Below are 99419 nucleotides of genomic sequence, written 5' to 3' on the forward strand. Positions count from 1 at the left end.
GTGCCGGCCGGTTACTCACGACAAAGACATCTTTATCATGAACCAACGCCCGTCACCGGCGCGCACGGCCCTGCTCAGGGCCTTACCGTAAATCTCCGCACGGATACTGCCAGCGGGCCTTGCTGCGCTGCCGCGTCGGCCGGCACTCGCCGCGGCCTTCGGCCTCGGCCTGCTCTCGGCCCTTGCGCTCCCGCCGGTCCACGCGATCCCGGTGCTGCTGCTCGCCGTGCCGGGGCTGCTCGCGCTGCTCGGCGCCGCGACGTCGTGGCGACGGGCGGCCGGGCTCGGCCTGGCCTGGGGCTTCGGCCACAACCTCGGGGGCCTGTACTGGGTCACGGAGGCGCTGCTCACGGACCCGGCGCGCTGGTGGTGGCTGGTGCCGCTCGCCGCGCCGGCGCTCGCCGCCGCGATGGCCCTCTACGCGGTGCCGCCCGCGCTCGCCGCCTGGTCCCTGCCTCCCGGCTGGCGCCGCCTGGCGGGCTTCGCCGGGGCCTGGACCCTCGCCGAGATGCTGCGCGGCGTGCTGTTGACCGGCTTCCCGTGGAATCCCCTGGGCGGCGTCTGGGCCTTCGCGGCGCTGCCGGTGCAGGGCGCGGCCGTGGTCGGCGTGCACGGCCTCTCCCTGCTGACGCTCCTGCTCGCGGGGCTCCCGGCCCTCCCCGACCGCCGCCGGGCCTGGCTCGCGGGTGGGACCGCGGCCCTGGCCCTCGCCGCCTTTGGCGCGTGGCGCCTCTCCGGCCCGGAGCCGCCGGGACCGCCGGTGCGGCTCGTGCTGGTGCAGGCCGGCGTGGCGCAGGCGGAGAAGTGGCGCGAGGACCGGCGCGCGGCCATCCTCCGCCGCTACCTCGACCTGACCGCGGACGCGGCCGCCCGCGCGGCGGCCGGGGCGCCGCCGGGCGCGGCGCTGGTGGTCGTCTGGCCGGAGACGGCCACGCAGTTCCTCCTCGCCCAGGATCCGGACGCGCGCCGCCTCGCGGCCGGCGCGCTGCCCTCCGGAGCCGCGCGGGCCCTGCTGCTCGCGGGCACCGTGCGCGTGGACTGGGGGGCCGACGGGCGGCCGGCGCGGCTCTGGAACAGCCTCGTCGCCCTCGACGCGGCGGGCGAGGTGCGCGCCGTCTACGACAAGTCGCGCCTCGTGCCCTTCGGCGAGTACATGCCGCTCGGCGGGCTGCTGCCGATCCGCATCGCCGCGGGCGGGATGGACTTCGGCGCGGGGCCCGGACCGGTCGCGCTCGCCGCGCCGGGCCTGCCGCCCTTCGGCGCGCTGATCTGCTACGAGGTGATCTTCCCCGGCGCGGTGGCGCCGGCGCCCCGGCCCGCTTGGCTCGTGAACGTCACCAACGACGCCTGGTTCGGCCGCTCCGCCGGACCGTGGCAGCACCTCGCCGCCGCGCGGCTGCGGGCCGTCGAGGAGGGGCTGCCGCTCGCGCGCGCGGCGCAGACCGGGATCTCCGCGGTCTTCGACGCCAGGGGCCGGCGGCTCGCGGCCCTCGGGATCGGCGAGACGGGGACGCTCGCGGCGGACCTGCCCGCGGCCGGCGCGCCGACGCCGTTCGCGCGCCTCGGCCAAGCTGTCCCAGCCGCCCTCGCGCTCGCGACGCTCGGCCTCGCGTGCTTGCGTCGACGCGGGCGAGACGGCCCGGCGGCGGGCTCGGATAGGGCGGCGCCGGGCTCCAGACGGAGATGGCGGGAGGGCAGCCCCCCGCCTCAAGGGGAGACGATGCCATGATTCCCGAACTCGGCCACTTCGCGCTGGCGCTCGCCCTGGCGCTGGCGCTCGCCCAATCGACGCTGCCGATCCTCGGTGCGCAGCGGCACGACGCGCGGCTGATGACGGCGGGCGCGCTGCTCGCCTACGGGCAGCTGCTCGCCGTGCTGGCGGGATTCGGCGCGCTCATGTGGAGCTTCGTCGTCAGCGACACGACGGTATCCAACGTCGTCGCCAACAGCCATTCCGCCAAGCCGCTGCTCTACAAGCTCACGGGCACCTGGGGGAACCACGAGGGCTCCATGGTCCTCTGGGTCCTCATCCTCGCCCTCTGCGGCGGCGCCGTCGCGGGCTTCGGCCGCAACCTGCCGACCGCCTTGCAGGCGCGCGTCATCGGCGTGCTGGGGCTGGTCGCGGTGGGCTTCCACGCCTTCATCCTGCTGACCTCCAACCCCTTCCGGCGCATCTGGCCGCCGCCCATGGACGGGCAGGGGCTCAATCCGTTGCTGCAGGACCCGGGCCTCGCCTTCCACCCGCCGCTGCTCTACCTCGGCTATGTCGGCTATGCGGTGACCTTCGCCTTCGCCTGCGCGGCGCTGATCGAGGGGCGGGTGGACGCGGCCTGGGGGCGTTGGGTGCGGCCCTGGGCGCTGGCCGCCTGGTCGTTCCTCACCCTCGGTATCGCGCTGGGGTCCTGGTGGGCCTACTACGAGCTCGGCTGGGGCGGCTACTGGTTCTGGGACCCGGTGGAGAACGCCTCCTTCCTGCCCTGGCTGGCGGGTACGGCGCTGCTGCATTCCGCGATCGTGGTCGAGAAGCGCGAGGCGCTGAAGGTCTGGACCGTGCTGCTGGCGCTGCTGGCCTTCGCGCTGTCGCTGCTCGGCACCTTCCTCGTGCGCTCGGGCGTGCTGAACTCGGTGCACGCCTCCGACCCGGCGCGGGGCGTGTTCATCCTCGGCCTGCTGATGGCCTATGTCGGCGGCGCCTTCGCGCTCTTCGCCTGGCGGGCGGGGCGGCTGGCGCCGACCGGCCTCTTCGCGCCGATCTCGCGCGAGGGCGCCCTGGTGCTGAACAACCTGCTGCTCTGCTCGATCTGCGCGGTGGTGCTGGTCGGCACGCTCTACCCGATGTTCGCGGACGCGCTGTTCGGCACGAAGATCTCGGTGGGCCCGCCCTTCTTCAACACGGCGGCCGCGCCGCTCGCCATCCCGCTGGTGGCCGCCATGGCGGTGGGGCCGATGCTGCCCTGGAAGCGCGCGGACCTCCGGGGCGCGCTGCAGCGGCTGTGGTGGGCGGCGCTGCTGGCGGCCGGCGCGCTGCTCCTCTGCCTCGCCCTCGCGGGCGAGAGGGTCTGGCCCGCCATCGGCTTCGCCGCGGCGGTGTGGCTGGTGGCCGGCGCGGCGGCCGACCTCGCCGACCGCACCGGGCTCCTCCGCCGCCCCGGCCAGGCCTGGAACCGCGCCCGCGGGCTGCCGCGCGCCGCCTGGGGCGCGGCCGTCGCCCATGCCGGCATGGGCGTGACCATCGCAGGCATCGCGGGCATGGGCCTCGCCACCGACGCGCTGGTCTCCCTCCGCCCCGGCGAAGCGCACCGCCTCGCCGGCTACGAATGGCGGCTCGAGGGCGTGCGCGACGTCGCCGGCCCGAACTGGTCCGCGCGGGAGGCGCGGGTGACGATCCGCCGCGACGGTGCCGCCGTGGCGGTGCTGGAGCCGCAGCGCCGCTTCTACCCCGCCGGCCGCCAGAACACGACCGAGGCGGCGATCCACGCCACCCTGTCGGCCGACCTCTACGCAGTGCTCGGCGAGGAGCGCGATGGCGTCGCCGTGCTCCGTCTGCACCACAACCCGCTCGCGCCCTGGATCTGGCTCGGCGCCGCGGTCATGGCTCTCGGCGGCGCCCTGTCGCTCTCCGATCGGCGGATGCGTGTCTCCGCTCCGGCGCCAAGGCCGGTGGTACGCGGCGGGGCTCCGGCGTGAGCAAGGTCGCGCAGCCCAAGGGGCTGGACCGCGGCACCGCCGCCCCGGCCGGGACCGGCGCGGCGCCCGCCGGCACCCGCAGACCGTGGCGCCGCCGCGCCCTGCTGCTCGTGCCGCTCGGCCTTGCCGCCGGCGCCGGTGCGGGCTTCTACGCCATGCTGCGAGGATTGCAGACCGGCGACTACAAGCCACGGGGCGTGCCCTCCGCCCTGATCGGCAAGCCGGTGCCGGACTTCACCTTGCCGCCGCTCGACGGCGCCGACCGCCCGGCCCTGGCCGCCGCCGACCTCCGCGCCCCTGGCCGGCCAGTGCTGGTGAACTTCTTCGCCTCCTGGTGCCTGCCCTGCGTCGCCGAGCACCCGATGCTGGTGCGCCTCGAGCGCGCCGGCGTGCCGGTCCTGGGCGTTGCCTACAAGGACCGGCCGGAGGACGCGCTCGGCTTCCTGCGCCGCTACGGTAACCCCTATGCCCGCATCGGCGTGGACCTGCCCGGGCGGGTGGCGATCGAATGGGGCCTTTACGGCGTGCCGGAGACCTACCTAGTCGACGGCGGCGGCCTGATCCGCTGGCGCTGGGCCGGGCCGCTGACCGAGGAGGTGCTGGCGCGCGACCTTGAGCCGCTGCTGAAGCGCCACGCCGCCGCCCCCGCATGATCGACCGTCCCCCGCCCCCTACTCCGTGCGCTGACGCCCGCCGCCGCCCTGCTCGCCGCGCCCCCCTGGGCCGCGCAGGCGGCCGTGGGCAACCCGGCGGCGCGGCTGCGCGACCCGGCGCAGGAGGAGCGGGTCGCGGGGGCGGACGGGGCGGGACACCGGCATGACCTGGCTGCTGATGGGCCTGCTAGCCGCGGCGGCGCTGCTGCCGCTCGCGCTCGCCGCGCTGCGCCCGCCCGGCGCCGTGGCCGTGCGCGGCCGGCGGGAGGCCGACCTCGCCCTCTACCGCGCGCAGCTCGCCGAGCTGGACCGGGAGCGGAACGCCGGACGGCTAGACGAGGCGGCGCACCGGGCCGCGGTGCTGGAGGTGCAGCGCCGCCTGCTCGCCGCACCGGAGGAGGGCGCGACAGCGGCGGAGGCGCGGGCCCGCGGCGGCGCGGCGCGGCTGACTCTGATGGCCGCAGCCGTCGCCGTGCCGGTCTTCGCCCTCGGGATCTACCGGCTCGCCGGGGTACCGGACATGCCTTCGGTCTCCTTCGCGGAGCGGCGCGAGGCGACGGAGCGCGATGACGCGCTGCTGGCCACCTTGCGGGCGCAGCTGGCGCAGCTCGACCCGGCGAGCGATGCGGCGCGGCAGGGGTGGGTGCTGCTCGCGGACGCGGAGCGCAACCACGGCCGCCTGGACGCCGCAGCGGAGGCCTATCGCCGGGCGCTGGCTGGCGGCTTCGACGCCGACCTCGCCGGTCAGCTCACCCAGGTGCTGCTGGAGGCCGACCGGGTGGAGGAGGCGGAGCAGCTGCTGGCCGAGGCCCTGCCTCGGGCGCCCCGGCACATCGGCCTGCGCTTCCTCGCGGGCCTCGCCGAGGCGCGCGCCGGGCGGCCGGAGGCGGCGCGCGCCGCTTGGCGGGCGCTGCTGGCCGACGCGCCGCCGGACGCGCCCTGGCGGGTGATGGTGGAGCGGCGGATGGCGAACCTGCCCTGAGGCAGACGGACAGGGCGTCGCCTCCGCGGGAGCTGCAGCCCGACCGGTCATCAATCCTCGAACGGGTCGAGCTCCCCGGCCGTGCCATCGCACGCGGGCGGCCACCGGCGGCCTGGCGAGATTGCTGGCGGACGCGGCGACGGACCGGGTGCTCGGCGTGCACACCATCGGCCCGGGCGCCGGCACCCTGATCCACGACGCGGCGCTGGCGATGGCCTTCGGCGCCTCGGCCGAGGACATCGGGCGCACCACCCACGCCCGCCCGGCGCTGCCGGAGGCGCCGCGCGAGGCGGCGCGGGCGGCGGACGGGCGGTCGATGCACCTCTGACGCGCGCGGCGAGCGGGACCGGCCGGATGCCGCCGCGACAGCTGCAGGTCGGCGCCATCACGAAGGAGGTCCTGCGCCGCGACCTGCTGCCCCGGCTGCGGCGCCACGCGTGACCCTCCGTTGCCATCGCCCCGGTTTGCTGAAGCGGCTCAGCGGCGGAGGATTGAGGCTAGGCCGGCGCGGTTGTCCCAGCCGCGGGATGGTGCGGATGTAGATGAGCTCGCCGATCAGCTCGACCAGAGTCTGCGCCACGATGATCGCCGGCAGCACGGGCAGCGCGCCGGGGACCGAGAGCGCCAGGGGGAGCACGACCAGCGAGTTGCGCGTCGCGGCGCTGAAGGCGACGGCGCGCGCCTCGCCCGCCCGCAGTCCTGACAGTCGCGCCACGCCCCACCCGACCAGCGGAGCGAGCAGTGCGAACAGCACGTAGACCGGGACGACCGTAAGTACGGCGTCGAGCGCCTGCCCGAGGCGCGGCACGACGGCGGCCACGACGGCGAAGAGCACGACCGCCGTGGCCGGCACCGGAAGCACGCCCAGAACGGACGCCGCCCTCGCCCCGCCCGCGGTGCGGCGCGCCCACAGCTGCACGAGGCCGGCGAGCGCGAGCGGTACGGCGATGAGCCACAGGAAGGCGTGGACGAAGGGGCCGACCTGCACCAGCCGGGCCGCGTCCTCGTCCAGCAGGAGGCCGAGATAGACCGGCAGCAGCGCCATCTGGAGCAGGAGCAGCGCAGGCGTCGCCGCCAGGAGCGGCTTGGCGTCGGCGCGCCCGAGGTGGGCGAAGGTCACGACGTAGTCGACGCAGGGCGTGAGCAGAACCAGCAGTGCGCCCAGCCGGATCAGCGGATCGGGCGGCAGGAGCTGCGCCAGGACTGCGGCGAGGAGCGGGATCGCCAGGAAGTTGGCGGCCAGCAGCGTCGCCATGAAGCGCCAACGGGCGAAGGCGAGCCCGAGGTCGCCGAGCGGCACCTGGAGGAAGGTGACGAAGAGCATGACGGCGAGCGCCGGGATGATCGCTGCCTCGAGCGCCGCGGTCCCCGGAAAGGCCTGGGCCAGAGCCGCAGCGACCGCAACCGCGCCGAAGTAGATCGGCACTTGGCGGGCTTCGAGCCGATCTCGGGTCCGCTGAACCAACACGTCCCTCCGTTCGGGTACGACCCGTGGCTTAGGGGCAAACCGCCGAGTGCCGCAAGGCGGACGGCCGTGCGGTTGGGGGAGATGGCGCTGGAACACGCTGGCGCCCCGTGCGTTCGGTGTGTCCGGACACTCAAACATCCATTGCGGCGTTTCTGCGAGGGAGGTTCGGCGGGCGCCCGCCAAGGCGACCCCATCGCCCGAGGCGCCGGGAGAAGGCGCCAGCGCGGGATTGGTGGAGGCCGTCCCGAGCGGCATGAGAGACGGCGACGAACTCTCTCGGAGAGCGATCATGGGCACCGAGCGCGAAGACGATGAACCCGAGGTCCCGCTCGACGCGCGCGACGCCGGCGAACGGCGCACCCTCGCCTGGGTGCTCTGCATCAATCTCGCACAGGCCCTTGGAGTAGGCACCGTGGGTCTGGTCGCGAGCTCGACGGGCCTGATGGGCGCGGCGCTCGACAATCTGGCCGACGCCGGCGTGTACGCGGTCAGTCTGTATGCAGTGGGCCGGACGGTGACGGCCAAGGCCCGCGTCGCGCGCCTGTCCGGCGTGCTTCTGATTGCGCTGGGTATCGGACTGCTCGTCGAGGTCATACGGCGCTTCTCCGCCGGGGCAGACCCGGTTGGCATCGCCATGATCGTCACGGCGCTCGTGAACGCGGCGGTCAACGTGCTCTGCCTGCGGCTCCTGCGGCCCCGCCGCGAGGAGGGCGTGCACCTCAAGGCCTCGTGGATCTTCACCACCAACGACATGCTGGCCAACGCCGGGATCGTCCTGTCCGGCGTCGCGGTGATGCTCACCGGCTCCGCTGTCCCCGACCTGCTGATCGGGCTGGTGGTGGTCGGGATCGTCCTCCACGGCGGATGGGAGATCCTCGAGCAGGCGCGCGAGGCCCGCCGCGCGGCGGACGCGGCGTAGGAGTAGGCCCGGTGCCTCGCCCCATCCCGCGCGACGCGAGCCTCGACGCCACGCTCGCCCTGCTCCGCGACCCCTACGGCTTCGTCCGGGAGCGGTGCCGGCGCCACGGGTCCGACCTCTTCGAGACCCGGCTCCTGCTCCACCGCACCGTCTGCATGACCGGGCCGGAGGCGGTCCGGCTCTTCTACGACCAGGACCGCTTCGCCCGGCGCGGCGTGATGCCCGAGCGGATCCGCAGCACATTGCTCGGCCGGGGCGGGGTGCAAGGGCTGGACGACGCGGCGCACCGGCACCGCAAGCGCATGTTCATGGCGCTGATGACCCCCGAGCGGATCGCCGCGCTGGGGGCGCTGACCGCCGAGATCCTGCGCGCCCGCGCCTCGGAATGGGCGTCGCAGGGACATGTGGTGCTCTACGACGCGCTGCCGGAGGTCCTGACCCGGGCCGTGTGCGCCTGGTCCGGCGTCCCCCTCGCGGAGGGGGAGGCGGGCCGGCGCTCGCGGGAACTGACGGCGATGTTCGACGGCGCGGGGGCGATCGGGCCGCGGCATTGGCGGTCGCGGCTGGCCCGCCGGAGCGGCGAGCGTTGGATCGCCGGGCTCGTCGAGCGGGTCCGCGCCGGCCGGCTCGAGCCGCCCGAGGGGAGCGCGCTGCGCGTCGTCGCCCTGCACCAGAACCTGGAGGGGCAGCCGCTGCACCCACGCGTCGCCGCGGTGGAGGTGCTCAACGTGCTGCGGCCGACCGTGGCGGTCGCGGTGTTCATCACCCTCGCCGCCCACGCGCTTCACCTGCATTCGGAGTGCCGGCGGAGGCTCCAGGCCGGCGAGGCGGGCTACGCCGACCTCTTCGTGCAGGAGGTGCGCCGGTTCTACCCGTTCTTCCCGGCCGTCATGGCGCGCACGCGGCGCGGGTTCGAGTGGCAGGGTTACCGGTTCCCCAAAGGCGTTCGGGTGATGCTCGACCTTTACGGCACCGACCACGACCCCCGGAGCTGGGACGCGCCGGACGAGTTCCGCCCTGAGCGGTTCCGGACGTGGGACGGGAGCCCCTTCGACTTCATCCCGCAGGGCGGCGGAGACCACCACCAGGGCCACCGCTGCCCGGGCGAGTGGATCACAATCGAGCTCATGAAGGTGGCGGTGGACTTTCTGGCGCGGCGCATCGCCTACGACGTGCCGGACCAGGACCTGCGGATCGAGCTGTCGAGGCTCCCGGCCCTGCCGCGGAGCCGGTTCGTGATCAGCAACGTGCGATCGAGTTCTTGACCGCCGTGAAGATGGTTGGTGCGGGCTGCGCTCCGGTCACGACCCCTCCCGACGCCCTCGGTAGAGCGAGATCGAGCCGGTGGGCGTCGGGACGATGGCCGTCTCGGCCACGTCGCGAAAGCTGGCGCCGCGCATCAGGTCGGGCAGGATCCCGCGCGCGTTGGGCTCGGTGTCAGCGCGCCCGTCGAGGAGCTGGACGTGCCAGAACAGCCAGCGCATGAGGCGCGTCCGCTGCAGCCCGTAGTCGGCGATGTGGATCTCGCCGCCCGGCGCCAGCGCGGCGTGCATCGCCGCGAGGCCGGCCGCCTTCCCGGCGAGAGGCACCTGGTGGAAAACCAGGCTGGAGACCACCTTGGCCGCGCGGCGGCCCGCGAGCAGCGCGGCGGCGTCCTCGGCGAAGCCCTGCAGGAGCTCGACCGCGAGGCCAGCCGCCGCGGCCTTCACCGCCGCGCGCCGGAGCACCTCCGGGTCGGGGTCGATCCCGACGAGGACGGCCCCGGGCGCCGCGCGGCCGAGCAGCACGAGCAGCGAGCCCGTGCCGCAGCCGACGTCCACAATGAGCTGGCCCGCAGCCGGTCGGATCTGCTCGACGAGGAGGCCCCGCCAGCGACGCTCCCGGGTGCCGAAGGCGATCCCGGCGTCGTAGAGCGGCGTGAGCCACCGGACGCCCGCGGCGGGGGTGAAGCTGCCCGGCCGCTGATCTACAGAGGGGGACGTGGCCGCTCTCCTCGGCTGTCGTCCACCGAGCTAGCATCCGGCGGGGACCGCCGGCCAGGCTGGCCGCGCTGCACGTGCACGGGCCGGGGATCGCCGCCTGCGCCGGTCATCCCACGCGCCTATGCGCCCGCGGGCGGGTCAGCCGCCCGGGACGCTGCCGGTCGAGAACATCGAACGTGGCCGCGGCCGGGTTCCGCCTCGGGAAGTCCGATGACCCTTCGACCGGTTCCGGTCGATCACTCTGGCACCACTGGACACCCTCATGGGGGGTCGTCACGGGAAGATAGCGGAATGCCGCATCGTCGAGGTGTTGGCCGTCGCCGAGTTGTAGTGGCGTGGTAGAACGCTGACGGAAGTCAAGACGTCTGAGCCGTAGCTCGCCACTTCCATCAACGCCTCCTGGCTCAACTTTGCCCGCTGCCAATCTCCCGCTCGCTGAATGCCCAAGGACACTCACGAGCCGAGCATCATGCTCTCCGGATGCTCATGCCCCCAGCCGTTCATAACGTCCGCCATCTGATGAGGCTCGATGGAGACCAGGCGCGGTTCGGCATCGTCATTGAACTGGCCCATACCTGAGCTGAACTCGTTCCTGTTACCGCCGGGATCGAGGATGTACGCATAGTTGTTCGTCCCGAAGCCGGTCGACCGTCCGAGACCCACGTTGTGGCGCCCCGGTCCGAACTCCCACCTCAGGCGGTGATCCATGAGCCGGTCGGACAGGCGGAAGTAGTGGTTGCCATCCTCGACCGAGAAGGCGACGTGATGCAGTCGATCCGTCGGTCTGAAAGCGCGCGTGTAGGCAATGTCATGGTCATAGGCGGATGACCGCAGCCAAACCGCCGCGACCCTGCCCCCCACGGCGACGCTGAACGAGAACTTGAAGCCGATCAAGGCCAGGAAGCTCTGCATCACCCGCGGATCGACCTCACCGGTTATGTTGATGTGGTCCATCCCGCAAGGCGCGTGCGAGCCCTTTGAGGCGAAGCTGGTGACTCCGGCCCTGCGACCGGCGTCGCCGACCGCAAGGCGCATCGAGTGCCCGGACGGGGTCGTGAAGGCCAAGGCCGGGCCTTCACCCGGTCGGCTTCCTCCGCCCGTTCTCCCGTGGGCGACGTTCTCGCTCGACAAGATGGCCGCCACGCGATCGAGATCGTCTTTGTCGTCGACCCCGAAGGTGAAGTCCCGAATCCCAGAGCCACCCCGGACCAGGGTAAGCTCACCGACCTCTCCCTGACATGAGAGGTGTACGTGATCGTCGGTTCTCTCGAGAACCTTCATGCTCAGGACATCGACATACCAAGCCAATGCCTTGCCGAGGTCTGGCGTGAATATCGCTGCGTGGTCCAGCCTGTTGATGGCCATGACTTCTCTCCTGGGCAGGTCGTTGGTTCTGCGGCTGCGTGCCGTTGATTGCGGCTGGGCGAGGGCTTGGCCTTGCGCAGCCGCAAGCAGAGCGCCTGCTGCGATGCCGCCGAGGACCGAGCGCCGAGAGGGGTTCTCTGGATCTGACATGGCGGCGGCCTCCTTCCGCGTGAGCCGCCGGATCATGAGACCGATCGGGCGGCGTCGATTGCGTGCAGCCTATCTAGTCGGTGCATGCCCCTTGCGGGATCGATGAAAATGCGATTGTCTTCATCGGCACGGGTGATGGATTTTGATCGGCAGCCTCACGCTCGACCAACTCCGCGTCCTGGTGGCGATCGCCGATGCAGGCAGCTTCTCTGCGGCCGGCCGGATGCTCCGCCGCGCCCAGTCGGCAATCAGCCAGGCCGTGGCGACTCTCGAGGCGACACAGGGCGTGCTGCTGTTCGACCGGAGCGGTCACCGGCCGGCCCTGACCGAGACCGGGCGCGTGCTCGTGCAGCAGGCGCGGCTGGTGCTGGGCAGCGCCGCCCGGTTCGAGGCGGTGGCGGCGGGCACGCGCGCCGGCCTGGAGCCGGAGCTCGCGGTCGCGATCGATCCCCTGGTGCCAACCGCGCCGCTGATCGAGAGCCTGCGCGCTTTGAGCGAGACCTTCCCCCACCTTCCGGTCAGCTTCTCGACCGAGGGGCTCGGGGGATCGCTCCGGCGCCTGCGGAGCGGCTCGGCCGCGTTGGCGATCTGCCTCCTGCTTCCCGCCGTGCCCGAGGACGTCGCCGCCTATCCGTTGCTCCGCATCGGCATGCAGGCGGTCGCCGCGCCCGGGCATCCGCTCGCCTCGCTCGGGCGCCCGGCGACCCGGAGCGACCTGGAGCTCCACGTCCAGCTCGTGCTGTCGGATCCGGTGGATCCGCACAGCGGCAACTACGGCCTTTCGAGCGGGCGGCTGTGGCGTTTCGTCGACCTTGGACGGCGGATGGACTTCCTCCTGGCCGGCTTCGGCTGGTGCCGCATGCCCGAGCACCTCGTCACCGGTCCGATCGCGGCGGGACAGCTGACGGCGATCCGCATCGAGGAGGACCCGACGCCGCGCGAGGGGCTAACGATCCATGCGGCCCACGAGCGTGATCGCGCGCTCGGGCCCGCCGGGCGCTGGCTGCTCGACGAGCTGAGGCGCCGTCTGTGCCCATGAGGGCGAGACGGCTCGGGGAGCGTCACAGCACTCCTCGCGTCCGGCCTACCGCGTGCCGCGCCATGCTCGGCCGTGGCGTCCGCGCCGGCGCCAGTCCTGCGCTGCAGCCGCCTCCGACGCGCGCGGCCCGGTGCCCGCCAGCACGCTCCCGCGTTGGTGCGCATCGCCAGCGTCAGATTGTCAGTGCCTGTGCGGCGCGGCGGCGCCCTCTTACTGCCCGCCGCCGTGGCGCTTGCCGCGGTGCCCGGCCAGGGGCGTGCCCAGACCGCGCCGGCAGCCTCCCCGCTCCGCGTGATGCGCAGTCCCGGCTGCGGCTGCTTCAAGGGCTGGGCGGACCACCTGCGGGCGGCCAGCTTTGCGGTGGCGGTTGAGGACACGCTGGACCCCGACGCGGCGCGGCGCGCCGCCGGCGTCCTCGAGAACCTGGCGGGGTCAGGCCGGTATGGCTCCGGTAAATCGCATGAACGGTCGATGCGGCCCCTCGCCGAAGGCGATCACGTCGTAGGTGTCGGCGGCTTGGCCCGGCACCTCCATGCCCGGCGAGCCGACCGGCATCTCCGGCACCGCCAAGCCCCGCACGCCGGCGGGGCGTTCGGCCAGCAGGCGCCGGATCGCGGCGGCTGGCACATGGCCTTCAAGCGCGAAGCCCTCGACCTCCCCGGCATGGCAGGAGAGCAGGTCGGCCGGCGTGCCGAGCCGCCGGCGCACCGGGGCGACCGACCGCACGACCTGGTCATCCACGGCGAAACCCTCCGCGCGCAGGTGCGCCACCCAGCCGGAGCAGCACCCGCAGTTCGGGTCGCGCCAGACGGCGACGCGCGTCGCGCGCTGTGCGATCGCCGGGACGGGCAAGGCCGCGAGCGCGGCGAGCAGGATGCGACGTGGCGTCATGACGTCCTCCATTCAGCCAGCGCGCTGGTAACCGCGCAACTGGTCGTAGCGCGCCACCTGCTCCTCCGCGAGGAGTGATCGGGTCGCGACGTGGGGGACGAGGTCGACCGCCCGCACCGAAGCCGCGGCCGCCCCGACCCGCGCCGTCGCCTGCGTGATCGTCTCTGGCGTCGCGCGGCGTTCCGCGAAGAGCCGGTCGAGGGCGCGCTCGGCTTCGATCAGCCGCTTCCCGGCGGCGACCACATCGTGGCGCGTAATGCTCCGGCGCATGCATCGGGCCGGGATAGCTGTTCAGCTCGGCCGCGAGCGTAAGGCCCCTGCCGCGTCCAGCACGGAGGTAGGCGACCTCCTGCGTGGAGAGCGCCTTGATCTCGCGAGCTTCGAAGCCCTCATAGCTATCGGCGGGGTCAGTGGGCCGATGGCTGTCGCAATGCTGGGCGAGGGCAGGCGTCGCGGCGCACACCATGACGATCGCGAACGGCGGCAGGCGCATACTGAGGCCTTTCTGGGTGGCATGTGCTGCGAGCCTTCACCTTCCCATGGGAAGAAGTGAAGCAGCCCTTTCGTCAGCCTCCGAACGCCGCGTCGCTCAGCAACTTGATGTTGAGCCCGACGATCACCGCGGCGATCAGCCAACCCAGCGCGAGCTGCCATGTCGGCGCCGCCAGCGCGCCGAAGCGCTTCTTGTCGGAGGCGAACATCATCAACGGGATGACTGCGAAGGGCAGCTGCACCGACAGGATCACCTGGCTGAGGATCAGCAGCTGCGCCGTGCCCGAAGCGCCATAAATCCAGGTGACGATGACGGCCGGGATGATCGCGATCAGCCGCGTCACCAGCCGCCGCAACACGGGCGGCAGGCGGAAGCGCAGGAACCCCTCCATCACCACCTGTCCGGCCAGCGTCGCCGTCACCGTCGCGTTCAGCCCGCAGAGCAGGAGCGCGATCGCGAAGAGCTTGGCGGCTAGGACGCTGCCAAGCAGCGGTGCCATCAGCTTGTAGGCATCGCCGATCTCAGCGATCTCCGTCTCGCCGACGGTGTGGAAGGTCGCCGCAGCGGTGATCAGGATGGCCGAGTTGATGAAGAGCGCGAGCGTCAGCGCGATGGTGCTGTCGAGGGTGGCGAAGCGTATCGCCTCCCGCTTGCCCGGCTCGTCCTGTTTCCAGGCGCGCGACTGCACGACGGCGGTGTGCAGGTACAGGTTGTGCGGCATCACCGTCGCGCCGATGATGCCCATGGCGATGTAGAGCTGCGTCTCGTTCGTCACGATGGAGACGGCCGGGATATAGCCGCGCAGCACCGCTCCCCATTCCGGGTCGGCAAGCGCGATCTGGACCACGAAGGCGCCGAAGATCAGCACGATGAAGCCGAAGATCAGCGCCTCCAGCCAGCGCACGCCCTTGTTCTGCAGCCAGAGGATGAGGAAGGCGTCGAAGGCCGTCAGGATCACACCGTAGAGCAGCGGGATGCCGAACAGCAGCTCCAGCGCGATGGCGGTGCCGATCAGCTCCGCCAGGTCCGTCGCGCAGATCGCGACCTCGGCGAAGAACCAGAGCGGGTAGGCCACCGGCCTCGGGAAGCGGTCGCGGCAGAGCTGGGCGAGGTCGCGGCCCGTCACGATGCCGATCCGGGCGCAGAGCGCCTGGAGCAGGATCGCCATCAGCGAGGAGGTCAGCGCGACCGCGAGCAGCGTGTAGCCGAAGGCCGAGCCGCCGGCGAGCGAGGTTGCCCAGTTGCCGGGGTCCATGTAGCCGACGGCGACGAGGTAGCCCGGCCCCATGAAGGCGAAGAGCTTGCGGAGGAAGCCGCCAGCATTCGGCACGCGGACGCTTCGATAGACCTCCGGCAAGCTGGGTGGACCGGCAGCAGCCGGTGCGGCGACTGCCGTCTCCGAAGGCGGGGTCATGCGACACCTCCAAAATTTAGCCTAGGCTAAGTATTGTCTATGCCACTATCAAGCCTTCGCTGCCGGAACCCCATATCCCCCTCATGCGACGCGCCCTCGCTGAACGCCCCTTGCCCTCCGCCGACGACCACGCCGCCCGCTTCGCGCGCCAGCGCGAAGCCGACCGTACGGCCACCGCGGAGGATTACGTGGAACTGATCGCTGACCTCCTGCGGGAGGAAGGCGAGGCCCGTGCCGTGGACCTCGCGCGCCGCATGGGCGTGTCCCAGGCCACCGTCACCGCGACGATCGGCCGCCTTCAGCGCGACGGGCTGGTGGAGACGAAGCCCTACCGCGGCCTGTTCCTGACGGAAGAGGGCGGGCGCCTAGCCGCGGCGGCGAAGGCCCGGCACGACCTGGTAGTGCGCTTCCTGCTCGCGCTCGGCCTCGACCACGAGACGGCCGAGGCGGACGCCGAGGGGGTTGAGCATCACGTCAGCGAGAAGGCGCTGAAGGCCTTCGCGCGCTTCCTCGCCGATCGGGAGACGCCGGGTAGATGAGCGACGCCTTCAGCATCGGCGACCTCTCCCGCGCCACAGGCGTGAAGGCGACGACGATCCGCTTCTACGAGGCCGCGGGCCTGCTGCCGCTGCCGGGCCGCACCGAGGGCGGCCATCGGGTCTATGCGCGCGCGCATCTCGACCGCCTCGGCTTCATCCGCCACGCCCGCGAGCTCGGCTTCGCGATGGAGGACATCCGCGAGCTGCTGCGCCTGGCCGACGCCGCGCCGGGCGCGCCCTGCGAAGGCGCCGATGCCATCGCCCGCCGCCACCTCGCCGGCGTGCGCGAGCGGCTGGCGCGGCTGCGCTCGCTGGAGGCGGAGCTGGAGCGCATGGCGGCCTGCCACAACGGCCGCGTCGCGGGGTGCCGCGTCATTGAGGTGCTGGCCGATGCGGAGCACGGGCACTGCGCCGATCCGACCCATGGGGGAGCCAGCGAAAGGAGCTGAAGGTCAGGTTTTCAACCCGTCGAACCCCGGGGCCGCCGGCGATGCCGCTGTGGCCCGCGCCCTCGTCGAGCCGGTCGTCGCCCTCGCGGCCGAGCATGTTGTCGGCCGCCGCGCCGCCGTAGAGGGTATCGTCCCCCGCCCCGCCATCCACCAGGTCCCGGCCCTCGTTGCCGGAGAGCAGGTTCCCGTCCTCGTCGCCGCGGAGGACGTCGTCCTCCGGCCCGCCGCCGATCTCGTCGGTGCCACCTTGGCCGAAGGAGTGGTCGAAAGCCTCGCTGCCGCCGATGACGTCCGCCTCGGACCCGCCGACGGCGATGCGGTAGGTGCGTTCGCCGGCTTCGAAGTCGAAGCTCAGACCGCCATCGGCGAGCCTCTGATCGGCCCGGTCGTCCGACGAGGCATCGGGGACACCTCCGCTGTTATCTTGCTTGCGCAACATGCTACTCTCCTGGTTGACGAGAGGCGGATCCGCCGCCTCGGCGGTGGTTCGGCGGCCAGGACGACATGTGCTGGACGCCGGGGACGAAGAACGGAGCCGAAAGCACTGTGCGGGCCGGCCTCTGGGGTGCGTGGGTTTCGGCAGGATCCCGATCGGATCCCATCGTCGGGCCTGGGCCGATCAGGTTACTGGCGGCGGACCGCGACGGGGGTGGCGCGCAGGCGCGAGGAGCCCTCGGCGGGTCCGCCGGCGCGGCGGTGCCCGAAGCACCTGTCAGGCGGCGTCAGGTGAGATACGGTGACCGGACGCGCCCGAGCCGTCCGCGGTTCAGGCGGCGATGCTGCGCAGCGCCTCGGCGCAGGCCTTCTCGCAGCGGCGGCAGGACTCGGCGCAGATCCGACAATGCTCGTGGTGGCCGGCGTGGCGCTCGCACTCGGTGCCGCAGAGGCGGCAGGCCGTCTCGCAGGCCATCAGCATCTGGCGGATCACCTCCTCGTTGGAGCCGGTCCGCCGCGTCGCGACCGACCCGGTGGTGGCGCAGACATCGGCGCAGTCCAGATTGAGGCGGATGCACTGCGTGAGCTGCGCGACCATCTGCTCGCCGAGGCAAGCATCGGCGCAGGAGGTGCAAGTCTGCGCGCAGGAGTAGCACTCCTCGATGCAGCGGATCAGGGCGTCGTTGGTGTTGCCTTTCACGTGCGGGTGCGTGCTGATCATCTGTTGGGCGTGCATGCTCGTCTCCGGAATGGTGGAATGGCCAAGATCTTCGCGATGCGCGATGGCTGAGCCGCGGGCGCAGGGCGCAGGCTGGCCGGGAGCCGAACACCTTGCCTGCTGCCGAGGTTCGTTCCGGCAAGGCAGCCACAGGGGGCGAAGGCTGTTCGAACTGCATCATTTTATGACGGAACCCGCCGGCCCCCGCGACAATCAGTTCGGGCCGATGTTCAGCCGGTGTGCCGGCGGTGAGCGAATGCCGTTGTCGGAGCAGGCCTGCTTATCGCTGCGGCGCCGCGCAATCACGCGCGCGACTGCGAACGATGCATGCTGACGGGCGGCACTCCGTTCTGCCGTGCCGCCACCAGAGGCGCCGAGCGAGGCCATCCAATGGCACTCGATGCAGCACGCGAAGGTGCGATCGCCAGTATGACCGCGTCCTGTAGATGTGCCGCATCGCCGGGGCGCTGATCGGAGCGGGAGCCGAGCTTGACTTTCGCAGGGCGGGAAGGTGGAGCCTGCCCCTAGGATCTGACCGCCCGGTCGCGCGATGAAGCGCCAGCCGGGCCGAGCGGAGGCGAGCCGGCATGCACAGACACCCGACGAGTGAAGCGCAGGGCGAGCATGGCCATCACCCTGGCCAGGGCCACCATCACCGGGACGCCACAGCGGCTGCGGCGGGGAAGATTAAGGACCCCGTCTGCGGTATGGATGTGGACCCGCATGCAACGCCCCATCGCGCGGAGCATGTGGGCCAGCCCTTCTACTTCTGCTCGGCGGGATGCCGGTCGAAGTTCGTCGCCGACCCGGCACGCTACCTTGGCGGGCCGGATGCGCCGAAGCTTCGCGCCGAACCTGTCGCCCCGAGCACAATCTACACCTGCCCGATGCACTCCCAGGTGCGGCAGATCGGCCCTGGCAGCTGCCCGATCTGCGGCATGGCGCTCGAGCCGGAGATGGTGACCACCGAAGCCGGGCCGAACCCGGAGCTGGTGGACTTCACCCGGCGCTTCTGGATCGGCCTCGCGCTCACCCTGCCGGTGCTCGTGCTCGCGATGGGCCTGCACCTGCTCGGGCTCGACTCCCTGATCGACCGCTCCACCTCGAACTGGCTGCAACTCCTGTTCGGCACGCCCGTCGTGCTCTGGTCGGGCTGGCCCTTCTTCCAGCGCGGCTGGTGGTCGGTCGTGAACCGCAGCCTCAACATGTTCACGCTGATCGCGCTCGGCGTCGGCGTCGCCTGGCTCTACAGCATGGTCGCGACGCTCGCGCCCGGGGTCTTCCCGCCGACCTTCCGTGGCCCGGACGGCTCGGTCGCCGTCTACTTCGAGGTCGCGACGGTGATCGTGGTTCTCGTGCTCCTCGGCCAGGTGCTGGAGTTGCGCGCGAGGGAGCGGACTGGCGGCGCCATCCGCGCCCTGCTGAACCTCGCCCCCGACGTGGCGCGGCGCATCCGCGTGGATGGCACAGAGGAGGAGGTGCCGCTCGCCGCCGTCGCGGTCGGCGACCGGCTGCGCGTCCGTCCGGGCGACAAGGTGCCGCTCGATGGCGAGGTGCTGGAGGGCGGCAGCAACATCGACGAGAGCATGGTCACCGGCGAGCCGGTGCCGGTGCGCAAGGGCCCCGGCGCCCGCGTCATCGGCGGCACGCTCAACGGCCAGGGCGCCTTCGTCATGCGTGCCGACCGCGTGGGCCAGGACACGATGCTGGCGCGGATCGTGCAGATGGTCGCGCAGGCCCAGCGCTCGCAGGCGCCGATCCAGCGCATGGCGGACAAGGTTTCGGGCTGGTTCGTGCCGGTGGTGGTCGTGATTGCCGTCGTCTCCTTCATCGCCTGGCTGGTCTGGGGACCCGACCCGCGTGCGGCCTACGCGGTCGTGGCCGCGGTGACGGTACTGATCATCGCCTGTCCCTGCGCGCTCGGCCTGGCGACGCCGATGTCGATCATGGTCGGCGTCGGGCGCGGCGCGCAGGCAGGCGTGCTGATCAAGAACGCCGAGGCGCTGGAACGGCTCGAGGGCATAGATACGCTGGTGGTGGACAAGACCGGTACGCTGACGCAGGGCCGCCCCGAGGTGGTGGCGGTGGCGCCCGCCGACGGCTTTGCAGAGGCCGAGTTGCTGCGCCTGGCCGCGGGCCTGGAGCGGCCGAGCCAGCACCCGCTGGCCGAGGCGGTGGTGAGGGCAGCGGAAGCGCGCGGCCTCGTCATCCCGCCGGTCGAGGAGTTCGACGCGCCGGCCGGGCGCGGCGTGACCGGCGCGGTCGAGGGGCGGCGTGTCGCGGTGGGCAATCGGCGGCTGATGGAGGAGCTGGGCGTGGACGCCGCGGCGCTCGCGCCCGAGGCCGAGCGCCTGCGCAGCGAAGGCGCGACGGCCTTCTTCGTCGCGGTGGACGGCCGCCCGGCCGGCATCGTCGCCGTCGCCGATCCGGTGAAGGAGTCGACAGCGGCCGCGCTCGCCGGCCTCGCCGGGGAGGGCGTCCGGGTTCTCATGCTGACCGGCGACAATCGCACCACGGCCGAGGCGGTGGCAAAGCGGCTCGGTATCGCCGAGGTCGAGGCGGAGGTGCTGCCCGAGGACAAGCAGAGGATCGTCCAGCGGCTACGGGAGGAGGGCAGGCGCGTCGCGATGGCGGGGGACGGCGTGAACGATGCGCCCGCGCTCGCCGCGGCGGAGGTGGGCATTGCGATGGGCACCGGCACGGACGTCGCGATCGAGAGCGCCGGTGTGACGCTGCTCGGCGGCGACCTGACGGGCATCCTCCGCGCACGGCGGCTATCGCACCTCGTGATGCGCAACATCCGCCAGAACCTGTTCTTCGCCTTCGCCTACAACGCTGCCGGCGTTCCGGTCGCCGCGGGGGTGCTCTACCCCTTCTTCGGGATCCTGCTCTCGCCGGTGATCGCGGCGGCGGCGATGGCGCTCTCCTCGGTCAGCGTGGTCGCCAATGCGCTCAGGCTGCGGGCGACCCAACTCGGCTGAGGCGATTGCGTCGGCGCGTCCGCCCTCTGGCTCCACAGGGCTCGAGAGGGCGCCAGCCGCTCGGCGGATCGCGGGGAGCGGGCCGAAGATCGCGACGGCCTGCTGCACCGCGAGGCGGGCCTGGTCTTCGAGGTCGGGGAGAGCCTCAGGGGGGGTATTGCGGGCCACCTGGGCTGCCGGTCCGATCCGCGGACAGATCATCGCGGCGGCGAGGTCGGGCTGCCGACATGAGCGGACATGCGTCGGAGGGAGTTCCTACAGCGACAGCCCGACTGGCGTCATCTTGCCACGGACGCGGACAGCGGGACCGCCGCCCCCGCCTCCGGCCCGCATCACGTCAGCTGCCGCCGGACGAACCACGCCACGAGCGGCGGCAGCAGGATCCACTGCAGCACCGGCGAGAGCCCGACCCCGAGCAGCGGGATGACCGGCATGGCCTCCGCGTACTCCCATCGCCCGAGCGGGCCCGTGGCCAGCCACTCCAGCACCAGCGTGATCGCCACACCGATGGTGATGAACCCGGCGAGCTGACCGGTGCTCGGGGCGAGGATCCAGCGCCGCGTCCCCGCCATCGCGGCGACGCCCCAGAAGGCCACCACCGCGATGACGGCGTCGCCCAGGGTGGCGCTCGTGCAGACCTTGATGGCCTCCCAGTGCGGCGCCGGGGCCATGCTGCGGAACAGCGGCACCTGCAGGAACTCCCAAGGGTAGTTCAGCAGGAAGGCGAACACCGCCACGTTCGCCGCGGGCGCCTCGAGGAGGAGGCGGAAGGGACCGGGCGGCCGGGCGGGAGCATGGCTCCGATCGGGGGGGCGGCCCACGGGCGTCACGGGGCGGCGCCTGGATCGGAGGACCCGGCGTCCGGCGTCCCGCTCGGCCATGGGTCGGCGCCCGCAGCCCGCCGCGCCCGCCCCTCGTACATGAAGGTCATCGGCTTCGGTCCCTTGCCGAGGTGCCCGGAGCGGAGCTCTATCACATCGAAGCCGGCCTCGCGCAGCATGCGGTCCACGGGATTGTCGAGGTGGCAGCTGATCCGGGCCCAGAGGGGATCGAGGTGGTGCTGCCAGGCGGCGACCCCCGGCTCCGGCGCGAGCCCGTGCTCGACGAAGAGGAGCTCCCCCCCGGGCCTGAGCACGCGGCGCACCTCGCCGAGGCCGGCGCGGGCGTCGGTGAGACTGCAGAGCGTCCAGGCCATCACGACGGTGTCCACGCTGCCCTCCGCGAGCGGGATCGCCTCGGCCGCCGCCCGGACGAGGTGGACGGGGAAGGCGAGGTGGGCGGCCAGGGGCGCGGCGCGGCGCAGCAGTTCCGCCGAGGGGTCGAGCCCGACCACCGCCTCGACGCCGGGGCCGTAGAGCGGCAGGTTCAGCCCCGAGCCGATGCCGACCTCGAGCACGCGCCGTCGCGCGGGCCGGACCAGCCGCCCGCGGTAGGGCGCGAGATCCTCGGCGCGCATGGTCCAGTCGATCAGGCGCGGCAGGATCCAGCGGCCGTAGATGCCCATGGCTCCGCTCCGCGCCGCCTACCGGGTCCGACGTTCGGCTGGGTGCCGGCGGCCCGGGTCAGCCGCCCGCGATGCCCTTGACGACCTTGCCGGTGCCGCCGCAGTTCGGACAATCCTGGCCCTGGATGCGGCCGGTGCCCCCGCACTCGGGGCAGATGTCCTCGCCGGTACCCGGCGTCCCCGGGGGCGCGTCGTCGCCCGGGTAGGAGCCGGCGACGTCCGGCAGCCGCGGGTCGGTGGTGCCCTGGCGCTTCCGCTCCGCCATTCCCGCCTCCTCTAACCTTTGGATGCCCCGCCAACGCCCCGGCCGCGCCCCCCGTTGCGGCGGCCGGCAGGCCTCCGCCTGGTCGGAGGCCCGGGTGCGTCGGCACCAAACCCCTGGCGCCGGGCGACGTTGCCCGCCAGGGAGCCGGGAGCGAGGCATGGACCAGGTCTGGCAGGCGCTGCTGACAGGCGCGGGCATGCTGTGGAAGGCGCTCTGGGCGCTGGTCTTCGGCTACGTGATCTCGGCCGGCATCCAGGTGGTGGTCACGCGCGAGCAGATGGCCAAGGCGCTCGGCGAGCGAGGCGGCGCTGGCGGGCTTCTTCGGCTTCGTCTCCTCCTCCTACTCCTTCGCCGCGCTCGCCGCCTCGCGCTCGGTGCTGGTCAAGGGCGCGCGCCCGGTCAACGCCATCGCCTTCCTGATTGCCTCGACGAACCTGGTGATCGAACTCGGCATCGTGTGGCGGCGGGGATCAGGCAACTCTCTCCTTCCTCGCGGTGCTCGAGAACGCAGCCGTTGCGCCGGTGGTGGCCTTCTTCACCTTCATCGGCTCGATGGGCAACGTGCCGCTCGTCGCAATGCTGTGGTCGCGCGAGGTCTCCTTTGCCGGCGTGATGAGCTTCCTGGGCGCCGACCTCGTGGCGGCCACGGTGGTCTGGGTACACGCCAAGTACTACGGCTGGCGCTACGCCGCCTACCTCTCGCTGCTCCTCTACGTGTGCATGGTCGCGGCCGGGATCACGGTGCACTACCTGTTCGCGCTCGTCGGCGGGATCCCGGAGCAGCGGCCGGAGCTGCGCGAGATGGTGCGCTTCGCGGTGGACCACACGCTCTTCCTGAACCTCGCCTTCCTCGCCCTGGCCGCCTGGCTGGTCTGGCTGCAGTCCGGCCCGGGCGGCGGCCAGGGGCAAGCGGCAGCGGGAGCGTCGCACGCGCGCGGGTAGCGCGGCGGCAGGTGGAACAGCACCGGCCAGGAGGCGTTCCCGGCCGTGGGCCTACGGGACAGGGTGAGGCGCTCGGGCGCGTGTCGAACCGGAGCCGAGACGATGAGGAGGACGAAGACCATGCCGAAGACGACGATCGCAGCCGCGGCGCTGCTCGGTGTCCTGGCCGCGTCGGGCGGCGCCCACGCCCAGGGCACGGGGCAGCAGCCCACGCCCGGCCAGGCGCAGCAGGTCCCTGGCGCGCAGATGCCCATGCCCGGCATGCAGGGCGGCGGCATGATGCAGCAGGGAATGCCGATGATGCAGGGGCAGGGCGGGATGATGATGGCCGGCTGCCCGATGATGCAGCGCATGGCGTCGCTGGATGGGCGCGTGCGGCGCCTCGAGGAGCGCGCGGGCATCCCGGTGCCGGCGCAGCCCGGCGGGGCCGCGGGTGCCGCGCCGGGCTCGGCGCCGACGCGGTAGGGCCGGCTTGGCCGCCGTCGAGCCGCCGCGCGCCGCGGGCGAGACTGCGGCCTCCCGAGGGGGCGTCGCGGTGGCCATGGACGGCGGCGCCTGGCTGCGGGCGCTGCGCGTCTATCTTCCCGCGATCCTGGTCGGCAACCTGGCCTGGGAGGCGGCGCACCTGCCCCTCTACACGCTCTGGCGGACCGGGACCGCCGGCGAGCGGATCTTCGCGGTGCTGCACTGCACCGGCGGCGACCTGCTGATCGCGCTCTCTGCGCTCGCCGTCGCCCTCCTCGTCGCGGGCGACGGCGCCTGGCCCGCGGTGGGCCACCGCCGGGTCGCCGGGCTCGCCGTGGCCGGCGGCGTAGCCTACACCGCCTTCAGCGAATGGCTGAACGTCGAGGTGCGCCGCTCCTGGGCCTACGCCGAGGCGATGCCGCTCCTGGTACTGCCGGGCGGCTTCGAGCTCGGCCTCTCGCCGGTCCTGCAGTGGCTCGTGGTTCCGACGGCCGCGCTCTGGTTGGCGCGGCGCCGGGCCCTCCGGCCGCGGGGTGGCGGCGAGACTCCTGCCCCACGTCCGATTCGTTGACGAGGGCAGTCCGCTCGGCCCCTGGACCTGGCACTTGGCTGCGGCGAGGGCCTTGACGCGCCCGTCGCGCGACTTGCGCCCCTGCGGCCTGCCGCCGTCGCCGTTGAAGCTGCCACCGACGCCGAGACCTCATCGCCGCCGATGAAGGCGGTGCCGTCGACCGAAGGCGACGACTGGCGGTGGTCACTGCCAAGCGCGCCATCTCTTCGGGGCTTGCCCGGCGAGGCGGCCTCCGGCCCGGTCGCCGTACGCCAGTCGCGCGGCGGCGGGCCGACATCCCCCGCCAGCTCTGCCGCCGGGCCTCTACAGCATGTAGCCGAGGTCGGAGGCGCCCGACGGATAGGCGAACATCGTGTCCTTCAGCGCCTTCGCCGTCAGCCCGTGGCGGATCGCCAAGGCGAACAGGTTGACGACCTCATCGGCGTGCGGGCCGACGAGATGGGCGCCGAGGATGCGCTCCGTCCCGTCCTCGACCAGCACCTTGAAGCCGTAGACCGGCTCGGCCGCCTGCCGGGCCGTGAACCAGTCGGAGACCCTCTGCGTCTGCATGCGGAACTTGAGCCCTCTCCGCCGCGCCTCCGACTCGCCCAGGCCGACGGCCGCGATGGGCGGGATCGTGAAGGCCACGCTCGGCACGCCGCGATAGTCGGGCTTGTGCCGGTTGCCCTCCAGCAGGTTCCCGGCCACGACCCTGGCGTCGTGGCTCGAAACGGGCGTGAGCGGCGGCCCCGAGCCGGCGGCGTCGCCCGCCGCGTACACGGCCGGATTGGACACGCTTTGCAGATACTCGTTGAGCTGCAACTGGTCGTCCTTCACCGCCACCCCGGCGGCATCCAGGCTGAGGCCGTCGAGGGCGGGTACGCGGCCCGCCGCATGCACGACCAGATCCGCCTCGACCGCCAGGGCCTTTCCCTCCGACGAGGCTTTCACCCGGTATCCGGTCCCGGCCCTCTCGACGCCTTCGACGGCGGTTCCGGTCCGCACGTCGACGCCGATCCCCCGGAACTTCTCCATGAGCCAGCCGACCAGTTCCGGTTCGAACCGCGGCAGCATGCGCCCGCCCCGTTGCAGCACCGTGACCTGCGCCCCGGCCCGCGCCGCGATGTGCGAGAACTCGGCTGCGATGTAGCCACCGCCGACCATGACGATCCGCTTCGGCAGGACGCGGAGGGCGAGGAACTCCTCGTTCGTGATCAGGTGCTCCTCGCCGGGAAAGCCGAGCGTCGCCGGCCTTGCCCCCGTGGCGATCAGGATGTGCCGGGCCTCGAGCGCTGTCCCCTCGACCTCGACTCCATTGCGGCCCGTGAATCGGGCCTGTCCATGGAAGGCGGCGATGCCCTTCCCGGCATAGCTCTCCTCGTGCTTCCGCGGGACAGCCTCGGTAAAGCTGCGCTTGAAGGCGATCAGTTCCGGCCAGTCGATGCGCGGCGCACCGGCGACGCCCTTGCCGCGCATTCGCCGGGCGTGGTCGATGGCCGAGGCCCCGCCGACCAGCATCTTCTTCGGGTCGCAGCCGCGCAGCGCGCAGGTGCCGCCGAAGGGCCGGCAATCGGCCACGGCCACCCTCCAGCCCGCCGCGCGGCACCGCATGGCCGCGACCCGCGCCGCCGTGCCGGTGCCGAGGACGATCAGATCGAATTTCCTGGCCATGGCGCGCCACCTATGAGGTTGCGCAACAGGGCCCGGCTGCCGCACCCGGCAGGCGGACCTCCTGCACCGGCGGGCACGGCACATCGCCGAACGAGCAGAACACGCAGCAATCGCCAGGATGCGGCCGCAGCACCGTGCCGCAGCCCTTGCAGTCGTAGAAGAACTGGCAGGCGTCGGTCGGCATGGTCTCGGTCTCCTGCCGGCCGCATGCCGGACAGGTGATCTTCGAGCGCAACTCCATCAAACCCGTTCCTTCCCTTCTGTGGCACAGGAGCAGCGTCCACGCCGCGATTCCGGAAAAATCGTCCAAGGCTGGTGGCCTTGATCGAGCCAGGCCAGCCATCCGGGCTGGCCGCCCGCCCCGGGCGGCACGACAACGGCCGGGGTGGGGCAGGGTCCGATCGGTCACCGCGCGGGCTGCTCGGCCGGCTGCGACGGAAAGCCGACGCCGGCTGTCGCCGCCGTCAGGGCCGCCACGTCCGCCTGCGCATCGTCGAAGGTCACGACGGCCGCCCGGTCGCTGTAGGACACCTCCGCCCGGACCACGCCCGGCACGCGCGTGAGGGCCTGCTTTACGACGTAGGGGCAGGTAGGGCAGGTCATGTTCTCGACCGCGAGCCTGACCGTCCGCTCGGCGGCGAAGGCGGGAGCCGCCGGCAGCGACAGCGCCGCAATCAGCCCGACCAAGAGAATGCGCCGCATAGGCACCTCCTTCAGACCCCGAGCAGCAGCGGGGCGACGTAGGGAAAGACCAGGGCCACGGCGATGAGCGCCGTCGCCGCCCAGAGCGCCGCCTTCACCAGGCGGTTCGGCAGCGGCCGGGCGCAGGCCCCGCCGGCGGCGCAGGCCCTGGCCCCGCGACGGACGAGCCAATGGCCATAGCCCAGGAACCCGAGCGTGACGGCCACGAAGGCCGGCTGATACGGCGCGAGCGCCGTCAGGCGGCCGACCCACGCGCCGCCCGCCCCCAGGCTGAACAGCAGGAGGGGCAGGAGGCAGCACGAGGAGGCGGCGAGCGCGCCGAGCAGTCCGCCGGCCGCCGCCAGCTTCTGCCGGCCGCCCGCATCCTCCGATCCGACCGTCCGGCCGGCGGCGGCCGTCGCCACGGCCTCGCCTTGTCCGCTCATGGTCCTGTCCACATTGTCCCCGGGTCCGATCTTCAGTATCGAATCTGGAGCCGCTACAGGTTCAAGGGGAAAATTCATGGCTCGGCGGGATTTCGGCATCGGCGAGCTGTCGCGGCGCAGCGGCGTAAACATCGAGACCGTGCGCTACTACGAAAAGATCGCGCTCCTGCCGCCGCCGCCGCGCACCGAGGGCGGTCACCGGCTCTATCCCGACGACTACGCCAAGCGGCTGACCTTCATCCGGCGCGGCCGCGAGCTGGGCTTCACGCTCGACGAGATCCGCAACCTGCTCGGTCTGGTCGAGGGCGGCCACAGCTGCGGCGAGGTGCGGGAGGCTGCACTCGCGCATGTCGAGGACATCCGCCGAAAGATCGCCGACCTCCGGCGGATGGAGAAGCTGCTTTCCGAGACGGCCGCCCGCTGCGCAGGCGGAGCAGCTCCCGCGTGCCCGATCATCGGCGCCTTGGGCAGCGCATCATAGCTCGTCCAGGCGGACAGGCGCCCGCGCGCCGCCCGGCGCCAAGGGCCGTGTCCCCAACCGGATCACCTCCTGGTCCCGCCCCGCGGTCCGTGCTGCCGTCAGCGCGAGCGGTGGACGGCTCGGGCCGAGCCGATCGATCAGCGGCTGCGCGGCGGGCCACTGCCTGGACGCGGGCGTCCCTGGGCCTCCGTTCGGCGTCCGGATCCGCCGTCGCCCGCCATCACCCTGCGTGCTTTGTCCCACCCAATCCCAACGCCGGCGTCCCGCTCCCTCTAAGGGCCGCCCGGCTCCTGGCGGCCGGCGGCGATGGCTCCTCCGGTGCCAAGCTGCGGTAGGCCTCGGCCAACGCGGAGCCACTGGGCAGCGCGTCATCGGGGCAGGGCAGAGCGCCTTGAGGGCCCGCATCAGGTGCTCGGCCGCGTCCCGGCGGCCTTCGGCCTCGGCGCGCCTGAACGCTGCCAGGATCAGATCCTCCAGCCGGGACTGCGGCATTCTTCCTCCTCCACCGGTTGCTTCACGAGCGCTGCGCCTCATCTGCAATTCATCCGGTCGGCACCGGTTGCCTGCCAACGGAAGAGGGCCGTTGTTGCGGTTGGGGCAGCTTGGCGGACGAGGCCGCATTGACCGCGTGCTCGCTCCTGCTGCACGGGTTCGCCGAGTGCTTGCCCCAAGCCTGTCGCGGCGAATCCGGCGGTGGTTGCCGGCACGACCGCAGGTGGCAGGCTGGCGCGCGGGGCGACCAGGGGAGCACTCATGCGTGGCGCCGCAGCAGGGGCAGCAGGTCGCGGCGCAGGACCTCCTCCGTGATGGCGCCGACCTGGCGCCAGCGGACGATCCCGCCGCGGTCGACCAGGAAGGTCTCGGGCAGGCCGTAGACGCCCCAGTCGATGCCGAGGCGCCCCGTCTCGTCGCGGCCGAGCCGCGCGAACGGGTTGCCGTTGCGCTGCAGGAAGCCGAGCGCGTCCCGCGGCGTGTCCTTGTGGTTGACTCCGAGGACCGGCACGCCCTCGCGGGCGAGGCGCGTGAGCTGCGGGTGCTCGACCAGGCAGGGCACGCACCAGGAGGCCCAGAAGTTCACCAGCACGGGCCGGTCCGGCGCGCGCAGGTCGGTCGAGGAGAAGGATGGCACGCCCGCGCCCTCCAGCGGCGGCAGCGCGGCGAACTCGGGCACCGGGCGCCCGATCATGGCCGAGGGCACGCCGCGCGGGTCGTAGTCGCCCGTCCGCATACCCTGCAGCATCGCATAGAAGCCCCCACCCACAGCGGCGGCCAACCCGAGCGGGGCGAGAAGCAGGAGGCGACGGCTGGTGCCAGGCGTCATGCGGCGGGAACCTTGGTGAGGTGAGGAGGCTTCACCAATCGTCGGCAGTGCGGGGGCAGCAGCGAGACGCTGTGCACCGCTGTGCGTCCGCACGGACGCGCGGGAGAGAGCACGGTCCTAGTCACCACGCACTGCGACGTAGGTGTAGAAGTTGCTCGCACCGAAGAAGCTGTTCTCAGCCGAGGCCCGCTCCAGCCGCTCCGCGAAGGCGGCCGCCTTCGCCTCCGACATCGCGCCTGCCTTCGGCAGCAGCACGCGCAGAGAGGCGATGCCGGGGGAGAAGAAGTCGGCCCGGCCGGTGTCGGCGACGACGTAGCCGCGCGACCAGAGGAGGACGAGGCGGGCCTGGGCGAGCAGCCGCGGCATCGCGCGCATCACCCGCGGGTGTGCCACTCCCGTGCGCTGCAGGATCCGGTCGGTGACCTCGCCGCCGTCGGGGGCGTCGGTCGCGAAGGTGAGCGAGCTGTGATCGCCATCGAACACCACGAGGCGACCTGAGCCGGGCCGCAGCAGCCGTCGTGCCTCCGCCAGCACCGTCGTCGGGTCGGCGACGTGGCTGATCAGCGTGTGCATGACCACGACATCGAAGCTGCCCTCCGGCAGGTCGAGGCGGTGCGCGTCGCCAACACGGAAGTCGATGCGCCCGCCCACACCCTCCCCAGCCGCCGCGCGTCTCCCTGCCTCCACGAGATGTGGGCTGACGTCGATCGCGGTGATCGGCCCCTTCACCTCGGGCCGGCGGGCGAAGGCGCGGGCGGCGAGGCCGGTACCGCAGCCGAGGTCGAGGATGGCCTCGGTCCCACTGAGATCCAGTCTGGACGCATACTCGTCGAGGACGTGGGCAAAGAATGGATGCCTGCCACGCGCCTCCAACCGCATCGCAGCGGAGGCCAGGGTCCGCTCTTCCATCCGGAAGGTGCGCCCCCACGGGTCGGGGGACTTGAGCTGGCTCTGCTGCACAGGCTTCTCTCCTCCCACTTGAGGTGACAGGCCACTCCTCGCCCTGGCCCCCTCTTCGGACGAGCTGAAGCCAGAGCGACGCATGCGCCCCAACGGCCGCCGCGGCCGGTCTCCGCTCATCCCTGCTCCCCGCCGTGTTTCTCGCCCAAGCCCGGCGTGACGGGTTCTTGCCGGGCCCCGAGCGGCTGCGCGCCGGAGACGCCTCGGCGCCTCGCCCTCAGCATCAGCCAAACGCCGATAGCGACCATGGGCAGCGAGAGGAGTTGCCCCATAGTCGCCCCCGCGAAGAGGAAACCGAGATGCGCATCGGGTTGGCGGAAGAGCTCGCCGATGATCCGCGCCACCCCATAGCCCGCGAGGAAGGCGCCGGAGAGGACGCCCGGCCGCGCCCGCACCCCGGGGCGCGAGACGAGCCACATCAGCACGCCGAACAGCGCCAACCCCTCCAGCCCCGCTTGGTAGAGCTGGCTCGGGTGGCGCGGCTCGGGGCCGGCGCCGGGGAAGACCATGGCCCAGGGCACGTCGCCGACACGGCCCCAAAGCTCTCCGTTCACGAAATTGGCGAGCCGCCCGAGGAAGAGTCCGATCGGCACCACGCAGACCACGCGGTCCGCAAAGGAAAGGACGTCGAGCTTGCGGCTGCGCGCGAAGACGAACAGCGCCAGGACCACGCCCAGCGCCCCGCCATGGAAGCTCATCCCCCCGTGCCAGAGGTAGAGCGCCTCCCAGGGTGCGGTCAGGTAATAGCCCAGCCTGTAGAACAGGACGTAGCCGAGCCGCCCACCGAGGATGATGCCGAGCGTCGCCCAGGTGACGAAGTCGTCCACCTGCTCCGGTGTCGCGGCCACCGGGCGCAGCGCCACCAGCCGGCGCGCGAGCCGCCAACCGAGCAGGATACCGGTGATGTAGGCCAGGGCGTACCAGCGGATGGCGAAGGGCCCGACCTGCACCAGCACCGGGTCGATCATCGGGAAGGGGAGGGCGAGCATGTGGTCTCCTACGCGCCGGAGGAGGCGGGTACGTTCATGAGCGTGACGGCGCGGCCGCCATCGCGCGCCGGATCACGCCGACTGTCTCCGGGCTGTCCCACTCCAGCGGGCCGATAGCCCGGCCGATCTCGCGGCCATCGCGGTCGATGAGCAGCGTCGTCGGGATGCCGACGACGCCGAGCGCGCGGCTGGATGCGTTCGGGCGATCGAGGAAGACGGCGAGGTTCGCGATCCCGATCTGCTCGTAGAACGCGCGGACTGCGTCGGCACCGCCGCGGTCGATCGAGAGCGCCACGACCTCGAAATCGGGGCTGCCCAGTTCGGCCTGCAGCCGGTCCAGGGCGGGCATCTCCTCGCGGCAGGGCACGCACCACGTCGCCCAGATGTTCAGCAGGACGATCCTGCCTCGGAAATCCGCCGGGCCGAGCGGCCTCCCCTCCGCATCCGTGAACCCGAACTCGGGAACCGGCACGGGCCTCTCACGCATCACCAGGCCGCGCGGCGGCTGCGGCGCAGCGCCCGGCGCAGCCCTGGCCGGCGGCGCCGGCTCGCCGGGCGGGACCGCCCACAAGGCAAGGCCCGCAGCTAGCCCGGCCAGGGCCACCAGGCCCAGTGAAAGGGCGAGCAGCCCTGGCCGCCTCAGCGGGCGGAAGCGGCGACCGGTCACCGAGGCAATTCCTCGATGGACGGCAGAACCGCTCGATGAGCGCTGCACTGAGTCGACATCGCGTTCTCGCTGGCTTGACCTCGGCCGGCGTCCTCGCGGGGCGACCGAACAAGATCGATGGTCATCCTCCCGAGCGCCGTGCTCGGGAACGGGCGAGCAGGAAACGGCCCGGAGAGGGCCGCCCCGCGTCAGACCTGGACGGTCAGCTTGGGAGGATGAGGATCAGGGAGGCGCGCCAAGCCGGCGCCGCTCCGATCCGGCGCCACGGCGAACACGCTGGACGCCACCGGAACTTCCGGGGCGCCGCCGTCTGGGGGAAGCGCGACCGTGCCGACGCAGCTCGGCGCCTGCACGCAGGCGGAAGCCTTGGCCGTGTCGTCTCCGCAGTCATCCTGCATCGGCAGGGCCATGCCGGCCACCGTGGCCTGGGCACAGTCCACGCCGCCCGCCTGCGCCGTCAGCAGTACCGTGCCCAGCGCGAACGCCAGCGCCACGAGCAGACAGCAGATGCGGCGGAACACCGGCATGAGGGATATGTGACCAACTGAAGGCGGGAAATCAACAGGGCTGTCCCGGTGCGGTGCCGCGTTCGGCCGGGTACGTGGGACGAGCGGTCGAAGCGTCGACATCGCGGCGGTCGATTTGCGGGACGATGTCAGCCTGGCGCCCTCGCGCGGCGCCGGCCAAGGCGCGTCAGGAGCCAGCGGTTCGCCGGCACCTCCAACAGACGCCAGGCGAACCAGCCCGCGCCCAGGTTGGCCACGAGCGCTCCGGCCATGATCGCCAGCCGCGCCCCCTCGCCGGGAGCGGTCGTGCGCAGCAGCAGGACCAGCGCCGCTTCGACGAACACCCAGCACATGTAGACGCCGAAGGAGGCTTCGCCGAGCCGGTGCACGATGTCCCGCGGTCGAGGCGCAGCGCCGGGGTGGGTCGCCTCCCGCAAGTGGACGCCGGCGACCAGCGCAGCGAGGCCGGCCACCACCAGTGCGTCGGCGCGCAGCGCGAGGCCGAGCGGGACGGCCGCCGCGGCTATGGCCAGCGCGACGGTTGCGCTGAGGCGGCCATCCGTGCAGAGGCGGCCCAGCGCGATGCCGAGCGCCAGTTCCGGGAAGAAGCGCACCAGTCCGAGATGCACGGTGACGTTGAGAGAGTCGGTCGGGCTGAGCACATCCAGCAGGAACAGAACACCGAGGAGCAGCGGCGGTAGCGCAGCCAGAGGAAAGGCAGGCAGGCGCAGTACCAGATGGAGCAGCAGCGGCAAAGCGAGATAGCCCGCCCAGACTGCCGACAGAGTCCAGGACGGATAGTTCCAGGCCAGCCGGTCCGTCGTCTCCCAGGCGTTAAGCAGCAGCAGCTGCAGCCAGAAGTCTCGCACCGAGAAGCGCTCCGGGTCGTTGATGGCGAGGCCACTCGCGGCCGCCGCGGCCACCAGCATCGCCAGGGCCAGCAGCGCGAGCAGGTGCAGGGGCAGGACCTTGGCCAAACGCCGCGCCAGGAAAGTCGCATAATCGCCGAGCCCGCGCGGCGGCCGAGCGCGGTTCCCGAGCCAGAGCGCGAAGCCGGACAGCAGGAAGAAGCCGTCCACACCCAGGTAGCCCTTCAGCACCAGGTGCTCGACGACCGGCAGGCCTTGCACCGCCCGCAGCGCGAGTTCGAGGTGATAGACGAGCACCCAGCCGATGAAGAGCAGTCGGAGCCGCGTCAGGCCGGCGTAGCGCGGTGCGACAGCGGGCTCCGCAGCTGCCGCGGCAGCAGCTTCGTCGGCCAGCACCTGCGGCGGCCCGGCCGAACGGCTCACCGGGGTGTCCCAGTCATCCTTCCCTCCCCGATCAGCGGCCGGTTCCGTCGTCCTTCCGGTCGCGTTGCGCCGCGTCACCGCGGTGCCGGCCCATCATCATCAGCGGCATCAGCAGGCAAGGCAGGAGCACGAGCAGGATCAGCAGGGTCCAACCCGACGAGAACGCCCGCCCGGCGGAATCACGCTCGGAGAATATACCCGTTCCTAGCAGAAGGAGGATGGCAACCCCGACCACCAGCACGGCTAGCCCCCACTTGCGGAGCAGCCGGCGCGGCACTGCCCCCAACTTCCTGGGCGGTGCGCCTTCCTCCGACGGTTTCTTCGTATGGTCCATGGAAATCTCCATTATGGCTGGGAGCGGCGGATGCCCGACCGCCCAAGGGTTGATGCCCTTCAGAACTACTGCCTTCGAGGACTTGGCGAGATACGGGGGATGAGGCGCGATGCTCGAAGCCGTGCCAGCGCGGCCAGCTCCGGTGGGGGCCATTCATACTGTGCGGCGGGCCTGCAGCAGCCGCACCGCCAGGGTTCGGACGGCAGGTTATCCAGTTCGCGTGCGAGCATGGCTGGGAGCCGCCCCCATGGTCGCTCATCCGGGAGTGGCACCACCGTGAGGACCGGGCGCTCGGCCGCGGTCGAGCTGGACGCTGACCGCTCCGTAGGTCGTGACGCAGTAGGGGACGATGAAGGTCAGCAGCGCCTTCGCGATGTTCAGCTCGGCCCCGCCGAACAGGGCGTCCCCTTGTTGATGAGGTTCAAGACCGAGCCGACGACCACCGCCGCCTTGGCGGAATGCCAGGGGATGCCCTCGGAGAGTGCCAGCGCCAGGCTCCGTCTCCACTTGCCCATCCAACCTTCCATGGCCCTCTCTCCCATGCGGCGCCGGGCAGTAGCGCCCCTCTCCGCCAGCTTCGACACGGGACTGGTCAGCTGACAGCACCGCCGCTCCGGCCGGTGGGCACCGTTCCGCGGCAGATGTCTGCGCAGCGGCGGCAGTCCTCCGCGCATTCCTGCATCCCGGGCAAGTCGCCCGCGATGCGCCGGCAGTGCTCGGCGCAGGCCTCGCACGCTGCCGCGCAGGCCGCGCACAACTCGGCGCTGAGCGACGGCATGCGCGTGATGAAGTCCGCGGCGATCAAGCAGGTCTGCGAGCAGTCGAGGATCGCACGGGCCAGCGGCGCGGCCGCCTCCAGATCGCGGCGCCCGAGGTCCGCCACCGCCGCGCGGAGGCAGGCGCGGTGGCACTCCAGACAGGTCCGGATGCGGCGCTGCACCTCGCCGGACACGAGGCCTCCGCGAGGGATCAAGAACATCGATCTGGACGGCTCCTTTGCGCCAGCTTGATGTCGTCCTGCTGCCGGGGGCGCCGCCGCGCCCCCGGCCGCAACGGCGCCCGCCGCCACGCCGACCACGAAGTGGCCACTCAGCCCTTCGGAACCACGCGGGTGACGACGTAGCCACCGCTCGCCCCGGGCCGCGGCGCCAACGTGAACTCCACCTGCCGGCCGGGCGCGAGGCCCGTGATGTCCACGCCCGGGGCCACGGGGAAGTCCATCGTCATCGCCGGCCAGCCGATCGCCGGGATGGGCCCGTGGGCGAGGCTCAGCGTCCGGCCTGCCGCGTCCACCTTCTGGACCGTGCCGGTCGCGACGGCCGCCCCCTGGGCATTCGAAGGGCCAGGCCTGGCCGCCTGCTGCGGCGCAGTGCCGGCCGTCGGGCCTTGCTGCGCGTGCCCCTGCCCGGCGGTCAGCATCAGCAGTGCCGCTGCCGCGGCGGCCACGGTCAGCGGTCTCGTGATGGTCGTGGTCATGTCCTCGCTCCTTGGATGGACTACATGGATGTGCGTGCAGGGGGCACGCTCCCGACGGCAGGCGGGCGTCGCCCGCCGCACGTGTCCGGCCGGCACCGCCGACCCGTAGGGTTGCCGCACGCGGCGGACCGACCGCGGAGGTGGGGTGTCAGCGCCTCGGGCGGCCGCCGAGGCGACCCAAGGAGCTGCTTCGGCCGCACGCACGCGCCCAAGCGCGTCCGCCATGCTCGGCTCGCGCGGGCAAACCGGCCCGCGGCAAGGCTTGGCCCTTGGCGGCGCGCCGCCCCCTTTGCCCGCCCGACGCCTCATCGCCCTCGGCGCCCCTCTATTCACCGGCCGCCGCGACCGGCTCGCGGCGCGCCGACGCGAGACGCTCGCCGTGGGCCGGGCGGTCTGCGGCGCGCTCGGCCACGACGGCGGCCGCGTGCGGCAGGCCCCAGCCCTTCACCAGGCTGTAGATGGCCGGGATCACGAGCAGGGTGAGCACGGTCGAGGAGACCATCCCGCCCACCATGGGCGCCGCGATCCGACGCATCACCTCCGAGCCCGCGCCGTCGCTCCAGAGGATCGGCAGCAGCCCGGCCATAATGGCGACGACGGTCATCATCTTCGGGCGCACGCGCTCCACCGCGCCCTCCATGATCGCCTTGCGCAGATCGGCCCGGGTCAGCGTCCGCCCCTCCGCCGCGCAGCGGGAGCGGACCTCCACCAGCGCGGATTCGAGGTAGATCAGCATCACCACCCCGGTCTCGGCCGCGACGCCGGCCAGCGCGATGAAGCCGACCGCGACCGCGACCGAGAGGTTGAACCCCATCCACCAGACCAGCCAAACGCCGCCCACCAGCGCGAAGGGCACCGAGAGCATGACGATCAGAGTCTCCGCCAGCGCGCGGAAATTCAGGTAGAGCAGCAGGAAGATGACCAGGATGGTGACCGGGACGACGATGCGCAGCCGGGCCTCGGCCCGCTCGAGGTACTCGAACTGGCCGCTCCAGGTCGCGTGGTAGCCCGGCGGGAAGGCCACCTCGGCGGCAACGGTGCGCCGCGCCTCCTCGACGTAGCCCCGCAGGTCGCGGTCGCGGATGTCCACGAAGATGTAACCCACGGGCTGGCCGTTCTCGGTGCGGATGGAGGTCGCCCCGCGGCTGAGGCCGACCTGGGCGACCTCGCCGAGCGGGACCGAGCCTCCGCCGGGCAGCGGCACCTGCACCTCCGTCGCGATCGCCTGCGGGTCGTCGCGCAGCTCGCGCGGGTAGCGGACGTTCACCGAGTAGCGTTCGCGTCCCTCGACGGTCGTGGTCACCGTCTCGCCGCCGAGCGCGGTCGCCACCACCGCCTGCACGTCGCCGATCGAGAGCCCGTAGCGGGCGATCGCATCCCGGTCGGGCACGACGTCGAGATAGTAGCCGCCGATGATCCGCTCGGCGTAGGCGCTCGAAGTGCCGGGCACGGCGCGCACCACCGCCTCCACCTGCCGCGCGAGGCGCTCGATCTCGGCGAGGTCCGGGCCGAACACCTTGACGCCGACCGGCGTGCGGATGCCGGTCGAGAGCATGTCGATGCGAGCCCTGATCGGCATGGTCCAGGCGTTGCTCACCCCTGGGAACTGCAGCGCCCGGTCCATCTCGGCGATCAGGCTGTCCGTGGTGACGCCCGGACGCCACTCGGCGCGCGGCTTGAGCTGGATCACCGTCTCGAACATCTCGGTCGGCGCCGGGTCGGTCGCCGTCGCGGCCCGCCCCGCCTTGCCGTAAACCGAGGCGACCTCCGGGAAGGAGCGGATGATCCGGTCCTGCGTCTGCAGCAGCTCCGCCGCCCGCGTCACCGACAGGCCCGGCAGCGTGGTCGGCATGTAGAGCAGCGTGCCCTCGTTCATGGTGGGCATGAACTCGCCCCCCAGCCGCATCGCCGGCCAGGCGGTGGCGCCCATTGCCGCGACGGCGACCAGGATCGTCAGGACGCGGGCCCGGAGCACCAGCTTGATGAACGGCCGGTAGAGCCAGACCAGCAGCCGGTTCACCGGGTTGCGGTGCTCGGGCACGATCCGGCCGCGCACGAAGATGACCATCAACGCGGGGACGAGCGTGATGGAGAGCAGCGCCGCCGCCGCCATGGCGAAGGTCTTGGTGTAGGCGAGCGGCCCGAACAGCCGCCCCTCCTGCGCCTCCAGCGCGAAGATCGGCAGGAAGGAGACGGTGATGACGAGCAGGCTGAAGAACAGCGCTGGCCCGACCTCGGCCGCGGCCTCCGTCAGCACCTCGAGGCGCGGCTTGTCCGGCGGCGCGCGCTCCAGGTGCTTGTGCGCGGCCTCGATCATGACGATCGCGGCGTCCACCATAGCGCCGATCGCGATGGCGATGCCGCCGAGGCTCATGATGGTCGAGCCGATGCCCATCAGCTTCATGGCGACGAAGGCCATCAGCACGCCGACCGGCAGCATCAGGATGGCGACCAGGGCGCTCCTGACGTGCAGCAGGAACACCACCGTCACCAGGGCGACGATGACGCTCTCCTCGATCAGCGTGAACTTAAGCGTCTCGATCGCCGCCTCGATCAGCTGGGAGCGGTCGTAGACCGGCACGATCTCGGTGCCCGCGGGCAGGCTCGGCAGGATCTCGGCGAGGCGCGCCTTGGCGTTGCGGATCACGTCGAGCGCGTTGGCACCGAAGCGCTGCAGCACGATGCCGCTCGCCACCTCGCCCTCGCCGTTCAGCTCTGCGATGCCGCGCCGCTCGTCCGGCCCGATCTCGACGCGCGCGACGTCGCCGAGCAGCACCGGCGTGCCGCCAGCGGCCCGCAGCACGATCCGCTCGATGTCCTCCACGCCGCGCAGGTAGCCGCGGCCGCGCACCATGTACTCGAACTCGGACATCTCGACGGTGCGGCCGCCGACGTCCTGGTTGCTCGTCCGGATCGCCTCCCGTACCCGGTCCATGGAGACGCCGAGCGCGCGCAGCCGCAGCGGGTCGACCACCACGTTGTACTGCTTGACGAAGCCGCCGACGCCCGCGACCTCGGCCACGCCCTCGGCGCGCGCGAGGGCGTAGCGGACGCGCCAGTCCTGCAGGGAGCGAAGCTCCGCCAGGGTCAGGTCCCTGGCGAGCAGGGCGTATTGGTAGACCCAGCCGACGCCGGTGGCGTCCGGCCCGAGCGCCGGCCTCGCCCCCGGCGGCAGGCGCCCTGATGCGGCGTTGAGGTACTCGAGCACGCGGCTGCGCGCCCAGTAGAGATCCGTGCCGTCCTCGAAGATGATGTAGATGTAGGAGGCACCGAAGAACGAGAAGCCGCGCACGACCCTGGAGCGGGGCACGGTGAGCATGGCCGAGGCCAGCGGGTAGGTGACCTGGTCCTCGACCACCTGGGGGGCCTGGCCCGCGTAGTCGGTGTAGACGATGACCTGGACGTCGGAGAGGTCGGGCAGCGCGTCGAGCGGGGTGTTGCGCACCGCCCAGACTCCAGCCGCCACCACGAAGGCGGTGGCGACAAGCACCAGGAAGACGTTGCGCGCCGACCAGGCGATGAGGCGGGCGATCATCTGCCTTCCTCCCCGGCCGGGGCAGCCGCTGTGAGGCCACGCAGCGCGGCCCTGAGATTGCTCTCGGCGTCGATCAGGAAGTTGGCGGCGACCACCACGCGGTCACCCTCGGCCACGCCATCCCGGATCTCGACAAAGCCGCCGCCGCGGCGGCCGAGCCTCACCTCCTTCGGCTCGAAGCGTCCCTCGCCCCGGTCGAGGATCACCACCTGCCGGGTGCCACTATCGATCACCGCGGAGTTGGGGACGGCGACCACCGGTCCCCCGCCGCCCGCGGCGATCTCCGCCTCGACATACATGCCCGGGAGCAGCGCGCCCTCGGGGTTGGGCAGCTCGATCCGCACCCGGGCCGTGCGCGTCTCCGGGTTGAGCTGGGGGTAGATCAGGTCGATGCGGCCAGTGAAGCTCCGGCCGGTCAGGCCGCGTGGGCGCACCTCGACCCTCTGGCCGCGTGCAATGTTCCCCAGCTCGCGCTCGGGCAGATCGGCCAGCGCCCAGATCACGGAGAGGTCGGCCAGGCGGAACAGGACCTCGCCCGCCGGCATGCGCATGCCGTCGGACACGTTCCGCTCCAGCACCACGCCGTCGCGCGGGGCCGGCCAGACGAAGGATTGCGGGATGCGCCGCGTCCGCTCGATCTCGGCGAGGAGCTGCGGCGGCACGCCGAGGTTCTCCAGCCGCCGGCGGGCGCCGTCCGCGGTGACCGCACTTGTTCCGGCAGGAATCCCGAGAGCCGAAATGTATTGGGCGCCGGCGGCGATCACCTCCGGCGAGTAGAGGCGCAGCAGCGGCTGCCCGCGCTGCACCCGGTCACCGGTGGTGATGTCCTCGACCCGCTCGACGAAGGCTTCCGTCCGCAGCGCAACCACCGAGACCCGCCGCTCGTCCAGCTGGATCGTGCCAGGGGCGCGCACCGGGCGCACGAGCTCGCGCCGGGCGACCGGCTCGGAGCGCACGCCGGTGGCCTGGATCCGGCCCGGCGCGACCCGCACCGTGGACCCGTCCTGGTCCTCGCCCTCATAGACGGGGATGTAGTCCATCCCCATCGAATCCTTCTTGGGCACCGGCGAGGTGTCCGGCAGGCCCATCGGGTTGCGATAGTAGAGGATCCTCCGCGGGCCGCCCGACGCCGGCTGGGCCGCCGCCGTCGCGGTCGCCGGCGCGGCCGGGTCTTCCGGCTCCACGTCCTGGCCGGCGTAGACCGCGCGGAATTCCCGCCCGTCCTGGGTCCGGCGCGGCCCCGCCGCGTATTCCGGCCGGTCGGGGTGGCGGTAGTAGAGGACGCGGTCGGAGACGGGCCGCGCCGGCCCGCCGGCTTGCCGCTGCTCCGAGGCGACGGCCGGTCCCAAGCCGGGGACCAGGCCCAGCCGCCCCGCCTGGTAGCCGCCGACCCCCAGGCCGACCGCCGCGGGCACGATCAGCGCCGCCAGAACCATGCGTCGCATGGCGGCCGCCCTCCTACTGGACCGCGCGGAGGACGAGGCGGTTCTGCACCGTGCCCTCCTCGCCCTGCACCTTGGCCGCAAGCGTCAGCGCCCAGCCCCCGGCCATCACCAGGTCGGCGCGGAAGCGGTAGACGCCAGGCTCGTCGGCACCCGGCACCGGCGTGACCGGCATGGTCATGGTCGGCATGCTCTCGGGCGACATGTCGAGGCGCGTGGCGTAGATCACCGCGTCCGGCACGGCGCGGCCGGACGGCTTGTGGACGAGCCGGACCGCCAGGACCGCGCCCGCGCCCTGCCTCACCTCGGCCGTCACCAGCCGGAACTCGTAGTCCTGTGCGCCCGCGGCGAGAGCGCCGGCAACGGGCGTCAGCGCCATCGCCGCGGCCAGCACGGCCGAGCGGGCGGACATCCTCCAGATAGCCATTGTGTTGGTCCTCACGTCTTGAGCCCAGCAAGCCGCCGACAGACGGCGAGCAGGTGACATGGCCGGCCGCGCGCTTTGAACGCGCGGGGGCTATGCCGCGGAGCCGGCCGGAATCACGCCTACACGGCGCGACCGAGACCGGCCTCGGCCTTCAGCGGCCGAGTAGGCTCAGGCGCGAGGGGGTTCGAGCGGGGGAAGGATGCCGATGCCGGCCCGCACGGGATAAAGGCGAAGCGCCTGCACGGGAGACTCGACGTATGCCAGGGCGAGCGGCGCGGCAGCTCGGTCGAGGAGCGGGACGGGGCACTTGGCAAAGCACACCGACACGCTTGGCACCTTTTCGGGATCGTCCGGCATGCTACCGCCGTCACAAGGGGCACCGTCGGCAGCCGCTGCAGCAGCCATGTCCATGCCGCACGGCGCGTTCGCCGCGACCGAGGTCGTGGCGAAACCGGCCAGCAGGAACGCCAGCACGGAGAAGACCACGACTAGGCGTCGGAAGAGCGGGACCCGCATCGAGCCTAGGATGGCGACGAACCACGGTTGAATCAAGGGGCGAGCGGCCCGCCTATCCTCAGCGGGTGTGCGTGGTGCTCACAGCGGCGGCGGCTGCCGGTCGGCTGCGAGCCGACAAGGACCAGCGGCGCGGTGTGGAGCCAAACTGGTCTAGGCGGAGGAGTGTTTTGCCGGAATCCCAGGCACCACGAACGGTGTAGCCGAGCGTGCGACAATGCCCTCTACCGCAGCCCCGTGCTGTGCCCTGTCTTCACCGGCCTCGGCACGCGGTGGCACGGCGTTCGGCGCCTGCCCTCCGGCGGCCAGCGGGGGACGGGCCCCGGGACGAAGAGCGCCGTAAGCGGCGTGTGATCTTGCGTCCACGCGTACTGCTCCTGGCTGTTTGCCGGGGGAGGCGAGGCGATGGATGCGTCCGCGATTGAAACTCCGGCGGGCCCGGACCATTCTAGCGGTCATGTGGGCAGCGATCCTCAGACGGGTCACGGTCGTCCTGACGGTCTTCGCGCTTCTCGGCGCGGTGCCGGCGATGGCTGCCCCCTTCGCGCCGTTGGGGATGCCGGACTGTGGTGCCCTGATGGGCGAGACCGCCATGGGGGGCGTCCCCTGCGATCCGGCCACGCCGAGGCAAGGGCAGCCTGCCTGCCCCGCCGCCGCGATCGGGTGCGCCGCTGCGGCGCTCCCCAGCCCGGTGACGCAGGCTCCTTTCGTGCTATCGCCGCCCAGGATCTGGATTCCGGTGGCGCACTCCGTCCTCCTCGGCCGGACGATCGAGCCCCACCTCTTCCCTCCCATCCGCTCCGTCTGACGCGCGGGTGTGCCCGCCTTCGGGGCGGCGCGCCTGATCCCTGCGCCGCGGCCTAGCCGGAGGCACGGTGCCGCTGTTGGCGGCCCGCACCGCCGCCGCTGCGCGAGAGACGCTCACGGGGACCGGGGAACACCAACCCCACCCCGCCCGGGCGGTGGCTTGGCCGCCGCCGGGACTGACGAACGGGAAGGAAAGACATGGACACTCTCACTTTGCCCACTCCGACCGGCGCGACCGCGCCGGACCGCCGCCGTCTCGCCGACCGCCTGCCCTCGTGGCTGCGCGGCCGCCGGGCGGTGATGCTCGGGGTTTTTGCCCTGGTCGGCGCGGGCCTCGCGCTCGGTTGGCCCTGGCTCGTGGCCTTCGGGCTCGCGCCTCTCGTGCTCTCGCTGCTGCCCTGCGCGGCGATGTGCGCGTTCGGCATGTGCATGATGGGCGGCAAGGACGGCAAGCCCTGCCACTCAAAGGCCAACGCTCCCGGGCCGGAGGCGCGCCCGTCGCGCCAAGACGCCTGACGGCGCCGCCGTCCGGCACCACTCCCACGACCACGACAAAGGAACACACAGCATGACTCGCAAGCACACCGCGTTCTTCGCCGCCGCCGCCCTGCTCGGCGGCTTCCTCGCCGCCCAGGGCGCCTTCGCCCAGCAGGGCACCACCACCCCGCCTCCGGGCGGCGCCCCGCAGGCGCAGCCCGGGCAGGGCCAGCCCAGTCAGGGGATGATGGGTGGCATGGGCGGCATGATGGGGATGATGAACATGATGGGCCAGATGGACCCGGCCCAGATGAACCGGATGATGGAGAACTGCAACCGGATGATGGAGGGGATGAACCGGGGCCAGGGCGGCTCCGGCCCCGCCACGCCCGCGCCGGGCCAGCAGCGCGGCTGAGCCGTCGCCGCTCCACCCGCCGCCGTGCCGCGGCGGCGGGTGGCAGGCGAGCGTCTAAGCGCGACAGGGCACCACCCAGGAAGGACACCAGTCATGAGCGGCCAGACCACCATCTCCCAGGCGACGGACGCCGGGATGCAGCGCTGTATCGCCGAGTGCCTGGATTGCCACCAGATCTGTCTCCAGACCGTCGCCTTCTGCCTGCGCACCGGCGGCGAGCACGCGCGGGAGGACCACATCCGGCTCCTGACGGACTGCGCGCAGATCTGCGTGGTCACTGCCGACTTCATGGCCCGGCGCTCCCCGCATCATGCGCACCTCTGCCGTGAGTGCGCCGAGATCTGCGCGCAGTGCGCCGACGACTGCGACCGCCTCGGCCAGCACGAGGAGATGCGGCGCTGCGCCGAGGCGTGCCGTCGCTGCGCTGAGAGCTGCCGAGGCATGGTTGGGACCGCCTGAGGCGGCGGCCCGGACCGCCGCATGGGGACATCGTTGCCCGAGGCCGGTCGCAGCTGAGCATGGGAGCGGCCATGTACGACGTCATCATCGTGGGCGGGGGGCCGGCCGGCCTGAGCGCGGCCCTGATACTCGGGCGCTGCCGCCGGCGCGTGCTCCTGTGCGACGCCGGGCGGCCGCGTAGCGCGCCCTCCCGGCACCTCAACGGCTTTCTCACCCGGGACGGGACGCCTCCTGAGGAGCTGCGCCGGCGCGGGCGCGAACAGCTCGGCACCTATGACAGCGTGGAGGTCCGGGACGCCGAGGCGACCGACGTCAGCCGCCGCACCGGCGGGGGCTTCGAGGTGACCCTGGATGGCGACGGCGGCCGCGCCCGTAGCGAGGCTTCACGCAAACTGCTGCTGGCGACCGGCGTCGTGGACTCCCTGCCGGACGTCGAGGGGCTCAGGGAGCTGTACGGCCGGAGCGTGTTCCACTGTCCGTACTGCGACGGCTGGGAGCACCGCGATCAACCGCTTGCAGTCTACGGCCGTGGGGCGAACGGCCAGAGGCTCGCCCTCGAGCTGACGGCCTGGAGCCGGGACCTCGTGCTGTGCACCGACGGGCCGGCCCTGCTCCCGCCGGACAACCTCGACCGACTGGCTCACAACGGGATCGGCCTGCGCGAGGAGCGCATCGCCCGCCTTGAGGGCCGCGACGGCGTGCTGGAGCGTGTCCGCTTCGAGACCGGCGGGGCGCTCGCGCGCCGCGCTTTCTTTTTCGCCTCCGCCGAGCGCCAGGCCAGCGACCTCGCCCAGAGGCTCGGCTGCATGCTGACCCCGCGGGGCGACGTCGAGACCGGCAGGTATGAAACCACCGGCGTCCCGGGCCTCTACGTCGCGGGCGATGCGTCCCGCCGCGTGCAGCTCGCCGTGGTCGCGGCGGCCGAGGGCGCGATGGCCGCCTTCGCGATCAACACGGAGCTGCTCAAGGAGGATCTTCGATGAGCGCCACCGATCGAGGAGGGGCGGAGCCCGCATGGCGCCGGATCGTCGGTGGCATCGGCAGGCGTCCCGGGGAGAATTCTCGCATGCCAGGTTCTTCGCCCCAGAGCGGGCCCGTCCTCATAACCGGCAGCAGCGGCTTCATCGGGTCGGCGCTGATCGGCAGGCTCGCCGACTCGGGCTTGGCCCTTGTGGGCCTCGACCGGGCCGGGCCGCCCGACCCGCCCGCACCGGCCCACGCCGTCGACTTCGACCTGGGCTCGGATGAGGGCGTGAAAGCGGCGCTCGAGGAGGTGCGGCGCCGCTTCGGCACCCGCATCGCGTCGGTCGTGCACCTCGCCGCCTACTACGACGTCTCGGGCGAACCCAACCCGCTCTACGACAAGATCACCGTCGAGGGCACGCGCCGGCTCATCGACGCCCTCCAGGCCTTCGAGGTCGAGCAGTTCATCTACGCGAGCACGATGCTCGTCCACAAGCCGACGGACCGGCCGGACGAGAGGATCAACGAGGCCTCTCGGATCGAGCCATCCTGGGCTTACCCGGAGTCGAAGGTACGCACCGAGGCGCTGCTGCGGGAGCGACACGGCCAGGTGCCCGTCGTGTTCCTGCGGATCGCCGGCGTCTACGACGATCTCGGCCACTCGCCGTTCATCGCCGAGCAGGTGGCGCGCATCTACGAGCACAGGCTCGCCGCTCACGTCTACCCCGGGATGCTCTGCGCCGGGCAGTCCTTCCTCCACCGCGATGACCTGACCGACGTCATCGCCCGCCTCATTGAGCGCCGCCGCGACCTCCCCCCCGAGCTGCCGCTCCTCGTCGGCGAGCCGGAAGCGCTTGGCTACGCAGAGGTGCAGAACATCATCGGCGAGACGCTGCACGGCGAGGACTGGACTACCGTCCGGGTGCCCAAGACCCTGGCGCTGGCGGGCGTGTGGCTCCAGAACGAGGTGCTGGGCGGGGACGAGTTCGTCAAGCCCTGGATGGTCGAGCAGTCGAGCGATCACTACATCCTCGACATCTCGCGGGCGCGCAGCCTGCTTGGCTGGGAGCCGAAGCGTTCCCTGCGTGACACGCTGCCCAGGATAGTCGCAGCACTGAAGCGCGACCCGGTCGGCTGGTACAAGGCGAACAAGCTGAACCCCGCGCTCGTCGCCTGGTATGGCCAGCGGCCGTCGCCGGGTGCGCCGGAGACGACCGAGGCCGAGGGCTCGCCCGCCGCGGCCCGGGGCGGCCCCATGGACCACGCCACCATGGATCATGCTGCCATGGGTCACGCTGGCAAGGCGGATGCCGGGCACGGCGCGATGGCGGGCATGGGCGGGCATGACCACATGGCGGCGATGGAGGCGGATGCCCGGCGCACCCGCTGGGCACACTTCGCCAATATCGGCCTCGGCCTCTGGCTCGCCGCCAGCCCGCTCGTCTACGACGCGGTGACGGAGGAGACCGTCGGCGCCGCGGTGCGCGCGGTCACGCAGGAGCGCGGCCTGCCCTCGGTCGAATGGCGGGCCGCCGCGCTCATGGCCAGCGACGTCGCGAGTGGACTGCTGATCGCCCTGTTCGGCGCCCTGTCGCTCCCGAAGCGCACGGCCTGGTTCGCGCAGTGGGCCAACGCCGGCATCGGGATCTGGCTCCTGTTCGCGCCTCTTCTCCTCTGGAGCCCGAGCGCCGCCCAGTACAACAACGATCTGCTCGTCGGCGCGCTCGTGATCGCCTTCGCGGTCCTTGTGCCGATGATGCCGGGCATGAGCATGGCCGGCATGATGGACCCCAAGGTCATCCCACCGGGCTGGACCTACTGCCCCTCGACCGGGGCGCAGCGGCTGCCGATCGCAGCGATGGGCCTCATCGGCCTTCTCATCTCCAGGATGCTCACGGCCTATCAGCTCGGGCACGTCGATTTCGTCTGGGAACCCTTCTTCGCGGGCGACCCGGCCGACCCCAGGAACGGCACGGCGGAGATCATCACCTCCTCCGTCTCGAAGGCCTGGCCGATCCCGGACGCCGGGCTCGGGGCAGTCAGCTACATGCTCGAGATCCTGATGGCGGTGATGGGCACCCGCGCTCGCTGGCGCACGATGCCCTGGATGGTGACCTTCTTCGGCATCCTGGTGATCCCGCTCGGGGTGGTGAGCATCTACTTCATCATCATCCAACCGATCATGATCGGGACCTGGAGCACGCCGGCGCTCATCGCGGCGCTCGCGATGCTGATCATGATCCCGTTCGCGCTGGACGAGGTGATCGCGATGGGCCAGTTCCTCTACTGGTCGCATTGCCGGGGCAAGCCGCTACTCCGCACCTTCTTCAAGGGCGACGCGGTCGATGGCGGACAGGAGGACACCTCGGACGCCCTCGCCAGCTGGCCTGCCTTCTGGGCGGACACGACGCGCGGCATCACGCTGCCCTGGACGCTTGCTGTCTCGATCGCGATCGGCGCGTTCCTCATGCTCACCCGGTTGGTCTTCGGCACGTCGGGGTCGATGGCCAACAGCGATCACGTGGTGGGGGCGCTCGCCATCACGGTGGCGATCATCGCCACGGCGGAGGTTGCGCGGCCGCTGCGCCTGGTCAACGCCCTGTTCGGCGCCTGGCTCGCGGCCGCGCCCTGGCTGCTGGACGGCGTGGCCTCGCCCGTCGCGGCCTGGGCGAGTGTCGCCATGGGGCTCGCGCTCGTCGCCTTGAGCCTGCCGCGCGGCAGGCGCACCAGCGAGCATTACGCGGGCTGGGACCGCTACGTGGTCTAGGGCCGGAGGGAGACAGCGGGCATGACCGAGGCGCACTGGCCCTTGCGCGGGCAAAAGGCCATCGTCACCGGCGCCAGCTCCGGCATCGGCGCGGGCATCGCCCGCGCCTTCGCGCGGGCCGGCGCCGCGGTGGGGATCAACTACCGCTCCGGCCGCGATGCGGCGGAGGCCATCGTGGAGGAGATCTGCCGCGAGGGCGGCGAGGCGGTCGCGCTCGGCGCCGATGTCTCGGACGAGGCGCAGGTGCAGGCGATGTTCCGCGCCGCCCTCGACGCCTTCGGCCGGCTCGACATCCTCGTCGCCAATTCCGGCCTTCAGCAGGACGCGCCCATCGCGGAGATGACGGCCACGCAGTGGCGCCGCGTCATCGACGTCAACCTCACGGGCCAGTTCCTCTGTGCGCGGGAAGCGGTGCGAATCTTCCTGGCGCAGGGCGTGACGCCCGATGGCCCCTCGCGCACGGCGGGCAAGATCGTCTGCATGAGCTCGGTGCACGACGTGATCCCCTGGGCGGGCCACGCGAACTACGCCGCCTCCAAGGGCGGCGTCGCGCTGCTCGTGAAGACCCTGGCGCAGGAGCTGGCGGAGAAGCGGATCCGCGTGAACGCAATCTCTCCCGGCGCGATCCGTACACCCATCAACCGCGAGGCCTGGGCGACACCCGAGGCCGAGGCGAAGCTGCTGGCGCTGATTCCCTACGGCCGCATTGGCGAGCCCGAGGACGTGGCGGAGGCGGCTGTCTGGCTGGCCTCCGACGCTTCCGACTACGTGGTCGGCACGACCCTCTACGTGGACGGCGGCATGACGCTCTACCCCGCCTTCCGCGACAACGGCTGACCGGGGGGGACGGGCCTTGGCCCTGCGGATCGAGGACTACGCCCTGATCGGCGATTGCGAGACGGCGGCGCTGGTGGCGCGCGACGGCTCGATCGACTGGCTGTGCTGGCCGCGCTTCGACAGCCCCGCCTGCTTCGCCGCGCTGCTCGGAGGGCCCGAGCATGGCCGGTGGCTGGTGGCGCCGTCCGACCCCGCCCCGCGCGTGACGCGCCGCTACCGCCCCGGCACGCTGGTCCTGGAGACCGAGTTCGAGACGGTGGAGGGCGCCGTGGCACTCGTCGACTTCATGCCGCTGCGCGGGCAGGCCTCCGACCTGGTCCGCCTCGTCCTTGGCCGCCGCGGGCGGGTGGCGATGCGCACCGAGCTGGCGCTGCGCTTCGGCTACGGCGCCGACGTGCCCTGGGTGACGCGGCTGCCGGAGGGAGAGCCCGGCCTGCGCGCGATCGCCGGTCCGGACATGGTCGAGCTGCACACGCCGGTGCCGCTGCGCGGCGAGGGCCTGGCCACCCGGGGCGAGTTCGCGGTGCAGGCGGGGCAGGTCGTGCCCTTCGTCCTCACCTACGGCCCCTCGCACCTGCCCGCCCCCCCGCCCGCAGATCCCGACACCGCCCTCGCGGAGACGGAGGCATTCTGGACCGGATGGTCGGCGCGCTGCGGGCACACCGGCGACTGGCACGAGGCGGTGCTGCGCTCGCACATCACCCTCAAGGCGCTGACCTACGCCCCCACGGGCGGGATCGTCGCCGCGCCGACCACCTCCCTGCCCGAGTGGATCGGCGGGCCGCGCAACTGGGACTACCGCTTCTGCTGGCTGCGCGACGCAACCCTCGCGCTGATCTCCCTGATCGACGCGGGCTACCTCGAGGAGGCGCGCGACTGGCGCGAATGGCTGCTGCGCGCGGCGGCGGGGAGCCCCTCGCAGACGCAGATCATGTACGGCTTGGCTGGCGAGCGGTACCTGGGCGAGCGGGAGCTGGACTGGCTGCCGGGCTATGAGGGCTCGCGCCCGGTGCGCGTTGGGAACGCCGCCCACGCCCAGTTCCAGCTCGACGTCTACGGCGAGGTGGCGGACGCACTCCATCAGGGGCGCCGCGCAGGCCTGGCGCCGAGCGCGGCCGGCTGGGCGCTGGAGCGGGCGCTGACCGAGCGGGTCGCCGCCGTGTGGGACCGGCCGGACGAGGGCATCTGGGAGGTGCGCGGCGGCCGACGGCACTTCGTCCACTCGAAGGTCATGGCCTGGGTGGCGCTTGACCGTGCCGTGCGCGGAGTGGAGGAGTTCGGGCTGGAGGGCCCGGTCGAGCGCTGGCGCGCGCTGCGGCGGACCATCCACGAGGAGGTCTGCCGACGGGGCTTCGATCCGGGCCTGAACAGCTTCGTCCAGTCCTACGGCTCCGGGACGCTCGACGCGAGCCTGCTGCTGATTCCGCAGGTGGGATTCCTGCCGCCCGGCGACCCGCGCGTTCGCGGCACCGTGGAGGCGGTCGGGCGGCGGCTGATGGCGGACGGCCTGGTGCTGCGCTACGACACCGCGGAGGCGGCGGACGGGCTGCCGCCCGGCGAGGGCGCCTTCCTCGCCTGCAGCTTCTGGTACGCCGACGCCCTCGCCCTGCTCGGCCGCCGCGCGGAGGCGCGGGCGCTGTTCGAGCGGCTGCTCGCGTTGCGCAACGACGTCGGGCTGCTCGCCGAGGAGTACGACCCGCGCGCGGGGCGCCAGCTCGGCAACTTCCCGCAGGCCTTCAGCCACCTCGCCCTGGCGAACACCGCGCGCAACCTCTCGGCCGCGGCGCGGCCGGCGGCGCAACGCGCCGGCGCGCCCATGCCGGCCGAAGGCCGGGTGGCGCGCCGATGAGGCGCGGTAGACGTCGCGCGCATGCCGCGCAGCGGCCAAGAGGAGGACTTCGCGTGGCCTCGAGACGGGAAGCCAGACGCCCCTTCGGCGGAAGCCGGCGCACCGGTCCGCCGCCCGCTTTTGCGGTCTCCGTTCACCGCGTCGGCACCTGCCGGGGCGAAGGTGGCGGCGATCCAGGACGAACGGAGCGGGCGTCCCAAATCGGGCGCCCCGCCTCGATCCCGCTCGTTCCGGCTCCCGACGTCCCGCATCGAAGGCGACGGGCGTATCCCCAACCCACTCTCCACCGAAGGACGGTGGAAGTATCCCCAGGAGAGGAGTTCCACGAGCCATGGCCCTTCAACCCGACCAGCGATACACGACGGGTGCGCCAAGCTGGGGTCGCACGGCAACCGCCGACGCAGCCGCCGTCGATGCCGGGCTCCGGGCGTACATGCTCCGGGTCTACAACTGGATGGCCTCGGGGCTGCTGCTCACCGGCGTCGTCGCGTACCTGATCGCCAACACCCCTGAGCTCCAGGCGCTGTTCTACCAGCGCGTCATGACGCCGCGCGGCGCCGCGGTCCAGCCGACGATCCTGGCCTACATTGCCATGTTCGCGCCGCTGGCCTTCGTGCTGGTGCTGAGCTTCGGCATCAACCGGCTGTCCAAGACGACGGCGCAGGCGCTGTTCTGGGCCTTCGCGGCGGTGATGGGCGCGAGCATCTCGCACATCTTCCTGACCTTCACCGGCGCCTCGGTCGCGCGCGCCTTCTTCGTCGCCGCGGCGATGTTCGGCGGCATGAGCCTCTACGGGTACACGACCAAGGCCGACCTGACGCGGATGGGCAGCTTCATGATGATGGGCCTGATCGGCATCGTCATTGCGAGCCTGGTGAACATGTTCATCGGCTCCACGGCGCTGCAGTTTGCGATCAGCATCATCGGCGTGGTCGTGTTCCTCGGCCTGACGGCCTGGGATACCCAGCGCATCAAGGCGGACTACGTCGAGCACGCCTACGCCGAGGGGACGGAGCTTGCGGCGAAGCGCAGCGTGATGGACGCGCTGGGGCTGTACCTGAACTTCATCAACCTTTTTATGCTGCTGCTGCAGTTCATGGGCGCCCGCCAGCAGGAGTAGCGGGCGGCGTGGTTCCGACGGGAGCGTGCGCTGTCGGCGCACGCCCCCGCTCAGTTCGGGCGACGGGAGGAGGTACGGATGGCCGACGGATACCAGGAATGGGTGGGTCTCTGGCCCTACGCAGTCCTCATGGTGGTGGTGGCGTCGTGGGCCCTCTACCATTTCCTGGCGCCGGCGAGCTGGCGGGATTGGGCCGGCGCGGGATTGACGCAAGCCTTCATCATCGCGCTCTACGCGGAGATGTACGGGTTCCCGCTTACCATATACGTGCTGACGGGCCTGCTCGGGATCGAGATCCCGCTGGTCCACTACAGCGGGCATCTCTGGGCCACGCTCCTGGGCTACGGCCGCGTGGGCACCGTTGCCGAGATGATGCTCGGCTATGCGTTCGTCATGGCGGGCGTCGTGCTGATCGCCAAGGGTTGGGCCAGGGTCCACTTCGCGGGCGGCCACCTCGTCCAGGACGGCGTCTACTCGGTGGTCCGCCATCCGCAGTACACGGGCATCTTCCTCGCGGTCCTCGGGCAGCTCGTGCACTGGCCGACGATCCCGACTCTGGCGCTCGCCCCGTTCATCGTCTGGTTGTACGTCCGTCTCGCCCGGCGGGAGGAGGCCCGGCTCGTCGAGAAGTTCGGCGAGGCGTACCGTGACTACCGAAGGCGCGTGCCGATGTTCCTGCCGCGCTGGCGGGAGGTGGCGGCCGGCGTCGAGCTGCGATGACCGGAGGTGTGTGGTCCACGGGGCCGCCACACCGGGCCGGGCGAAGCGCCGGAGATCCGGCCATGGTGGCCGGCTGCGCCGCCCCGGCCGCCCAGATGCCAGATGGAGGAAGTACCGTGTCGACAGTGTCGATTCGAGGCGCCCTCGAGAAGACCGCGACGATCCTCTCCGAGGATCCGGCGAAGGCGAAGAGCGCCGGGCCGGCCGTGACCGCGGTCCTGGAGGGCGGGGTCGCCTGCCGGATCGCCGGCCCCGTGGGCGAGCTCCGCACCGACATGCCGCCCGCGATGGGCGGGCGCGCCTCTGCGCCCAGTCCGGGCTGGCTCCTGCGGGCCGCGCTCGCATCCTGCACCGCGACCGTGGTCGCCATGCGCGCAGCCCAGCTGGGCGTCTCACTCGACCTCTTGGAGGTGAGCGTGTCCGGCGAGGGCGACGCGCGAGGCATGCTGGGCCTCGACGAGACCGTGTCGGCCGCGATGACCAACATCAGGACACGGGTGAGGATCGGCGCGGAGGGGATTTCGAGCGACAGGCTGGTCGAGCTCGTCCGCTGGGCGGAGGCGCACGCACCGGTCACCTGCACGATGCGAAACGGCGAGGTCGGCCCGGCGGAAATCGAGGTGCGCTGAAGTGCTTCCGTAGCCCGCGATGGCGTCCGACCCGCGCGTGCCGTGCATTGTAGCGGTGCGGGCATGCGGCGGGCCTGCGGGCCAGGTGCCGGGACCCCGCTCGCGGCTTGCACCCGGCGGCATCCCAACCGCCCTCAAGGCTGTCCCGGGCGGCCAGCCCGTTCCCGCCGGCGGCGGTCGCCGCGTGCCACGGTCGATCGTCCGCCTCCCCCACCGCGGCGCGGCGGCGCGGCTGCCCGTTCGTCGGGGGGCGAGCAGTCGGGATGACCGGGCCGGCGGCCGCAGTCACACGCCTCAGCCAAGTCGTGCAGCGCGGCGGCCACGGCCCGGAGGGCCGCCGCCTTCGCCTCCAGCGCCGCCACGCGCTCGAGCGCCAACCTCTTCACCTCGCTCCCCGTGCGATTCGGGTTGCGCCACAGCCCGAGGATCTCGCCGATTTCGTCCAACGGGAGGCCGAGGTCCCGGGCGTGGCGCACGAAGCGCAGCGTGCGCACCTCGGCCTCGCCGTAGACGCGGTATCCGGCCTCGGTGCGGTCCGCCGCCGGGACGAGGCCGATGCTTTCATAATGGCGGATCATCTTGGCCGACACGCCGGATGCCGCGGAGGCCTCGCCGATGTTCACGGCCCGCTCCCCTTTGCCGCCGCGGTCACGCCGGAACGCCGCCCGGTGCGCCGTGGGCTTCGCCCGCGCCGACGGGCGGCATCGGCTCGGAGGTGGCCGCGCTCGCCACCATGGGCGGGCGGAAGGCGCGCAGGCGCAGCGCGTTGCTCAGCACGAAGACGCTGGACAGGCCCATGGCCGCGGCCGCCAGCACCGGGGAGAGCAGCAGGCCGAAGGCCGGATAGAGCACGCCGGCCGCCACCGGGATCAGGGCCACGTTGTAGGCGAAGGCCCAGAACAGGTTCTGCCGGATGTTGCGCATCGTCGCCTGTGACAGGGCGATCGCATTCGGCACGCCCCGCAGGTCGCCCGACATCAGCACCACGTCGGCGCTCTCGATGGCGATGTCCGTACCGGTGCCGACGGCCAGTCCGACGTCCGCCGCCGCGAGCGCCGGGGCGTCGTTGATGCCGTCGCCGACGAAGGCGACCTTCCGGCGCCCGCCGTCCTTCAGGCGCTCGATCACGGCGACCTTGCCGTCCGGCAGCACTTCCGCCGCCACCTCGTCGATGCCGAGACGCCGCGCGATCGCTTCCGCCGTGCGGCGGTTGTCGCCGGTGACCATGGCGACCTTCAGGCCAAGGCGGTGCAGCGCCTCCACCGCCGCGGGAGTCGTCTCCTTGATCGGGTCGGCGACCGCGATCGCCGCGGCGAGGCGGCCGTCCACCGCGGCGTAGAGCGGCGTCTTGCCCTCGTCCCCGAGGCGCACCGCGGCTTCGGCGGAGGCGGCCACGTCGTGGCCGAGCCGGGCCATGTAGCGGTCCGCCCCGACCTCCACCCGCCGCCCTGCCACGGTCGCGGCCACGCCGTAGCCCGGCACCGCCTCGAAGGCCTCGGCCTCGTCCAGGGACAGCCCGCGTCGGCGCGCCGCCTCGGCGATCGCCTCGGCCACCGGGTGCTCGGAGCGTGCCTCTACGGCCGCGACCAGCGCCAGCACCTTGTCCGCCTCGAAGCCCGGGGCGGGGATCAGGTCGGTCAGCTCGGGCCGGCCCTTGGTCAGGGTGCCGGTCTTGTCCACCGCGACCACCGCGGCGTCACGGAGGCTCTGCAGCGCCTCGCCCCTGCGGAACAGCACGCCCGTCTCGGCGGCGCGTCCGGTGCCGACCATGATCGAGGTCGGCGTGGCCAGGCCCATGGCGCAGGGGCAGGCGATGATCAGCACCGCCACGGCGTTCACCAGCGCGAAGGTCAGCGCCGGGTCCGGCCCGAACGCCAGCCAGATCCCGAAGGCGGCGGCCGCGACCGCCATGACCACGGGCACGAACCACATCGTCACCCGGTCCACCAGCGCCTGGATCGGCAGCTTCGCGCCCTGCGCCGCCTCCACCATGCGGACGATCTGCGCCAGCACCGTGTCGGCGCCGACGGCGGTCGCGCGGAAGCGGAAGGCGCCGGCCTTGTTGACGGTGCCGCCGACCACCCGCGCGCCGGCCTCCTTGCGCACCGGCACCGGCTCGCCGGTGACCATGCTCTCGTCCACGAAGGAGGCGCCGTCGAGCACCTCGCCGTCCACCGGCACGCGCTCGCCGGGGCGCACCAGCACGACGTCACCGGCCCGGACCTCGCCGACAGGGATCTCCAGCGCCTCGCCCCCGCGCTCGACGCGCGCGGTCTTGGCCTGCAGCCCCATCAGGCGCCTGATCGCCTCGGACGTGCGGCCCTTGCTGCGTGCCTCCAGGTACCGGCCGAGCAGGATCAGCGTGGCGATCACCGCCGCGGCTTCGTAGTAGACGTGGCGGGCGTCGGCCGGCAGCAGCGCGGGCGCGAAGGTGGCCACCGCCGAGTAGGCCCAGGCGGCACCGGTGCCAAGCGCGACCAGCGAATTCATGTCCGGCGTGCCGCGCAGCAGGTTGGGCCAGCCGTTGCGGTGGAAGCGCAACCCGGGGCCGAACACCACGAGCGTGGCGAGGACAAACTGCAGATACCAGGAGGCCCGCATCCCGATGGTGGCCTCCACCAGGCCGTGCACCGCCGGCACCAGCTCCCCACCCATCTCGATCGCCAGGACCGGCACCGTCAGCAGGCCCGCGAACAGCGTGGCGCGCCCGAGGGAGCGCTGCTCGCGCTCCCGGCCCTCGCGCTCACGCTCCTCGCGGGCCGCGGCGGCCTCGAGGGCAGCGCGCCGGGCCGCGTAGCCGGCGCGGCCGACCGCCGTCTCGAGCGCGGCGGGATCCAGGCCGCCGACGTGGCGGACCACGGCGCGCCCGGTGGCAAGGTTGACCGAGGCTTCCCGCACCCCGGGCACCGCGCGCAACGCGCGCTCGATGCGCCCAACGCAGGATGCGCAGGTCATGCCCTCGACAGAGAGGTCGGTCGTCTCCTCCGGCACCGCGTAGCCCAGCCGCTCGACCGCGGTCGCCAGCGCCGGCAGGTCCGGCGCGCCCTCGAGGCGCAGCTCGGCCCGCCCGGTAGCCAGGTTGACGGCGGCCTGCGCCACGCCGGGCACCGCAGCGAGCGCCTTCTCGACGCGGCGCACGCAGGAGGCGCAGGTCATGCCCTCGACCGGCAAGGAAAGCGCGGCGGGCGGCAGGCCGTTGCGGATCGCGAGGTTTGCTTCAGGGGCCATGGGCTTTCTCCGCGGTCTGGGTCACCGGGCCTGAGGTGGTGATTCCCACCGTGGGAAGGTCAAGGCGGCGACCTGTGGCCGCTCGCACGCCGTCGCCGAGCCCGCCACTGGCGGGCTCGGCGCGGATGGGTGGCCTCCCTGAAGCGCAGGCCGGCTTTTCTGGCGCGACGGGCCGGTGTGGTGCACTTCTCAGCCGATGCGGATCTGGGTGTCGGACGTGAAGGCGTAGGGCGGCACCACCAGGTTGGTGGGCGCCGGACCCTTCCGGATGCGGCCGGATGTGTCGTAGTGACTGCCGTGGCAGGGACAGAACCAGCCGCCGAACTCGCCGCGCGGGTCGGTCACCTTCTGCCCCAGCGGCACGCAGCCGAGGTGGGTGCAGATGCCCACCATCACGAGCCACGGATCGCGGATCACCCGCGCCTGGTCCGGCTGCGGGTCCTTCAGCTCCGAGAGCGACGTCGCGCGCGCCACCCGGATCTCCTCCGGCGTGCGGTGCCGCACGAAGACCGGCTTGCCGCGCCAGACCACCGTGACCGCTTGGCCGACGGCGATCGGCGCCAGGTCCACCTCGGTGGTGGAGAGCGCCAGCACGTCCCGCGACGGGTTCATGGAGTGGATGAAGGGCCAGACGATGGCCCCGACGCCCACCACCGCGAAGGACCCCGTCACGAGTTTCAGGAAATCGCGGCGCCTGGCGCCGCCATGGCCGTCGTCGGAGCCCGGGGGCGCTGCCGCATGTGGCATCTCGGATTGAGCCATGTTCTTCCTCCGTCGGTCTGCTCGCTTCCGGGCCGGCTGGGCCGCGCGCAGCGAGCCCTATTCTGTCGCCCCTCCAGTCCGCCCCAAGCCGCCGCCTGAGTGCCCAGGTCCGATCGAAGGCTGCGCACGGCGCGAACTCATCCGATCAGCGCCAGCGTCGGGAAGGTCCGCAGCATCCAGGCCCCGAACCGGGTCAGGTCGCCGGTGATCATCGCCACGCCCATCACGGCCATCGCCGCGCCGGCCCCGCGTTGGAGCCACATGCCGAGGCGCGCGGCGCGCCTCGCGCGGACCAGCAGCGCGGGAAGGTAGAGCGCGGCGAGCAGGAACGGCACGCCGAGCCCGGCGGCGTAGGCCGCGAGCAGCGCGACGCCATCCGCCGCGCCGCGGGCCGCCGCCGCGGCCGTGAGCACGGCAGCGAGCACGGGCCCGATGCAGGGCGTCCAGCCAAAGCCGAAGGCCACGCCCACCAGCGCCGCCTGGCCGGGCGTGCCGCCCTCGAGCGCCGGCCGCCAGCGCAGGTCGCGCAGCAGCGGCACGGGCAGGCGGAGCAGGCCCATCTGCACGAGGCCCATCGCCAGCACCAGCGCCCCGCCCGCAACCGCCGCCTCGGCGCTCCAGCGCCGCAGCAGGCCGGAGAGGCCGGTCGCGCCCGCGCCGAGCGCGACGAACACCGCGCCGAAGCCAAGCACGAAGAACAGGCCAAGGCGGAACGTCCGGCCGCGCCGCGCCTGCGCCCCGGCGAGGTCGGTACCGGCGACCCAGGCCAGGTAGCCCGGCACCAGCGGCAGCACGCAGGGCGAGAGGAAGGAGACGAGCCCCGCACCGAAGGCCAGCGTCAGGCCAAGCGGGGAGAGGTCGATGCTCAGCATGCGCAGCGCCGTCCTCCGGCGGTCGCGGGCGCGTGACCCCGCCGTCGGCGTCGATTGCGGCCGTCGCCTTGAAGGGCGTGCGCCGCGGCTTCACCTGGGCCGCAGACAGCGACACCAGACGCGAGGCACCGATGAGCACCAGCACAAGCGATGACACCCGGACCCGCCGGACTGCCCTTTCGGTCGAGGGCATGACCTGCGGCAGCTGCGCGCGCACCGTCGAACGCGCGCTCGCCGGCGCCGCCGGCGTCGAGCGGGCCGTCGTGGACCTCGCGCGCAGCCGCGCGGTGGTCGAGGGCTCCGCGCGCCCCGAGGACCTCGCCGCGGCCGTCGAGGCCGCCGGCTACACCGCCCGGATCCTGCCGCAGGGCGAGGACGAATGGCCCGACCTGCCGGCGGACGAGCGCCGTCGCGGCGGCGGCTGCTGCGGCTGAACCGCGTCCGGCGGCACCCCGGGCGGCCAGATGCGCCACCGTCGCCAGCGCGCATCGCTGCGGCCGTCCGATGGCGGTCATAGCAGGCTCCGCAGCCGCCCCCAGAGGCCCTGCGGTGGAGCCGGCCGGGGCGGTGGTGGGGCTTGGGCGTCGCCGTCCTCGTCGTGGGTCAGCGCGTTCAGGTACAGGACGAGGTTCGTCGGGTCGAAGTCGAGCCCGTGGAACCTCGCCCTGAGCCGGCCCTCGCGGTCGATCACATGCGTGACCACGGCGTGCATCTGCATGCCGTCGGGCGTCGGCACAAAGCGCAGGCCGTAGGCCTCGGCCAGCCGCCGGCCGTCCTCCGGCAGCTCCGCCCCGCTCGTCAGGAAGGTCCAATTGGCGGGGTCGAGCCCATGCGCCTCGCCGTAGCCCCGCATCACCTCGGGCGTGTCCCGCTCGGGGTCCGTGGTGATGGTGACGAAGCGCACCTGCTCGCGCATAGGGGTGAGGTTCACCATCTCTTGGATGCGCGCGATCAGGTCGGCGTGCAGTGGGCAGGCGTCCGGGCAGGCTGCGTAGATGAAGTGGAGCACCACTACCTTGCCGCGCAGGTCGGCGAGGCCGACCGGCCGCCCTTCGGCGTCCTGCAGCGCGAAGTCCGGCGCGGGGCGCGCCTCGAAGGGCTGGAAGAACTGCTCGCGGTCGTGCAGCCGGCCTTCGACCTCCTTCATCGAGTGGGCCCCGGCCGGCCGCGGCGGCAGGGGCAGGAAGGCGGCGGCCGGAAGCGCCGCGCCCAAGGCGAGGAGGACCGTGCGCCGCCGCCTCACGCCACGCCCCCTTCCCGGCGGTGGATAGGCGCCGCCGCGGTCGCCGCCCCGTCCGCGGACGCGTTGGCGGTCCCGCCGCCCGCCCCCTTACGCATCATGCAGAGGCCGACGCCGCACATCACGAGGCAGGGCAGCACGCTCAGCAGAAGCGGGGCGAGGCCGGCGGCCACCAGCCAGCCCCAGCCGCCGAATGCCGCCGCGCCGCCCAGCGCCACGACCACCACGGCGGTGAGTAGGATCTTGCGGTTGGCGAACCACCGTCCGGAGGACGACGCGGCGCCGCAGCAGCCCGCGGACGAGGAAGGGGAAGGAGTGTTGGTCGCTGTTGTCTGCATGGTCGATCTCCTTGGTGAGGGCCAGGGGTGGACGTCGGGTGGTGTCAGGAGCGGCCGGCCGCCGCGCCCAGGCGCTCCTCGCGCCGGCGACGTATGTCCGGCGGCCAGGTGCTCTTGATGAAGGCGATCACGGCCGCGATCTCGGCCTCCGTCAGCACGCCCTCAAAGGCGGGCATGTCGCTCTCGTAGCCGGGCAGGATTCCGGTCAGGCCCTTCCGCGTCAGCTCGATCAGCTGCGCGTCCGGGTGGTGCCAGGTGTGCCCGGTGGCGTCGTGGGGCGGTGCCGGCAGGCGCCCGTCGGGTCGGCGCGCCTGCCAGTTCGGCTGCCCCTCAAGGTTTGCCCCGTGGCAGGACGCGCAGTGCTCGGCGTAGACGCGCCGGCCAAGCGCGACCTGCGCAGGGTCGCTCGTGTCGGCGGTGGCCGGCGCCGACGGTCCGAACCAGCCGAACCCGAGCGCCGCCGCACCGACGCCGATCGCCACTGCCATGGCGAGCGCAGCCGCGCCGAGCGCGAGTGCGCGGTCTCTGGTCATCCGCGCCGCCCGAACACGTACTTGGCAAGGGCGGCGATCGCGAGGGCGAGCAGGGCGAGAAGCAGGAGCCCGACCAGCCCCATGCTCCACATCATCGCGGTCCCCATCGTCCCGCCACCCATCATGGCGCACATCGTCGGCGTCTCCCGGTGTTGAATGGCCGCGCCCGGCCCTCGGCGGCGCTACTCGACCGCATAGACCGCGGGCTCCGCCGCCGCGTCGCGCGGGATCGTGTAGATGGTGAAGGGCTCGACCTTCGGGCCGCTCATGCCCGGGGAGCCCATCGGCATGCCGGGCAGCGAGATGCCGCGGACGTCCGGGCGCTCGGCGAGCAGCCGGTCGAGCGGCCCGACCGGCACGTGGCCCACGACGGTGTACCCGTCCACCATCGTGATGTGGCAGCCCTCGAGCTCCTGTGGCACCTGCTGCTGTCGGCTGATCAGTGCGAGGTCGTGGCTCGGCACGACCCGCACCTGGTAGCCGTTCTGGCGCAGGTAGGCTGCGTAGCCCTCGCAGCAGTCGCAGTTCGGGTTCTTGAAGAGCGTGGCCTCCCGCGCCGCGGCCGGGGGCTGGGCGGCGGTCGCGCGGACGGGCCGGGTCAGCGGGACGGCGGCGGCGGTGGCCGCCAGGACGGCGCGGAAGGTGGCGCGGCGGGTGGTGGGCATCATTCGCTGGTTATCCTCTGTCTGGGTTTCGGTCAGGCCACGCGGACCAGGCCCATCATCCCCGCGGCCTGGTGCTCGAGGACGTGGCAGTGGAACATCCAGTCGCCGGGATTGTCGGCGACGAAGGCGATCTCGGCGCTCTCGCGCCGCGGGATCAGGACGGTGTCCTGCCACTCGCGGTGGCGGGTCGGGACGCCGTTGCGGGCGACCACCCGGAAGGAGTGCCCGTGCAGGTGCATCGGGTGCGGCCAGGCCGTCTCGTTGCGGATCGCCAGCAGGTAGGAGGCGTTGCGGCGCAGCACCACCAGCGGATCGTGCACATGGCCGCCGGGCGCCGCCGCGGTCCCGTTGACCGTCCAGGTCAGGTCTCGGCGCATCATCTCGCGCGCGTCCAGCCAGCGCCCGTCCACAAGCGCGCCCTCGAGGTGGTTCATCATCCCGCCGCCGAGCACCACCGCATGCCGCTCGGCCCGCGCGAGGTCCGGCTCGGGGACCGGGTTGGCGGGCAGGGTGGCGATCGGCGCCGTGGGCGGACGATCGCGCAGCGGCTCCGCCCCGTAGGCGATCTCGAGCAGCTTGTACTCGAGCCTGGCATAGTAGGTGTCGAGCACGCGGGCGCGTGCCCCCGGCTGGCCGGTCATGTCGAGCACCAGGTCCACGCGCATCCCGGGCCCGACCACGACGCGCCCGTCCTCGGGCGCGTGCGGCGCGACCGGCTGGCCGTCGAGGGCGACGACCACGGGCTCGTGCCCTTCGAAGACCAGACCGAAGATGCGCGCGTTGGCGGCGTTGACCAGCCGCAGCCGCAGCCGCTCGCCGGACCGCACAGCGAAGCCCCCTTCCGGGACGCGGCCGTTCACCGTGACGGTGTTGCCGATGCGGCCCGTCATGCCGGCCTCCATGGCGTTGCCGAAGCCGCCCGCGATCTGCGCGTCCTCCAGCAGCCGCCAGTCGTCGAGCACCCAGGTGACGTCGCGGTCGATCGTGGGCGGCGGTTCGCGCTCCTCGACGACGAGCGGGCCGTAGAGACCCCGCCCGACCTGCTCGAGGCTCCGGACGTGGGGGTGGTACCAGTAGGTGCCGGCGTCCGTGGCCTCGAACTCGTAGGCGAAGATCCCTCCCGGTGCGATCGGGGGCTGGGTCAGGTGCGGCACGCCGTCCATGGCGTTGGGCACCCGCAGCCCGTGCCAGTGGATCGTGGTCTCCTGGGGCAGGCGGTTCTCCAGCACGACGCGCAGCCGGTCGCCCTGGCGGACCCGGATCTCGGGGCCGGGGACCCGGCCGTCGTAGCCCCAGACCGCGGTCTCGGGGTGGGGCGGGCCGGCGAGGGCCGCGCGCCCCGGGCGCGCGACGAGCCGGATGGTGCTGCCGCCGGGGGCGGAGCTGTCGGCGGCCCGGGCGACGGCGGGCGCCGCCAAAGCGGCCGCGCCGCCCAGGATGAGGGACCTGCGGCCGAGTGCCGGCAGGCGGGGAATGGGCATGATGGTCTGTCGTCCTTCCGCGAGGGCGGATGGCCAGCCGCACGCGCGAGCGCGCGGGCAGGCGGCGATGGGGCCCGGCGCCGACGAGCGGCGCGGTCCCTCAGCTCAGGACGATGGCTCTGGGAGGATGGAGGTCGGGCGGACCGGTCAGCCCGGCCGGGGCGGGCGCGCCCGGGGTGGGCTCGGCCAGGGACGGCGCGAGGAACTCCGAATGCGGACCGGCGGGCGGTGCCATCGGAGGCACAGCGCAGAGCGCCGCGCAGGAGGCCATGGCGGAGCCCGGGTCGTCGTCGCCGTCATCGCACCCGTCGCAGCCGGGCATCCGCGTGTCGGCGGATGGGGCCGCCGCCATTGCGAGGTCCATGGCCGCCGCGCGGGCGGCGTGCAGCACCGTCCCGGCCGCGAAGGCCAGGATCAGGGCGAACAGCACCGTGCGCAGAAGACCACGCATAGGCGTTAGATAGTGCGGCGCCGGCGCCGCGTCGATCCCCGAAACGCAAAGCGGACCGACAACGCGGCGGGCCCCCCCGGCCCATGCGGCCGCTGCGCGAGGAGCGTCAGGGCGTGGCCGCAGCCGCCAATGAACGCCGGATCTAACGGCGACCGGAGCCGTCCGCCGCGCCGTGGACCATGAGCGCCTTGACCACCGTGGCCAAGGTCGTGGCCCTAGATCCCTCACGCCGTACTCGACGATGCACGCCTGGCGCTCGAGGCCGTCGAGGCATGGCAAGGCGTGACGCTCTCGCACGACGAGCAGCGCGCCTTCGGCGAAGCCGTCCTGCCGCGACTAGGCGCCGATCAGACGATCCGGCAGCGGGCCGGTGTCGCGCACGACGACGAAGCCATCCGTTGTGTCCGCCGCCACAGCGCGCGCCCAGCCTAGCGCGAACCTCTACGACGAGATCACCGCTAGGATCATCGCCGATCTCGAGGCCGGGCGCCTGCCGTGGGTCCAGCCCTGGGGAAACTCAGGTGTGGCCGCACCGCTCGCCCTGCCGAAGAACGCCGCGACCGGCCGGCGCTACTCGGGCATCAACGTGCTCATCCTCTGGGGCGCCGTCGTCGAGCGCGGCTACGCCGGCCAGAGCTGGCTCACCTTCCGCCAGGCGCTCGCGCTGGGCGGCAGCGTGCGCAAGGGCGAGAGCGGCACCACCGTCGTCTATGCCGACCGCTTCATTCCTGGCGAGGAGCGGCAGCGCGCGTAGGAGACGGGGGTGGACGCCCGCGCGATCCACTTCCTCAAGCGCTTTACCGTCTTCAACGTCGAGCAGTGCGACGGCCTGCCGCCCGAACTCGCCGGGGTGGCGCCGCCCGCGGACACCTCGCTCATCGAGTCGCGCGTCCAGGAACTGATCGCAACCTCCAGCGCCGACCTCCGCATCGGTGGGGAACGCGCCTACTACGACCCCCTCGGTGACGTCATCCGCGTCCCGCCGCCGCAGGTCTATTTCCAGCCGATCGACTGGAACCGCACGGCGCTGCACGAGCTCGGTCACTGGACAGGGCACGCGTCGCGCCTCGGTCGCGAGATCGCCAACAGCTTCGGCTCGAGAAGGTACGCGCAGGAGGAGTTGGTCGCCGAGATGACGGCGGCCTTCACCTGCGCCGCGCTCGGCATCGTGCCGACGGTGCGCCACGCGGACTACATCGGTTCCTGGCTGGAGGTGCTGCGCGAGGACAATCGCGCAATCGTCCGCGCGGCGAGCGCCGCGTCGAAGGCGGCGGACTTCCTGCTCGCCTTCGCGCCCGATGAAGCATCCACAGCGCAGGTCCCTGCGACGACGGAGGCGGTGGCGTGACCGGCGACGCTCGAAGCCGCACCGTATGCGGCGCCAGCGGCGCGACATGGGAGATCGACACGGTCGTGGCACCGGCATCCTGGGCGACGGGTCTGGTGGGCGATGACTGGTCCGGCCTGAAGCTGGAGCCGACCGACGCCAAGGCCTGCCGCGCTTGGCTCGCCGCACAGCACGCCGATGGGTGGCGCGTGATCGACGTTGCACGCTATGCGAAGGGAAGCCCGGAAGGGTCATGGTTCTCCCGGTCTGCTGACCTATGCGCGGAAGCGCCGCGTCGTCGGTCGGGATCAGAGATAGAGAACCGAGAGGGATTTCGTGACGGGTGGAGGGTCGGGAGAGAGGCTCCCGGCCGGCCCGTCATGGAGAGCCCCATGTCGAAGTCCACGCCGAAGATCGCGCTGTCCGCCTCGCGCGACATCCCGTTCAACCGCCTCGTGCTCAGCCAGGCCAACGTCCGCCGCATCAAGGCCGGCATCGCCATCGAGGAGCTGGCCGAGGACATTGCCCGCCGCACCCTGCTCCAGAGCCTCACCGTTCGCCCTGTGCTCGACGCGGACGGGGTGGAGACCGGGATGTTCGACGTCCCGTCGGGCGGGCGGCGCTACCGCGCGCTGGAGCTCCTAGTGAAGCAGAAGCGCCTCGCCCGTACCGCGCTGATCCCCTGCGTCATCCGAACCGAAGGCCTCGCCGAGGAGGACAGCCTGGCCGAGAACGTGCAGCGCGCGCCGCTGCACCCGCTCGACCAGTTCCGCGCCTTCCAGGCCCTGCGCGAGAAGGGCAGGGGCGAGGAGGAGATCGCCGCGGCCTTCTTCGTGTCGGGCGCCGTCGTGAAGCAACGGCTGCGGCTGGCCGCCGTCTCGCCGCGGCTGCTCGACGTCTACGCCGAGGACGGCATGACGCTCGATCAGCTGATGGCCTTCACCGTCAGCCCCGACCACGCCAGGCAGGAGGCGGTGTGGGACGCACTTCAGCGCTCGCCGATCCGCGAGCCCTACCAAATCCGCCGCCTGCTGACAGAGAGCGCCGTCCGCGCCTCCGACCGCCGGGCGCGCTTCGTCGGCGCCGCGGCCTACGAGGCAGCGGGCGGGATCATCCTGCGCGACCTCTTCGCGGCCGACGATGGCGGCTGGTGGCAGGATCCCGTGCTGCTCGACCGGCTCGTGCATGAGCGACTGACGCGCGAGGCGGAGGCGATCCGGGCGGAGGGCTGGCGTTGGGTCGAGGCGGCGCCGGACTTCCCGTATGGCCACACCTACGGCCTGCGCCGCCTGGCCGGCACGGCCGAGCCGCTGAGCGAGGAGGAAGCGGCGCGGCGTGCGGCGCTCCAGGCCGAATACGACGAGCTGGAGCGGGCCTGTGCCGAAGCCGACGAGGTGCCCGAGGAGACCGACGCGCGGCTGGCCGAGATCGAGGAGGTGCTCGCCGCCCTCAATGATCGGCCGGTCGCCTACGAACCGGCGGAGATCGCCCGCGCCGGCGCCTTCGTCAGCATCGATGGCTCGGGCGCCCTGCGCGTCGAGCGCGGCTACGTCCGTCCGGAGGACGAGGCGCCGGTCGCCGCATCTGGCGACGATGCGGCGGGAGCGGGTGAGCGGTCCGTTGCCGGTTCGGACATTGAGGGGAGCGGCAGGGCCCTGGGCGAGCCTGACGGTGGAGGCACCGCCGAGCCATCTGAGGAGGACGAGGGCATCCGGCCACTGCCTGACCGGCTTCTGACCGAACTCACCGCGCACCGCACGCTCGCGCTGCGTGACGCGGTCGCCGGTGATCCACAGGTCGCGCTGCTCGCCGCGACCCACGCGCTCTGCCTGCGGCTGTTCTACCGCTACGGCCTCGATTCCTGCCTGGAGATCGAGCCGAAGAGCGCGCTCTTCTCGGCCCAGGCCCCGGGCCTGGCCGACACAGCCTCAGCACGCTCGATCGAAGCCCGCCACGCGCGCTGGCAGGCACAGCTGCCGGCGGAGCCCGGCGAGCTCTGGGCGGTCCTCGCCGGCTTCGACGCCGACAGCCGCGAGGCGCTGTTCGCGCACCTCGTCGGGCTGACGGTGAACGCGGTGCACGAGGCCTACAACCGCCGGCCGAAGGCGATTGCGCATGCCGACCGGATCGCCGAGGCGGTCGGGCTCGACATGGTGGAGGCGGGCTGGCGGCCGACAGTGGCCAACTATCTCGGCCGGGTCACCAAGGCGCGGATTCTCGATGCAGTGCGCGAGGGTAAGGGCGAGGCCGCGGCGGGGCTGATCGCCCACCTCAAGAAGGCCGACATGGCGGTGGAAGCCGAGCGCCTGCTCGCCGACACCGGCTGGACCCCCGAGCCGCTGCGCCTCGCCGGCTCACGCGACGAAGGCGCGGCGATCGAGCCCGAGGCGCTGCCGGCCTTCCTCGCCGAGGAGGGCGAGAGCGCCGGCGACGCCGCGGCCAAGACACTCCCGATCGCCGCCGAGTGAAGCCTGCGGGGATCGGTCCGTCGCACCGCTGACACTCGCTCCCACCGTCCATCCACCCGAAGCCCGGCCGTCGCGCCGGGCTTCGTCGTTTCAGGAGGTCCATCATGGGCTGGCTCTTCATGTCTTCGCTCGGCCGCTTCCGCGGCCCACGCGCCTATCTCGACGATCAGTTCAGCTACAGGTGCGGGACGGTCCGCTCGACCGTGCTGCGCTCGGCGCTTGTCCGGATGCGCACCTACTACGCCGCGGTCGAGCAGATCGGTCCAGACATGCCACGCGCGGTGTTCGCGGTCGTCTGCCTCGTCCGCTACAACCCGCGCGACGCGAACGGAGACGTCTTCGGCTACAAGGACATGACCGAGCACATGGGACCGTGCGAGGCCGAGTGCCCGGCGGCGATCCTCGACCTGCTCACGCCGACCGACGCGGACCATGCGCTCGCCTGGCGCGCGCGTTGCCGCGCCGCGATCGCTGCGCGGTCAGACCGCCCGCGCCTGCGCAACGGCGCGATAATCGTCTTCGACGAGCCGATCGCCTTCACCGACGGCTCGGCGCACGCACAGCTGGAGGTGGTGATCGAGCCGGGACGGCCGCGCGCGGTGCGGTTCCGGCCTGCCGGTGGCGGCGGTCTCTACCGCATCAGCAACCTGCACCAACGCAATTATCGGCTCGAATCTATCGCGTGAAGTGAAGGGCAGGGGTCCGGCGCGTCCGTGTCGGGCCCCTTCTTCGTTGGGTAAGGATCGAGAGGGAGAGAGCGGCCGGAAGTGGGTGTTCGGCGTCGGTTCGAGAGAGCGGAAGCCGCCCGGACATCCCCGTTCCGCTCCCGGAGTTCCTCCTCGTGCCCCATCCATCCCTCGAGGCCGCGTTCGCGCGGTCGCCGTCCACCGCCTGTGCTGTCTCGCCCGAAGCCCTGCTCGCTGCCGCGCAGAGGCTGCTGCCCACTCTCGTCGGCGGGCAGCCCGTCGACGCGCGCGCGCTCCGCGACGCGATGACCGCTGCGACGGGCGGCTCCGACGCGGAGGGCGCCTGGGGCTGGAAGGACGCCTACGAGGCGTGCGAGGCGGCGCAGCTCCTGTTCCTCCGCCGCTTCGGGGCGGCGCTCGCCGCTAGACCCGTCGCGGCCCGCCTCGCCGCGCTGACCAAGGTGGCGGCGCTACTGCCGACGCACACGCGCCGGTCCGAGGAGGGCCAAGCGCTGCAGCAGTTCTCCACGCCGCTGCCGCTCGCCCTCGTCGCCACGCAGGCCGCTGCCATCAGGCCCAACGACCTCGTGCTCGAGCCGTCAGCCGGCACGGGGCTGCTCGCGATCTTCGCCGAGATGGCCGGCGCCGACCTCGTGCTCAACGAGCTCGCCGACACCCGCGCCGGGCTGCTTCGTCTCCTCTTCGCGGTCACTCCTGTCACGACCTTCGACGCCGCGCGCATCCACGACCATCTTGACGCAGGCTTGCGGCCGACCGTCGTGCTGATGAACCCACCCTTCTCGGTTGGGGCGCATGTGGACGGGCGTGTCGCCGACGCCGCCTATCGGCACATGGCGTCGGCGCTGGCACGGCTCGCCGATGGCGGCAGGCTGGTCGCGATCACCGGCGCGTCCTTCTCGCCCGACAACCCGGCCTGGGCGTCGGCCTTCGCGCGGCTGGGGGAGCGCGGGCGCGTGGTGTTCAGCGCGCCGATCGACGGCCGTGTTTACGCGAAGCATGGCACAACGGTCGAGACGCGGCTGACGGTCATCGACCGCCTTCCGGCGGACGCTCCGGCCTCAGTGCCGGCCTCGCACCCGATGGTTGGCGATGCCGCGACGCTGCTCGCGCTCGTCGAGCGGCACGTTCCGCCGCGGGCCGTGTGCACGGCGCGCCGGGCGCCCCGAGGGCCGGCTGTGTGGACTGCCGCGGCGCCCCGACGTCTGGTGACCGCGGCTGTGCCTCGCCCACTGGCGCCGGTGGCGGCGGATGCCATCGAGCTCACCTACCTCCTGATCGAGTCCGAGAACACCGCCCCGGCACGCCTGAGCGACGCGCTCTACGAGCCGTTCACGCTCGCGGCGATCCGCGTCCCCGGCGCACGCCCGCATCCGACGCCGCTCGTCCAGTCGGCGGCGATGGCGAGCGTGCGGCCGCCGCGGCCGACCTACCGGCCTCACCTGCCGGCGGGCCTAGTCGAGGCAGGCCTCCTCTCCGACGCGCAGCTCGAGACCGTAATCCTCGCCGGCGAGGCGCATGCTGCACAGCTCGCCGGCGCCTGGACCGTGGACGACACCTTTGACGTCGTCGGCGCCGCACCGGACGACGCCGAGGACGCGGTCCGCTTCCGGCGCGGGTTCATGCTCGGCGACGGAACGGGCGCGGGCAAGGGCCGGCAAGTCGCCGCCGTCATCCTCGACAATTGGCTCAAAGGCCGTCGCCGCGCGCTCTGGGTGTCGAAGTCGGACACGCTGATCGAGGACGCGCGGCGCGACTGGTCGGCGCTCGGCCAGGAGCGGCTGCTGATCCAGCCCCTCTCGCGCTTCCGGCAGGGCACGCCCATCCGGCTGGAGGAGGGCGTGCTGTTCGCCACCTACGCCACGCTGCGCTCCGATGCCCGCGAGGAGCGGGCCTCGCGGGTCCAGCAGCTCGTTGATTGGCTCGGCGCCGGCTTCGACGGCGTGATCGTCTTCGACGAGAGCCATGCCATGCAGAACGCCGGCGGCTCCACCGGCGAACGGGGCGATGCCGCACCCTCGCAGCAGGGTCGCGCCGGGCTTCGCCTCCAGCACGCGCTGCCGGATGCGCGCGTGCTCTACGTCTCTGCGACCGGCGCCACCACCGTGCAGAACCTCGCCTACGCCCAGCGCCTCGGCCTGTGGGGCGGCGAGGACTTCCCCTTCGCGACGCGGGCCGAGTTCGTGGCCGCCATCGAGACCGGCGGCGTGGCCGCGATGGAGGTGCTGGCCCGCGACCTGCGCGCCCTCGGCCTCTACACCGCCCGCTCGCTCTCCTACGACGGCGTCGAATACGAGATCGTCGAGCACGCGCTGACGCCGGAGCAGACGCGCATCTACGACGCCTATGCCGGTGCTTTCCAGATCATCCACCAGAACCTCGACGCCGCCCTCGAAGCCGCGGGCGTGACCTCGACGTCTGAGCGGGGCTCGACGACGCTCAATGCGCAGGCGAAGTCGGCGGCGCGCTCGGCCTTCGAGAGCTCGAAGCAGCGCTTTTTCGGGCACCTGCTGACCTCGATGAAGACGCCGACCCTGATCGCCAGGATCGACGAGGACCTCGCGGCCGGCCACGCCCCCGTCGTCCAGATCGTCTCGACGGGTGAGGCGCTGATGGAGCGGCGCATCGCCGCGCTCCCGGCCGAGGAATGGTCGGACGTTCAGGTCGACATCACGCCGCGGGAGTATGTGCTCGACTACCTCGCCCACGCCTTCCCGGTGGGGCTGTACGAGCCCTTCACCGACAGCGCGGGCAATCTCTGCTCCCGGGCGGTCTTCGCGGACGGCCAGCCCGTGCTCTGCCGCGAGGCGGTGGAGCGCCGCGACGCGCTGATCGAGCGGCTCGCCAGCCTGCCGCCGGTCGGGGGCGCGCTCGACCAGATCGTGCAGCGCTTCGGCACCGATGTCGTCGCCGAGGTCACCGGCCGCTCGCGGCGCATTGTGCGCAAGCGCGGCGAGGATGGTGTCGAGCGGCTCGTCGTCGAGGGTCGGTCCGCCGGCGCCAACCTCGCCGAGGCCACCTCCTTCCAGGACGACGAGAAGCGCATCCTCGTCTTCTCGGACGCCGGCGGCACCGGGCGGAGCTACCACGCCGATCTCGGCGCGCGGAACCGGCGGCTCCGCGTGCACTACCTGCTCGAGGCCGGCTGGAAGGCCGACGCTGCCATCCAGGGCCTCGGGCGCACCAACCGCACCCACCAGGCGCAGCCGCCACTGTTCCGGCCGATCGCCACCGACGTGCGCGGCGAGAAGCGCTTCCTGTCGACCATCGCGCGCCGGCTCGACACGCTGGGCGCGATCACCCGGGGCCAGCGCCAGACCGGCGGCCAGGGCCTGTTCCGCGCGTCCGACAACCTCGAAAGCGACTACGCCCGCGCGGCACTCCGGCAGTTCTACACGCTGCTCATTGCCGGCCGGGTCGAGGGCTGTTCGCTCCGGCGCTTCGAGGAGGCGACCGGCCTGTCGCTCCTGACCCGCGACGGCGCGGTGAAGGAGGAACTGCCGCCGATCACGCAGTTCCTCAACCGCGTCCTGGCGTTGCCGATCGGCCTGCAGAACACCCTCTTCGAGGTGTTCGACGGGCTGTTGGGCGCCCGCGTCGAGGCCGCTGTCCAGGCCGGGACCTTCGATGTCGGGCTGGAGACGCTGCGGGCGGAATCGCTCACGGTCGTCGACCGCCGCACCGTCTACACGCATCCGGGCACCGGCGCCGAGACGGTGGCGCTGGAGATCCGCCGCCTCGATCGCACCGACGCGCTCAGCTTGGCGGAAGCACTCGCCCTCGCTAGTGGCGCGCCGGGGCGGCGGCTCCTCAACTCCCGCTCCGGCCACGCCGCCGTCCAGCTGCGCGCCGCGAGCGTCACGCTGGACGACGGCGCCGTCGAGCGCCGCGTGCGCCTGGTCCGCCCGACCGAGCGCCGGACTCTGCCCGAGGCGGCGTTCCTCGCCTCGCATTGGGACGAAGCCGGCGGCGCCGCGTTCGCGGAGGCGTGGAACGCCGAGGTGGCCGCGCTGCCCGAACTCGTCGAGAGCCGCTTCTGGATCGTCACCGGCCTCCTGCTGCCGATCTGGCGGCGTCTGCCGGAGGATGGCTGCCGCGTCTACCGGCTGCAGACCGATGAGGGCGAGCGGGTGATCGGGCGGCAGGTGCCCCCGGCCTGGGTCGCGGAGGCGCTCGGGGACGATGCCCCGTCCGTCTCGGCCGAGGACGCCTGGGAAGCGGTGCTCGGTCGCGGGGCGCTGCTGCAGCTCGCCGACGGGCTCTCCGTCCGGCGCGCGCTCGTCATGGGGGTCCACCGCGTCGAGCTCAGCGGCTTCACGGACGGTATGGTGGCGCGCCTCAAGGCCGACGGCCTCATCTCCGAGATCATCGCTTGGCGGCTCCGGCTCTTCGTGCCGGTGGGGACGGAGGTGCCGGCGATCCTGGCGCGGGTCCTCGCCCGCCATCCGGTCGTCCGGGCGACCGACCGTGCCGCGGCGTGACGCCATGACGGGCGCCGCGGATCTGGCACACCGCCTCGCGCGCGATGCCGAGGCGGTCTGCCGCCACTACCTCTCCAACGGCCGCCGCCAGGGCCGCTGGTGGCTCGTCGGCGATGCCGACAACACCCGGGGCCGCAGCCTCTTCGTGCGGCTGCACGGGCCGGAGCGCGGCCGCGGTGCGGCCGGCAAGTGGACCGATGCCGCCACCGGCGAGCATGGCGACCTGCTCGACCTGATCGGCCGCGTCTGCGGCTTCGACGACCTTCGCGACACGCTCGACGAGGCGCGGCGCTTCCTGAGCCTGCCGCGCCGGCCGCGCGAGACGATCCGGCCTCCGTCTCCGGTCGGGTCATCGGAATCAGCCCGTCGCCTGTTCCGCGCCGGGCACCCAATCGCCGGCACCCTCGCCGAGACCTACCTCCGGTCCCGCGGCATCACCGCGCTCGGCGATCTCGCCGCGCTGCGCTTCCATCCGCGCCTCCACTACCGCGCCGGCGATCACGCGCCGCGCGAGACCTGGCCCGCGCTGCTGGCCGCTGTCACCGATGCGGACGGTACGGTCACCGGCATCCACCGCACCTGGCTGGCGCGCGACGGCACGGGCAAGGCGCCGGTCGCCAGCCCGCGTCGGGCGCTCGGGCACCTGCTCGGCAATGCCGTGCGGTTCGGCGCCGCCACCGACGTCCTGCTGATCGCCGAGGGCATCGAGACGGCGCTGTCCGTCCGGGCCGTCATGCCCACCATGCCGGCGGCCGCGGCGCTGTCGGCGGCCCACCTGGCCGCCTTCGTGCCACCCGCGGGGCTGCGGCGCCTCTATGTCGCCCGCGACAACGACGAGGCTGGGGCAGGGGCCTCGGCTGCCCTGACGGCGAGGGCGGCCGCGCTTGGCATCGCGGCGCAGGTGCTCACGCCGCGTGACGGCGACTTCAACGACGACCTCCGCCAACGGGGAGCGGAAGCGATAGCGGCGGATCTCCGCGGTCAGCTCGCCGCCGATGACGTCGCGCGGTTCCTCGACGCGCACCGAGGTTGACGCCGGACGGCCGGGTCCAGCGCCGCAGCACTGACACGAGGCTCCCCATGCACGCGGGAGCGCGCCCTGGCCTTCTCAGGGGCGATCGGGCCGGAGCCGGGGAGGGCCGGCAACGGCGGGGCGCAACTTTCTTCCCCGCGGCCCCGAAGAGGGGGCCGCTTCCTCGCGAGGCAAGAAAGCCGCGCCCCGCCGTCCTCCGCTGCGCTGCGGCCCTCCGGCTGCGCCTCCGGGTGCAGGCTCACCCCGCCCCCGGCCTGGAGATCGCACGAAGGCCGCGACGGGCGCGGCTTCGCCAGCACGAGGAGCCACCCATGCCCCGCCACGACGACGCCGAACCCGTCCACGCCGCCTCCGCCACCGCACGCCTGCTCGACGACCTCCAGCTCCACGGCTATCGGCCCTCCGCCGACGAGCCCGATCCCCGTCCGCTGCCGGACCCCGACCGGATCACTGGCGCCCTCACCGAAGCGGTCGAGGCCCTCGTCGCCGGGCTTGCCGACACCCGGCTGGAGCCGGACCTGGCCGATCTGCTCTGGGGCTTCGTCAACATCTTCCACCGCGGCCTCGACCGCATCGGTCGCGAGCTCGACACCAACGAGGTCGAGCAGCGGCGCTGCCAGCGCGAGCAGGACGGCTCGGAAGTCCGGTCCGTCGAGCTGGAGCGGCTGCTGGCCGGTGGCGCGGCGCTGATCGAGCGGCGGGACGCCTACGAAACCATGCGCGAGGTCGCCGCCGAACTCTACGAGGCGCAGACAGGCTCCGCCTGGCGGCCGCGCGCGGGGTCGATGGTCAACCGCCGCGCACTCACCGCCGCGATGATCGACAGCCGAGACTTCCTCGCCGCCAAGCGCCGGGCCGACATCGAGCCGTTGGTGCCGACCGGGGCGCGGATCGCCTTCGCGGGCGGGACCGACTGCAATGATCACGCTGCGATCTGGGCGGCGCTGGACCGGGTGCATGCGAAGCACCCGGACATGGTGCTGCTGCATGGCGGCACGCCGCGGGGCGCCGAGCGCATCGCCGCCCTCTGGGCCGACCAGAGGAAGATCGCGCAGATCGTCTACAAGCCGGACTGGCACCGGCACGCCAAGGCGGCGCCGTTCAAGCGCAACGACGCGCTGCTGGACGCGGTGCCGATCGGCGTCGTGGTCTTCCCGGGCTCGGGCGTCACCGACAACCTCGCCGACAAGGCGAAGCGCCTCGGCATCCCGCTGATGGATTTCCGCGGCGGCGGCTGACGCCGCCTTCGCGATGGGATGGCGAGGGCAGCCTTGCCATCCCATTGGCTTGGTCGATGACGAAGGCAGGCTTTGACGCGCTGCCTGTTCCGGTGCTGTTCGGCGCGAGCCGATGGCGCGTGCCGCGCCATCTGCAGGCTGTTGCGATGGCGCCGCGCTGCGCGCGACGTCGTGCGGCCGACCAGTCGCGCAGCAGAAGGCAGTGCGGGGCTCAGTGACGTCGCCGGTATGCTGCCCAAGCCGATGTTTGGAAGCGCCCGCAGCGCATACGCTAGTCGGTCCCGTGGTGCCGGCCCATGCGAGGACAACTTCCCCGCCCCGCTCCCGGCACAGAGGAAGACGACCGGCGAACATCCGGTAGTCGGGCACCTCCCACGGCGCGCCCGGCCGCGCAGATCGCTACGCATCGAGGGCGAGCGTCGAAACCGCACCTGTGTCTGCAAGGTCGTGCGCGGCACCAACGGCCGCCATGCCCCCTGCCTCTTCCGCGGAACCACGCCACGCGTCCTCTCACGGCTTGATCTGGCCCGGGGATGGCTTCGCCTCGGGCTCCTGGCCGCAACGGCGCCGCTGCGACTTTCTTCCCCTGCGCGTGCCGCGCATTCCTCGCGAGGCAAGAAAGTCTCGCCGCGCCGTCCTCCGCCCTGCTCCGGCCCCTCCGGGGTGCGTCGTCGCCCGCCCCGGGCGGACGATCGCCATCGAGGCCGCGATGGGCGCGGTCCCGATAGACGAAGCAGGAGATACCCATGGCGACCATCGGCACCTTCACCCGCACCGGCGACAGCTTCGAGGGCACGGTCTCAACGCTCATCCTCAACGCGGAGGTCCAGTTCCGCCCAACCGAGAAGAGCAGCGAGAAGGCGCCCGACTACCGGGTCTTCGCCGGCCGCGCCGAGATCGGGGCGGCCTGGAAGAAGACCTCGAACGAGGGTCGGAACTACCTCTCGGTGAAGCTCGACGACCCGTCGCTGCCGGCGCCGATCCAGGCGAACCTCTTCTCGGTGGACGGCGGCGACTTCGAGCTCATCTGGTCCCGCCCCACGCCCAAGCGCCGCCCGGACTGACCGGCCGCATGGCGCCCCGCCCTTGGCGGGGCGCCATCAACGCTCAGGCCAAAGCCGAAGACGCTATCGACTAGCTTCTATGAGCTCGCGCTCGGGTCAGGCTTGCCGGTGCGGGCACCATGCCGTTCCGACCGACCCACGCGCCGCCCGACCGGCGGGCGCCATTCGCCGCGTGGCCGCGCGCGCCAACCGAAGCGGGTGTCGCCGTCGAGCAGGTGCAGGTGGTCACGCAGCCGGTTGCGGCCGAGCCAGGCGACCGCCGCCTCCAGTTCCGACAGTGTCATCTCGGCGCGGCCCTTGCCGACCGTCGCGCGCTTCAGCACCGCGTTATAGGCGTGGTAGAGCCCGTCGCCGCGCCCGGTCGGCACCAGCGTGTGCGCGATACCCTCGGCCATGTCCTCCACCGCCTGGCTCGCGACCAACTCGCCGAGGCGCGCGCGCAGCCGGCGCTCTGCAGCCGAGGGCGCTTCCAGCAGCTCGCCCTGCGGATCTGGCGCGCGCGCCGCCGCCAGCCCGGCCGCCAGGTCCGGCCCCGGCCGCAGCGTCGAGAGCCGCAGCGCCAGCGCGTTGCTCTCCAGCGGCACGATGCCCTGCCGCTCGCGAGCCTCGGCCAGCTCGTCTTCCAGCCAGTCGGGCAGCGGCAGGGGCGGCTGCTTCGGTGGCCGCTGCGGCTTCGCGCGGGTACCTTGCTCGCGCTCCATCCGCCAACGGAAGCGCGCGAAGAGCGGGTCGTCGGGGTGGAACACCGTCGCGCGCTGCGCCTCGTAGGGACCGGCACGCGGATCCACGCGCGTCGCCCGTGCCACCATCTGCTCGAGCCAGGGGCGCGAGCGGATATGCGTCAGCGCGGCGACCACCGCGACCTCCGGCGCGTCGAGCCCCTCATAGGCCATCGCCACCGTCACCAGCACCGAAGGCTCCGGCGTCAGGCGAAAGGCGGCGAGCGCCTCATGCGCGCCACGCTCCTCCGACACGGCGAGCGCCGCCGTCATCCGTTGCGCCGGCGGCATCCAGCCGCGCAGCATGTCGAGATACCTCCGCGCCTGCGCCTGGTCGGGTGCCACGACCAGCAGCTTGCCCAAGCCCCGTGCCGCCTCGTCGGGCGCCACCCCGAGCCGGCCGCGCCGCTCCGCGCGGGTGCGGCGCGTCGCCTCGAAGGCGCGCCGCAACAAATCCTCGGCGAAGCCGGTGCGCAGCGCCGTGAAGATCGCTGGGCGCGTCGCTTCGTTCGGTGCCAGGGCGCGCAGCCGGTGCGGGCCGAGATGCGGCCGCTCGCCCGTCTCGCCCTCCGGCCCGAGCCAGCTTGCCTCGCCGTCGAGCGCGCCGAAGGAGACCGGCAGCACGGCGCGCTCGGCGAGCGCGCGGGCCCGGCTGTAGCCGACCACCGCGAGCCCCGGGGCGGCGAGGTCCACCTCCTGGCGCCCGCCGGCAGCGCGGCGATAAGGCAGGCCGAGGATGCGGCGGCCGTCGGCGCGCTCCAGCGTGCCGGAGAGCAGCAGCCGCACCGCGGCGAGCGACAGCAGAGGCTCGATCGCTGCCGACCAGCCCGCAGCGTCGTCGGGTGCGGCAACGTTGTCGTTCGCGCCGACCGCCGGCAGGTGGTGCACCTCGTCCACCACGAGCAGGTAGCGGTGGCGCCGGAACTCGGCCAGGTGCAGGTCTGGCGCGGCAGCGACGCCCTGGTAGGTCGTCACGTAGCCCGCGAGGCCACGGCACGGGTCGGGCGCATTCTCGGCGGCGCGCACCGACAGCGCGTGGCCGAGCGTGGTGCGCCAAGCCGGATCGCAGAATGCCTCCTCCGCCTGCAGGCGCAGGCTGTCGCGCGGCACAACCCAGCAGACCCGCTCGCAGAGGCCGGCCTCGATCAGCGCCTGTGCAGCCAGCACCGGCAGCAGCGACTTGCCGCCGCCCGGCGTCACGGCGGCCAGCACGTCGCGCACCGGCGCCCCGCCGGCAATGGCGCGCATGACGGCAAGCGTCTCGGCCTGGTGGCTGCGAAGCCGCGGTCCCGACATCACGGCGTCCTCTGGTGCAGCGTAGAATCCTGATTCGACACGGAATCCTTGTCGAGGGTCCGATCGTCACGGCGAATCAGTTCGCGTTCTGTTCACGCACCAGCTAGCCTCACGGCATGCCGCCGGACAGCCTGCCGCCGCCCCTCGACCTGGACCTCGTCGCCGCCCGTGCCGCGGAGGCGCATTACCGCGCCGCGCTCGCCGCCGGCCTGTTGGAGGCGCGCGCATGGGCCGAGGCGACGGACGTCTTTCGCCTGCATCACCCCGCCTGGCCGCTGCCGCTCGCCGAGCGCGAGGCGGCGAGGATCGTCGGCGCGCTGATCGCATGGGATCGCGTGCGGGACGGGCGGCATCACGCGCTGAACCGCCGCGTTCCGCCGCTTGCCCTGCTGCACCGCCTGTCGCGCCCGGCGGTTGCGCACGGTGTCGTGGCACGTGACGCTCGGCAGGCCGAGAACGTGTCGCCCGGGCGGTCGCCGGGTGCCGGCCTTGCGGCGGTGAGCGCAAACCCTTCCTGACGCGCTCGGCCGGCGCCGGCTGACGCCCGCCCAGTACCCCAGCGCCCTTCAGCCATGGCCGCGGACGCGGCCTGCGCGGGGGACCACGGGCTCTGCCCAAGGTCCCCCTCGGCACGCGCCCTACGGCACGGCAGGACCCCTCCCTCGCATGCCCCTGCGGGCCACGCTCCGTCAGGGCCCGGCCGCGCCCTGCCGCATGCCACCCCTCCTTCCCCGGTCTCGGCGACGCCAGGGAAGCAGCGGGGCTGCTTCCCGCTGCCAGAGGAAGAAAGGGCACAGACACCATGTCGTTCATCGGCCGCACCACCATCCTCCGTGCCGACGGCGTCACCCCGCTGACCGACGAGGACATCCGCCGCGTGGCACCCTCGGCCTTCGCGGGGGAGGCGCACGAGAGCCGCAGCGCGCGCTACGCCTACATCCCGACCGCCGACGTCATCCGCGGCATGCGCGACGCCGGCTTCGTGCCGATGGCGGCAGGCCAGGCCAGGACGCGCGACGAAGGGCGGCGGGGCCACACGAAGCACATGCTTCGCTTCCGCCACGCCGACGCGAAGCCGCTGTCGGAGCGCCGGGTGGGGCAGACCTTCCCCGAGATCGTGCTGCTGAACTCGCACGACGGCACGAGCGCGTATCGCGTCATGTCGGGCGTGTTCCGCCTTGTCTGCCTCAACGGCATGATCGTGGCCGACCGGGAGGGCGCGGAAGTGCGCGTGCCGCACAAGATGGGGTGGACGGCCTTCCGCGGCATCGGCGTGCCAGGATGCGGGCCGCCTAAACCCGTGAGGAGCCGCCCGCCATGACGATGACCATGATCGGCCTGGACACCGCGAAGGCCGTCTTTCAGGTCCACGGCGTCGATGCCGCCGGACAGCCGCAGCTGAAGCGCAAGCTGAAGCGGGACGAGGTGGTCGCGTTCTTCGAACGCCAAGCCCCTTGCATAGTCGTGCTGGAGGCCTGCGGAGCAGGCCACCACTGGGCGCGCGTGCTCACGGGTTTGGGGCACGAGGTGAGGCTGGTCGCACCGGAGGTGGCGAGACCGTTCGTGAGGTCTGGCCGGAAGAACGACGCCGCAGATGCGGCTGCGCTGTGCGCCGCGGCGATGCAGCCGGAGGTGAAGTACGTTCCAGTGAAGAGCACCGAGCAGCAGGGCGTGCTGGCGCTGCACTCGATCCGATCGCTGCTGGTGAAGCAGCAATCCATGCTGGCGAACGCGATGCGCGGTCTGGCGACCGAGTTCGGGCTCGTCGCTCCCAAGGGCATCGACAGGCTCGATGAGCTGGGGACCAGGATGCAGAAAGACGCCAGCGTCCCCGCGACAGCAAAGCTGGCCTTCGAGGAGCTGCGCGGCCACAGCCGGATCACGGCCGCCCGGATTATCGAGCTCGAGGCGCGCATCGTCGAGCATGCCCGGCAGGATGGCACCGCGCGGCGCCTGGCGACCATCCCCGGCATCGGTCCGATCACCGCCTCGCTCCTCGCGGCAACCATCGGCGGCAACATCGGCGCGTTCCGGAGCGCGCGAAACTTCGCTGCCTGGCTCGGCCTCGTACCGCGACAGTTCTCCACGGGCGGGAAGACGCGGCTCGGCCGGATCACGAAGACGGGCAACAGCGAGATCCGCCGTCTGCTGGTGCTCGGCGCCACATCGATGGTGCTCCGGGCCGCGCAGTGGAACAGCGCGGCCGGGGCTTGGCTACGTGGGGTGCTGGAGCGCCGCCCGGTGCGGTTGGCGACGGTGGCACTGGCGAACAAGATGGCGCGCATCGCCTGGGCGGTGATGGCGCGTGGCGAGATCTACCGGCCGAAGGGGCGTGCCGCGGTCGCGACGACCGCGGCATGACATCCCGAGGCGGCTGGTAGAGGCCGGGCGGATGCCTGGTGGTGCCGGCGGCAGACGCTGACGAGCGTGATGGGAGAGCTGTGGTCAAGACAGCCCAGGCAATACCGAACGTCGCCCTGTGCCTCCGAGCACGTGCACAAGATCGGTGCCTGGCACGCAGGCGCACACCCATGATGGCCAGCGGCGGGCGCCGCGGAACAGGCCGGACATAAGGGCGCGACTGACCGGGCCTAACCCCAACGCCGATCGACGCCTGCGTCGGACCAGGACGGGCGCCCGCCTGGACAAAAGAAGCCGGTCCCGAGGTACTCGCCATGCTCGCCCCGCCCGCGCGCCCTCGCCAGCGGTCGTTCAGCAACGGCGCTTGCCATGCACCGGGCCGTCCACATAAGGGCGACGTGGTGCGGCAGGTGATCGAAGGCAGCTACGCCGTCCTCGACGACGCGCGCCAGGCGCTCGACGCCGCCGAAGCGTGGCAGGGCGTGGCGCTCAGCCGTGACGAGCGGCTTGCCTTCGGCGAGGCGGCACGGACGCTCCGCTTCGGCGACGCGGACGGTCGGACCGAGACGCCGATCACGGCCGAGCAGCTGCTCGCGCCGCGTCGCGTGGACGACGCCGGCGACGACCTCTGGCGGACCTTCAACCGCGTGCAGGAGAACGCCATCCGCGGCGGGCTGACTGCCTGGGGCCGCGACGCCCGGAACCGGCCGCGCCGTGTTACCTCGCGCGAGGTGACAGGCATCGACGGCGACGTTCGTCTGAACCGCGCCCTGTGGACGCTGACGGAGCGCATGGCCGAGCTGAAGGGAGTGGGCTGAACTCTATCGGGGCCGGGGCGAAAGCCCCGGCTCGCCGCGAAAATTTTCGGCCCGCCCGGCGGGCGGGCCGGTACGAGCTGCGCTGACATAGCGCCAGCAGCCGCGCATGGGCTAACCGCTGTCGGCATCCTCTGGATCCGCAGGTAGCGTGAACCAAAACCCCGCTACCTGAATCTCGCGATGGCAACGAGCCGCCGCGTCACCACGAAACGTGCTATTTGTTCAACATGAGCGATGTCGTCGAGAATTCGGACGTCAAGGCCGCCGCTTCCCCAGCGCCGCTCCCGTGGGAACTGCACCCCGCCCTGAGGGAGGACAGGCTGCGCATCTGCGCCCGGCTGCTCGCCAATGCGCGGCGCGACGCGCTCGCCCTGGCCTCCTACGAGATGGGCGACGACGCCTGGTCGGTCGGCTGCCGCGCCTATGCCTTCGGGCGGCACCGCTTGGATCGCGCGGCGACGTCGGGCCAGCACAACTGGCTTGGCGTGCTGGACGAAAGCAACGCCTTCGTCTTCCTCATCGAGGAGGTGCCGGTGCGCTTCTACCGTGGCCCGGCGGACGAGCCGACGGCCCGCGCACTGCGCCGGCACGCTCAGGAAGCCGAGCAGCTCTCGCTGGCGCTTGGCGAAGCTGCCGAGGGCCTCGTCTTCCGGTTGGCCGTCGAGACGGGCGAGGGCGGCCGCGTCGAGCGGGTGGTGTTCCTGGCGTTGCGCGGCGAGGAAGGTGAGGCCGCGTGCGCATGGCCGGTGCCGCTGGACATACCGACACCCACGCAGGCGCCGACGGTGCAGCTGCGGCTGCTGCCCGATGATGGCTATCCTGGGCCGAAGGCGGCACCAGCGACGAACCACGCTGGCGAGGTGCGACGCCAGCGCGGCGAAACGAGAACCAAGGAGCTCATCGCCGATCAGAAGCGATAACCAGCCGCCCAACCACAGCGCACACACGCCACTTCAAACCGGAGCAGCGTCTTTACCCGACAGCGGCGAAGCCGCCTTCACAGAACCAGTCGCTTTCCGCCCAGGCTTCGTAAGCAGCCGCTCGCCACCCGTTGAGGCGCCCAGTTAGGCAGCTTGCAGCATATTCTTCGAGGTAGGCTCGAACATGGTCAGCGCCGCCACTAGCTTGTAGCCCAATCAGAAGATGTCGGATGTTGAGCAGCTCCTCCGCCGCCTCCGAACCGTAAAGCGATGACAATTTCAGCCTTCGGAAGTGCCTCCTCACGCGCTCGGCGAGCAACGGATCCCATGCGGATGACGGCTCGACCCGAAAGCGCACGGAGGCCGGCACGACCTCCACGACGTCAGCGTACAACCAACGCTCCTCGGTGACATCGTCGAAATACGGATGGATCGACACGTCCTCGGGGGCATGGGGGACGCTCGCGAGCTTGGCCTTGTTGCAGTCGCTGCACGCCGGAACGAGATTGACGGGCACGACGGCGAGCGCGGGATAATGCGCCTTCGGCAGGTGGTGATCGAGTGTGGTCACCGTCCGATGCGCGCACAACGGACAGCGCCCCTTGGCTGCCGCGAAAATGTTGTCATAGATGGCTCGGCCGGGCCCGTTTTGCGTCGCCATGCGACCCGTATAGACAGCCTCCATCTCTGCCGTCGTCACCGTGCCGTTGACCAGGGGGTCGCGTACGATCTGGTCGAGCGCCTGCGCTTCCGCCGCGGCCACATAGGCGTCCGACGCGTCCCGGATAGCCCGGGTCGCGGCTGCCAGTTTGGCTTTCAGCGCCGGCAGACGTACGCGGCTGATGCAGGCGGCGAAGGTGTCCTCAGCTGAGTATTGCGGACGATCGAGCTTCAGCATCACTCGTCGTCGGTCTGGCGGGCGGCGATGAGGGCCCGGATGATCGCCTTGGCTTCGCCGCCCAGCTCGCCATCGAAGCGGCCGACGACTTCCTCGTAGTCGTCGCCCTCAGCTACAGCGTCGCGCAGCATCTTGTGAAAGCCCGAGTCGGTTACTTCCAGCCCGAAGATCTCTCGCGTCAGGATGCCGACATTCTCCCCGAAGGTCTCGATCTCGGGGCGGTCCGCGTCCACCCGAGCGTTCGTGCGGCGCACTTTCCACACGCAGCTGCGCGGCACTTCTTGAAGCACGACCGGGGAGTGGGTTGCGATGATGCCGACGCCATTCCGATTGATCAGCAGGTCGGACAGCGCACGCACGAAGGCCGACAACAGCGGCGGGTGCAGGTGCGCTTCCGGCTCGTCGAGCAGCACGAGCGTGCGCTCCTCGACCGTCTCGACCAGCCGCGTGATCGTCAGCAGGACGATCTTGTGCCCCGAGCTCAGCTTGCCGAACAGCGAGCGGGCCCGCGCCCGAAACTCTTTCTCAGGCAGGTCTTCACCCGCGAGCGACGCGACCTCGGCGTCCTTGAAGATCGGATCGGCCTCGAGCATCTCCAGCGCGCGCCGCCAGCGACTGGCACGCGCACCCTGGCGGCATAGCCACACGCTGCTGCCGAAGACGGAGGAAAGTTCGTCCGGCGTTCGCGGCGGGTGCGGCTTACCGTCCTCCCCAAGGCCCGTGCGTCGCAGGCCGATATAGGCGTATTGCACGCCGCTCGACTTGTCCTGGCGGGTGGGGAGCGGGCCGAAAGGATCGAACGCGCTGAAGGTCACCGAGACCAGGTTGGCGAACAGCCGCTCGTTGATGCGGTCTTCGGTATCGCCCTCGAACGACCCTACATCCTCCTCCGCGCCGTCGGCACCGACGAGCGCACGCGTCATCCCGTTCAGGAGCCGCGTCTTGCCCACGCCGTTACGGCCGATCAGCACGTGGATATTGGTAGGCGGCTGCGACTCCGGCTGGACCTCGAAGTCGAGCCGGACCGGGGCGATCCGGGACCGCGGCGGCTTGGGCGCCGTGTAGCTGAAATTGTAACTCGACAGACGCGCGCCGCCACGCGCCATCCGGTAGAACTGCCCTTGCACGCTCGCCGGGGTGACGGCCCGCAGCAGGGACACGCCGGTGACCTTCTCGTTGAGCGCCCGCTGGAAAAGCTCTGTGTCGAAGGCGACGTCCTTCAGCGCTCGCAAGATGCGGTCGCGCTGTTCGGGCCCGAGCGCGTTCAACGCCTCGTAGTAGCTGTCGTCCTGGCCAAGCGAGAAGAAGCGGTCGTCGAGCGCATCGAAGTTCTTCGGGATGGCGGGGCGGCGCTGACCCTCCTCCATCTCGAATTGGCCAATCTTCACGCTCCCGATCTGATGTCGCTCGCCTTCCCCGTCATAGACGACGAGCGTGTACATGGTGTTGTACTTGAACCAGTCGTCCCAATTGTCAGTCAGGAGGTAGGCGCGATCCTTCGCGTCCGCCGACGGCCGAACGCCATGATCAAGGACGCGGAAGTACATCGCCCACCCGCCTCTTGATCGCACTCTTCACCATCATTGGCCGGCCGTCGCGTTGAGCGCTCGTTCGAGGGCCTCGATGCTTGCCAGCACGTCATCGAAGGCTGGCGGCTCGCCGAAGATCATACCCGTCATCGCGCGATAGTCGGTCCGCAGCTGATCGATCATGGCGTCATGCGGCATGAGCGCGAAACTGCCGGGCGCCGCGCTCGCCAGGTCGAAATCAGGCCGGTTGAAGAACATGCGAGCGTGCGCGACGCAGTCGGCGCCCAGATCGAGATCGCCTGCCGCCGTCGGCCCCACCGCCTCCTGGGTGAGCCGGTGGAGGTCGTAGTAGTGCCGCGACACGCGCTGGCCGCCGCCCTTGAGTTCGCCGCGTCTGTCGTACCAACGGCGCAGCCCATGGAGGATGACGACCTTGTCCCAGAAGGTGCGCTCCGGTTCGACGGTGCGCACCGCCGGCACCGTCAGGTCGAGCGTCGGCAGGTCGTCGTCGACATAAGGCTTGATCGGGACCTCGCGATTGGGATCGAGCGCCGATTTCGCGCCGGATTCGATTTTGATCGCGGCGCGCACATAGTCCGAGCGCGGCGTCGTCGCGGGATACCAGATTAACAGCGTCTGGCCGTCGGGGTCGGCCTCGTCGGGCTCGACGCGGGCGCTACCAAGTTCGAGCCCGGCGGCGGTCAGACGGTCCTTCAGGATCGCGGTCAGCGCCTCGCGCATCGGTCCGCTGATATAGACCTGGCAGGCGTCCCTGATCGCATCAAGCCGCGCTCGGCGCTTCTTCCCGCTGAGCGCCTCGAGTTCGGCGATGGTCGCGTGCGCGCCGATATCGTCGCGGAACACGGTGACGTCGATGTCTTCCGAGAAGCGGCTGATCAGGCCGAATCCTTTCGACAGCGAGGTGCCGCCCTTGAAGAGGAGGCGCGGCCCGCCGTCGGGGAGGCCATGGAAGAGCGCGTCCAGGGTCCAGCAGACCCAGAAGTCCTTCTCGACGTTCTGCGACGTCGTGCCGAGCCGGGCGGCGGTCGTGTCGAACGCGCTGAGCATCGCCTCGGCCCCCGCCGAGAGCACCTCGTCGTAGGCCGGGTTCATGCGTTCGATGTCCGCTTCGACGCGCGATGCGCGGGCGACGCCCTCTTTCCAGCGCCGGCTCTCGCACGTGACCGTACGGCATCACCGGCCTGCCGCATGGCGGCCGGACGGCGACGATGATGATCATGATCATCATCGTCATCATCATCATGATGACGATCATCGGCCGCGCGTTTCGCCGGTGCGCCCTCGTCACCCTCGGTCACCGTCTTCAGGAAGACGCGCATCCAGGTCGGGAGCGTCGTCATCCCGTCGAGAAGGTCCGCTCGGAGCGGCGGTCCCGTCATTGGATCGTCGAGCAGCTTGCGAAGCTTGCGACGCACCCGGTCGGCCTCGCCCTCGCGCGCGAGCAGGTCGCGCATCCAGTGCAGCGCCTGGACGACGCGCATGGCCGGTCGGCCGGCCCAGAAAAGCTTGCTGGCGGCCGTCGGGCGGAAGCTGATCGTCACATTGCCCAGCCGCAGCGCGCGCCGCCGGGCGTCGGAATGGACGACGATCTTGGCCGGCACCGCGTCCGTCAGCCCGAGGTCGTTCGCCGCGGTCAGGCCATCGACGAGCATTCGGACCTGGTCGCGCCGGCCGAGCGCCTCGATCACGGACCGGGGATCGGGCGGATTGGGCTTCTGGGTCAGCTTGTTGAAGCCGGGCTGATCGTAGAGCCCGCGGTCAATCCGGCGGAGCTGCTCCGCTTTCGTCAGCCGCTGGAGCGCCTTGTCGACGGCGTCGCGCGAGCCGAGGTCAAGGAAATCAGCCGGGGTCCAGACCTTCCGCGGTCTATCCTGCCGCACCCGGTGCAGCACAGCGGCCTTGATGTCTGACGGCGAGTCACTCATGTCCGAAACTTGTAGTCTTTTTTCGGACGAGCGCCAATCATGGTGTCCGAAGAAGGTACACAAATTTCGGACCGGCGCCCGCTTTTCCCCAGCACATTGGGGAAAACCGCAGCGTAGCGCCGGATACGCTTGACGGCGCCGCCCTCTCTCACCCGATTCACGTTATTAAAGTGAGGATGATGAATTGCGGTATCGACTGATCGATCTGACCGGCGGCCAAGCCGTCCTCTCGGGCGCCATCCCGGGACGTAAGCTGCTGAGCACGCTGATCGCGGGGACGCGCTCGTCGGAGACGCCGACGCCCGCCTTTCTCGACTTCGACCAGGTCGAGGTCGCGACCGCCTCATTCCTGCGCGAGGCCGTCATCGGATTCCGCGACTACGCCCGGCAATCCCTGCCGAACGTCTACCCCGTCGTGGCCAACCTTCTCCCGGCCGTCGCCGAGGAGCTGGAGTTCTTCGTTCGCGCCCGTAGCGACGCGCTCTGGAGCTGCGAGCTCGACGCCCACGACCGCGTCCTTGGCGCCCGGCTGATCGGCGACCTCGATCCCGCCCAGCGCTCGACCTTCGAGGCTGTGATCGAGCTCGGTGCCATCACCGCCCCCGAGCTCGCCGCCCGCTTCGCCAGCCAGGGAATCGGGCCGACGGCCTGGAACAACCGGCTGTCGGCGCTGGCCACCAAGGGCCTGCTCGTCGAACGCAAGCAGGGCAAATCCAAATCCTTCAGCCCGCTCCTGGAGACCGCCTGATGGGCCTCGACTATATCCGCGCGCAGACCGGCAAGCCCTGGCGCAAGCGCTGGAACGGCGGCCTCGACCGTCTGAAGGCGCCGACGCTCCTTGACCTCACCATGTCGGAGGCCGCCCGCACCGTCACCGCCGAGTTGAACGCCGGCTCCCGCGTCAAAGCAGGTGACACGCTGATCGTCCAGAGCGCGCCCGACGGCCTCACCGTCAGCGACGGCCTGCGCGCGATCGGCCGGGTGGCCAATCCCTCGCCCGAGCTGACCACCGCTGTTCGCGACGGCGGCGGCTACGCCGAAGGCGTGCTCCAGCGCGTGGGGCTGTTCGGCGACACCGCGGAGATCAGCGTGAAATGAACCACCGACCGTCACATGAGTCCTCGCGCCACTTCCCGCAGCCGCGGCGGCTCTGGGACGACGCCACGCGCCACGCCCCGTCGCTGGGTTGCCCGACCTGCCTCGAACGCGACCGCTGCGGCGGCGTCCATACCGACGCCGGCGTCCTCGACTGCCGCGACCTTTGCTCCTGCCAGGACAAGACCAAGTGCGACATGGTCTGCCGGTTCAATCCGCGCGCCTTCGTGGCCCGGATGCGGGAGGTCGGAGGTCTCGGTTTCGAGACGGCGCCGCGCGCCGCGGCCAACGGCGTGCCGGCATTGCCCGCAATCGTGCCCTTCGTCGATCACCGCTATGGGCGCGCGGCGACCCTCGACGAGCCGGCCGTCGCGATCTCGCTCTATGAGCTCGTCAATCTCGCGACCGGCAAGCCGCACGTCGCCTCCCGTGCCGAGCTCGCGGCGCGCTTTCTGACCCTCGAAGGCGCGACGATTGTCGTGTCTGGCGTCGACAAAGACGGGCCTATAGAGCGCTGGTGGGAGCTCAAGGACCGCCCTGCCATCCTAGAGCGTTTTCGCTTTACTCGGACGCGTATCCTGAGTTGGCGAGGTAGTTGCTGCACTTGTCCGGGCTGAAGCTGTCGAGCAGGCGCCCGATGGCATTCCAGAGTGCGTCGCGTGTCCGGGCGCCTGCCTTGCGCAGTTCGGCCTTCAGCTTGGCGAAGACCTGCTCGATTGGGTTGAGGTCCGGCGAGTAGGCCGGCAGCGGCATCACGCTGGCGCCGGCTGCCGCGATCGCCTCACGGACGCCGGCAACCTTGTGGGCGGCGAGGTTGTCCATGACCACCACGTCGCCAGGCGCGAGCGCCGGAGCGAGGAACTGCTGCACGTAGGCGCGGAAGATCTCGCCGGTCATCGGCCCATCGAGCACGAGCGGCGCGACGAAGCCGGTGCTGCGCAGGCCGGCGACGAAGGTGGTGGTGCGCCAGTGGCCGTGCGGTGCGACGTCCACCAGGCGCTCGCCCCGCGGGCTCCAGCCGTAGCGGCGCACCATGTTCGTGGTGGCGCCGGTCTCGTCGAGGAAGACGAAGCGGGACGGATCCATGTAGCGCTGCCACACCCGCCAACGACGTCGCTCGATGGCCACGTCGGGCCGGTCCTGCTCGGCAGCCCTCAGCGACTTTTTTGTGTCGCAAGCCGAGCCGGCGGAGCGTCGCCCAGATCGTCGTCAGCGAGCCGGCCCGGATGCCCCTTGCCGTCAGCTCAGCCTGGAGCTCCGCCAACGTGATCCCGGGCCTCGCCTCGGTCAGTTCGCACAGCAGATCCTCCTGCCCGGTCAGCAGTGGCTGGCGGTAGCCGCCAATCCGGGCCGGTGCGGCGCTGCCTGTCTCGCGCACGCGCTGCATCAGCTTGATCGCCGCCGAGGCGCTCACCTCAAAACGCCGCGCCGCCTCCCGGGCCGAACTGCCCGCCTCCACCGCCCGCACCAGTCGCTCGCGCAGGTCCGCCGACAAGGGTGCCGTCATCGCCACCTCGACGCTCAAAAAACAGCGTCGAATCAGAACCCGCGATTCCGCGCAACCCCAAAATGTCGTCGAGGACGAGGACCAAGGCGATGACCTGCTTACCCGACGTGCCGGTCTGGGGTCGTGGCTGACCGCGGCTACAGCAGACACGCCTTTCGGCAGCATGTCTGAAACCTTGGCGCGCGGCACGCCGTGCCGACACGCCGCGACGACGCGCCTGTCGCCTGCCCAGTGCCGATCTACAACAACCGCAACCGCGTCGAGCGCCTGTGGGCGAGGCTGAAGGAGTGGCGCGCCGTCGCCACCCGCGTGCTTCCCCGGCGTCTTCTGCCTCGCCGCTACCGCCGATTGGCTCAGGCGCTGACGAGCCCTGAGTCAGGGTCGGCGACAGTCACGCGTCCGCTTTGGATTGTTGCCCTGCTTCTTCCTTTCGTGGCTTGCCCGACGAGTTCGGTCGAATGGTATGGGACGCGGCAAGCAATCGGACGGCGTAGCTTCGGGAGGCATCCTCCACGAAAGGCAGGCGGACGACGAACGCCCAGGCGGCGACCACCCCGACCATAGCGATCGCCATCGCCGCCGCGGTCCAGAACCGCGTCTCATCCGTTCCAAGATTCGCGACAGCGAGCCAGACGTGCACTGAGAGAACCGCAAGGGCTATGGCGAGACCGATCGGCTTCAGGCCGAGGAGATTACGCCGGAAGCCGTAGTCGATCAGTTCGTCCTTCACGAGCGGATGGGCGCCCTCGTCTCGTGTCTGCTCGAGCAGCCAGTCCACGCCCGCGCGGTAGCAGCCGTCTGCGTCGCGAGGCGACGCCGTTTCCTCCGCCGGGGTGGGCATTTGAACGCCCCAGACGGCGAAGAACGCGTGGTAACGAGCCTTCGTCGCGTGGCTGAGCGATGGGTCCCGGTGCCGCAAGAAGACCTCGGTCATGCGGCCGCCGTGACGGGCGATCAGGGCGCGCTCGACGATCCGCCCGCGATATCGGGCGACCTTGCTGAGCAGGAAGGTGAGGCCGCATGCCGCAAGGAGAGACACGAGGCCCGACAGCGTCGTCCAGACCCGTGGCTGCCACACGGCGAGGGTTACGAGCGCGGGCAGGAGGGCGAGCAGCGCTGGCTTCAGGCGGGCCTGTCGCTCGTAGCGGTCGAAGCCAACCTCCCGCAGCAATCTCTCCATCAGCCTTCCCCAGCGTTCGTGACGTCGTTGGATGCGCCGACGGCCGCCTCGACCGAGGCGCAAAGGAGCGCCCGGAAACCCGTTGGCGTTCGAATCAGGAGCGCCGACGGCGTGAGCCGCGCGACGGCCATCGCCTGCGCGGTCGCGCGATCGAGCGGCGAAGGGCCGGACTCCACGAGGTGGCTGTGCCAGGTGCCGAGGCAGTAGAGGGTGCCGCGTGACGATCCCCGAAGCGCTTCCAGCGCGCCGCGAAGTCCCGTCGTGCCGAGCACGAACTCCGTCGCCGACCGGACGCTGTCCTCCGGCGCGGGCAGGACATCCACGGCATGGAAGGTGGAGGTCGCCTCTGAGTAGCGGCCTACCAGGACGCCGCCGGTCTCGACGCCCGGCCAGCGCCGGACTTCCTCGTCGATCAGGTCGCACACCCGCGCGGAGATCCGGATCTCGTGCGGATCGCCGTCGTACGCCTCCGCGCGGACGATGTTGACCGGGGCGACAGCGCGGGACGTCCAAGCGAGGCTCAGCCCGTCCTCGCCCACCGTGCCGAACAGGACGCGCCCCCCGTCCTTCGGCATGCCATCCCGACCGAAGCGGGAGATCACCTCCCACATCGGGGCAGCGAAAGCCGACAGCCGGGCGTCGGACATCATCATCGTCGTCGAGCCGCAGCCCATGCCGATCGGCACGCGGGCAAGGTCCGTTGAGGCGAGGAACGCGTCGGCCAGCGCCGCATCTTCCACCGCTGCTGCATAGGCCTCGGTGACAAGGTCGGCGGTGTTCGGGTTCCGGTCGAGCCCTTCCACGGTGACGAGCCCGACCCGGCCCGCACCATAGAGCGTGGTCTCGATCACGCGCGGCAGGTCGGCCGCCGCACGCGACGCGAGGAATTCGCGCACCGGCAGGGACGCGGTCGCGTTCACCAGTGCGAAATCCCTACGGAGGTCGGATGCCCGGATCGTGCCGTCCCGGAGCGCGGCGACGATGCTGCGCGGAACAGCCTCGGCGGTCTGCGCGAAGCCGGACAGCGTCCCGGCCAGCGCGTGGGCCTTGCCTTCGGGGAGAGGGATTGCCCAGCGCTGCGGGACGAGTCCGTGGCGCGCCATGTTGTGGAGGTGAAGGATCCCGGGATCGACGACCCGACCGGGCCCACGACCGCTCCTGGCAGCGTGAATCGCGATCTTCGATCCGAGGCTGCCGCAGCCCACGAGGGTCCAGGGCGGCAAGACGCGATCGTCTTCGCCCGACATGCGGCGCAGGAGGGCGGGGGAGACGACATGGCGGTGCCCGGCAGGCCGAACCTCTGTCTCGGGGCCGTTTGGCAACGCGCGCGGCGCTTCCACCCGGACGAGGTAGGGGACGAGTTCGAGTTCGCTGTCTTCGCCGATGACGCGGAAGGGACGCCGCGCGCAGAGGATGACAACGAGTGGACGACGCCCAGCGCTCCTCCATGCCTGCGCGCAGCGCCCGAACCAGGCGAACGCGTCGACCAGGGGCGTGCGGCAGCCGTACTCGCCGGCGCGCTCGACCAGTTCGGCCCAGGTCGAGACGGTTTCCGGGCGGTATTTGTCAGCGATGACGGGCTGGCCCGTGGGGTCGCAGCCCGGCCAGAGGAAGAGGGCGAGCGACCGGCCGCGTCGGACCGAGTCCGTCCCAGCCTCCTCAGCAACCTTTTCGGGGAAGGTGCTCGGATTGAACGGGACTCGCTCGGTTCCGACCGCGCCGTGGTACGCGACGTCCACCGCCGACGGTGCTCCGCATACGAGGTAGTCGAAGCCGAGCCATGCGTGACCGGGCTTGCGTCCAACCATCGCGCGCAGCGCCGGTGCGTCCGCGACAATGATGTCAGAGAGAGTGTCGCGACGGACCGGCTCCCAACCCTGTGCCGGATCGATCAACCGTCCTGTGGCCGCCTTCTCCAGCCAGTCGAGGGTCTGATTCAGGATCTCCCCGAATCCGCGCGCTGCCAGCAGATCGCCCAGCAGCCCGTCGTAGACGCAGGGCTGCGGCCGCTCGCTCGGCGGACCGGGCTGGACGTGGGCGAGGCACCGGTCGAACTCCCTCCGCAGCTCGATTTGCGGCGAACGGAAGGGATAGTCTGGCGGGAAGGTGAACGTGACCGGCTCGACGGCGAGGACGCCGTTCGGGCTGCGCCCCGCAGAACTCCATGCAATCGGCAGGCCCAGGCGGAATCGGATATCCACTGAGACGCTGCCCGCCATGTCCAGACGCGGCGCGCCCACCCCGTCCACCCCGTCATGCGCCCGGGCAGTCCGGAGAGCGCGGGCGACTGCGGGCGACAGAGGCGGAGCTCCGGAAGGCAAGGCGTGCATCCGCCTATCCGTGCCCGAGAGGCTCCCGCCCGATCGCGCCGCCGCCGGTGATGACGGACGCGGACATCCGCCGCCGGAGGGGGCGCAAGCCGTCGCGCGTCACCTCGAATTCCATCACGTCCGGGCTGCGCTCCGACGGCTCCTCGCCGACGCAGCGGAAGGTACCACCAACCGGCCGCAGGATCGCTTGGTACTCCCGCTTGGCACGGATGCAGGGCGGGTCGTTCGCGTCGTCCTTCACTGGGCGGGAGCTCGCCACGATGACGGCCCCGGCGCGCGCCTGCCCGAGGCCGTTCCGGGCGTCGGCGCTCACCTTCGCGTCTTCGCCCATCTGGCTCCAGCTGTCCCACGACAGGGAGTGCCAGGAGCAGTGGTGCGGCGCCTGGAGCAGGTCATAGGCGAGCCAGTCCGCACGATGGGCGTGCCGCTGCCAAAGGGCTTCCCACACCAGCACTTCGGCGTCGCCGCCGGTCAGGAAGCGGGCGCGGTCCGCGACACCGTCGCCCGACATCGAAATGTTGAGGATCGTGCTGGAGCGGTTGTGGGCGCGCATGTCCTCCAGGTTCTCGTCATCCGACTTCGGGTGCGGCGCGAGAAGGCGGATGGTGAAGGTGGAGTCGTACGCGCCGTTGATCCGCGAGAAGACCTCGTCAACCTTGATCAGGATGGCCCCGAGGTCGTCGGTCTTGCCGCCTTCGTCCTCGCCGAGAATCAGGACGCGGTTCCCGTCCCCGGCATAGCCATTGTCGCGCCAGAAGCGGACGCGGCGGCGCGCCTCGCGGCAAAAAGCCGCGGCGTCGGCGCAGATGGAGAAGTGCTTCGACGCACGCCGGAAGACCATCGGCGAAGACCAGGTCTCGTGGATCAGGATCTTGTCCGACCCCTTCGGATAGTCGCCCGGCGGCCCGAGGTGGAAGTGCTTCTCGAGGCCGAGGCAGTGGTCGGCGTGGGGATGGGTCAGCAGGAAGGCGGTCACGTAGGGCCGGCCTTCGGCGTCCCGGGGCAAGCGCTCCTTCAAAAGACGGATCACGTCCGGGGCAGGCTCGTCCGGATCGTCGGCCGCTCCGGTGACCCGGACGTCGATGAGCAGGTTCGCCCCGCTCTCGAACTTGACGAGGGTCATGTCGCCGTTCTCGACCGGGAACAAATTGACCTTGGTCGCCATGGCGCGCTCCTTGACCCGGCGCGGAGGGGCACGTCAGGATAACGTGTCCGCCATGGCGGGAATGTCGGAAACGTAGTGAGGCAGGGATGGATTCGCAACGGAAAAACTGGCGACATCGCCATGAATGACACTACGCCTTCGCCAGACATCTTCCAGGAGCGGCTCCGGGCAGCTCGGGACCTCAGGCAGCTCAGCCAGGGCGAGCTCGCCGCACGGGCGGGCCTGCCCGCGGCTTCGATATCCCACTTCGAAACTGGCGGGCGAAAGCCCTCCTTCGCTAACCTCCGGCGCCTTGCCAGCGTGTTGGATGTGACGACCGACTACCTCCTGGGGCGGGTAGACGAGCCGGAGATGGGCCGCGCTGCCGACCCCCTTTATCGAAACTTTGAGCGGTTAAACGACGCCGACCGGCAGCTGGCGGACGAGTTCATGAAGATGTTGGCGAACAGGCAGAAGGCCGAACGCTCCGGAGGCGGCGCGTGACCCGGCCCAAGGTGGACGGGGACGCTTTCCGGGCGAAAGCAGAGCACCTTCTGAAGCAACGCGGCCGCCACAAGCTCCCCGTCGACCCATTCGCGATCGCCGACGAGGAAGGCATCCTGGTGAAGGCGAAACCTGACACCGCGGGCGGGGTGTCAGGAATGCTCATCAAGTCGGGTGACGACTTCGGCATCCTCTACGCAACCCACATCCCAAGCTGGGGATTCCAGCGGTTCAGCGTGGCCCACGAACTGGCTCACTACTTCCTCGAGGGTCACCCAGAGGCCCTCTTCGCGGGCGACGGTACCCACGTCTCGCGAGCGGGCTTCGCGACCCGTGATCGCCACGAGTTGGAAGCGGACTTCTATGCCTCCGGCCTCCTGATGCCGGATGGGCCGTTCCGCGCAGCCATGCGACGCGTCGGCGACGGGCTAGAGGCGATCGAGGAACTGGCGGCGCTCTGCGAAACCTCCCTCACCGCAACCGCGATCCGCTTCGCGCAGAGCGTGGGGGAGCCTGCGGCGGTCATCGTGAGCACGGGGCAGCGGGTGGACTACGCCTTCCTGTCCGACGCGATGCGCGAGTTTGCCGGGGTCACATGGCCAAGGAAGGGCGACAACCTCCCCGAAGACAGCCTGACCGCGCGGTTCAACGCAGACCCGGGCGGCGTCGAGGCGCGGCGGCGTGATGCAGCGGAGACAGGGCTTCGGGTCTGGTTCGAGACTCGCCGCCCAGTGGATGCGACGGAAGAGGTCGTCGGGCTGGGCGAATACGGCAGAACCCTGACCGTCATCACGACGGAGACTTCGCCGGACGATGAGGACGAAGATGAAGAAATGGAGGAGCGGTGGACGCCGCGTTTCTCGCGCCGGAGATAGTTATCGCGTCACCCTCATCTCCGGGACGGCGCACGCCTTCCAGCCGCTCTCAGCCAATGGCCGCCGCCTGTTCATTCCTATGGCTGAGGTCGCCGGGCTCTTCGCGTGATCGGCCGCCCACGCGACCGCACGCCGGCAAGGCACGTACTACGGCCCGGGCGCCTCATCGTCGTCCCATTGCTCTGGCGGACACGTCGGACCGCCAGCCCCGGCGGCATCCGGCTCGCCGCGGGCGATCGCGTCCAGCGCGCGCCGCGCCCGGCGGAGCGCCGCGTCGAGCTCGTCCATCGCGCCGGTGAGATCGCTGTAGTCGAAGGCGCGCCGTTCGACCGGGGTGAGCGGCGCCATCGGCGGCGGGGTGGTTAGCTCCACCTCGACCGGCACCGCGCGTGGCCAGCCGCGCCCGCGGCCTGGCTCCGGCCGCCGCGGCGGGCGGACGGCCGCGGCGAGCGGCGCGAGGCCGCGCAGCCCGAACAGCCGGCGCGCGGCGCGCCCGGTGACCTCGACGGCGACGTCGTCGCGGACCAGCGCGTCCAGGATGTCGAGGGCGCTCTTGATCGAGACCCCGAGCGCCGCGGCCAGCGTCGTCGCCGACAGCAGCGGCGCCGCGGCCAGCAGGTCGACCGCGCCCGGTGCGCGCGAATGCCGTCGCCGGCCGGTGACGGCGCGGCGCGCGGCGAACCAGGCGCGCTCGAGATCGAGCAGGGTCTGCTGCGTGTCGGCCGCCTCGCCGGCGAGCGCGTCGAGGAAGGCCGCCGTCCAGCCGCCCGCGTGCGGCTCGGCGTCGGCCCGCAGCGCCGCCGCGCCGGTCAGCGGCAGGGGCGCGCGGATGGTGCCTGTCTTCACCCAGTGCCGCACGAGGGCGGCGCGCAGCGGCGGGCGGGCGCCGCCGCGGTCGAGCCAGCGCCAGGCGCCGGCGGCCGCGTCGAGCAGCGCCACGCCGGTCGAGGGACCCTCGCGCAGCGCCGCGGTGGCGGCGCGGACCTCGCCCTCCTCGTCGAAGTCGGGCGCGACGAGCCAGCGATGCAGGGCGAGGGCGGCGCGACCGGCCTCGAACACGCCGCCCGCCTCGGCCAGGTTCCGGGCGCCGTCGAAGCGCCGCGGCCGCAGGCCCTCGACGAGGGCGGCGAGGTGCCAGGGGTCGATGAGGTAGCCGTCGACGGCGGCCATGCGCCGGACCGCGTCGAGCCGGGCGCGGTGGAGCAGCGCGGGGGTCAGCGGGTGGCCGGCGCTGGCCCCATCGAGCCGCGCGATCGCCGCGGCGGCGCGCGCCAGCGCGGCCACCGTCTCGACGTCGGCGACGGCGTTTGGTGAGGAACGGGTCAGGCTGTCGAGCGGAGCGCCCACCGGCTGCGCAGTGCCTTTCCAGGATGTTACACGTATAACTTACGGCAATCCGGCAAATAAGTAAAACAACGTCGATAATCCGTCTGACCCCCCTCCCCTACCCGCTCTGCTGGCATCTACCACCCATAACCCGTCTTGTGTGTAGGAAGGTCGTTGCGGTAAAAATCGCCCCACGGCGCCGCCTCAGGCGCCCGGAGAGCCGCCCTGGACGCCCTCGACCCCCGCGCCGACCTCGGGATCCTCCTCCCGGACACCCCCCCTGCCCCGCTCGGCGGCCCGCCCGACGCCGTCGGCCGCTGGTTCGATGCCGCAGCCGAGGCGGCCGCGCCCACCTCCGACGGCAGCCTCGCCGGCGACCGCGCCGCCGCGGACGCCTTCCGGCGGCTGGCCACCGCCGCGAACACCCGATCCGCCTACCGTGCCGCCGTCCGCGCCTGGTGCGCCTGGTGCCAGATGCATGGCCGCCCGGCGCTGCCGGCGGAGCCGGCCGATATCGCCGCCTTCCTCGCCGGCGAGCGCGCCCGCGGCCTCGCCGCCCCCACCCTCGTGCTGCGCCGCGCCGCGCTCCGCTACCTGCACCGCGCCGCCGGCCTCGCCCCGCCGACCGACGACCCGCGTGTCGCCGAGACCCTCGCCGGCATCCGCCGCAGCGCCGCCGCCGCCGGCGAGACGCCGCGCAAGGTCGCCGCCGCGACCGACGCGATCCTCCGCCAGCTGCTGGCGCCGATCCCCGACGACCTCCGCGGCCTCCGCGACCGCGCCCTGCTGCTCGTCGGCTTTGCCGGGGCGCTGCGCCGCGCCGAGATTGCCGCCATTCAGGTGGAGCGGCTGTCCCCCACCGAGCGCGGCCTCGTGCTCGAGCTGCCGCAGACCAAGGGCAGCCAGGCCGCGGCGGTGCGCATCCCCCTCCCCTACGGCACCACCGAGCTCTGCCCGGTACGCGCGATCGGCCGCTGGCGCGCGGCCGCCGGCATCGAGGGCGGGCCGCTGTTCCGGCGGATCTGGGCGCCGCGCCCGGCCCGCCCGGGCGAGCCCCCGCCCCCACCCCGGATCGGCACCGCGCCGCTCTCGCTCCAGTCGGTCGGCGACATCGTGCAGGCGCGCGCCGCCGCGGCGGGCTTCGATCCGCGCGCCTTCGGCGGGCACAGCCTCAAGCGCGGCGCCCTCACCACCGGGATGAGCCGCGGGGCGCACCCCGCCCAGCTCAAGCGGCTCGGGCGGCACAAGCGCTTCGACACCCTCGGCGAGTACCTGGAGTTCGGGGATCTCTTTGAGGGGCACCCTCTCAGCGGAACTCTGTAACTGGCGAAGGCAGGGCAACGGCGGCAGCCGCCGAACAATCAGCCAGCAGCTGGACTCTACCGGGGCGGCATTCTGGACTCGCAACCTGCGGCCTTTGATGGTGTCCGATTCGTCGCTGCGCGCTCAGTCCACAAAGCCCTGATCTTTTCCGGGAGAAAGCTGGACTCTCCCGGTGCAGAGAAGAAAACGGAAAGCAGCGAAATCAAGGTGATGTCCGGTTTTCCCCTGGACTCTGGCCGTCCACTACAAGGTTTCAGACAAGTAGTTCTGGCAAGTCCCGATAGAGTCCAGCATGACGAATCTCGCGCCCGTCGGCAGATTGGCGCTCATTCCGATGGGTGATCGCCATGGGTGAGGTCCACAGGCTATTGAGGGAAGCAGGCCGGGAGGCCGCGCTCCGTTCCGACTTCGACCGCCGGGTGGTCGAGGCGGCGGCGGCCTACCTTGCCAGCGAGGACGTCGAGATCGGCTTCCTCTACTCAGGATGGGCCCAAGCCGCCCTCCCCCACAAGCGTCTCCCCGACGACGCGCCCTGGCAGATCACCACCGAGCGCGTGACCCTCATCGTGCAGCCGGGCCTCCGCGCGGTGCCGGGTGGCGAGCCGGTCAGCGTCGGCGTCCCCTACGGCAGTCGCGCGCGCCTCATCCTGCTCTATCTCCAGTCCGAGGCGATCCGCACGAACAGCCGTGAGATCGAGCTCGGGAAGAGCCTGCACGCCTGGCTGCGCCGGCTCGGCATCCCGATAGGCGGTAAGTCCATGAGGGATGTGCGCGACCAAGCGGAGCGCCTGAGCCGCTGCCGTATGACCTTTACCATCAAGCAGGGCAACCGCACCGGGCTCGTGAACCAGAATCTGCTCGACACCTCGATGTTTGTCGAGGACGACAATGCACAGGGTAGCCTCTTCATTGAGACCGCCACACTGTCGGAGATGTTCTTCCAGCAACTGAAGAAGCATCCCGTCCCAATCGAGGAGACGGCGGTCCGCCAGATTGCCAACAACAGCATGGCGCTCGACGTCTACTGCTGGCTTGCCTACCGCCTGCATGCCCTGACCGAGCCCACGCCGATCGGCTGGCGCGCGCTCCACGGGCAGTTCGGCCGCGGCGTGAAGCGCCTCGACCACTTCAAAGACCAGTTCAAGGACACGCTGGCCCTCGCGACCGCGGTATACCCCGACGCGGACGTAGAGGTGCACGAGCGCGGGATCACGCTCCGCCCCTCTCGGCCGCCGGTGGCGCCGAGCTCGCCGCGGACGGTGGCAATCGGCGGTCGCGGGCCGCGCCGCGTCGCGGGCGGCTGATTCCCGTCAGAGTCCAGTCCCGGAAGGACCCTCCGGGAAAGTTCAGTCTGGCTATCCCCGGCAAAGTCCAGCCTCGCCCAGAAATCAAGCTCTTCTCGCGAGTCCCGCAAGCCGATCCCCCGTCAGAGTCCAGTCCCGGAAGGACCCTCCGGGAAAGTTCAGTCTGGCTATCCCCGGCAAAGTCCAGCCTCGCCCAGAAATCAAGCTCTTCTCGCGAGTCCCGCAAGCCGATCCCCCGTCAGAGTCCAGTGTCGGGGAGGGCCGAAGCGGATCCCCCCCCGCCCTGGCGGCGCGGTCTACCCAACCGTCTCCGCTTCGCCTTCGATCACCGGCGATAGCAGCTCGTCGATTTGGGCGATGCGGCGCTCCACGGCCGCCAGCTCCTCGGCCAGGCGCGCGCGGCGCTCGCCAAGCCGGGCCCGTTCCTCGCGCAGCCGCGTACGGTCCAGGCGTCCCGGCGGCGGCGCCTCGGCGCCGTCGGCCGGAACCTCCCGGCGGAGCTGCATGATCTCACGGCGGGTCACATCGGGGCGGATGAGCCCCCTCTCCCGCGCCACCCGCAGCTGGGGCTCGCTCAGCAGCGTGATCTGGTAGGCGGTGCCGTAGCTGCCCGGACACGCGGTCGCGGGGATCCGGCCGCCGTCCACGGCCCGGGCGATCTGGCGGAGCTGGGTCGCCGTCGCGTCGGAGAACGGGAAGAGGCGCTCCGTGCCGTGTCGCAGGCGCGCGAACTCGCCCTTCGTCAGCTCGGCCTCGAGCGAGATCAGCGCCCGTCCGATGGCGAGAAAGGAATCGCGGGCGTCGCCCCACTCCCTCTGAATCTCGCTCCGGGTGCGGAGGATGCGCCGGACCTTCTCCTGGTCGTCCGGAAGGCTCGTGCCGGCGAAGACCTCGCGGATGGCCTGGAGCGCGGCCGGATCCTCGGCGCCGAGCGAGCGGAGCTCGGCCGCCCGCGGGTCCACCACGACCACCTCGGTCGCGGGATCCTCCTCCGCAGCGAGGAACGCCTTCAGCGCAGCCTTCGACCGCTTGCCAGCCGCCGCGCTCACAGCCCCATCTCCCGGCGCACGTAGGCCCAGATCTCCTCGAACGGCTCGATCCCGCGCGACTTCGAATAGTCGAGCAGCGTGAGTCCCTTCGTGGAGGGCACGTGGATGTCCTCCAGCTGCGGCAGCTCCGTCGGGCAGACCGAGCCAGCCTTCACTAGGACCCCCCGCATCCGTGCGTAGCTTGTGGTGCGGCGGTTCGCGCGGTTGAGGACGACCGAGGTGGTGAAGCCCTTCCCAGCCAGCGCCTTCACCCAAGGGGCGACGGATTCCACGTCGTCCTGCGTGCACACGGCCGGGACCAGAATCAGGTCGGCGGCCTCGCCGAGCCCGTCGATCGCCGGCAGGTGGTCCTCCACGCTCGGCGGCGTATCGAGCACGGCCAACCGATAGTCCTCCGTTCGCTTCAGCGCCCCGCGCCAGTCGCCCAGCGACACCGGTTCGACGACCGTCTCGGCGAAGTCCGGGAAGGCCTCACGCGTGCGGGCCCGCCGCGCCGCCCACTTCGACAGCGTCTGTTGCCGGTCGAAGTCCAGCCCGATCGACTTAATGCCAGCCTGCGCAGCGCTGACGAGGAGGTGGCGGCTGAGCACTGACTTGCCTGACCCGCCCTTCGGGCTACTGATCAACAGGATACGGCAGCGCGTATCCTTCACCTCTGCGGCGCGCTGGCGCACGGCGGCCTGCGGCATCCCCCGATCCCCCTGATCCCTGGAGCCCAATACCGTTCCTTCCCGCGCCGTGTCCACGAACACGCGCGGGCCTGGGTCAGAAAGCAGGAATTAGACATGTCAAACCAGCTCGCCCTTCAGGGGCGGGGCGGGAGGGCCGACCTCATCAAGTGGCAGGCGCCTGACGCAAAAGCGAACAGCAGACCGCGCCACCAAGCGGAGCCCTCGCCTGCCGCCGCGAGCGCCCATGAGCCCAAGGCGGCCAGCGCCAAACTCCAGCCGAGGACCCAAAGGCCAAGGCGCGCGAATGGTGCCGCGAACATGTAGGCCGGCAGCAGGAGCGTCGTGACAAAGCGCCGCATGGGTCGCCTATGCCTCTCTTACCGCCGCGGCGGCCCCGGCACGGAACTGCCGGGCTCGAGGTAGAGCGTGATCGTGCCCGCCCTCCAGCCGGTCCGCTCGTCGCGGAAGACCTGGCCACGCGCGAGCGCGGGCCGCGGGTCCGGGTTCGCCTGGAGAATCGGGAGCCACGCCGCGGACGCCGCCAGCGACATCCGGATCCCATGCTCTGCCACCGCGATCTCTCCCGGGACGCTGGTGCGGCCGGCCCACCAGCCGGCGACTGCGCCCAGCATTGCGGCGGCGGCGAGCGACACACCGGCCAGGACCGCCGTGCGGCGCGCGATGGCCGGCCCGGCCGTGGCGGCTCCCCGCCGGGCTGCCTCCTCGACCCGCCGCAGGAGTTCAGCTTCCGCCTTCGGCGACAGCGGCTGGCGCACGGTCTCCGACGCTGCCTCGACGCGGCGGACCGCGGCCGGGAACACGCTGAGCGCGGACGACAGGGCCGCGAGCACGAAGCGCAGCGGGTCGCGCCGCAGGCCGCCCGCTTCGACGGCCTTTTCGAGCTCCGCCCGCGCGGCCACGACCGCCTCCTCCAGGCCCTCTGGCTGTTGATTGCCACTGAGAGCTGACCCGGTTTGGGGTTAAGTTGCCACTGAGAGTTGACCCATGTTCGGACGCTAGCCTCGGGCCTTTGGTCGGGGGCGGTGGGAGTGTTGGACATGGCG

The 99419-nt window shown here is 71.8% G+C and carries 100 protein-coding genes and 1 pseudogene; 47 read left to right on the forward strand and 54 right to left on the reverse strand.

The window, feature by feature from the left end:
• Nucleotides 1-127 precede the first annotated feature (127 nt).
• The 5 genes from lnt (at nt 128) to LHA35_RS15040 (ending at nt 5650) form a co-directional block, all read left to right on the forward strand.
• Nucleotides 128-1729, forward strand: coding sequence for an apolipoprotein N-acyltransferase (gene lnt / locus LHA35_RS15020; protein WP_264185560.1), 1602 nt, complete (start codon nt 128-130; stop codon nt 1727-1729).
• Nucleotides 1726-3687 (forward strand): heme lyase CcmF/NrfE family subunit, encoded by a 1962-nt coding sequence (locus LHA35_RS15025; protein WP_226609239.1) that lies wholly within the window; start codon nt 1726-1728, stop codon nt 3685-3687. The genes lnt and LHA35_RS15025 overlap by 4 nt, the downstream gene beginning before the upstream one ends.
• Nucleotides 3684-4340 (forward strand): DsbE family thiol:disulfide interchange protein, encoded by a 657-nt coding sequence (locus LHA35_RS15030; protein WP_226609241.1) that lies wholly within the window; start codon nt 3684-3686, stop codon nt 4338-4340. The genes LHA35_RS15025 and LHA35_RS15030 overlap by 4 nt, the downstream gene beginning before the upstream one ends.
• 163 nt (nt 4341-4503) lie before the next feature.
• Complete coding sequence (gene ccmI / locus LHA35_RS15035; protein WP_226609243.1) at nt 4504-5322, forward strand: c-type cytochrome biogenesis protein CcmI; 819 nt, start codon at nt 4504-4506, stop codon at nt 5320-5322.
• A gap of 49 nt (nt 5323-5371) precedes the next feature.
• The gene (locus LHA35_RS15040; protein WP_226609473.1) at nt 5372-5650 is read left to right on the forward strand and encodes a hypothetical protein; all 279 of its coding nucleotides are present in this window, start codon (nt 5372-5374) and stop codon (nt 5648-5650) included.
• Between the two features lie 57 nt (nt 5651-5707).
• On the opposite strand, the gene LHA35_RS15045 is transcribed toward LHA35_RS15040, so the two are convergent.
• Complete coding sequence (locus tag LHA35_RS15045; RefSeq protein WP_226609246.1) at nt 5708-6748, reverse strand: arsenic resistance protein; 1041 nt, start codon at nt 6746-6748, stop codon at nt 5708-5710.
• 331 nt (nt 6749-7079) lie between these two features.
• Between LHA35_RS15045 and LHA35_RS15050 the strand changes: the two genes are divergently transcribed.
• Both LHA35_RS15050 and LHA35_RS15055 read left to right on the forward strand, forming a co-directional pair.
• Entirely contained in the window at nt 7080-7709 is a 630-nt protein-coding gene (locus tag LHA35_RS15050; RefSeq protein ID WP_226609250.1) for a cation transporter, read from the forward strand.
• A gap of 11 nt (nt 7710-7720) precedes the next feature.
• Nucleotides 7721-8974: a cytochrome P450 gene (locus tag LHA35_RS15055; protein ID WP_226609253.1), complete on the forward strand. Its 1254-nt coding sequence runs from the start codon at nt 7721-7723 to the stop codon at nt 8972-8974.
• Between the two features lie 36 nt (nt 8975-9010).
• On the opposite strand, the gene LHA35_RS15060 is transcribed toward LHA35_RS15055, so the two are convergent.
• Both LHA35_RS15060 and LHA35_RS15065 read right to left on the reverse strand, forming a co-directional pair.
• Nucleotides 9011-9607 carry a methyltransferase domain-containing protein gene (locus LHA35_RS15060; RefSeq protein WP_226609475.1) on the reverse strand — a complete coding sequence of 199 codons (597 nt, stop codon included), beginning with the start codon at nt 9605-9607 and terminating at the stop codon, nt 9011-9013.
• Between the two features lie 537 nt (nt 9608-10144).
• Nucleotides 10145-11056, reverse strand: coding sequence for a VOC family protein (locus LHA35_RS15065; RefSeq protein ID WP_226609256.1), 912 nt, complete (start codon nt 11054-11056; stop codon nt 10145-10147).
• Nucleotides 11057-11348: 292 nt separating this feature from the next.
• On the opposite strand from LHA35_RS15065, the gene LHA35_RS15070 reads away from it, so the two are divergent.
• Nucleotides 11349-12245: a LysR family transcriptional regulator gene (locus LHA35_RS15070; protein WP_226609258.1), complete on the forward strand. Its 897-nt coding sequence runs from the start codon at nt 11349-11351 to the stop codon at nt 12243-12245.
• 432 nt (nt 12246-12677) lie between these two features.
• On the opposite strand, the gene LHA35_RS15075 is transcribed toward LHA35_RS15070, so the two are convergent.
• The 3 genes from LHA35_RS15075 to LHA35_RS15085 all read right to left on the reverse strand — a co-directional run bounded on the left by LHA35_RS15075 (nt 12678) and on the right by LHA35_RS15085 (nt 15043).
• Nucleotides 12678-13136 carry a DUF411 domain-containing protein gene (locus LHA35_RS15075; protein WP_226609261.1) on the reverse strand — a complete coding sequence of 153 codons (459 nt, stop codon included), beginning with the start codon at nt 13134-13136 and terminating at the stop codon, nt 12678-12680.
• A gap of 12 nt (nt 13137-13148) precedes the next feature.
• The gene (locus tag LHA35_RS15080; RefSeq protein ID WP_226609263.1) at nt 13149-13406 is read right to left on the reverse strand and encodes a hypothetical protein; all 258 of its coding nucleotides are present in this window, start codon (nt 13404-13406) and stop codon (nt 13149-13151) included.
• A gap of 296 nt (nt 13407-13702) precedes the next feature.
• On the reverse strand, nt 13703-15043 hold the full coding sequence (locus LHA35_RS15085; RefSeq protein WP_226609266.1) for an Nramp family divalent metal transporter: 1341 nt from the start codon (nt 15041-15043) through the stop codon (nt 13703-13705).
• Between the two features lie 83 nt (nt 15044-15126).
• On the opposite strand from LHA35_RS15085, the gene mntR reads away from it, so the two are divergent.
• A complete protein-coding gene (gene mntR / locus LHA35_RS15090; protein ID WP_226609269.1) occupies nt 15127-15582 on the forward strand; it encodes a manganese-binding transcriptional regulator MntR in 456 nt (151 codons plus the stop codon).
• On the forward strand, nt 15579-16031 hold the full coding sequence (locus LHA35_RS15095; protein ID WP_226609271.1) for a MerR family transcriptional regulator: 453 nt from the start codon (nt 15579-15581) through the stop codon (nt 16029-16031). Before mntR ends, LHA35_RS15095 begins: the two co-directional genes overlap by 4 nt.
• On the opposite strand, the gene LHA35_RS15100 is transcribed toward LHA35_RS15095, so the two are convergent.
• Both LHA35_RS15100 and LHA35_RS15105 read right to left on the reverse strand, forming a co-directional pair.
• Nucleotides 15955-16470, reverse strand: a complete 516-nt coding sequence (locus LHA35_RS15100) for a calcium-binding protein (RefSeq protein ID WP_226609274.1) — start codon at nt 16468-16470, stop codon at nt 15955-15957. The genes LHA35_RS15095 and LHA35_RS15100 overlap by 77 nt on opposite strands.
• Before the next feature lie 327 nt (nt 16471-16797).
• On the reverse strand, nt 16798-17202 hold the full coding sequence (locus LHA35_RS15105) for a four-helix bundle copper-binding protein (protein ID WP_226609278.1): 405 nt from the start codon (nt 17200-17202) through the stop codon (nt 16798-16800).
• 569 nt (nt 17203-17771) lie between these two features.
• Between LHA35_RS15105 and LHA35_RS15110 the strand changes: the two genes are divergently transcribed.
• Nucleotides 17772-20165 (forward strand): heavy metal translocating P-type ATPase, encoded by a 2394-nt coding sequence (locus LHA35_RS15110; RefSeq protein WP_408902327.1) that lies wholly within the window; start codon nt 17772-17774, stop codon nt 20163-20165.
• 332 nt (nt 20166-20497) lie between these two features.
• Here the strand turns inward: LHA35_RS15110 and LHA35_RS15115 are convergent, their stop codons facing one another.
• From LHA35_RS15115 to LHA35_RS15130, 4 genes are all read right to left on the reverse strand, one after another.
• Nucleotides 20498-20902 carry a hypothetical protein gene (locus LHA35_RS15115; RefSeq protein ID WP_226609280.1) on the reverse strand — a complete coding sequence of 135 codons (405 nt, stop codon included), beginning with the start codon at nt 20900-20902 and terminating at the stop codon, nt 20498-20500.
• Nucleotides 20903-20991: 89 nt separating this feature from the next.
• A complete protein-coding gene (locus LHA35_RS15120; RefSeq protein WP_226609282.1) occupies nt 20992-21669 on the reverse strand; it encodes a class I SAM-dependent methyltransferase in 678 nt (225 codons plus the stop codon).
• A gap of 58 nt (nt 21670-21727) precedes the next feature.
• Nucleotides 21728-21934 (reverse strand): hypothetical protein, encoded by a 207-nt coding sequence (locus LHA35_RS15125; RefSeq protein ID WP_226609285.1) that lies wholly within the window; start codon nt 21932-21934, stop codon nt 21728-21730.
• A 340-nt stretch (nt 21935-22274) separates the two neighbouring features.
• Nucleotides 22275-22412 (reverse strand): hypothetical protein, encoded by a 138-nt coding sequence (locus LHA35_RS15130; protein WP_226609287.1) that lies wholly within the window; start codon nt 22410-22412, stop codon nt 22275-22277.
• Between the two features lie 17 nt (nt 22413-22429).
• On the opposite strand from LHA35_RS15130, the gene LHA35_RS15135 reads away from it, so the two are divergent.
• From LHA35_RS15135 to LHA35_RS15145, 3 genes are all read left to right on the forward strand, one after another.
• Nucleotides 22430-22876, forward strand: a complete 447-nt coding sequence (locus LHA35_RS15135) for a permease (RefSeq protein WP_226609291.1) — start codon at nt 22430-22432, stop codon at nt 22874-22876.
• A gap of 120 nt (nt 22877-22996) precedes the next feature.
• Nucleotides 22997-23341 carry a hypothetical protein gene (locus tag LHA35_RS15140; protein WP_226609293.1) on the forward strand — a complete coding sequence of 115 codons (345 nt, stop codon included), beginning with the start codon at nt 22997-22999 and terminating at the stop codon, nt 23339-23341.
• 7 nt (nt 23342-23348) lie between these two features.
• Entirely contained in the window at nt 23349-23912 is a 564-nt protein-coding gene (locus tag LHA35_RS15145; RefSeq protein WP_226609296.1) for a hypothetical protein, read from the forward strand.
• Between the two features lie 303 nt (nt 23913-24215).
• Here the strand turns inward: LHA35_RS15145 and LHA35_RS15150 are convergent, their stop codons facing one another.
• From LHA35_RS15150 to LHA35_RS15165, 4 genes are all read right to left on the reverse strand, one after another.
• Entirely contained in the window at nt 24216-25562 is a 1347-nt protein-coding gene (locus tag LHA35_RS15150; RefSeq protein WP_226609298.1) for a dihydrolipoyl dehydrogenase family protein, read from the reverse strand.
• 10 nt (nt 25563-25572) lie between these two features.
• Entirely contained in the window at nt 25573-25806 is a 234-nt protein-coding gene (locus LHA35_RS15155; protein WP_456316082.1) for a GDCCVxC domain-containing (seleno)protein, read from the reverse strand.
• A 161-nt stretch (nt 25807-25967) separates the two neighbouring features.
• Nucleotides 25968-26264, reverse strand: a complete 297-nt coding sequence (gene merP, locus LHA35_RS15160; RefSeq protein ID WP_226609306.1) for a mercury resistance system periplasmic binding protein MerP — start codon at nt 26262-26264, stop codon at nt 25968-25970.
• Nucleotides 26265-26275: 11 nt separating this feature from the next.
• Nucleotides 26276-26689, reverse strand: a complete 414-nt coding sequence (locus LHA35_RS15165) for a mercuric transporter MerT family protein (protein WP_226609309.1) — start codon at nt 26687-26689, stop codon at nt 26276-26278.
• A gap of 76 nt (nt 26690-26765) precedes the next feature.
• Between LHA35_RS15165 and LHA35_RS15170 the strand changes: the two genes are divergently transcribed.
• Nucleotides 26766-27170, forward strand: coding sequence for a MerR family transcriptional regulator (locus LHA35_RS15170; protein WP_226609311.1), 405 nt, complete (start codon nt 26766-26768; stop codon nt 27168-27170).
• A 751-nt stretch (nt 27171-27921) separates the two neighbouring features.
• On the opposite strand, the gene LHA35_RS15175 is transcribed toward LHA35_RS15170, so the two are convergent.
• The 14 genes from LHA35_RS15175 to LHA35_RS15240 all read right to left on the reverse strand — a co-directional run bounded on the left by LHA35_RS15175 (nt 27922) and on the right by LHA35_RS15240 (nt 40635).
• Nucleotides 27922-28491 (reverse strand): DsbE family thiol:disulfide interchange protein, encoded by a 570-nt coding sequence (locus LHA35_RS15175; RefSeq protein ID WP_226609313.1) that lies wholly within the window; start codon nt 28489-28491, stop codon nt 27922-27924.
• Nucleotides 28492-28608: 117 nt separating this feature from the next.
• Nucleotides 28609-29451 (reverse strand): methyltransferase domain-containing protein, encoded by an 843-nt coding sequence (locus tag LHA35_RS15180; protein WP_226609315.1) that lies wholly within the window; start codon nt 29449-29451, stop codon nt 28609-28611.
• A 116-nt stretch (nt 29452-29567) separates the two neighbouring features.
• Nucleotides 29568-30440, reverse strand: a complete 873-nt coding sequence (lgt, locus tag LHA35_RS15185) for a prolipoprotein diacylglyceryl transferase (protein ID WP_226609318.1) — start codon at nt 30438-30440, stop codon at nt 29568-29570.
• 34 nt (nt 30441-30474) lie between these two features.
• Nucleotides 30475-31107: a TlpA family protein disulfide reductase gene (locus LHA35_RS15190; protein ID WP_226609321.1), complete on the reverse strand. Its 633-nt coding sequence runs from the start codon at nt 31105-31107 to the stop codon at nt 30475-30477.
• Between the two features lie 188 nt (nt 31108-31295).
• A complete protein-coding gene (locus tag LHA35_RS15195; protein ID WP_226609325.1) occupies nt 31296-31634 on the reverse strand; it encodes a hypothetical protein in 339 nt (112 codons plus the stop codon).
• 128 nt (nt 31635-31762) lie between these two features.
• Nucleotides 31763-32878 (reverse strand): acyltransferase family protein, encoded by a 1116-nt coding sequence (locus tag LHA35_RS15200; protein WP_226609327.1) that lies wholly within the window; start codon nt 32876-32878, stop codon nt 31763-31765.
• A gap of 58 nt (nt 32879-32936) precedes the next feature.
• On the reverse strand, nt 32937-33239 hold the full coding sequence (locus LHA35_RS15205) for a hypothetical protein (protein ID WP_226609331.1): 303 nt from the start codon (nt 33237-33239) through the stop codon (nt 32937-32939).
• A 377-nt stretch (nt 33240-33616) separates the two neighbouring features.
• Nucleotides 33617-33766 (reverse strand): hypothetical protein, encoded by a 150-nt coding sequence (locus LHA35_RS15210; protein WP_226609334.1) that lies wholly within the window; start codon nt 33764-33766, stop codon nt 33617-33619.
• A gap of 65 nt (nt 33767-33831) precedes the next feature.
• Nucleotides 33832-34191, reverse strand: coding sequence for a four-helix bundle copper-binding protein (locus tag LHA35_RS15215; RefSeq protein ID WP_226609336.1), 360 nt, complete (start codon nt 34189-34191; stop codon nt 33832-33834).
• Between the two features lie 137 nt (nt 34192-34328).
• Complete coding sequence (locus LHA35_RS15220; RefSeq protein WP_226609338.1) at nt 34329-34715, reverse strand: copper-binding protein; 387 nt, start codon at nt 34713-34715, stop codon at nt 34329-34331.
• A 325-nt stretch (nt 34716-35040) separates the two neighbouring features.
• A complete protein-coding gene (locus LHA35_RS15225) occupies nt 35041-38250 on the reverse strand; it encodes an efflux RND transporter permease subunit (protein WP_274707805.1) in 3210 nt (1069 codons plus the stop codon).
• Nucleotides 38247-39695, reverse strand: coding sequence for an efflux RND transporter periplasmic adaptor subunit (locus tag LHA35_RS15230; protein WP_226609341.1), 1449 nt, complete (start codon nt 39693-39695; stop codon nt 38247-38249). The genes LHA35_RS15225 and LHA35_RS15230 overlap by 4 nt, the downstream gene beginning before the upstream one ends.
• A gap of 13 nt (nt 39696-39708) precedes the next feature.
• Nucleotides 39709-40119 (reverse strand): FixH family protein, encoded by a 411-nt coding sequence (locus tag LHA35_RS15235; protein ID WP_226609344.1) that lies wholly within the window; start codon nt 40117-40119, stop codon nt 39709-39711.
• A gap of 168 nt (nt 40120-40287) precedes the next feature.
• The gene (locus tag LHA35_RS15240; RefSeq protein WP_226609347.1) at nt 40288-40635 is read right to left on the reverse strand and encodes a hypothetical protein; all 348 of its coding nucleotides are present in this window, start codon (nt 40633-40635) and stop codon (nt 40288-40290) included.
• A 1002-nt stretch (nt 40636-41637) separates the two neighbouring features.
• Between LHA35_RS15240 and LHA35_RS15245 the strand changes: the two genes are divergently transcribed.
• From LHA35_RS15245 to LHA35_RS15290, 10 genes are all read left to right on the forward strand, one after another.
• Nucleotides 41638-41955, forward strand: coding sequence for a hypothetical protein (locus tag LHA35_RS15245; protein ID WP_226609350.1), 318 nt, complete (start codon nt 41638-41640; stop codon nt 41953-41955).
• A 52-nt stretch (nt 41956-42007) separates the two neighbouring features.
• A complete protein-coding gene (locus LHA35_RS15250) occupies nt 42008-42331 on the forward strand; it encodes a hypothetical protein (RefSeq protein ID WP_226609354.1) in 324 nt (107 codons plus the stop codon).
• A 93-nt stretch (nt 42332-42424) separates the two neighbouring features.
• Nucleotides 42425-42790: a four-helix bundle copper-binding protein gene (locus tag LHA35_RS15255; protein ID WP_226609357.1), complete on the forward strand. Its 366-nt coding sequence runs from the start codon at nt 42425-42427 to the stop codon at nt 42788-42790.
• Between the two features lie 71 nt (nt 42791-42861).
• The gene (locus tag LHA35_RS15260; RefSeq protein WP_226609359.1) at nt 42862-43773 is read left to right on the forward strand and encodes an NAD(P)/FAD-dependent oxidoreductase; all 912 of its coding nucleotides are present in this window, start codon (nt 42862-42864) and stop codon (nt 43771-43773) included.
• Nucleotides 43770-46520, forward strand: a complete 2751-nt coding sequence (locus LHA35_RS15265; protein ID WP_226609362.1) for an NAD-dependent epimerase/dehydratase family protein — start codon at nt 43770-43772, stop codon at nt 46518-46520. The genes LHA35_RS15260 and LHA35_RS15265 overlap by 4 nt, the downstream gene beginning before the upstream one ends.
• Nucleotides 46521-46541: 21 nt before the next feature.
• Entirely contained in the window at nt 46542-47357 is an 816-nt protein-coding gene (locus LHA35_RS15270; RefSeq protein ID WP_226609365.1) for an SDR family oxidoreductase, read from the forward strand.
• 16 nt (nt 47358-47373) lie between these two features.
• On the forward strand, nt 47374-49206 hold the full coding sequence (locus tag LHA35_RS15275) for a glycoside hydrolase family 15 protein (RefSeq protein ID WP_226609368.1): 1833 nt from the start codon (nt 47374-47376) through the stop codon (nt 49204-49206).
• Between the two features lie 331 nt (nt 49207-49537).
• Nucleotides 49538-50326, forward strand: a complete 789-nt coding sequence (locus LHA35_RS15280) for a Bax inhibitor-1/YccA family protein (protein ID WP_226609370.1) — start codon at nt 49538-49540, stop codon at nt 50324-50326.
• Nucleotides 50327-50404: 78 nt separating this feature from the next.
• Nucleotides 50405-51046: a methyltransferase family protein gene (locus LHA35_RS15285; RefSeq protein WP_226609372.1), complete on the forward strand. Its 642-nt coding sequence runs from the start codon at nt 50405-50407 to the stop codon at nt 51044-51046.
• Nucleotides 51047-51162: 116 nt separating this feature from the next.
• Nucleotides 51163-51675, forward strand: coding sequence for an OsmC family protein (locus LHA35_RS15290; protein ID WP_226609375.1), 513 nt, complete (start codon nt 51163-51165; stop codon nt 51673-51675).
• 134 nt (nt 51676-51809) lie between these two features.
• On the opposite strand, the gene LHA35_RS15295 is transcribed toward LHA35_RS15290, so the two are convergent.
• From LHA35_RS15295 to LHA35_RS15310, 4 genes are all read right to left on the reverse strand, one after another.
• Nucleotides 51810-52298 (reverse strand): MerR family DNA-binding protein, encoded by a 489-nt coding sequence (locus LHA35_RS15295; protein WP_226609377.1) that lies wholly within the window; start codon nt 52296-52298, stop codon nt 51810-51812.
• A 25-nt stretch (nt 52299-52323) separates the two neighbouring features.
• Nucleotides 52324-54903 (reverse strand): heavy metal translocating P-type ATPase, encoded by a 2580-nt coding sequence (locus LHA35_RS15300; RefSeq protein ID WP_226609380.1) that lies wholly within the window; start codon nt 54901-54903, stop codon nt 52324-52326.
• A 189-nt stretch (nt 54904-55092) separates the two neighbouring features.
• Entirely contained in the window at nt 55093-55665 is a 573-nt protein-coding gene (gene petA, locus LHA35_RS15305; RefSeq protein WP_226609383.1) for a ubiquinol-cytochrome c reductase iron-sulfur subunit, read from the reverse strand.
• A 137-nt stretch (nt 55666-55802) separates the two neighbouring features.
• Nucleotides 55803-56537, reverse strand: coding sequence for a cytochrome c biogenesis CcdA family protein (locus tag LHA35_RS15310; protein ID WP_226609385.1), 735 nt, complete (start codon nt 56535-56537; stop codon nt 55803-55805).
• A gap of 32 nt (nt 56538-56569) precedes the next feature.
• Between LHA35_RS15310 and LHA35_RS15315 the strand changes: the two genes are divergently transcribed.
• Complete coding sequence (locus LHA35_RS15315) at nt 56570-56971, forward strand: heavy-metal-associated domain-containing protein (RefSeq protein WP_226609388.1); 402 nt, start codon at nt 56570-56572, stop codon at nt 56969-56971.
• 77 nt (nt 56972-57048) lie between these two features.
• On the opposite strand, the gene LHA35_RS15320 is transcribed toward LHA35_RS15315, so the two are convergent.
• From LHA35_RS15320 to LHA35_RS15350, 7 genes are all read right to left on the reverse strand, one after another.
• Nucleotides 57049-57684, reverse strand: coding sequence for an SCO family protein (locus LHA35_RS15320; protein ID WP_226609391.1), 636 nt, complete (start codon nt 57682-57684; stop codon nt 57049-57051).
• 92 nt (nt 57685-57776) lie between these two features.
• Entirely contained in the window at nt 57777-58115 is a 339-nt protein-coding gene (locus tag LHA35_RS15325; protein ID WP_226609393.1) for a hypothetical protein, read from the reverse strand.
• A 44-nt stretch (nt 58116-58159) separates the two neighbouring features.
• The gene (locus tag LHA35_RS15330) at nt 58160-58648 is read right to left on the reverse strand and encodes a c-type cytochrome (RefSeq protein ID WP_226609396.1); all 489 of its coding nucleotides are present in this window, start codon (nt 58646-58648) and stop codon (nt 58160-58162) included.
• Nucleotides 58645-58782 (reverse strand): hypothetical protein, encoded by a 138-nt coding sequence (locus tag LHA35_RS15335; protein WP_226609399.1) that lies wholly within the window; start codon nt 58780-58782, stop codon nt 58645-58647. The genes LHA35_RS15330 and LHA35_RS15335 overlap by 4 nt, the downstream gene beginning before the upstream one ends.
• 48 nt (nt 58783-58830) lie before the next feature.
• Complete coding sequence (locus tag LHA35_RS15340) at nt 58831-59316, reverse strand: DUF411 domain-containing protein (protein WP_226609402.1); 486 nt, start codon at nt 59314-59316, stop codon at nt 58831-58833.
• A 29-nt stretch (nt 59317-59345) separates the two neighbouring features.
• The gene (locus tag LHA35_RS15345) at nt 59346-60794 is read right to left on the reverse strand and encodes a multicopper oxidase family protein (protein WP_226609404.1); all 1449 of its coding nucleotides are present in this window, start codon (nt 60792-60794) and stop codon (nt 59346-59348) included.
• Between the two features lie 100 nt (nt 60795-60894).
• Entirely contained in the window at nt 60895-61245 is a 351-nt protein-coding gene (locus LHA35_RS15350; RefSeq protein ID WP_226609407.1) for a hypothetical protein, read from the reverse strand.
• Between the two features lie 400 nt (nt 61246-61645).
• On the opposite strand from LHA35_RS15350, the gene LHA35_RS29175 reads away from it, so the two are divergent.
• The 8 genes from LHA35_RS29175 to LHA35_RS15385 all read left to right on the forward strand — a co-directional run bounded on the left by LHA35_RS29175 (nt 61646) and on the right by LHA35_RS15385 (nt 73560).
• Nucleotides 61646-61999: an ArdC-like ssDNA-binding domain-containing protein gene (locus tag LHA35_RS29175; protein ID WP_456316083.1), complete on the forward strand. Its 354-nt coding sequence runs from the start codon at nt 61646-61648 to the stop codon at nt 61997-61999.
• A 9-nt stretch (nt 62000-62008) separates the two neighbouring features.
• Nucleotides 62009-62593, forward strand: a complete 585-nt coding sequence (locus LHA35_RS29180; protein WP_456316081.1) for an ArdC family protein — start codon at nt 62009-62011, stop codon at nt 62591-62593.
• Between the two features lie 371 nt (nt 62594-62964).
• Nucleotides 62965-65040 (forward strand): ParB/RepB/Spo0J family partition protein, encoded by a 2076-nt coding sequence (locus tag LHA35_RS15360; RefSeq protein ID WP_226609479.1) that lies wholly within the window; start codon nt 62965-62967, stop codon nt 65038-65040.
• A 104-nt stretch (nt 65041-65144) separates the two neighbouring features.
• On the forward strand, nt 65145-65726 hold the full coding sequence (locus LHA35_RS15365; protein WP_226609410.1) for a DUF6927 domain-containing protein: 582 nt from the start codon (nt 65145-65147) through the stop codon (nt 65724-65726).
• 155 nt (nt 65727-65881) lie between these two features.
• Nucleotides 65882-70225, forward strand: coding sequence for a strawberry notch-like NTP hydrolase domain-containing protein (locus LHA35_RS15370; RefSeq protein WP_226609413.1), 4344 nt, complete (start codon nt 65882-65884; stop codon nt 70223-70225).
• A gap of 4 nt (nt 70226-70229) precedes the next feature.
• Nucleotides 70230-71258, forward strand: a complete 1029-nt coding sequence (locus LHA35_RS15375) for a DUF7146 domain-containing protein (protein WP_226609481.1) — start codon at nt 70230-70232, stop codon at nt 71256-71258.
• A 311-nt stretch (nt 71259-71569) separates the two neighbouring features.
• Nucleotides 71570-72496 carry a DUF2493 domain-containing protein gene (locus tag LHA35_RS15380; RefSeq protein ID WP_226609415.1) on the forward strand — a complete coding sequence of 309 codons (927 nt, stop codon included), beginning with the start codon at nt 71570-71572 and terminating at the stop codon, nt 72494-72496.
• 746 nt (nt 72497-73242) lie between these two features.
• Nucleotides 73243-73560, forward strand: a complete 318-nt coding sequence (locus tag LHA35_RS15385; RefSeq protein ID WP_226609417.1) for a DUF736 domain-containing protein — start codon at nt 73243-73245, stop codon at nt 73558-73560.
• 77 nt (nt 73561-73637) lie between these two features.
• On the opposite strand, the gene LHA35_RS15390 is transcribed toward LHA35_RS15385, so the two are convergent.
• Nucleotides 73638-75575 (reverse strand): DEAD/DEAH box helicase, encoded by a 1938-nt coding sequence (locus LHA35_RS15390; RefSeq protein ID WP_226609420.1) that lies wholly within the window; start codon nt 75573-75575, stop codon nt 73638-73640.
• A gap of 116 nt (nt 75576-75691) precedes the next feature.
• Here LHA35_RS15390 and LHA35_RS15395 point away from each other — a divergent pair, with 116 nt between their 5' ends.
• From LHA35_RS15395 to LHA35_RS15415, 5 genes are all read left to right on the forward strand, one after another.
• The gene (locus LHA35_RS15395; protein WP_226609422.1) at nt 75692-76093 is read left to right on the forward strand and encodes a hypothetical protein; all 402 of its coding nucleotides are present in this window, start codon (nt 75692-75694) and stop codon (nt 76091-76093) included.
• 284 nt (nt 76094-76377) lie between these two features.
• Nucleotides 76378-76896 carry a DUF932 domain-containing protein gene (locus LHA35_RS15400; protein WP_226609424.1) on the forward strand — a complete coding sequence of 173 codons (519 nt, stop codon included), beginning with the start codon at nt 76378-76380 and terminating at the stop codon, nt 76894-76896.
• The gene (locus LHA35_RS15405; RefSeq protein ID WP_226609427.1) at nt 76893-77936 is read left to right on the forward strand and encodes an IS110 family RNA-guided transposase; all 1044 of its coding nucleotides are present in this window, start codon (nt 76893-76895) and stop codon (nt 77934-77936) included. The genes LHA35_RS15400 and LHA35_RS15405 overlap by 4 nt, the downstream gene beginning before the upstream one ends.
• Nucleotides 77937-78250: 314 nt before the next feature.
• A complete protein-coding gene (locus tag LHA35_RS15410; RefSeq protein WP_226609430.1) occupies nt 78251-78754 on the forward strand; it encodes a DUF932 domain-containing protein in 504 nt (167 codons plus the stop codon).
• 227 nt (nt 78755-78981) lie between these two features.
• Nucleotides 78982-79674 carry a hypothetical protein gene (locus LHA35_RS15415; protein WP_226609432.1) on the forward strand — a complete coding sequence of 231 codons (693 nt, stop codon included), beginning with the start codon at nt 78982-78984 and terminating at the stop codon, nt 79672-79674.
• A gap of 52 nt (nt 79675-79726) precedes the next feature.
• Here LHA35_RS15415 and LHA35_RS15420 read toward each other — a convergent pair whose 3' ends face one another.
• Genes LHA35_RS15420 through LHA35_RS15435 form a run of 4 tightly spaced genes read right to left on the reverse strand, consistent with a single transcriptional unit; the run spans nt 79727 to nt 84047 of the window.
• Nucleotides 79727-80572 (reverse strand): HNH endonuclease, encoded by an 846-nt coding sequence (locus LHA35_RS15420; protein WP_226609434.1) that lies wholly within the window; start codon nt 80570-80572, stop codon nt 79727-79729.
• Nucleotides 80572-82119 (reverse strand): AAA family ATPase, encoded by a 1548-nt coding sequence (locus LHA35_RS15425; RefSeq protein WP_226609436.1) that lies wholly within the window; start codon nt 82117-82119, stop codon nt 80572-80574. Before LHA35_RS15425 ends, LHA35_RS15420 begins: the two co-directional genes overlap by 1 nt.
• 33 nt (nt 82120-82152) lie before the next feature.
• Nucleotides 82153-83214 carry a nucleotidyl transferase AbiEii/AbiGii toxin family protein gene (locus LHA35_RS15430; protein ID WP_226609438.1) on the reverse strand — a complete coding sequence of 354 codons (1062 nt, stop codon included), beginning with the start codon at nt 83212-83214 and terminating at the stop codon, nt 82153-82155.
• Nucleotides 83211-84047 carry a DUF6088 family protein gene (locus LHA35_RS15435; protein ID WP_226609440.1) on the reverse strand — a complete coding sequence of 279 codons (837 nt, stop codon included), beginning with the start codon at nt 84045-84047 and terminating at the stop codon, nt 83211-83213. Before LHA35_RS15435 ends, LHA35_RS15430 begins: the two co-directional genes overlap by 4 nt.
• Nucleotides 84048-84231: 184 nt before the next feature.
• On the opposite strand from LHA35_RS15435, the gene LHA35_RS15440 reads away from it, so the two are divergent.
• From LHA35_RS15440 to LHA35_RS15450, 3 genes are read left to right on the forward strand one after another with little or no spacing between them, the layout of a single operon-like run.
• On the forward strand, nt 84232-84795 hold the full coding sequence (locus tag LHA35_RS15440; protein WP_226609442.1) for a hypothetical protein: 564 nt from the start codon (nt 84232-84234) through the stop codon (nt 84793-84795).
• Nucleotides 84795-85145 (forward strand): hypothetical protein, encoded by a 351-nt coding sequence (locus tag LHA35_RS15445; protein WP_226609444.1) that lies wholly within the window; start codon nt 84795-84797, stop codon nt 85143-85145. The genes LHA35_RS15440 and LHA35_RS15445 overlap by 1 nt, the downstream gene beginning before the upstream one ends.
• Nucleotides 85142-85759, forward strand: a complete 618-nt coding sequence (locus tag LHA35_RS15450) for a hypothetical protein (RefSeq protein ID WP_226609446.1) — start codon at nt 85142-85144, stop codon at nt 85757-85759. The genes LHA35_RS15445 and LHA35_RS15450 overlap by 4 nt, the downstream gene beginning before the upstream one ends.
• Here LHA35_RS15450 and LHA35_RS15455 read toward each other — a convergent pair.
• Nucleotides 85704-86649 (reverse strand): IS630 family transposase gene (locus LHA35_RS15455; protein ID WP_226609483.1). Its coding sequence is split into 2 segments (ribosomal slippage): nt 85704-86315 and nt 86317-86649, totalling 945 coding nucleotides; the frame shifts between segments, so codons are not numbered across the junction. The genes LHA35_RS15450 and LHA35_RS15455 overlap by 56 nt on opposite strands.
• Nucleotides 86650-86747: 98 nt before the next feature.
• On the opposite strand from LHA35_RS15455, the pseudogene LHA35_RS15460 reads away from it, so the two are divergent.
• Nucleotides 86748-87013 (forward strand): annotated as a pseudogene (locus LHA35_RS15460) (transposase); the annotation flags it as partial.
• Between the two features lie 27 nt (nt 87014-87040).
• Here LHA35_RS15460 and LHA35_RS15465 read toward each other — a convergent pair.
• From LHA35_RS15465 to LHA35_RS15475, 3 genes are all read right to left on the reverse strand, one after another.
• Entirely contained in the window at nt 87041-87829 is a 789-nt protein-coding gene (locus tag LHA35_RS15465; RefSeq protein WP_226609448.1) for a hypothetical protein, read from the reverse strand.
• The gene (locus tag LHA35_RS15470; RefSeq protein WP_226609451.1) at nt 87829-90078 is read right to left on the reverse strand and encodes a Mov34/MPN/PAD-1 family protein; all 2250 of its coding nucleotides are present in this window, start codon (nt 90076-90078) and stop codon (nt 87829-87831) included. The genes LHA35_RS15465 and LHA35_RS15470 overlap by 1 nt, the downstream gene beginning before the upstream one ends.
• 85 nt (nt 90079-90163) lie before the next feature.
• The gene (locus LHA35_RS15475) at nt 90164-91324 is read right to left on the reverse strand and encodes a ComEC/Rec2 family competence protein (protein WP_226609453.1); all 1161 of its coding nucleotides are present in this window, start codon (nt 91322-91324) and stop codon (nt 90164-90166) included.
• A 120-nt stretch (nt 91325-91444) separates the two neighbouring features.
• Here LHA35_RS15475 and LHA35_RS15480 point away from each other — a divergent pair, with 120 nt between their 5' ends.
• Both LHA35_RS15480 and LHA35_RS15485 read left to right on the forward strand, forming a co-directional pair.
• On the forward strand, nt 91445-91807 hold the full coding sequence (locus tag LHA35_RS15480; RefSeq protein WP_226609455.1) for a helix-turn-helix domain-containing protein: 363 nt from the start codon (nt 91445-91447) through the stop codon (nt 91805-91807).
• A complete protein-coding gene (locus LHA35_RS15485) occupies nt 91804-92682 on the forward strand; it encodes an ImmA/IrrE family metallo-endopeptidase (RefSeq protein ID WP_226609458.1) in 879 nt (292 codons plus the stop codon). Before LHA35_RS15480 ends, LHA35_RS15485 begins: the two co-directional genes overlap by 4 nt.
• Before the next feature lie 147 nt (nt 92683-92829).
• On the opposite strand, the gene LHA35_RS15490 is transcribed toward LHA35_RS15485, so the two are convergent.
• Nucleotides 92830-94029 carry a hypothetical protein gene (locus tag LHA35_RS15490; protein WP_226609460.1) on the reverse strand — a complete coding sequence of 400 codons (1200 nt, stop codon included), beginning with the start codon at nt 94027-94029 and terminating at the stop codon, nt 92830-92832.
• A 384-nt stretch (nt 94030-94413) separates the two neighbouring features.
• Here LHA35_RS15490 and LHA35_RS15495 point away from each other — a divergent pair, with 384 nt between their 5' ends.
• Together LHA35_RS15495 and LHA35_RS15500 are read left to right on the forward strand one after the other, a co-directional pair.
• Nucleotides 94414-95331, forward strand: coding sequence for a site-specific integrase (locus LHA35_RS15495; protein ID WP_226609485.1), 918 nt, complete (start codon nt 94414-94416; stop codon nt 95329-95331).
• Between the two features lie 347 nt (nt 95332-95678).
• Nucleotides 95679-96635, forward strand: a complete 957-nt coding sequence (locus tag LHA35_RS15500) for a replication protein RepA (RefSeq protein WP_226609462.1) — start codon at nt 95679-95681, stop codon at nt 96633-96635.
• Nucleotides 96636-96931: 296 nt separating this feature from the next.
• Here the strand turns inward: LHA35_RS15500 and LHA35_RS15505 are convergent, their stop codons facing one another.
• The 3 genes from LHA35_RS15505 to LHA35_RS15515 form a co-directional block, all read right to left on the reverse strand.
• On the reverse strand, nt 96932-97684 hold the full coding sequence (locus LHA35_RS15505; RefSeq protein WP_226609464.1) for a hypothetical protein: 753 nt from the start codon (nt 97682-97684) through the stop codon (nt 96932-96934).
• A complete protein-coding gene (locus LHA35_RS15510) occupies nt 97681-98373 on the reverse strand; it encodes a ParA family protein (protein ID WP_226609466.1) in 693 nt (230 codons plus the stop codon). Before LHA35_RS15510 ends, LHA35_RS15505 begins: the two co-directional genes overlap by 4 nt.
• 359 nt (nt 98374-98732) lie before the next feature.
• Nucleotides 98733-99275: a hypothetical protein gene (locus tag LHA35_RS15515; RefSeq protein ID WP_226609468.1), complete on the reverse strand. Its 543-nt coding sequence runs from the start codon at nt 99273-99275 to the stop codon at nt 98733-98735.
• Between the last annotated feature and the right edge of the window lie 144 nt (nt 99276-99419).

The organism is Roseicella aerolata (genome assembly GCF_020523605.1).
In the GTDB taxonomy this organism is placed as follows: Bacteria; Pseudomonadota; Alphaproteobacteria; order Acetobacterales; family Acetobacteraceae; genus Paracraurococcus; species Paracraurococcus aerolatus.

Excerpts from the sequence above, each read along its gene's own strand:
- LHA35_RS15365 (WP_226609410.1), top strand. The coding sequence starts at position 65,145 with ATGGGCTGGCTCTTCATGTCTTCGCTCGGCCGCTTCCGCGGCCCACGC.
- LHA35_RS15380 (WP_226609415.1), top strand. The coding sequence starts at position 71,570 with ATGCCCCGCCACGACGACGCCGAACCCGTCCACGCCGCCTCCGCCACC.
- LHA35_RS15345 (WP_226609404.1), bottom strand. The coding sequence starts at position 60,794 with ATGCCCATTCCCCGCCTGCCGGCACTCGGCCGCAGGTCCCTCATCCTG.
- LHA35_RS15255 (WP_226609357.1), top strand. The coding sequence starts at position 42,425 with ATGAGCGGCCAGACCACCATCTCCCAGGCGACGGACGCCGGGATGCAG.
- LHA35_RS15240 (WP_226609347.1), bottom strand. The coding sequence starts at position 40,635 with ATGCGGGTCCCGCTCTTCCGACGCCTAGTCGTGGTCTTCTCCGTGCTG.
- LHA35_RS15065 (WP_226609256.1), bottom strand. The coding sequence starts at position 11,056 with ATGGCCATCAACAGGCTGGACCACGCAGCGATATTCACGCCAGACCTC.
- LHA35_RS15405 (WP_226609427.1), top strand. The coding sequence starts at position 76,893 with ATGACGATGACCATGATCGGCCTGGACACCGCGAAGGCCGTCTTTCAG.
- LHA35_RS15350 (WP_226609407.1), bottom strand. The coding sequence starts at position 61,245 with ATGCGTGGTCTTCTGCGCACGGTGCTGTTCGCCCTGATCCTGGCCTTC.
- LHA35_RS15390 (WP_226609420.1), bottom strand. The coding sequence starts at position 75,575 with ATGTCGGGACCGCGGCTTCGCAGCCACCAGGCCGAGACGCTTGCCGTC.
- LHA35_RS15360 (WP_226609479.1), top strand. The coding sequence starts at position 62,965 with ATGTCGAAGTCCACGCCGAAGATCGCGCTGTCCGCCTCGCGCGACATC.
- LHA35_RS15430 (WP_226609438.1), bottom strand. The coding sequence starts at position 83,214 with ATGAACCCGGCCTACGACGAGGTGCTCTCGGCGGGGGCCGAGGCGATG.
- LHA35_RS15195 (WP_226609325.1), bottom strand. The coding sequence starts at position 31,634 with ATGCCGGTGTTCCGCCGCATCTGCTGTCTGCTCGTGGCGCTGGCGTTC.
- LHA35_RS15285 (WP_226609372.1), top strand. The coding sequence starts at position 50,405 with ATGGCCGACGGATACCAGGAATGGGTGGGTCTCTGGCCCTACGCAGTC.
- LHA35_RS15100 (WP_226609274.1), bottom strand. The coding sequence starts at position 16,470 with ATGTTGCGCAAGCAAGATAACAGCGGAGGTGTCCCCGATGCCTCGTCG.
- LHA35_RS15170 (WP_226609311.1), top strand. The coding sequence starts at position 26,766 with ATGGCTCGGCGGGATTTCGGCATCGGCGAGCTGTCGCGGCGCAGCGGC.
- LHA35_RS15300 (WP_226609380.1), bottom strand. The coding sequence starts at position 54,903 with ATGGCCCCTGAAGCAAACCTCGCGATCCGCAACGGCCTGCCGCCCGCC.
- LHA35_RS15425 (WP_226609436.1), bottom strand. The coding sequence starts at position 82,119 with ATGTACTTCCGCGTCCTTGATCATGGCGTTCGGCCGTCGGCGGACGCG.
- LHA35_RS15480 (WP_226609455.1), top strand. The coding sequence starts at position 91,445 with ATGAATGACACTACGCCTTCGCCAGACATCTTCCAGGAGCGGCTCCGG.
- LHA35_RS15235 (WP_226609344.1), bottom strand. The coding sequence starts at position 40,119 with ATGGCTATCTGGAGGATGTCCGCCCGCTCGGCCGTGCTGGCCGCGGCG.
- LHA35_RS15280 (WP_226609370.1), top strand. The coding sequence starts at position 49,538 with ATGGCCCTTCAACCCGACCAGCGATACACGACGGGTGCGCCAAGCTGG.
- LHA35_RS15270 (WP_226609365.1), top strand. The coding sequence starts at position 46,542 with ATGACCGAGGCGCACTGGCCCTTGCGCGGGCAAAAGGCCATCGTCACC.
- LHA35_RS15205 (WP_226609331.1), bottom strand. The coding sequence starts at position 33,239 with ATGGACCATACGAAGAAACCGTCGGAGGAAGGCGCACCGCCCAGGAAG.
- LHA35_RS15075 (WP_226609261.1), bottom strand. The coding sequence starts at position 13,136 with ATGACGCCACGTCGCATCCTGCTCGCCGCGCTCGCGGCCTTGCCCGTC.
- LHA35_RS15085 (WP_226609266.1), bottom strand. The coding sequence starts at position 15,043 with ATGACCCCGCCTTCGGAGACGGCAGTCGCCGCACCGGCTGCTGCCGGT.
- LHA35_RS15125 (WP_226609285.1), bottom strand. The coding sequence starts at position 21,934 with ATGGCGGAGCGGAAGCGCCAGGGCACCACCGACCCGCGGCTGCCGGAC.
- mntR (WP_226609269.1), top strand. The coding sequence starts at position 15,127 with ATGCGACGCGCCCTCGCTGAACGCCCCTTGCCCTCCGCCGACGACCAC.
- LHA35_RS15450 (WP_226609446.1), top strand. The coding sequence starts at position 85,142 with ATGAACCACCGACCGTCACATGAGTCCTCGCGCCACTTCCCGCAGCCG.
- LHA35_RS15435 (WP_226609440.1), bottom strand. The coding sequence starts at position 84,047 with ATGAGTGACTCGCCGTCAGACATCAAGGCCGCTGTGCTGCACCGGGTG.
- LHA35_RS15120 (WP_226609282.1), bottom strand. The coding sequence starts at position 21,669 with ATGGGCATCTACGGCCGCTGGATCCTGCCGCGCCTGATCGACTGGACC.
- LHA35_RS15095 (WP_226609271.1), top strand. The coding sequence starts at position 15,579 with ATGAGCGACGCCTTCAGCATCGGCGACCTCTCCCGCGCCACAGGCGTG.
- LHA35_RS15500 (WP_226609462.1), top strand. The coding sequence starts at position 95,679 with ATGGGTGAGGTCCACAGGCTATTGAGGGAAGCAGGCCGGGAGGCCGCG.
- LHA35_RS15465 (WP_226609448.1), bottom strand. The coding sequence starts at position 87,829 with ATGGAGAGATTGCTGCGGGAGGTTGGCTTCGACCGCTACGAGCGACAG.
- LHA35_RS15025 (WP_226609239.1), top strand. The coding sequence starts at position 1,726 with ATGATTCCCGAACTCGGCCACTTCGCGCTGGCGCTCGCCCTGGCGCTG.
- LHA35_RS15265 (WP_226609362.1), top strand. The coding sequence starts at position 43,770 with ATGAGCGCCACCGATCGAGGAGGGGCGGAGCCCGCATGGCGCCGGATC.
- LHA35_RS15210 (WP_226609334.1), bottom strand. The coding sequence starts at position 33,766 with ATGGAAGGTTGGATGGGCAAGTGGAGACGGAGCCTGGCGCTGGCACTC.
- LHA35_RS15335 (WP_226609399.1), bottom strand. The coding sequence starts at position 58,782 with ATGTGCGCCATGATGGGTGGCGGGACGATGGGGACCGCGATGATGTGG.
- LHA35_RS15375 (WP_226609481.1), top strand. The coding sequence starts at position 70,230 with ATGACGGGCGCCGCGGATCTGGCACACCGCCTCGCGCGCGATGCCGAG.
- merP (WP_226609306.1), bottom strand. The coding sequence starts at position 26,264 with ATGCGGCGCATTCTCTTGGTCGGGCTGATTGCGGCGCTGTCGCTGCCG.
- LHA35_RS15385 (WP_226609417.1), top strand. The coding sequence starts at position 73,243 with ATGGCGACCATCGGCACCTTCACCCGCACCGGCGACAGCTTCGAGGGC.
- LHA35_RS15310 (WP_226609385.1), bottom strand. The coding sequence starts at position 56,537 with ATGCTGAGCATCGACCTCTCCCCGCTTGGCCTGACGCTGGCCTTCGGT.
- LHA35_RS15395 (WP_226609422.1), top strand. The coding sequence starts at position 75,692 with ATGCCGCCGGACAGCCTGCCGCCGCCCCTCGACCTGGACCTCGTCGCC.
- LHA35_RS15410 (WP_226609430.1), top strand. The coding sequence starts at position 78,251 with ATGCTCGCCCCGCCCGCGCGCCCTCGCCAGCGGTCGTTCAGCAACGGC.
- LHA35_RS15330 (WP_226609396.1), bottom strand. The coding sequence starts at position 58,648 with ATGACCAGAGACCGCGCACTCGCGCTCGGCGCGGCTGCGCTCGCCATG.
- LHA35_RS15230 (WP_226609341.1), bottom strand. The coding sequence starts at position 39,695 with ATGCGACGCATGGTTCTGGCGGCGCTGATCGTGCCCGCGGCGGTCGGC.
- LHA35_RS15225 (WP_274707805.1), bottom strand. The coding sequence starts at position 38,250 with ATGATCGCCCGCCTCATCGCCTGGTCGGCGCGCAACGTCTTCCTGGTG.
- LHA35_RS15110 (WP_408902327.1), top strand. The coding sequence starts at position 17,772 with ATGCACAGACACCCGACGAGTGAAGCGCAGGGCGAGCATGGCCATCAC.
- LHA35_RS15150 (WP_226609298.1), bottom strand. The coding sequence starts at position 25,562 with ATGGCCAGGAAATTCGATCTGATCGTCCTCGGCACCGGCACGGCGGCG.
- LHA35_RS15050 (WP_226609250.1), top strand. The coding sequence starts at position 7,080 with ATGGGCACCGAGCGCGAAGACGATGAACCCGAGGTCCCGCTCGACGCG.
- LHA35_RS15415 (WP_226609432.1), top strand. The coding sequence starts at position 78,982 with ATGAGCGATGTCGTCGAGAATTCGGACGTCAAGGCCGCCGCTTCCCCA.
- LHA35_RS15325 (WP_226609393.1), bottom strand. The coding sequence starts at position 58,115 with ATGCAGACAACAGCGACCAACACTCCTTCCCCTTCCTCGTCCGCGGGC.
- LHA35_RS15245 (WP_226609350.1), top strand. The coding sequence starts at position 41,638 with ATGGACACTCTCACTTTGCCCACTCCGACCGGCGCGACCGCGCCGGAC.
- LHA35_RS15340 (WP_226609402.1), bottom strand. The coding sequence starts at position 59,316 with ATGATGCCCACCACCCGCCGCGCCACCTTCCGCGCCGTCCTGGCGGCC.
- LHA35_RS15165 (WP_226609309.1), bottom strand. The coding sequence starts at position 26,689 with ATGAGCGGACAAGGCGAGGCCGTGGCGACGGCCGCCGCCGGCCGGACG.
- ccmI (WP_226609243.1), top strand. The coding sequence starts at position 4,504 with ATGACCTGGCTGCTGATGGGCCTGCTAGCCGCGGCGGCGCTGCTGCCG.
- LHA35_RS15260 (WP_226609359.1), top strand. The coding sequence starts at position 42,862 with ATGTACGACGTCATCATCGTGGGCGGGGGGCCGGCCGGCCTGAGCGCG.
- LHA35_RS15105 (WP_226609278.1), bottom strand. The coding sequence starts at position 17,202 with ATGCACGCCCAACAGATGATCAGCACGCACCCGCACGTGAAAGGCAAC.
- LHA35_RS15250 (WP_226609354.1), top strand. The coding sequence starts at position 42,008 with ATGACTCGCAAGCACACCGCGTTCTTCGCCGCCGCCGCCCTGCTCGGC.
- LHA35_RS15320 (WP_226609391.1), bottom strand. The coding sequence starts at position 57,684 with ATGAAGGAGGTCGAAGGCCGGCTGCACGACCGCGAGCAGTTCTTCCAG.
- LHA35_RS15140 (WP_226609293.1), top strand. The coding sequence starts at position 22,997 with ATGCCGAAGACGACGATCGCAGCCGCGGCGCTGCTCGGTGTCCTGGCC.
- petA (WP_226609383.1), bottom strand. The coding sequence starts at position 55,665 with ATGGCTCAATCCGAGATGCCACATGCGGCAGCGCCCCCGGGCTCCGAC.
- LHA35_RS15510 (WP_226609466.1), bottom strand. The coding sequence starts at position 98,373 with ATGCCGCAGGCCGCCGTGCGCCAGCGCGCCGCAGAGGTGAAGGATACG.
- LHA35_RS15445 (WP_226609444.1), top strand. The coding sequence starts at position 84,795 with ATGGGCCTCGACTATATCCGCGCGCAGACCGGCAAGCCCTGGCGCAAG.
- LHA35_RS15175 (WP_226609313.1), bottom strand. The coding sequence starts at position 28,491 with ATGACGCCTGGCACCAGCCGTCGCCTCCTGCTTCTCGCCCCGCTCGGG.
- LHA35_RS15420 (WP_226609434.1), bottom strand. The coding sequence starts at position 80,572 with ATGCTGAAGCTCGATCGTCCGCAATACTCAGCTGAGGACACCTTCGCC.
- LHA35_RS15400 (WP_226609424.1), top strand. The coding sequence starts at position 76,378 with ATGTCGTTCATCGGCCGCACCACCATCCTCCGTGCCGACGGCGTCACC.
- LHA35_RS15080 (WP_226609263.1), bottom strand. The coding sequence starts at position 13,406 with ATGCGCCGGAGCATTACGCGCCACGATGTGGTCGCCGCCGGGAAGCGG.
- lgt (WP_226609318.1), bottom strand. The coding sequence starts at position 30,440 with ATGCTCGCCCTCCCCTTCCCGATGATCGACCCGGTGCTGGTGCAGGTC.
- LHA35_RS15220 (WP_226609338.1), bottom strand. The coding sequence starts at position 34,715 with ATGACCACGACCATCACGAGACCGCTGACCGTGGCCGCCGCGGCAGCG.
- LHA35_RS15475 (WP_226609453.1), bottom strand. The coding sequence starts at position 91,324 with ATGGCGACCAAGGTCAATTTGTTCCCGGTCGAGAACGGCGACATGACC.